The 115,343-nt window shown below is 38.5% G+C and carries 109 protein-coding genes, 1 tRNA gene, 1 other RNA gene, 6 pseudogenes and 1 other annotated feature (2 of these 118 only partly in view); of the genes and pseudogenes, 91 read left to right on the plus strand and 26 right to left on the minus strand.

Annotated features, from left to right (window positions below; all coding sequences use genetic code 11):
• The 18 genes from SCSC_RS03125 to SCSC_RS03210 form a co-directional block, all read left to right on the plus strand.
• Positions 1-414: the 3' end of a glucose-1-phosphate adenylyltransferase gene (locus SCSC_RS03125; protein WP_006269944.1), read on the plus strand. Its footprint begins 729 nt before the window's first position; 414 of the gene's 1,143 nt are visible here — the last part of the coding sequence; the start codon falls outside the window, past its left edge; its stop codon occupies positions 412-414.
• Positions 404-1,543, plus strand: a complete 1,140-nt coding sequence (gene glgD / locus SCSC_RS03130; protein WP_003069762.1) for a glucose-1-phosphate adenylyltransferase subunit GlgD — start codon at positions 404-406, stop codon at positions 1,541-1,543. Before SCSC_RS03125 ends, glgD begins: the two co-directional genes overlap by 11 nt.
• Positions 1,540-2,970, plus strand: coding sequence for a glycogen synthase GlgA (gene glgA / locus SCSC_RS03135; protein ID WP_006269947.1), 1,431 nt, complete (start codon positions 1,540-1,542; stop codon positions 2,968-2,970). The genes glgD and glgA overlap by 4 nt, the downstream gene beginning before the upstream one ends.
• A 24-nt stretch (positions 2,971-2,994) precedes the next feature.
• On the plus strand, positions 2,995-5,394 hold the full coding sequence (locus SCSC_RS03140) for a glycogen/starch/alpha-glucan phosphorylase (RefSeq protein WP_006269941.1): 2,400 nt from the start codon (positions 2,995-2,997) through the stop codon (positions 5,392-5,394).
• Between the two features lie 312 nt (positions 5,395-5,706).
• A complete protein-coding gene (locus SCSC_RS03145; RefSeq protein ID WP_003025282.1) occupies positions 5,707-5,907 on the plus strand; it encodes a F0F1 ATP synthase subunit C in 201 nt (66 codons plus the stop codon).
• A gap of 39 nt (positions 5,908-5,946) precedes the next feature.
• A complete protein-coding gene (gene atpB, locus SCSC_RS03150) occupies positions 5,947-6,660 on the plus strand; it encodes a F0F1 ATP synthase subunit A (RefSeq protein WP_003025280.1) in 714 nt (237 codons plus the stop codon).
• A gap of 14 nt (positions 6,661-6,674) precedes the next feature.
• Positions 6,675-7,169, plus strand: coding sequence for a F0F1 ATP synthase subunit B (gene atpF / locus SCSC_RS03155; RefSeq protein WP_006269919.1), 495 nt, complete (start codon positions 6,675-6,677; stop codon positions 7,167-7,169).
• Entirely contained in the window at positions 7,169-7,705 is a 537-nt protein-coding gene (locus SCSC_RS03160) for a F0F1 ATP synthase subunit delta (RefSeq protein ID WP_006269909.1), read from the plus strand. Before atpF ends, SCSC_RS03160 begins: the two co-directional genes overlap by 1 nt.
• 15 nt (positions 7,706-7,720) lie before the next feature.
• Positions 7,721-9,226 (plus strand): F0F1 ATP synthase subunit alpha, encoded by a 1,506-nt coding sequence (atpA, locus tag SCSC_RS03165; protein WP_006269924.1) that lies wholly within the window; start codon positions 7,721-7,723, stop codon positions 9,224-9,226.
• 15 nt (positions 9,227-9,241) lie between these two features.
• The gene (locus SCSC_RS03170) at positions 9,242-10,120 is read left to right on the plus strand and encodes a F0F1 ATP synthase subunit gamma (protein ID WP_003069751.1); all 879 of its coding nucleotides are present in this window, start codon (positions 9,242-9,244) and stop codon (positions 10,118-10,120) included.
• Positions 10,121-10,154: 34 nt separating this feature from the next.
• Entirely contained in the window at positions 10,155-11,561 is a 1,407-nt protein-coding gene (gene atpD / locus SCSC_RS03175; protein WP_003030503.1) for a F0F1 ATP synthase subunit beta, read from the plus strand.
• 10 nt (positions 11,562-11,571) lie between these two features.
• On the plus strand, positions 11,572-11,991 hold the full coding sequence (locus tag SCSC_RS03180) for a F0F1 ATP synthase subunit epsilon (protein WP_003069748.1): 420 nt from the start codon (positions 11,572-11,574) through the stop codon (positions 11,989-11,991).
• A 103-nt stretch (positions 11,992-12,094) separates the two neighbouring features.
• Positions 12,095-12,325 carry a DUF1146 family protein gene (locus tag SCSC_RS03185; RefSeq protein WP_080572555.1) on the plus strand — a complete coding sequence of 77 codons (231 nt, stop codon included), beginning with the start codon at positions 12,095-12,097 and terminating at the stop codon, positions 12,323-12,325.
• Between the two features lie 37 nt (positions 12,326-12,362).
• A complete protein-coding gene (gene murA / locus SCSC_RS03190; RefSeq protein WP_006269932.1) occupies positions 12,363-13,643 on the plus strand; it encodes a UDP-N-acetylglucosamine 1-carboxyvinyltransferase in 1,281 nt (426 codons plus the stop codon).
• A complete protein-coding gene (locus SCSC_RS03195; protein WP_003072163.1) occupies positions 13,636-13,812 on the plus strand; it encodes a DNA-directed RNA polymerase subunit beta in 177 nt (58 codons plus the stop codon). The genes murA and SCSC_RS03195 overlap by 8 nt, the downstream gene beginning before the upstream one ends.
• A 62-nt stretch (positions 13,813-13,874) precedes the next feature.
• A complete protein-coding gene (locus tag SCSC_RS03200; RefSeq protein ID WP_003072166.1) occupies positions 13,875-14,720 on the plus strand; it encodes a DNA/RNA non-specific endonuclease in 846 nt (281 codons plus the stop codon).
• A gap of 153 nt (positions 14,721-14,873) precedes the next feature.
• Entirely contained in the window at positions 14,874-16,610 is a 1,737-nt protein-coding gene (locus SCSC_RS03205; RefSeq protein ID WP_006269922.1) for an ABC transporter ATP-binding protein, read from the plus strand.
• 9 nt (positions 16,611-16,619) lie between these two features.
• Positions 16,620-18,389, plus strand: coding sequence for an ABC transporter ATP-binding protein (locus SCSC_RS03210; protein ID WP_006269913.1), 1,770 nt, complete (start codon positions 16,620-16,622; stop codon positions 18,387-18,389).
• 372 nt (positions 18,390-18,761) lie between these two features.
• Here the strand turns inward: SCSC_RS03210 and SCSC_RS03215 are convergent, their stop codons facing one another.
• Positions 18,762-19,763 carry a YdcF family protein gene (locus tag SCSC_RS03215; protein ID WP_006269915.1) on the minus strand — a complete coding sequence of 334 codons (1,002 nt, stop codon included), beginning with the start codon at positions 19,761-19,763 and terminating at the stop codon, positions 18,762-18,764.
• Between the two features lie 136 nt (positions 19,764-19,899).
• Between SCSC_RS03215 and ssrA the strand changes: the two genes are divergently transcribed.
• The 4 genes from ssrA (at position 19,900) to SCSC_RS03235 (ending at position 21,558) form a co-directional block, all read left to right on the plus strand.
• Positions 19,900-20,249, plus strand: a transfer-messenger RNA (tmRNA) gene (gene ssrA, locus SCSC_RS03220).
• Positions 20,250-20,257: 8 nt separating this feature from the next.
• Positions 20,258-20,345, plus strand: a tRNA-Ser gene (locus SCSC_RS03225).
• A gap of 144 nt (positions 20,346-20,489) precedes the next feature.
• Complete coding sequence (locus tag SCSC_RS03230; protein WP_003069732.1) at positions 20,490-20,870, plus strand: CidA/LrgA family protein; 381 nt, start codon at positions 20,490-20,492, stop codon at positions 20,868-20,870.
• Positions 20,863-21,558, plus strand: coding sequence for an LrgB family protein (locus tag SCSC_RS03235; RefSeq protein ID WP_003040138.1), 696 nt, complete (start codon positions 20,863-20,865; stop codon positions 21,556-21,558). Before SCSC_RS03230 ends, SCSC_RS03235 begins: the two co-directional genes overlap by 8 nt.
• 60 nt (positions 21,559-21,618) lie before the next feature.
• Here the strand turns inward: SCSC_RS03235 and SCSC_RS03240 are convergent, their stop codons facing one another.
• A complete protein-coding gene (locus tag SCSC_RS03240) occupies positions 21,619-22,551 on the minus strand; it encodes an IS30 family transposase (protein WP_006270177.1) in 933 nt (310 codons plus the stop codon).
• A 191-nt stretch (positions 22,552-22,742) separates the two neighbouring features.
• Between SCSC_RS03240 and SCSC_RS03245 the strand changes: the two genes are divergently transcribed.
• From SCSC_RS03245 to SCSC_RS03260, 5 genes and pseudogenes are all read left to right on the plus strand, one after another.
• Positions 22,743-23,255 carry an adenine phosphoribosyltransferase gene (locus SCSC_RS03245; protein WP_006267445.1) on the plus strand — a complete coding sequence of 171 codons (513 nt, stop codon included), beginning with the start codon at positions 22,743-22,745 and terminating at the stop codon, positions 23,253-23,255.
• A 35-nt stretch (positions 23,256-23,290) separates the two neighbouring features.
• A pseudogene (locus SCSC_RS09500) lies at positions 23,291-23,401 on the plus strand (homoserine O-succinyltransferase); the annotation flags it as partial.
• Positions 23,402-23,426: 25 nt separating this feature from the next.
• Positions 23,427-23,561: pseudogene (locus SCSC_RS03250) on the plus strand (homoserine O-succinyltransferase); the annotation flags it as partial.
• Positions 23,562-23,569: 8 nt separating this feature from the next.
• Positions 23,570-24,244 (plus strand): DnaD domain-containing protein, encoded by a 675-nt coding sequence (locus SCSC_RS03255; RefSeq protein ID WP_006270564.1) that lies wholly within the window; start codon positions 23,570-23,572, stop codon positions 24,242-24,244.
• Positions 24,245-24,645: 401 nt separating this feature from the next.
• Entirely contained in the window at positions 24,646-26,337 is a 1,692-nt protein-coding gene (locus SCSC_RS03260) for a phospho-sugar mutase (RefSeq protein WP_006270560.1), read from the plus strand.
• A 53-nt stretch (positions 26,338-26,390) separates the two neighbouring features.
• Here the strand turns inward: SCSC_RS03260 and SCSC_RS03265 are convergent, their stop codons facing one another.
• Positions 26,391-27,359 (minus strand): NAD(P)/FAD-dependent oxidoreductase, encoded by a 969-nt coding sequence (locus SCSC_RS03265; RefSeq protein ID WP_006270530.1) that lies wholly within the window; start codon positions 27,357-27,359, stop codon positions 26,391-26,393.
• A gap of 131 nt (positions 27,360-27,490) precedes the next feature.
• On the opposite strand from SCSC_RS03265, the gene SCSC_RS03270 reads away from it, so the two are divergent.
• The 12 genes from SCSC_RS03270 (at position 27,491) to SCSC_RS03325 (ending at position 43,867) form a co-directional block, all read left to right on the plus strand.
• The gene (locus tag SCSC_RS03270) at positions 27,491-30,034 is read left to right on the plus strand and encodes a M1 family metallopeptidase (protein ID WP_006270552.1); all 2,544 of its coding nucleotides are present in this window, start codon (positions 27,491-27,493) and stop codon (positions 30,032-30,034) included.
• 151 nt (positions 30,035-30,185) lie between these two features.
• Complete coding sequence (locus tag SCSC_RS03275) at positions 30,186-30,929, plus strand: DeoR/GlpR family DNA-binding transcription regulator (protein ID WP_037566155.1); 744 nt, start codon at positions 30,186-30,188, stop codon at positions 30,927-30,929.
• Positions 30,926-31,837 carry a 1-phosphofructokinase gene (pfkB, locus tag SCSC_RS03280; protein WP_006270576.1) on the plus strand — a complete coding sequence of 304 codons (912 nt, stop codon included), beginning with the start codon at positions 30,926-30,928 and terminating at the stop codon, positions 31,835-31,837. Before SCSC_RS03275 ends, pfkB begins: the two co-directional genes overlap by 4 nt.
• Entirely contained in the window at positions 31,834-33,783 is a 1,950-nt protein-coding gene (locus SCSC_RS03285; RefSeq protein ID WP_006270594.1) for a PTS fructose transporter subunit IIABC, read from the plus strand. The genes pfkB and SCSC_RS03285 overlap by 4 nt, the downstream gene beginning before the upstream one ends.
• Positions 33,784-33,944: 161 nt before the next feature.
• A complete protein-coding gene (locus SCSC_RS03290; RefSeq protein ID WP_003069715.1) occupies positions 33,945-34,319 on the plus strand; it encodes a DUF1149 family protein in 375 nt (124 codons plus the stop codon).
• A gap of 3 nt (positions 34,320-34,322) precedes the next feature.
• On the plus strand, positions 34,323-35,171 hold the full coding sequence (locus tag SCSC_RS03295) for a DegV family protein (protein WP_006270550.1): 849 nt from the start codon (positions 34,323-34,325) through the stop codon (positions 35,169-35,171).
• Between the two features lie 280 nt (positions 35,172-35,451).
• On the plus strand, positions 35,452-36,651 hold the full coding sequence (locus SCSC_RS03300) for a CCA tRNA nucleotidyltransferase (protein WP_006270585.1): 1,200 nt from the start codon (positions 35,452-35,454) through the stop codon (positions 36,649-36,651).
• Positions 36,648-38,513 carry an ABC-F family ATP-binding cassette domain-containing protein gene (locus tag SCSC_RS03305; protein ID WP_006270525.1) on the plus strand — a complete coding sequence of 622 codons (1,866 nt, stop codon included), beginning with the start codon at positions 36,648-36,650 and terminating at the stop codon, positions 38,511-38,513. Before SCSC_RS03300 ends, SCSC_RS03305 begins: the two co-directional genes overlap by 4 nt.
• Before the next feature lie 305 nt (positions 38,514-38,818).
• Positions 38,819-39,865 (plus strand): phenylalanine--tRNA ligase subunit alpha, encoded by a 1,047-nt coding sequence (gene pheS, locus SCSC_RS03310; protein ID WP_003069711.1) that lies wholly within the window; start codon positions 38,819-38,821, stop codon positions 39,863-39,865.
• Between the two features lie 4 nt (positions 39,866-39,869).
• Complete coding sequence (locus tag SCSC_RS03315; protein ID WP_006270566.1) at positions 39,870-40,397, plus strand: GNAT family N-acetyltransferase; 528 nt, start codon at positions 39,870-39,872, stop codon at positions 40,395-40,397.
• 136 nt (positions 40,398-40,533) lie between these two features.
• Positions 40,534-42,939 (plus strand): phenylalanine--tRNA ligase subunit beta, encoded by a 2,406-nt coding sequence (gene pheT / locus SCSC_RS03320; protein WP_006270592.1) that lies wholly within the window; start codon positions 40,534-40,536, stop codon positions 42,937-42,939.
• 145 nt (positions 42,940-43,084) lie between these two features.
• On the plus strand, positions 43,085-43,867 hold the full coding sequence (locus tag SCSC_RS03325) for a nucleotidyltransferase domain-containing protein (RefSeq protein ID WP_006270541.1): 783 nt from the start codon (positions 43,085-43,087) through the stop codon (positions 43,865-43,867).
• Positions 43,868-44,070: 203 nt separating this feature from the next.
• Here the strand turns inward: SCSC_RS03325 and SCSC_RS03330 are convergent, their stop codons facing one another.
• From SCSC_RS03330 to gorA, 4 genes are all read right to left on the minus strand, one after another.
• Positions 44,071-44,544 carry a GNAT family N-acetyltransferase gene (locus SCSC_RS03330; RefSeq protein ID WP_006270543.1) on the minus strand — a complete coding sequence of 158 codons (474 nt, stop codon included), beginning with the start codon at positions 44,542-44,544 and terminating at the stop codon, positions 44,071-44,073.
• A 148-nt stretch (positions 44,545-44,692) separates the two neighbouring features.
• The gene (locus SCSC_RS03335) at positions 44,693-45,235 is read right to left on the minus strand and encodes a biotin transporter BioY (protein WP_003069700.1); all 543 of its coding nucleotides are present in this window, start codon (positions 45,233-45,235) and stop codon (positions 44,693-44,695) included.
• Between the two features lie 119 nt (positions 45,236-45,354).
• Positions 45,355-45,654 (minus strand): hypothetical protein, encoded by a 300-nt coding sequence (locus SCSC_RS03340; protein WP_022524575.1) that lies wholly within the window; start codon positions 45,652-45,654, stop codon positions 45,355-45,357.
• 229 nt (positions 45,655-45,883) lie between these two features.
• Complete coding sequence (gene gorA, locus SCSC_RS03345) at positions 45,884-47,233, minus strand: glutathione-disulfide reductase (RefSeq protein ID WP_006270579.1); 1,350 nt, start codon at positions 47,231-47,233, stop codon at positions 45,884-45,886.
• A gap of 262 nt (positions 47,234-47,495) precedes the next feature.
• Here gorA and SCSC_RS03350 point away from each other — a divergent pair, with 262 nt between their 5' ends.
• Genes SCSC_RS03350 through SCSC_RS03360 form a run of 3 tightly spaced genes read left to right on the plus strand, consistent with a single transcriptional unit; the run spans position 47,496 to position 50,597 of the window.
• Positions 47,496-48,644: an efflux RND transporter periplasmic adaptor subunit gene (locus SCSC_RS03350; protein ID WP_006270574.1), complete on the plus strand. Its 1,149-nt coding sequence runs from the start codon at positions 47,496-47,498 to the stop codon at positions 48,642-48,644.
• Entirely contained in the window at positions 48,628-49,320 is a 693-nt protein-coding gene (locus tag SCSC_RS03355; protein ID WP_006270542.1) for an ABC transporter ATP-binding protein, read from the plus strand. The genes SCSC_RS03350 and SCSC_RS03355 overlap by 17 nt, the downstream gene beginning before the upstream one ends.
• Positions 49,320-50,597, plus strand: a complete 1,278-nt coding sequence (locus tag SCSC_RS03360; RefSeq protein WP_006270591.1) for an ABC transporter permease — start codon at positions 49,320-49,322, stop codon at positions 50,595-50,597. Before SCSC_RS03355 ends, SCSC_RS03360 begins: the two co-directional genes overlap by 1 nt.
• Before the next feature lie 107 nt (positions 50,598-50,704).
• On the opposite strand, the gene SCSC_RS03365 is transcribed toward SCSC_RS03360, so the two are convergent.
• Positions 50,705-50,875, minus strand: coding sequence for a DUF3042 family protein (locus tag SCSC_RS03365; RefSeq protein ID WP_003024081.1), 171 nt, complete (start codon positions 50,873-50,875; stop codon positions 50,705-50,707).
• A 77-nt stretch (positions 50,876-50,952) separates the two neighbouring features.
• Between SCSC_RS03365 and miaA the strand changes: the two genes are divergently transcribed.
• The 9 genes and pseudogenes from miaA to recJ all read left to right on the plus strand — a co-directional run bounded on the left by miaA (position 50,953) and on the right by recJ (position 59,501).
• Positions 50,953-51,837 carry a tRNA (adenosine(37)-N6)-dimethylallyltransferase MiaA gene (gene miaA / locus SCSC_RS03370; RefSeq protein ID WP_006270532.1) on the plus strand — a complete coding sequence of 295 codons (885 nt, stop codon included), beginning with the start codon at positions 50,953-50,955 and terminating at the stop codon, positions 51,835-51,837.
• The gene (gene hflX, locus SCSC_RS03375; protein ID WP_006270577.1) at positions 51,830-53,068 is read left to right on the plus strand and encodes a GTPase HflX; all 1,239 of its coding nucleotides are present in this window, start codon (positions 51,830-51,832) and stop codon (positions 53,066-53,068) included. Before miaA ends, hflX begins: the two co-directional genes overlap by 8 nt.
• Positions 53,061-53,690: a hypothetical protein gene (locus SCSC_RS03380; RefSeq protein WP_006270521.1), complete on the plus strand. Its 630-nt coding sequence runs from the start codon at positions 53,061-53,063 to the stop codon at positions 53,688-53,690. The genes hflX and SCSC_RS03380 overlap by 8 nt, the downstream gene beginning before the upstream one ends.
• Positions 53,691-53,700: 10 nt before the next feature.
• Entirely contained in the window at positions 53,701-54,630 is a 930-nt protein-coding gene (rnz, locus tag SCSC_RS03385) for a ribonuclease Z (RefSeq protein ID WP_006270578.1), read from the plus strand.
• A gap of 32 nt (positions 54,631-54,662) precedes the next feature.
• Positions 54,663-55,271, plus strand: a pseudogene (locus SCSC_RS03390) (histidine phosphatase family protein).
• Between the two features lie 9 nt (positions 55,272-55,280).
• Entirely contained in the window at positions 55,281-56,036 is a 756-nt protein-coding gene (locus SCSC_RS03395; protein WP_006270561.1) for an SDR family NAD(P)-dependent oxidoreductase, read from the plus strand.
• A 9-nt stretch (positions 56,037-56,045) separates the two neighbouring features.
• A complete protein-coding gene (locus SCSC_RS03400; protein WP_006270551.1) occupies positions 56,046-56,777 on the plus strand; it encodes a class I SAM-dependent methyltransferase in 732 nt (243 codons plus the stop codon).
• Positions 56,761-57,168, plus strand: a complete 408-nt coding sequence (locus SCSC_RS03405) for a GNAT family N-acetyltransferase (RefSeq protein WP_006270584.1) — start codon at positions 56,761-56,763, stop codon at positions 57,166-57,168. Before SCSC_RS03400 ends, SCSC_RS03405 begins: the two co-directional genes overlap by 17 nt.
• A 98-nt stretch (positions 57,169-57,266) precedes the next feature.
• Positions 57,267-59,501 (plus strand): single-stranded-DNA-specific exonuclease RecJ, encoded by a 2,235-nt coding sequence (recJ, locus tag SCSC_RS03410; protein WP_006270565.1) that lies wholly within the window; start codon positions 57,267-57,269, stop codon positions 59,499-59,501.
• A gap of 146 nt (positions 59,502-59,647) precedes the next feature.
• Here the strand turns inward: recJ and SCSC_RS03415 are convergent, their stop codons facing one another.
• Genes SCSC_RS03415 through SCSC_RS03425 form a run of 3 tightly spaced genes read right to left on the minus strand, consistent with a single transcriptional unit; the run spans position 59,648 to position 61,528 of the window.
• Positions 59,648-60,442 carry a hypothetical protein gene (locus tag SCSC_RS03415; protein ID WP_006270589.1) on the minus strand — a complete coding sequence of 265 codons (795 nt, stop codon included), beginning with the start codon at positions 60,440-60,442 and terminating at the stop codon, positions 59,648-59,650.
• Between the two features lie 21 nt (positions 60,443-60,463).
• Positions 60,464-61,159, minus strand: a complete 696-nt coding sequence (locus SCSC_RS03420; protein WP_006270572.1) for an ABC transporter ATP-binding protein — start codon at positions 61,157-61,159, stop codon at positions 60,464-60,466.
• A gap of 3 nt (positions 61,160-61,162) precedes the next feature.
• Positions 61,163-61,528, minus strand: coding sequence for a GntR family transcriptional regulator (locus SCSC_RS03425; protein WP_006270580.1), 366 nt, complete (start codon positions 61,526-61,528; stop codon positions 61,163-61,165).
• A gap of 151 nt (positions 61,529-61,679) precedes the next feature.
• Here SCSC_RS03425 and SCSC_RS03430 point away from each other — a divergent pair, with 151 nt between their 5' ends.
• The 4 genes from SCSC_RS03430 (at position 61,680) to lepB (ending at position 68,155) form a co-directional block, all read left to right on the plus strand.
• Entirely contained in the window at positions 61,680-64,781 is a 3,102-nt protein-coding gene (locus SCSC_RS03430) for a DNA polymerase III subunit alpha (RefSeq protein WP_006270568.1), read from the plus strand.
• A gap of 82 nt (positions 64,782-64,863) precedes the next feature.
• Positions 64,864-65,874 carry a 6-phosphofructokinase gene (pfkA, locus tag SCSC_RS03435; RefSeq protein ID WP_003069674.1) on the plus strand — a complete coding sequence of 337 codons (1,011 nt, stop codon included), beginning with the start codon at positions 64,864-64,866 and terminating at the stop codon, positions 65,872-65,874.
• A gap of 59 nt (positions 65,875-65,933) precedes the next feature.
• On the plus strand, positions 65,934-67,436 hold the full coding sequence (gene pyk / locus SCSC_RS03440) for a pyruvate kinase (protein WP_006270590.1): 1,503 nt from the start codon (positions 65,934-65,936) through the stop codon (positions 67,434-67,436).
• 161 nt (positions 67,437-67,597) lie between these two features.
• Positions 67,598-68,155, plus strand: coding sequence for a signal peptidase I (gene lepB, locus SCSC_RS03445; protein WP_003069538.1), 558 nt, complete (start codon positions 67,598-67,600; stop codon positions 68,153-68,155).
• Positions 68,156-68,186: 31 nt separating this feature from the next.
• Here the strand turns inward: lepB and SCSC_RS03450 are convergent, their stop codons facing one another.
• On the minus strand, positions 68,187-69,383 hold the full coding sequence (locus SCSC_RS03450) for a cation diffusion facilitator family transporter (protein WP_006270559.1): 1,197 nt from the start codon (positions 69,381-69,383) through the stop codon (positions 68,187-68,189).
• Between the two features lie 150 nt (positions 69,384-69,533).
• On the opposite strand from SCSC_RS03450, the gene pcrA reads away from it, so the two are divergent.
• Both pcrA and SCSC_RS03460 read left to right on the plus strand, forming a co-directional pair.
• On the plus strand, positions 69,534-71,822 hold the full coding sequence (pcrA, locus tag SCSC_RS03455; protein ID WP_006270571.1) for a DNA helicase PcrA: 2,289 nt from the start codon (positions 69,534-69,536) through the stop codon (positions 71,820-71,822).
• Between the two features lie 18 nt (positions 71,823-71,840).
• Positions 71,841-72,242: an NUDIX hydrolase gene (locus SCSC_RS03460; RefSeq protein WP_006270535.1), complete on the plus strand. Its 402-nt coding sequence runs from the start codon at positions 71,841-71,843 to the stop codon at positions 72,240-72,242.
• Positions 72,243-72,425: 183 nt separating this feature from the next.
• Here SCSC_RS03460 and SCSC_RS09505 read toward each other — a convergent pair.
• Together SCSC_RS09505 and SCSC_RS09510 are read right to left on the minus strand one after the other, a co-directional pair.
• A pseudogene (locus SCSC_RS09505) lies at positions 72,426-72,599 on the minus strand (ISL3 family transposase); the annotation flags it as partial.
• A 141-nt stretch (positions 72,600-72,740) separates the two neighbouring features.
• A pseudogene (locus tag SCSC_RS09510) lies at positions 72,741-72,886 on the minus strand (ISL3 family transposase); the annotation flags it as partial.
• A 182-nt stretch (positions 72,887-73,068) separates the two neighbouring features.
• Here SCSC_RS09510 and SCSC_RS03465 point away from each other — a divergent pair.
• The 21 genes from SCSC_RS03465 (at position 73,069) to radC (ending at position 92,174) form a co-directional block, all read left to right on the plus strand.
• Positions 73,069-73,680 (plus strand): TetR/AcrR family transcriptional regulator, encoded by a 612-nt coding sequence (locus tag SCSC_RS03465; RefSeq protein WP_006270567.1) that lies wholly within the window; start codon positions 73,069-73,071, stop codon positions 73,678-73,680.
• Positions 73,681-73,698: 18 nt separating this feature from the next.
• A complete protein-coding gene (locus SCSC_RS03470) occupies positions 73,699-75,465 on the plus strand; it encodes an ABC transporter ATP-binding protein (protein WP_006270562.1) in 1,767 nt (588 codons plus the stop codon).
• A complete protein-coding gene (locus SCSC_RS03475; RefSeq protein ID WP_006270554.1) occupies positions 75,458-77,203 on the plus strand; it encodes an ABC transporter ATP-binding protein in 1,746 nt (581 codons plus the stop codon). The genes SCSC_RS03470 and SCSC_RS03475 overlap by 8 nt, the downstream gene beginning before the upstream one ends.
• 109 nt (positions 77,204-77,312) lie before the next feature.
• Positions 77,313-77,801 (plus strand): GbsR/MarR family transcriptional regulator, encoded by a 489-nt coding sequence (locus SCSC_RS03480; protein WP_006270523.1) that lies wholly within the window; start codon positions 77,313-77,315, stop codon positions 77,799-77,801.
• Positions 77,802-77,806: 5 nt separating this feature from the next.
• A complete protein-coding gene (locus tag SCSC_RS03485; protein WP_006270528.1) occupies positions 77,807-78,820 on the plus strand; it encodes an alpha/beta fold hydrolase in 1,014 nt (337 codons plus the stop codon).
• A 191-nt stretch (positions 78,821-79,011) separates the two neighbouring features.
• Positions 79,012-80,283, plus strand: coding sequence for a DUF2130 domain-containing protein (locus SCSC_RS03490; protein ID WP_006270553.1), 1,272 nt, complete (start codon positions 79,012-79,014; stop codon positions 80,281-80,283).
• 9 nt (positions 80,284-80,292) lie between these two features.
• Positions 80,293-80,736 carry a GNAT family N-acetyltransferase gene (locus tag SCSC_RS03495; RefSeq protein WP_006270531.1) on the plus strand — a complete coding sequence of 148 codons (444 nt, stop codon included), beginning with the start codon at positions 80,293-80,295 and terminating at the stop codon, positions 80,734-80,736.
• A 30-nt stretch (positions 80,737-80,766) separates the two neighbouring features.
• Positions 80,767-81,570, plus strand: a complete 804-nt coding sequence (locus SCSC_RS03500) for an alpha/beta fold hydrolase (protein WP_006270573.1) — start codon at positions 80,767-80,769, stop codon at positions 81,568-81,570.
• A gap of 3 nt (positions 81,571-81,573) precedes the next feature.
• Positions 81,574-82,452 carry a tRNA pseudouridine(55) synthase TruB gene (gene truB, locus SCSC_RS03505; RefSeq protein WP_006270596.1) on the plus strand — a complete coding sequence of 293 codons (879 nt, stop codon included), beginning with the start codon at positions 81,574-81,576 and terminating at the stop codon, positions 82,450-82,452.
• A gap of 25 nt (positions 82,453-82,477) precedes the next feature.
• Complete coding sequence (locus SCSC_RS03510) at positions 82,478-83,410, plus strand: bifunctional riboflavin kinase/FAD synthetase (RefSeq protein WP_006270540.1); 933 nt, start codon at positions 82,478-82,480, stop codon at positions 83,408-83,410.
• 121 nt (positions 83,411-83,531) lie between these two features.
• The gene (locus SCSC_RS03515; protein WP_003024146.1) at positions 83,532-83,933 is read left to right on the plus strand and encodes a Spx/MgsR family RNA polymerase-binding regulatory protein; all 402 of its coding nucleotides are present in this window, start codon (positions 83,532-83,534) and stop codon (positions 83,931-83,933) included.
• A 1-nt stretch (position 83,934) separates the two neighbouring features.
• The gene (locus tag SCSC_RS03520; protein WP_003069518.1) at positions 83,935-84,219 is read left to right on the plus strand and encodes a UPF0223 family protein; all 285 of its coding nucleotides are present in this window, start codon (positions 83,935-83,937) and stop codon (positions 84,217-84,219) included.
• Entirely contained in the window at positions 84,203-84,976 is a 774-nt protein-coding gene (locus tag SCSC_RS03525) for an inositol monophosphatase family protein (protein WP_006270534.1), read from the plus strand. Before SCSC_RS03520 ends, SCSC_RS03525 begins: the two co-directional genes overlap by 17 nt.
• Entirely contained in the window at positions 84,977-86,281 is a 1,305-nt protein-coding gene (locus tag SCSC_RS03530; RefSeq protein WP_006270544.1) for an RsmF rRNA methyltransferase first C-terminal domain-containing protein, read from the plus strand.
• A 106-nt stretch (positions 86,282-86,387) separates the two neighbouring features.
• On the plus strand, positions 86,388-87,254 hold the full coding sequence (locus SCSC_RS03535; RefSeq protein ID WP_006270522.1) for a phosphate ABC transporter substrate-binding protein PstS family protein: 867 nt from the start codon (positions 86,388-86,390) through the stop codon (positions 87,252-87,254).
• Between the two features lie 20 nt (positions 87,255-87,274).
• A complete protein-coding gene (pstC, locus tag SCSC_RS03540) occupies positions 87,275-88,186 on the plus strand; it encodes a phosphate ABC transporter permease subunit PstC (protein WP_003069509.1) in 912 nt (303 codons plus the stop codon).
• Positions 88,176-89,060 (plus strand): phosphate ABC transporter permease PstA, encoded by an 885-nt coding sequence (pstA, locus tag SCSC_RS03545; protein WP_003069508.1) that lies wholly within the window; start codon positions 88,176-88,178, stop codon positions 89,058-89,060. The genes pstC and pstA overlap by 11 nt, the downstream gene beginning before the upstream one ends.
• An 11-nt stretch (positions 89,061-89,071) precedes the next feature.
• Entirely contained in the window at positions 89,072-89,875 is an 804-nt protein-coding gene (pstB, locus tag SCSC_RS03550) for a phosphate ABC transporter ATP-binding protein PstB (protein ID WP_003069507.1), read from the plus strand.
• 39 nt (positions 89,876-89,914) lie between these two features.
• Entirely contained in the window at positions 89,915-90,673 is a 759-nt protein-coding gene (gene pstB, locus SCSC_RS03555; RefSeq protein ID WP_003069506.1) for a phosphate ABC transporter ATP-binding protein PstB, read from the plus strand.
• 80 nt (positions 90,674-90,753) lie between these two features.
• A complete protein-coding gene (phoU, locus tag SCSC_RS03560; protein ID WP_003069505.1) occupies positions 90,754-91,407 on the plus strand; it encodes a phosphate signaling complex protein PhoU in 654 nt (217 codons plus the stop codon).
• Positions 91,408-91,493: 86 nt separating this feature from the next.
• On the plus strand, positions 91,494-92,174 hold the full coding sequence (radC, locus tag SCSC_RS03565; protein ID WP_006267165.1) for a RadC family protein: 681 nt from the start codon (positions 91,494-91,496) through the stop codon (positions 92,172-92,174).
• Here the strand turns inward: radC and SCSC_RS03570 are convergent.
• The 6 genes from SCSC_RS03570 to SCSC_RS03595 form a co-directional block, all read right to left on the minus strand.
• Positions 92,171-92,863, minus strand: a complete 693-nt coding sequence (locus SCSC_RS03570; RefSeq protein WP_006270524.1) for a gamma-glutamyl-gamma-aminobutyrate hydrolase family protein — start codon at positions 92,861-92,863, stop codon at positions 92,171-92,173. The genes radC and SCSC_RS03570 overlap by 4 nt on opposite strands.
• Positions 92,864-92,890: 27 nt before the next feature.
• Entirely contained in the window at positions 92,891-93,535 is a 645-nt protein-coding gene (locus SCSC_RS03575) for a redox-sensing transcriptional repressor Rex (RefSeq protein WP_003069501.1), read from the minus strand.
• Between the two features lie 171 nt (positions 93,536-93,706).
• Positions 93,707-94,054: a DUF1831 domain-containing protein gene (locus SCSC_RS03580; protein WP_003069499.1), complete on the minus strand. Its 348-nt coding sequence runs from the start codon at positions 94,052-94,054 to the stop codon at positions 93,707-93,709.
• A 4-nt stretch (positions 94,055-94,058) separates the two neighbouring features.
• Positions 94,059-95,174: a cysteine desulfurase family protein gene (locus SCSC_RS03585; RefSeq protein ID WP_006270537.1), complete on the minus strand. Its 1,116-nt coding sequence runs from the start codon at positions 95,172-95,174 to the stop codon at positions 94,059-94,061.
• A gap of 9 nt (positions 95,175-95,183) precedes the next feature.
• A complete protein-coding gene (locus SCSC_RS03590) occupies positions 95,184-96,143 on the minus strand; it encodes a ribose-phosphate diphosphokinase (protein WP_100207696.1) in 960 nt (319 codons plus the stop codon).
• Between the two features lie 84 nt (positions 96,144-96,227).
• Positions 96,228-96,788, minus strand: a complete 561-nt coding sequence (locus SCSC_RS03595; protein WP_006270557.1) for a CYTH domain-containing protein — start codon at positions 96,786-96,788, stop codon at positions 96,228-96,230.
• A 95-nt stretch (positions 96,789-96,883) separates the two neighbouring features.
• Here SCSC_RS03595 and yjbM point away from each other — a divergent pair, with 95 nt between their 5' ends.
• The 5 genes from yjbM to mutY all read left to right on the plus strand — a co-directional run bounded on the left by yjbM (position 96,884) and on the right by mutY (position 101,467).
• Positions 96,884-97,555: a GTP diphosphokinase gene (yjbM, locus tag SCSC_RS03600; RefSeq protein WP_006270587.1), complete on the plus strand. Its 672-nt coding sequence runs from the start codon at positions 96,884-96,886 to the stop codon at positions 97,553-97,555.
• Positions 97,539-98,357, plus strand: coding sequence for an NAD kinase (locus SCSC_RS03605; RefSeq protein WP_006270539.1), 819 nt, complete (start codon positions 97,539-97,541; stop codon positions 98,355-98,357). Before yjbM ends, SCSC_RS03605 begins: the two co-directional genes overlap by 17 nt.
• Positions 98,354-99,250, plus strand: coding sequence for an RluA family pseudouridine synthase (locus SCSC_RS03610; RefSeq protein ID WP_003069487.1), 897 nt, complete (start codon positions 98,354-98,356; stop codon positions 99,248-99,250). Before SCSC_RS03605 ends, SCSC_RS03610 begins: the two co-directional genes overlap by 4 nt.
• Before the next feature lie 3 nt (positions 99,251-99,253).
• Entirely contained in the window at positions 99,254-100,231 is a 978-nt protein-coding gene (pta, locus tag SCSC_RS03615; RefSeq protein WP_006270569.1) for a phosphate acetyltransferase, read from the plus strand.
• 66 nt (positions 100,232-100,297) lie between these two features.
• Positions 100,298-101,467: an A/G-specific adenine glycosylase gene (gene mutY, locus SCSC_RS03620; RefSeq protein WP_006270582.1), complete on the plus strand. Its 1,170-nt coding sequence runs from the start codon at positions 100,298-100,300 to the stop codon at positions 101,465-101,467.
• Between the two features lie 115 nt (positions 101,468-101,582).
• On the opposite strand, the gene SCSC_RS03625 is transcribed toward mutY, so the two are convergent.
• The 5 genes from SCSC_RS03625 to SCSC_RS03645 all read right to left on the minus strand — a co-directional run bounded on the left by SCSC_RS03625 (position 101,583) and on the right by SCSC_RS03645 (position 106,064).
• Positions 101,583-101,930, minus strand: a complete 348-nt coding sequence (locus SCSC_RS03625) for a DUF6568 family protein (RefSeq protein ID WP_006270586.1) — start codon at positions 101,928-101,930, stop codon at positions 101,583-101,585.
• A gap of 449 nt (positions 101,931-102,379) precedes the next feature.
• Positions 102,380-104,098, minus strand: a complete 1,719-nt coding sequence (locus SCSC_RS03630) for a phospho-sugar mutase (protein ID WP_006270595.1) — start codon at positions 104,096-104,098, stop codon at positions 102,380-102,382.
• Positions 104,099-104,276: 178 nt separating this feature from the next.
• Positions 104,277-104,840 (minus strand): ECF transporter S component, encoded by a 564-nt coding sequence (locus tag SCSC_RS03635; protein WP_006270556.1) that lies wholly within the window; start codon positions 104,838-104,840, stop codon positions 104,277-104,279.
• Positions 104,824-105,375 (minus strand): phosphopantothenoylcysteine decarboxylase, encoded by a 552-nt coding sequence (gene coaC, locus SCSC_RS03640; protein ID WP_003069474.1) that lies wholly within the window; start codon positions 105,373-105,375, stop codon positions 104,824-104,826. The genes SCSC_RS03635 and coaC overlap by 17 nt, the downstream gene beginning before the upstream one ends.
• Entirely contained in the window at positions 105,372-106,064 is a 693-nt protein-coding gene (locus tag SCSC_RS03645; RefSeq protein WP_006270536.1) for a phosphopantothenate--cysteine ligase, read from the minus strand. The genes coaC and SCSC_RS03645 overlap by 4 nt, the downstream gene beginning before the upstream one ends.
• 137 nt (positions 106,065-106,201) lie before the next feature.
• On the opposite strand from SCSC_RS03645, the gene SCSC_RS03650 reads away from it, so the two are divergent.
• From SCSC_RS03650 to SCSC_RS03660, 3 genes are all read left to right on the plus strand, one after another.
• Entirely contained in the window at positions 106,202-107,872 is a 1,671-nt protein-coding gene (locus SCSC_RS03650; protein ID WP_006270538.1) for a formate--tetrahydrofolate ligase, read from the plus strand.
• 101 nt (positions 107,873-107,973) lie between these two features.
• Positions 107,974-108,516, plus strand: coding sequence for a GNAT family N-acetyltransferase (locus tag SCSC_RS03655; RefSeq protein ID WP_006270520.1), 543 nt, complete (start codon positions 107,974-107,976; stop codon positions 108,514-108,516).
• Between the two features lies 1 nt (position 108,517).
• Entirely contained in the window at positions 108,518-109,171 is a 654-nt protein-coding gene (locus SCSC_RS03660) for a DNA alkylation repair protein (protein ID WP_006270593.1), read from the plus strand.
• An 83-nt stretch (positions 109,172-109,254) separates the two neighbouring features.
• Here the strand turns inward: SCSC_RS03660 and SCSC_RS03665 are convergent, their stop codons facing one another.
• A complete protein-coding gene (locus tag SCSC_RS03665; RefSeq protein ID WP_003069464.1) occupies positions 109,255-109,947 on the minus strand; it encodes a YoaK family protein in 693 nt (230 codons plus the stop codon).
• A gap of 339 nt (positions 109,948-110,286) precedes the next feature.
• Between SCSC_RS03665 and SCSC_RS03670 the strand changes: the two genes are divergently transcribed.
• From SCSC_RS03670 to rplJ, 5 genes and pseudogenes are all read left to right on the plus strand, one after another.
• Entirely contained in the window at positions 110,287-111,363 is a 1,077-nt protein-coding gene (locus tag SCSC_RS03670; RefSeq protein ID WP_003069462.1) for an aspartate-semialdehyde dehydrogenase, read from the plus strand.
• A 58-nt stretch (positions 111,364-111,421) separates the two neighbouring features.
• Positions 111,422-111,607 (plus strand): annotated as a pseudogene (locus SCSC_RS03675) (dihydrodipicolinate synthase family protein); the annotation flags it as partial.
• 1,060 nt (positions 111,608-112,667) lie between these two features.
• The gene (locus SCSC_RS03680) at positions 112,668-113,594 is read left to right on the plus strand and encodes a YobF C-terminal domain-containing protein (protein WP_006270519.1); all 927 of its coding nucleotides are present in this window, start codon (positions 112,668-112,670) and stop codon (positions 113,592-113,594) included.
• Positions 113,595-113,681: 87 nt separating this feature from the next.
• Entirely contained in the window at positions 113,682-114,524 is an 843-nt protein-coding gene (locus tag SCSC_RS03685; RefSeq protein ID WP_003029379.1) for an AraC family transcriptional regulator, read from the plus strand.
• A 156-nt stretch (positions 114,525-114,680) separates the two neighbouring features.
• Positions 114,681-114,815 (plus strand) — a sequence feature (ribosomal protein L10 leader region).
• Positions 114,816-114,851: 36 nt separating this feature from the next.
• On the plus strand, positions 114,852-115,343 hold the 5' portion of the coding sequence (rplJ, locus tag SCSC_RS03690; RefSeq protein WP_003029380.1) for a 50S ribosomal protein L10. It continues 9 nt past the right edge of the window; only the first 492 of its 501 coding nucleotides appear in the window; it begins with the start codon at positions 114,852-114,854; the stop codon falls past the right edge of the window.

The following is a 115,343-nucleotide window of genomic DNA, read 5'->3' on the forward strand; positions in this document are numbered from 1 at the left end:
GATGTTGGAACGATTGAGTCACTTTGGGAAGCCAATATGGAGTATATTGACCCAAACAATGCTTTAGACAGTCGGGATCGTCAATGGAAAATTTATTCACGTAACTTGATTTCTCCACCAAACTTCCTTGGAGAAAATGCTCATGTAGAAGATTCTTTGGTTGTGGACGGCTGTTTGGTAGATGGCACGGTTAAGCATTCCATTCTTTCTACGGAAGCTCAAGTGCGTAAAGATGCAGTTGTAGAAGATTCTGTGATTATGAGTGGTGCTATCATTGGTCAAGGTGCAAAAATCAAACGTGCTATTATTGGTGAAGGAGCTATCATTTCTGATGGTGTAGAAATTGATGGAACAGACGAAGTACAAGTTATCGGATACAATGAGAAAGTGGGGGTACCATCAGATGAAGATTGATAAATATTCAGCAATTTTAGGAAATACAGTTGGATTTCATGATATGTCTACTTTGACAAATCATCGTCCAGTTGCCAGTTTGCCGTTTGGTGGGAAATATCGTTTAATTGACTTTCCGTTGTCTAGCCTGGCCAATGCAGGGATTCGGAGCGTCTTTGGCATTTTCCAACAAGATAATATTAGTTCTGTCTTTGACCATATCCGTTCTGGACGTGAATGGGGGCTGTCTACTCTTTTGAGTCACTACTATCTTGGTATTTATAATACGCGCGTAGAAAGTTCTACTGTTGGTAAAGAATACTACGAGCAATTATTGACCTACTTAAAACGTTCGGGCAGCGATCAAACGGTAGCATTGAACTGTGATGTTTTGGTGAACATCGACTTGAACCAAGTCTTCCACTTACATGGTACAACTGATCAACCGATTACAGTTGTCTATAAAAAATTACCAAAAGAAGAAATTTCCGAAGTTAATGCTGTTTTGGAAATTGATGAAACAGATCATGTGAAAAATCACCATCTTTTTGATGATAAAAAAGATCAGGATTTGTACAACATGTCAACGGATATCTTTGTTGTGGATACACCTTGGCTGATTGAAAAATTAGAAATAGAAGCACAAAAAGAATTTCCTCAAAAATTACGTTATGTTTTACGTGATTTAGCTGCTCAGGAAAAAGCGTTTGCTTATGAATATACGGGTTATTTAGCAAATATTCATTCTGTCACTTCGTACTTCAATGCCAATATTGATATGCTTGATTCACAAAAATTCTATTCCCTTTTCTCTCCAAATCAAAAGATTTATACTAAAGTAAAAAACGAAGAGCCAACTTATTATGCAGTCGGTTCTAAGGTTTCAAATGCTCAATTTGCTTCCGGCAGTATTATTGAAGGAGAAGTGAGTGGTTCTGTCATTTCTCGTAATACTCGTATTAAAAAAGGAAGTCGTGTAAAAAACAGTATTCTTTTCCCACGTGTCCTTATTGGCGAAAATGCTGTTGTAGAATATGCAATCTTAGATAAGGGTGTTGAGGTTGCTGAGAATGTGACCGTTCGAGGAACAGTTGATAACCCAGTTGTTCTTAAAAAAGGCGAAAAAGTGACAGAGGATAGAATTCAATGAAAATTTTATTTGTAGCAGCAGAAGGTGCACCTTTTTCTAAAACAGGAGGATTGGGAGACGTCATTGGCGCTCTCCCTAAATCTCTTGTGAAAGCTGGTCATGAAGTGGGAGTGGTGTTGCCTTATTACGATATGGTAGAGACTAAATTCGGCGACCAAATGGAAGACTTGTTCCATTTTGAAGTAAAGGTCGGCTGGCGCGGTCAATATGTCGGTGTGAAACGTACAGTTTTAAATGGTGTAACCTTCTATTTTATAGACAATCAATACTATTTCTTTCGTGGTCATGTTTATGGTGATTTTGATGATGGTGAGCGTTTTGCTTATTTCCAAATGGCTGCTGTTGAGTTGATGGAAAGAGTAGATTTCATTCCAGATGTACTGCATGTGCATGATTATCATACCGCAATGATTCCATTTTTAGTGAAAGAAAAATACCATTGGATTCAAGCTTATCACGGAATTCGGACTATTTTAACCATTCATAATTTAGAATTTCAAGGGCAATTTTCGGATGGCATGCTCTGGGATTTATTCGGAGTGGGTTATGAGCGCTATGCAGATGGAACATTGCGTTGGAATGACTGCCTCAACTGGATGAAAGCAGGGATTTTATATGCAGATCGTGTAACAACTGTATCACCAAGTTATGCACATGAAATTATGACACCAGAGTTCGGTTGCGGTTTGGATCAAATTTTGCGGATGGAGTCGGGTAAAGTCTCAGGTATTGTCAATGGAATCGATACAGATATTTATAATCCAGAAACAGATGCGTTACTGGATCATCATTTTAATAAAGATGATTTATCTGGCAAACTTGCTAATAAGCGTGCGTTGCAGGAAAAAGTTGGTCTACCTGTTCGAGATGATGTACCTCTAGTAGGGATTGTATCACGTTTGACTCGGCAAAAAGGTTTTGATTTAGTTGTGGATCAATTACACAATTTACTACAAGATGATGTACAAATTATCCTTTTAGGAACAGGAGACCCATCTTTTGAGCAATCATTTGCTTGGTTTGGTCAAGCTTATCCAGAAAAATTATCCGCTAATATCACTTTTGATGTGAAATTAGCCCAAGAAATTTATGCAGCTTGTGATATGTTCTTGATGCCGAGTCGCTTTGAGCCGTGTGGATTGTCCCAAATGATGGCAATGCGTTATGGAACATTGCCACTTGTACATGAAGTTGGTGGTCTTCGTGACACCGTTCAACCCTACAATGCTTATGAAGGAACAGGAACTGGATTTAGCTTTAATAATTTCTCAGGTTACTGGCTGAAATGGACATTTGACATGGCTATCGACTTATATTACAATGATAAAGAAGCATGGTATAACCTTCAAATACAAGCTATGGAACGTGATTTTTCATGGGATACAGCTAGCCAAGCATACAGTCATTTGTACCAATCTCTTTATTGATAGAAAGGAGTTTGCCGTTAAGAAATGGAACTAACAAAAGAGCAGTTTCTTCATGATTTTAAGGACATTTTGCATGAAGAACAATTGATTAAAGTAGAAGATGCCACTTCGGCAGAACTGTTTCAAACCTTAGCACGTACAATTCGTAAATACATCACTCCTATGTGGTTGGAGCGACGAAACAAATTAGTAGAAGACAAGCAAAAAATTGCTTATTACTTTTCTATTGAATTTTTGCCTGGGCGAATGCTGGAAACCAATTTACTAAATCTTGGAATCCTCGATGTTGTCAAAGAAGGATTTGATGAATTAGGTATTGATTTTACAGCTGTCAAACAGGCTGAGTACGATATGGCGCTAGGGAATGGCGGTTTGGGTCGCTTAGCAGCAGCTTTTATGGATTCATTGGCAACCACAGGTTATCCTGGATTTGGTAATGGAATTCGCTATCGCTATGGATTATTCAAACAAAAAATTGTGGACGGTTACCAAGTCGAGTTGCCTGATGATTGGTTTGGTAGTCTCGGAAATGTTTGGGAAACACGTAAGGATCATGATGTTGTAGATGTTAAAATCTTTGGAAATGTCTATCTGCAAGCCAACAAAGAAGGGCGAATGCTTCCCATTTATGAAAATTCGCAAACTCTCCGTGCAGTACCTTACGATGTACCACAAATTGGTTTTGGAAATGACGTTGTCAACAATCTTCGTCTTTGGGATGTCGAAATTCCTGAAGAATATGAATTAGACTATCCAACGATTGAAGCGCGTCGCAAGGTACAGGATATTACAGCCATTCTTTACCCAGATGATTCAAGTTATGAAGGAAAAGAGCTACGCTTGATTCAAGAATATTTCATGACCAGTGCCGGTTTGCAGACCATTATCAAATCCTATCGGAAACAAGGTCTGCCTTTAGAGCAAATTCATGAAAAGGTATCGGTTCATATTAACGATACACACCCAGCAGTTGCACCAGCAGAATTTATGCGACTTCTGTTAGATGATTGTGGTCTTGAATGGGCAGACGCTTGGAATGCGACAGTTCAGACGATGAGCTATACCAATCATACCATCCTTTCAGAAGCCCTAGAAAGATGGGATGCGGAACTCTTTAAAAATGTTCTTCCTCGTGTTTATCAAATTATTCTTGAAATTGACAATCGTTATATTGCTGATATGGCTGCGCGTGGCATTGACCCACAAGTGATTGAACATACTCGGATTGTCAAAGATAATCAAATCCACATGGCACATTTGGCGATTATTGGCGGTCATTCGGTCAATGGAGTGGCCAAACTTCACACAGAACTTCTCAAAGAAGATACGTTGCGTGATTTTTATGCTATTTATCCTGAAAAATTCAATAATAAAACGAATGGCATCATTCAACGTCGCTGGTTGCAAATTGCAGATGAACCATTGTCAAATGAAATTGATCGTTTGATTGGTAAGGGCTGGCGGACGGATATTCATGAACTTCGTAGACTCTTAGACTACAAAGATGATTGGCAAGTTTTGAGTGAATTTTATAATGTTAAGCAGGAAGCTAAAGCACGTTTAGCAACTTTTATCAAAGAATCTACAGGAGTGGAAGTGTCAACGGAAGCTATCTTTGATGTGCAAGTGAAACGGCTTCACGCCTATAAGCGTCAATTGCTCAATTTGCTCCATATTCTTAAGCTATATTGGGATTTGAAAGATAATCCTGATAAAGATATGGTGCCGCGAGTTTTCATTTTTGGTGCTAAAGCAGCACCAGGTTATCATTTTGCAAAATCTGTTATTAAATTGATCAACGAAGTAGCAAATCTTGTGAATAATGATGAAAGTTTACAAGGCAAATTAAAAGTTGTTTTCCTTGAAAATTATCGTGTCAGTTTAGCTGAACTCATCATTCCAGCGGCAGATGTGTCAGAGCAAATTTCTCTTGCTTCCAAAGAGGCTTCAGGAACATCCAATATGAAATTCATGATGACAGGAGCCATTACACTGGCAACCCTTGACGGAGCTAATATTGAAATCAAAGATGAAGTTGGAGATGACAATATTGTGATTTTCGGTATGAACAAAAACGAAGTCTACGACCATTACGCACGTCATGATTATGATTCATGCGGTGTCTACGAAGACAATCCAGTCATTCGGCGTGTAGTTGATAGTTTCGTAAACGGAACCATTCCAAATGTCCGGAATGAAGGCGCTGAGATTTATGAAGCTTTGATTACACACAATGACGAATACTTCCTTCTAGAAGACTTTGCTTCGTACGTAGCCGCACAAGAAAAGATTGATCAACTCTATCGCGACAAAGAAAAATGGGCGCGTATGAGCCTTGTTAATATTGCAACGTCTGATAAATTCACATCAGATGATACGATTGAACAATACGCCAAAGAAATTTGGAACCTGAAAAAGGATTAAGCTAGGGGCTGGGACCTATCCAGCCTCTTTGTTGAAAAGTTAATTTATTTCATTTGATAGAGGAAGATTTTGTGAAGTATCAGATTTCAATAAATAAGAAAAGATTACTATTTTTTTATAAAGGTAGATTTATAGTGAAACAAACTTCGTATTTTCGCTATCTAGGTTTATCATTATTGCAGAAACACCTTGCTTTTTTGGAAAATGCAGTAAATCCTTATAAAACGTTTCCAAAAGACAAAAACATTTGACAAAAAGAATTTTTAGGACTAAACTAAGTAAGTAAATTTTAAACATAAAGGAGAATTCATCATGAATTTAACATTTTTTGGATTATGTCTTGCCTGTATGGGTGTTTCGCTCGCTGAAGGTTTTTTAATGGCAAATTTATTTAAATCAGCATCACGTCAACCAGAAATCATTGGTCAGTTGAGAACGCTCATGATCATGGGGATTGCCTTTATCGAAGGTACTTTCTTCGTAACACTTGCGATGTCATTCATCATTAAATAAGAAAAGAAAGTTATCCTTTAGAAAAGGGGGTGGAGTTCGTTGGAAGAAAGTATAAATCCAACTATCACTTTAGGTCCTGTGACTTTTGATTTGACTCTACTTGCTATGTCTCTTCTAACTGTATTTATCGTATTTGCCTTTGTTTATTGGGCTAGTCGGAAAATGACGCTGAAGCCTTCTGGCAAACAAAATGTCTTAGAATACCTCTATGATTTTGTTATTGGCTTTACAAAGGGAAATATTGGCGATAAATATATAAAGAATTATTCTCTATTTATCTTTTCCTTATTCCTTTTCGTTGCAGTAGCTAACAATCTTGGTTTGATGGCAAAAGTGCAGACAACCAATGGTTATAATTTGTGGACATCTCCAACGGCCAATCTTGCCTTTGACTTAGGATTTTCATTTTTGATTACCTTAATTTGTCATGTTGAAGGAATTCGCCGACGGGGAGTGAAAGCTTATCTCAAGGCATTTGCGACACCTGCTGGAATGACTCCAATGAATATTTTGGAAGAATTCACTAATTTTGCCTCTCTGGCTCTGCGTATCTATGGTAATATTTATGCGGGTGAAGTTCTGTCTGGTTTGTTGTTAACTTTATCACAACAAGCTGCTGGTTGGTATCCAATTGCTTTTGTCTTGAATCTTGTTTGGACTGCTTTTTCAGTCTTTATTTCATGTATTCAAGCATATGTATTTACCATGTTGACATCTATGTATCTAGGTAAGAAAATTAACAGTGAGGAATAGAAGGGAGATAAGAGATGAATATTACTTTAGGTAGTCTTATTGGGGATTTTATCCTTGTAGCAGGCTCATTTCTTCTGTTAATCATTTTAATCAAGAAATTTGCCTGGGAGAATATCACAAGTACTTTTGAGCAACGTGCTAAAAAGATTTCAGACGATATTGATGGTGCAGAATCAGCTCGTCAAAAAGCAGAAGATTTAGCGCAAAAAAGAGAAACAGAATTAGCAGGTAGTCGTCAGGAAGCGACAACCATTATTGAGAATGCTAAAGAAACTGCTGAGAAAAATAAGGCAGGAATCTTGGCAGATGCAGCTGATGAAGCTGGACGTTTAAAAGAGAAAGCAAATCAAGAAATTGCTCAAACCAAAGCAGAAGCCTTGAACAGTATTAAAGGTGATGTAGCTGATTTGACTGTAAATCTTGCTAGTAAAATTTTAGGCCAACAGTTGGATCAAGAAGCTCACAAAGAGTTGATTGACCTCTACATTGACAAGCTAGGAGATGCTTAATGGACAAAAAAAGATTTGCGGTAATTGAAAAATATACCACACCTTTTGTCCAGCTTGTGATTGAAAAAGGGCAACAAAAAGATGTCTTTGAACAGCTTCATCAAATGAAAGACATTTTGGATGATACAAACTTAGTTGCCTTTCTATCACACATTGGTGTTGATGATACAGAAAAAGAAAAAAGCCTTCGCTATTTTCAAGGATCTGATTCGCTTTTGATTGACAACTTCATTGAAGTTATTATTCACAATCATCGTGAAGATCTTTTTTATGATATTTTAGTAGAAAGTCTTCATCAGCTTGAAATGATTAGTAATGAATTTGAAGTGACGATTAAATCCATTCAGACTTTATCTGAGACTCAAAAATCCAAAATTATTCCAATTGTTGAGCGAAAATTTGGATTGCAAGTTCGTTCCTTAAAAGAAGAACTTGATGCGAGCCTTATTGGTGGCTTTATCATCACTGCTAATAATAAGACAATTGATGCAAGTATTAAACGTCAATTACAAACAGTAAAAGAAAAATTGAAATAGAAAGTGGTGTGAATTTTGGCGATTAACGCACAAGAAATCAGCGCTTTGATTAAGCAACAAATTGAAAATTTCCAGCCAAATTTTGACGTCACGGAAACAGGGGTCGTCACTTATATTGGTGATGGAATCGCACGTGCCCATGGTCTTGATAATGCCATGAGTGGTGAGTTGTTGATTTTTGAAAATGGCTCATATGGTATGGCACAAAACTTAGAATCAACAGATGTTGGGATTATCATTCTAGGTGATTTTACTGATATTCGCGAAGGTGATACAATCCGTCGTACTGGTAAAATCATGGAAGTACCTGTTGGAGATGCTTTGATTGGGCGGGTTGTTGATCCACTTGGTCGTCCGGTTGATGGACTTGGTGAAGTCAAGACAGACAAGACACGCCCAGTTGAAACGCCTGCTCCAGGAGTTATGCAACGGAAATCTGTATCAGAACCTCTTCAAACGGGGTTGAAAGCGATTGATGCTTTGGTACCAATTGGTCGTGGTCAACGGGAATTGATTATCGGAGATCGTCAAACTGGTAAAACAAGTATTGCAATTGATGCGATTTTGAACCAAAAGGGACAAGATATGATTTGTATCTACGTTGCTATTGGACAGAAAGAGTCAACGGTTCGTACGCAAGTAGAAACGCTTCGTCAGTATGGAGCGCTTGATTATACAATCGTTGTGACGGCGTCAGCCTCTCAACCGTCACCATTGCTGTTTTTGGCTCCTTATGCTGGTGTGGCAATGGCAGAAGAATTTATGTATAATGGTAAACACGTTTTGATTGTTTATGATGATTTATCCAAACAAGCGGTTGCCTATCGTGAACTGTCACTTTTACTTCGTCGTCCACCAGGTCGTGAAGCTTTCCCTGGAGATGTGTTCTATCTTCACAGCCGTCTTTTGGAACGGTCTGCAAAAGTTTCAGATGAACTAGGCGGTGGCTCTATCACAGCGTTGCCGTTTATTGAAACACAAGCAGGAGACATTTCAGCTTATATCGCAACTAATGTGATTTCCATTACAGACGGTCAAATCTTCTTGAGCGATAGTCTCTTTAATGGGGGGGTTCGACCAGCTATTGATGCCGGCTCATCTGTATCGCGTGTAGGTGGTTCTGCTCAGATAAAAGCTATGAAGAAGGTAGCTGGTACACTCCGTATTGACCTTGCTTCTTATCGTGAACTAGAAGCCTTTACCAAGTTTGGTAGTGATTTGGATGCTGCGACACAAGCAAAGTTAAACCGTGGTCGTCGGACAGTAGAAGTATTGAAACAGCCTGTTCATGAACCACTACCAGTTGAAAAACAAGTGGTTATCTTGTATGCATTGATACATGGCTTCTTGGATAGTGTACCTGTTGATGATATTCTTCGTTTTGAAGCAGAATTGTTTGATTACTTTGATGCTCATCATGAAGGCATCTATGAAACTATTCGTCGGACAAAAGATCTTCCAGAAGAAGCTGCTCTAGATGCTGCAATTACTGAATTTATCAATCAGTCGAGCTTCAAGTAAGAAGAGAGGTGTCAGATGGCAGTTTCATTAAATGATATAAAAAATAAAATTGCATCCACAAAAAACACCAGTCAAATCACGAATGCTATGCAGATGGTGTCTGCTGCAAAGTTGGGAAAATCTGAAGAAGCAGCCAAAAATTTTCAAATCTATGCTTCTAAGGTCAGAAAATTATTGACGGATTTACTTCATGGACATGAAGCTCAAAATTCCAAATACCATCCTATGCTTGTTAGTCGTCCGGTTAAGAAAACGGCTTATATCGTTATCACATCGGATCGTGGCTTGGTAGGTGGTTATAATGCGACCATTCTCAAATCCATGATGGAACTTTTTGCGGAATACCATGATAAAGATGATTTTGTCATTATTTCAATCGGAAGTATGGGTTCGGATTTCTTTCGTGCTCGTGGTCTTCAACCAATTTATGAACTGCGTGGTTTAGCAGATCAACCAAGCTTTGATGAAGTCCGTAAAATCATTAACAAAACGGTTGAAATGTATCAAAACGAATTATTTGATGAATTGTATGTTTGTTATAATCATCACGTCAATAGTTTAACAAGCCAAATGCGTGTTGAACAAATGCTTCCAATTGTGGATTTGGATCCAAATGAAGCAGATGAAGACTACGTTTTGAATTTGGAATTGGAATCAAGTCGTGATGTCATTTTGGATCAATTGTTGCCTCAATTTGCTGAGAGTATGATTTATGGTGCAATTATTGATGCGAAAACTGCTGAAAATGCAGCAGGAATGACCGCCATGCAGACAGCAACAGATAACGCAAAGAAAGTTATCAGTGATTTAACGATTCAGTATAACCGTGCTAGACAAGCTGCTATCACGCAAGAAATTACTGAAATTGTGGCGGGTGCAAGTGCACTAGAATAGTGTCACATAAAATAAATAGATAGAGGAGAAAAGAATGAGCTCAGGCAAAATTGCTCAGGTTATCGGACCAGTCGTTGATGTCGCGTTTGCAGCTGGTGATAAATTACCTGAGATAAATAATGCACTTGTAGTCTATAAAAATGACGAAAATAAATCAAAAATCGTCCTTGAAGTAGCTCTTGAGCTTGGTGATGGAGTGGTTCGAACTATTGCCATGGAATCCACTGATGGGTTGACTCGTGGCATGGAAGTTCTAGATACTGGTCGACCAATTTCTGTTCCAGTTGGGAAAGAAACACTTGGTCGTGTCTTTAACGTTTTAGGCGATACCATTGATTTGGAGGCTCCATTTGGTGAAGATGCAGAACGTCAACCAATCCATAAAAAAGCTCCAACTTTTGATGAGTTATCTACTTCATCAGAAATCTTAGAAACAGGAATAAAGGTTATTGACCTTTTAGCCCCCTACCTCAAAGGTGGGAAAGTCGGCCTCTTCGGTGGTGCTGGCGTTGGGAAAACTGTCTTGATTCAAGAGTTGATTCATAATATCGCCCAAGAACACGGCGGGATTTCAGTCTTTACTGGTGTTGGGGAACGAACTCGTGAAGGGAATGACCTGTACTGGGAAATGAAAGAATCTGGTGTTATCGAAAAGACAGCTATGGTCTTTGGGCAAATGAATGAACCGCCTGGAGCACGTATGCGTGTAGCTTTGACTGGGTTAACGATTGCAGAGTATTTCCGTGATGTGGAAGGTCAAGATGTTCTTTTATTCATTGACAATATCTTCCGTTTCACTCAGGCAGGTTCTGAAGTGTCAGCCCTTCTTGGTCGTATGCCATCAGCTGTGGGTTACCAACCAACCTTGGCTACTGAAATGGGGCAATTACAAGAACGTATTACATCAACGAAAAAAGGTTCTGTTACCTCAATTCAGGCTATCTATGTGCCAGCTGATGACTATACTGACCCTGCGCCAGCTACAGCTTTTGCTCATTTAGATTCAACAACTAACCTTGAACGAAAATTGGTACAATTAGGTATTTATCCAGCAGTAGATCCGCTTGCTTCTAGCTCACGTGCGCTTGCTCCTGAAATTGTCGGTGAAGAGCATTATGCTGTTGCAGCAGAAGTAAAACGCGTCCTTCAACGTTACCATGAATTGCAAGATATTATTGCTATTTTGGGTATGGATGAATTGTCAGACGAAGAAAAGACCTTGGTTGCTCGTGCACGTCGGATTCAGTTCTTCTTATCACAAAACTTTAATGTGGCGGAACAATTCACCGGTCAACCAGGCTCTTATGTGCCAGTTGCTGATACGGTTCGTGGCTTTAAAGAAATTCTTGAAGGTAAATATGATCATCTTCCTGAAGATGCCTTTCGCGGCGTTGGTTCTATTGAAGATGTGGTTGCTAAAGCTGAAAAAATGGGATTCTAAGAGGTGACTTATGGCTCAAATGACAGTACAAATCGTTACACCTGATGGTCTGGTTTTTGATCATCATGCAACGTTTGTTTCCGTTAAAACTCTTGATGGAGAAATGGGGATTTTGCCGCATCATGAAAACATGATTGCTGTTTTGGCTGTCGATGAGGTCAAAGTGAAGCGGATTGATGAAGAAGATCATGTCAATTGGATTGCGGTGAATGGTGGAATTGTCGAAGTTGCTGATAATTTGATTACCATCGTTGCAGACTCTGCTGAACGCGCTCGTGATATTGACATCAGTCGTGCTGAAAGAGCAAAATTGCGTGCCGAGCGTGCCATTGAAGAAGCACAGGAAAAGCATTTAATTGACCAAGAACGTCGTGCCAGAATTGCCCTTCAACGTGCCATTAATCGAATTAACGTTGGAACAAGATTATAATACGAAAAGGCCAATTGGCCTTTTTATAATGGCTTTTTTGCTATCAGTACCTGATTTGTGTCTGATAGTTTGCTCTCATCTATTTTTTTGGTATAATGGGGATATGATTCAGTTAATTTTTACGCTTAGTAGCCACATGATTTTTATTTTTCTTTCATTTCACTTGCTTTCTACTGTTGTGAATTGGGAAAGACTATTAAAGGTGAATGCTGACAATGCTCTTAAGATTCGATTTCTAATTTTATTGCTTAGTATTGCGTTAGGGTTTTTGCTCAGTTCTTTCTTCCTTAATCTCTATACATTGGGACGAGATATGTTTAATAGTAATTTATAGGATAAGAAAAGAAATATAATAGGTGTTTTGGAGAAATATGGATAAAATTATTATACAAGGCAGTTCGAATCCATTAGTCGGTTCGGTTAAAATTGAAGGTGCCAAAAATGCTGTTTTGCCTTTGCTTGCAGCAACTATTCTAGCGACGACAGGGAAAACAACTCTAACCAATGTTCCGGTTCTATCTGATGTATTTACGATGAACAATGTGGTTCGTGGATTGAATACAAAAGTGATTTTTGAACAAGAAGAGAACAGGATTACGGTGGATGCTACACAGCCGTTGAGCGAAGAAGCTCCTTATAAATATGTGAGTAAAATGCGTGCTTCTATCGTGGTATTAGGTTCGATTTTGGCAAGAAATGGTTATGCCAAAGTTTCTATGCCTGGTGGCTGTACGATTGGAAGTCGTCCTATTGACCTTCATTTGAAAGGATTGGAGGCAATGGGAGCTGAAATTAAGCAGACGGCTGGATTTATTGAGGCCAAAGCTAACCGATTGCATGGAGCTCATATTTACATGGATTTTCCAAGTGTGGGTGCAACGCAAAATATCATGATGGCAGCAACTTTAGCGGATGGTGTAACTGTGATTGAAAATGCAGCGCGCGAACCGGAGATTGTTGATTTAGCTGTTTTATTGAACAAAATGGGGGCGAAAGTTCGTGGTGCTGGTACAGAAACATTAACCATTACTGGAGTTGAGGAGCTGATGGGGACAAGCCACAGTGTAGTACAAGACCGCATTGAAGCCGGGACTTTTATGGTAGCCGCTGCTATGACTGGCGGTAATGTCCTTGTGCAAGATGCTATTTGGGAGCATAATCGTCCACTTATTGCGAAATTGCTAGAAATGGGTGTGTCTGTTACGGAGGAAGATGAGGGTATCCGTGTTCAATCTGACATTTTTAAATTAAGAGCAGTCAATGTCAAAACTCTTCCTCATCCTGGTTTCCCAACAGATATGCAGGCACAATTTACAGCTTTGATGACGGTTGCTAAGGGCGAATCCACTATGATTGAGACTGTTTTTGAGAATCGTTTCCAACATCTGGAAGAAATGCGTCGAATGGGTTTACACTCGGAAATTATGCGAGATACAGCTCGTATCGTTGGTGGTCAAGCTTTGCAAGGAGCTGAAGTGATGTCAACGGACTTGCGTGCGAGTGCCGCGCTAATTTTGACAGGTTTGGTTGCAGATGGGGAAACAAAAGTAGGTCAACTAACTCATTTGGATAGAGGTTATTATCAATTTCATAAAAAACTGGCTAATTTGGGTGCAAATATTAAGCGAGTGAAGGAAGAAGACGATGAATAATAATTTGAAATATGTTAAAAAACAAGTCGGAATTGTTTTGGCCGTCTTATTGTTTGGTTTGATTTTGTTTGCACTTGGCTTGGTTGTTGGCTATGGTGGAAAAAATCCATGGGATATTCTATCTCCAGACAAGTGGCAGGAGATTGTCAGCAAATTTACAGGACGATAGTATTTATTGAAAGAAGGTTGAGAGTTGCTCAGCCTCCTATTTTATTTTAAGAAAGGAGAAAAATGTCGCAGAGAAAATCCAATCAAAAAGTAATGCAGAGTGTTATTGGAGGGATTATTGCACTTAGTTTAGCTCTTGGTGCTTATTATTTTCGAGCAAATAATAATGGTACAGTTCATCAAGATAGTTCTGCCATTAACAAAAGTCTCGAGCAACATCATGCGGGTCCTAGTAAAGATCTGGCTCAAAGTGTATTGACAGGTAATGTGCGTTCACAATTTAAAGGGAAAATCGAGTGGAATGGCGCAGGGGCTTTTATTGTCAATGAGAATAAAAATGATTTAGATGCTAAAGTGGGAAGTATTCCTTATGCGGATAATAAGACAAAATTGGTCAGAGGTCGAACTGTTCCAACGGTAGCAAATGCTCTTTTGTCCAAAGCTACTCGTCAGTATAGGAATCGTGAAGAAACAGGTAATGGTTCAACAACTTGGACACCTGCTGGCTGGCATCAGGTGAAGCATTTATCGGGTGAATATCATCATGCAGTTGACCGTGGACATCTGCTAGGTTATGCCTTGATTGGTAACTTGAAAGGCTTTGATGCTTCGACTAGCAATCCTAAAAATATTGCGGTGCAAACGGCTTGGGCGAATCAAGCAAATGCTAGCCATTCTACAGGTCAAAATTTTTATGAAACGAAAGTACGTAAAGCTCTTGATAAAAATAAACGAGTTCGGTATCGAGTGACCTTGATTTACGCAAGTGAGCAGGATTTAGTACCGGTTGGTTCACATATTGAAGCCAAGTCTAGCGACGGTAGTTTGGAAATAAATGTCTTTGTGCCAAACGTACAGACAGGAATTCGATTAAATTATCAGACAGGAGAAGTGACGGTCACCAACTAAATTTGGAGTTAATAGCCCATATGCTTTTGCATTTTTATCATCTTTTTGTTATACTGTTTTTGCATAGGCGTGCTTTGGCACGCTCTATTTTGTCTAAAAAGTGTATAAGTGCTTTTTTATTGCGGATTATTTTATGATGTAGGGAGGAGAAACATGAAGTATATTTGGTCTTATTTGAAAAAATATCCCAAATGGTTGCTATTGGATTTCTTTGGTGCTGTCTTCTTTGTTGTGGTGAATCTCGGTTTACCGACTGTTTTAGCACGGATGATTGATGAAGGGATTAACCAAGAAGACAGCAACCGTTTGTATTATTGGGCGCTTGTGATGCTTATTGTGATCTTGTTGGGAATTTTGGGGCGGATCGTGCTTTCTTATGCAGCTGGTAAGTTGACAACGAGTATGGTGCGTGATATGCGTAATGACATCTACGACAAATTGCAAGAGTATTCCCATCATGAATACGAGCAGATTGGTGTTTCATCCTTAGTGACACGGATTACCAGTGATGCTTTTGTTTTGATGCAGTTCGCAGAACAATCCCTAAAAATGGGTGTCATCACACCAATGATGATGATGTCTAGTGTGATGATGATTTTTTTCACTAGTCCTTCCTTGGCTTGGATTGTTGCAATTTCTGTTCCTTTCCTCGGCATTGTCGTTTGGTATATAGCAGTCAAGACTCGTCCTTTATCAGAAAAACAACAAAAAACTTTAGATAAAATCAATCAATACGCACGTGAGAATTTAATGGGGCTGCGCGTTATTCGTGCTTTTGCTCGAGAAGAATTTCAAGAAGAGCGTTTTGCTTCACAAAATGACATTTATGCGAATAATTCGAATCGTCTGTTCAAGTTAACTGGTTTGACAGAACCTCTTTTTGTTCAAATTATCATCGCGATGATTGTTGCCATTGTCTGCTTTGCTTTAAAACCACTAGGTACAGGAGACTTGCAAATTGGAGATTTGGTTGCTTTTATCGAATACAGTTTTCATGCATTGCTGTCATTTCTGTTGCTGTCTAGCTTGTTTACTATGTATCCTAGAACTGCTGTTTCGAGTGAACGGTTAAAAGAAGTAATGGAAATGCCCATTTCGATCAATCCAAACGAAGATGGTGTGACTGAGACAGACAGTCATGGTTATTTAGAGTTTGACAATGTTACCTTTGCATATCCTGGTGAAACAGAGAGTCCAGTCTTGCATAATATTTCCTTCAAAGCAAAACCTGGTGAAACAATTGCCTTTATTGGTTCAACAGGTTCAGGGAAATCATCTCTGGTGCAGTTAATTCCACGCTTCTATGATGTAACTTTAGGAAAAATTTTAGTGGATGGGGTAGATGTGCGCTCCTATAATCTAAAAGTATTGCGGCAGAAGATAGGCTTCATTCCACAAAAGGCTTTGCTGTTTACGGGAACAATCGCAGAAAATCTGCGGTATGGGAAAGAACATGCCAGTTATGAAGAATTGACACAAGCGGCAGATGTAGCACAAGCTAGAGATTTTATCGAAAGTAAGGAAGAACGCTTTGAAACCCATTTAGCTGAAGGGGGAAGCAATCTCTCAGGTGGGCAAAAGCAACGCCTTTCTATCGCACGTGCTGTCGTGAAAGAACCAGATATTTATATCTTTGATGATTCATTTTCTGCGTTGGACTATAAGACCGATGCCATTCTTCGAAGTCGACTCAAAGAAGTTACGCAAAATGCTACTGTATTGATTGTAGCACAACGCGTGGGAACCATAATGGATGCAGATCAGATTATTGTTCTGGATAAGGGAGAAATCGTCGGGCGCGGAACACATGAAGAATTGTTGCGACAAAACGATATCTATCGCGAAATTGCTAATTCTCAGCTTAATAGTCAGTCACTAACAGAAGAATAGGAGGGAAAGATGAAACAACATAGTTTTATGCGTTTGTGGAGTTACTTAAAAGTTTATAAACTCTCAGTAATCCTTGCTATCTTTTTGAAGGTGGTGAGTATTGTGATGAGCGTGCTGGAACCTTTTGTACTTGGTCTTGCTATTACAGAATTGACACGAAATGTGCTGGACATAGCAAAAGGAGTCGAAGGCGCCAGTATAAACACAACATATGTCTTTGGGGTAATGGCACTTTACCTTTTGCGTGGTTTGTTCTATGAAATTGGGGCTTACTATTCTAATTATTTTATGACCAATGCAGTGCAAAATACAGTACGTGACATGCGCAATGAGTTGAGTTCTAAAATTAATCAAATTCCAGTTTCTTACTTTGATAAGCATCAATTTGGAGATTTGCTAGGACGCTTTACCAGTGATGTAGAGACTGTTTCAAATGCGCTTCAACAATCATTCTTACAAGTTGTAAATGCGGTTTTGACCATTACTTTAGTTATCGGAATGGTCTTGTATCTTAATTTTCAACTGGCTTTGATAGTGATTGCTAGCATTCCATTGACCTATTTTGGGGCGACCTTTATTTTGAAAAAATCACAACCATATTTTAAAAAGCAAGCAGATACGCTAGGTGTCATGAATGGATTTGTTCAAGAAAATCTAACTGGTTTTAATGTGCTGAAACTCTATGGTCGTGAAGAAACATCTTCAGACGATTTTCGAGAAATCACGCAAAACCTCCAAGAAGTCGGGTTCAAAGCTAGTTTTATTTCTGGCTTGATGATGCCAATTTTGAACGCAATTTCAGATTTGACTTATCTGCTTGTAGCAGTTGTTGGTGGTTTGCAAGTCATTTCTGGACAATTAACAATTGGGAACATGCAAGCTTTTGTACAATATGTATGGCAAGTAAACCAACCAATTCAAAATTTAACGCAGTTAGCTGGGCAATTACAAAGTGCTAAGTCTTCGCTGGATCGTATTTTCCAAGTCTTAGATGAACCAGACGAAGTAACGGATATAAAAGAGCAATTAGAACATGATTTGACAGGACAGGTTAGTTTTCAACATGTTGATTTTCAATATGTTGAAAGCAAACCGCTCATTCACGACTTCAATTTGGAGGTAAAGCCGGGTGAAATGGTAGCAATTGTCGGTCCGACCGGTGCTGGAAAGACCACCCTCATCAATCTACTCATGCGCTTTTACGATGTAACAGCAGGTTCAATTTCTGTTGATGGTCACGATATTCGTAACTTATCGCGCCAAGATTACCGCAAGCAATTTGGCATGGTCTTGCAAGACGCTTGGCTCTATGAAGGAACAGTAAAGGATAACTTGCGTTTTGGAAATCTGAGTGCAACAGATGAGGAAATTGTGGACGCTGCCAAAGCTGCTAATGTAGATCATTTCATTCGGACACTTCCGGGTGGCTATAATATGGAAATGAATCAAGAGTCTAGCAATATCTCACTGGGGCAAAAACAATTATTGACCATTGCGCGCGCACTATTGGCAAATCCCAAAATCTTAATTTTGGATGAAGCAACCTCGTCGGTTGATACGCGCCTAGAGCTCTTGATTCAAAAAGCGATGAAGAACCTCATGCAAGGACGGACAAGCTTTGTCATTGCTCACCGCTTATCGACAATTCAAGAAGCTGATAAAATTTTAGTCCTTAAAGACGGACAAATTATTGAACAAGGAACTCATGAATCACTTCTAGCTGATAGAGGCTTCTATTATGATTTATATACGAGCCAATTTGCTAAGAAAGAAGCTTAGTAAGTAAGAGAATAGACAAAGCCTCTCAAAGTAATGAAAACACGACCTCAGTCTAGACTAGCAGTTAGCTAATTTGGACGAGTTCGTGTTTTTTATTTTTGATCGTACTAAGATTGAAAGGTAATCATTCTGTATCGCGACTATTTTTCACAACATCTTTGAGGAGAAAGTCTATTTCTTCGATCAGTTTGGGAGATGTAGGGAATAGGTTTCGTTTTGCATGTCAGCTAGGCTGATAACAAGAACGGATTTTATACATAGTTGTCCTAGCTAATAGCAAGCATTCATTTTAGTTTGCCTGTTATCCTCGTTGATGGTTTTAATCGTGGCTTGTGAATGGCTCCATTAAGGCAAATAGCTGCAAAGATTACATTATCGAAAGAGATTAATCAACCAAATAATGAAATAAAATCCAAGAAAAATAGCGTGCCATTTCCAATAGAGTACAATCAGTCCGATTGTTTCGCGAATCCAAGCTGATGGGAGAAAATAAAGAGCAGTCCTAGATCCGATGCTTCGCCCTTTTAAGCCAAGTTTTCGCATGTAAATACCAGCTCGCAAAGAGTGGAAAGAATTGGTGATGACCAAGCAATAGTAATTTTCCTTACTTTTTTCGTCTAAAATAGTTTTGCTAAACTGCAAATTTTCTAAGGTATTGGTTGACTGCCGTTCAATTATAATATCCTCTTGTGGAATACCTACTTGCCTTAAATATTGCGCCATTGCTTCTGCTTCTGCTATTGGTTCATCGACACCTTGTCCTCCAGAAACGACAATTTTGGGATGGTTATGAAATTTTTCATACATCGTCTTCCCCTTTTCGAGTCGTTGAGCGAGAAGAGGTGGTATTCGGTCACCAATCAATCCTGAGCCTAAGATGATAAGATAGTCCGGACGTTTTATGACGGGGAATATATTATAAACAAAACCGTAAAGGATATAGGACGCATAAAGATAGCTACCATAAATTAGAAGTCCATTTGTAAGAGATAGAATCTTATGAAGAAAGATAAAATGAGGGAAGAAAAAAGTAAGCACTAGGGAAAGAGCAATGGTGATACCATAAAAGAGGGAGAGGAGATTAGCTATATGCCTACCTTCATAGATCATCATCTGCCGGCCATTAAAAATGAGATAACTAGATGAAGCTATGACACTCAATGGAATGAAAAAGGCTAGGATGAGTAAAATAAGCATTGTTAGATTTCTATTGGCAAGTTGCTCAATATGGACTACAAAACGACCAGAAATAATTAGGGCGAATAAAATAAGAATGATACTAAAGAAATATGCATGGAAGAGTCGCCTTGGCTCTATATAAAATAAAATGAAAAAAAGCAGAGCAGGAAGAAACCAAACAAGATGCAATACCATATCTAGATAACAAACCTTTCAAACAAATTCCATTTTAGTATAGCATAAAAGTTCTTATAAAAAGTAGATTTCAAAAACAATGGGCGCAAAAAATTGAAATTTTTAGTAAAAGTGTGGTATAATGTTTTCATGTCTTGGGGTCGTTACGGATTCGACAGGCATTATGAGGCACATTTTGCGACTCATCAAGCGGATGTAAAGCGCCAGTTAAATATAACTGCAAAAAATAATAATTCTTACGCTTTAGCTGCCTAAAAAACAGCCAGCGTGACCAGATTCGGATCGCTCGTGTTCGATGACAGGTCTTAATAATAGCGAGATACGATTAAGTCTTGTCTAGGGACTTGATAAGAGATTAATAGACTCGCTTGGCTTTGGCTTGAGTTATGTGTCAAAGCGAAGTTAAATCCAATACATAACCTATGGTTGTAGACAAATGTGTTGGCAGGTGTTTGGACGTGGGTTCGATTCCCACCGGCTCCATTTATAAACGTGGAAGATTACTCAAGAGGTTTAAGAGGCTGTGTTGGAAACGCAGTAGGCGTGTAAAAGCGTGCGTGGGTTCGAATCCCATGTCTTCCGTTTTGGTACAAAACGCTCATTGGTGGCGTTTTTTTACTAGAAGATAAAATGAGTGAGAAACGAATTCACTCATTTATTTTTTGAAAAATATTGAAATTTTTCTGAAAAGTAGTAGACTGTTACTAGAAAGTTTGGAGGTTTCTTGTGAAATTATATGTACAATTGATGATTATTTTTTCGATTTCTTTGATAGGAGAAGGGATTTCCTATCTTTTTCATTTGCCGATTCCAGGAAGTATTATCGGTTTAATTTTTCTTTTTTTGGCTTTGCAATTTAAGATTTTAAGATTGCGGCATGTGAGCATGGTGGGAAACTTTTTATTAGCCAATATGACGATTCTATTTTTGCCGCCGGCTGTAGGAATTATGGATAAATTTCATGTCATTGCTCCTTATTTATTGCCGATTGTTTTGATTATTGTCGGAGCGATTGTCATTAATGTGATTGTCATTGCTGTGGTTGTTCATTTGATTAAAAATCGCTTTGAAGGCGACTACGGAGAAGGAGAAACAAGAAATGTCTAATTTGTGGGGTAATCCCTTATTTGGTTTGGCTTTATCGATCTTTGCTTATTTAGTAGGAATGCTGATATTTCGCAGATTTCCTCATCCATTGACAACTCCTTTGTTGCTCGCCACCATATTTGTTATTGTATTTTTAAAATTGACAGGAATTTCCTACAAGAATTACTATGTTGGTGGGGCCTATTTAAATAATCTCATTGTGCCATCAACGGTTGCGTTAGGAATTCCTTTGTATAAAACATTTCATCTCATGAAACACCACGCCAGAAGCATTTTGCTTGGTACTTTTGTAGCAGTAGTGGTTAATACCAGTTTTACAGCTTTGGTCGCAAAGGCTTTTGGAATGGATTTTTTCTTAGCCATTTCACTCTTTCCAAAATCAGTCACAACAGCTATGGCGGTTGGAATTACGGATAAAATGCAAGGGCTAACGACAGTGACTTTGGTGGTCGTAGTAGCAACAGGAATCTTGACAAGTGTGATAGGTCCGACTGTTTTAAGAATTTTAAAAATCAAAGATCCAGTTGCAGTGGGTTTAGCTCTTGGAGGAACGGGTCACGCTGTTGGCACTGGAACAGCCTTTAAATACGGACAAGTTGCAGGAGCTATGGCTGGTTTGGCTATTGGAGTGACAGGGATTATGTATGTCATTGTCAGTCCGATTGTCGCAAGTATTATTTTGAAATAGAAAGAGTTAGAACGACTTGTCATTTTTAATAGATAAATTGCAAAAAAAAGTGCAACAAATCTAAAATTCATCCATAAGAGCCTCAAATGCTGTTTTGTAACCTAAGCATTTTCTTGGACGGTGATTTATAGCAAGTAAAGCATTTACTAACGATTCATCAGTAATGTCGGTTAGATTAGTCCTCTTAGGAAAATATTCTCTAAGCAATCCATTTGAATTTTCATTACTTCCTCTTTGCCAAGATGAATAAGCGTCCGCAAAGTAAAAGTCTATTCCTAAAGCTTCCACTTGAGGATAACAAGCAAATTCTTTTCCTCTGTCTGATGTAAATGTTTTTAAAAAGTTCTTAGGAAAAATCTTCTGAAGTGTTTCTATGACTGAAAACATTGACCTAGCTGATCGGTCAGGTATTTTAAATGCCAGATAAAAACGTGTTTTTCGCTCTACAAATGTAGCCAAGCATCCTTTGCTTTTCCCTCTGGAAGAAACCATGGTATCTAATTCCCAATGACCGAAACTTTGCCTCCTCTTCACTTCTTTAGGTCGTTTGGAAATAGGTTTACCAATAATGAATTTCCCTCTCGTCTCATGGGGTTCACGTATTTTACCTTTTCGTCTTAACGTCTCTACACTCACTTCGAGTTGGCCATTATATATCCAATTATAAATCGTTTTAAACGATACGATTGGCTTATTTTCGTACTGATAACGCCCATGAATCTGCTCGGGTGACCAGGATGCTTTTAAATGACGTTCTATATCTTTCTTCATCAGTGAAGTACATGCAGTTTTCCTTCCCTTAAGTCTAGATAATTCCTCATATTGCCTTTGTGCTTCTTCGGCAGAATATTTATTTGGACACCGTTTGATTTCTCGGCTAATTGATGAACGGTGAAAACCTAACTTAGTTGCAATATAGGACTGATTAAAACCTGCTTCAAGATATGCTTCTATCTTTAGCCGATCAATTATGGTAATATGTAAGTAGCTCATAGGATCTCCTCGTGTCTGTTTGTGTGCTTACTTACAGTTTACACGATTTGAGAACCTATGGGTTTTTTGTTGCACTATATTTTACAATTTATCAATAGAATAAAAAATCTTGTACTAAAAAACTTTTCTGCCCTATTTCCTAAAAAACATGGTATAATAGGGAGTAAAAACTTTTTGATAGAAAGACAGTTATGGATTTAAAAGATTATATTGCAACCATTGAAAATTATCCACAAGAAGGAATTTTATTTCGTGATATTAGCCCATTGATGGCAGATGGGAATGCATACAGCTATGCCATTCGAGAAATTGTTCAATATGCTACAGACAAGAAAATTGACATGATTGTTGGTCCAGAAGCGCGTGGTTTTATTGTTGGATGTCCAGTAGCTTATGAGCTTGGTGTTGGTTTTGCTCCAGTACGTAAGCCTGGGAAATTACCCCGTGAGGTTATCTCAGCTAGTTATGAAAAAGAGTACGGTATAGATACCTTAACAATGCATGCAGACTCCATCAAATCTGGACAACGTGTACTGATTGTTGACGACCTCCTTGCAACGGGCGGAACGGTTAAGGCAACGATTGAGATGGTTGAACGACTAGGTGGTATCGTTGCAGGCTGTGCTTTCCTTATTGAATTAGATGAGCTTAAAGGTCGCGAAGCAATTGGCGACTACGATTATAAGGTTCTCATGCACTATTAAGATATAAGTGAAAGCCAGATCCTCTTTAAGCGAAAATGTCATTTAAAATTAAGAAATTATTAACTGTTGACATTTTAAGATCTGAGAATATCTTGATTTTGAATTTAATGCCGCAAAAAATAGTGACGGAAACGCAGTTGTTGCGCTAGATCCCCATCCCAGAAAATTATTTCAACTCTATGTTTGCGATGGAATCTAGCTGAGGCACTGTTCTTCAACAATTGTATCAACTATGCTGTTTACCAAGAAACGCCATTTGACTGGAAAAATGCAGCTAATGTCGCTTTCTTGTTTGCTTATTTATAAGAGGTGTTATGACTTATTTATCAGCGTATAAGACGGGCAATTTAGTATTGCCAACAGAGCTTCTTTTTCATTTTCATGAGATATTTGATAATAGTGACGACTTTTTGGTTTGGCAGTTTTTCTATTTACAAAATACAACGTCATTAGAAGAGATTTCTCCTAATCGGATTGCGGAAAGTATTGGGAAGTCAGTCACAGAGGTCAATCGTTCTATGTCAAATTTGACAGAAAAAGGGTTGTTGCAGTACAAAACGATTGTACTTAATGGTGAGATTGAGGCTGTTTTTGATGCACTGCCAGCACTTGAACGATTGGATGAAATTGTAGAAAGTCACTCAACGGTCGTACAGCCTATTTCTCAAAATAATTTAAAAGACTTGGTTGAGACTTTCCAAAGAGAATTAGGTCGTCTCTTGACACCATTTGAAATAGAAGATTTAACAAAAACAATTCAAGATGATAAGACCAGCCCGGAACTTGTCACAGCTGCTCTTCGAGAAGCTGTTTTTAACGGCAAAGCAAATTGGAAGTATATCCAAGCCATCTTACGAAATTGGCGTCGTGAAGGTATTACAACAGTAAGCCAAGTCGAAGCGAAGCGAGAGGAACGTGAAACGACCAATCCGCAAAATATCACCGTTTCAGATGATTTTTTGAATGCTATGGATTTGTGGCGTGATTAAGATGTCGAAGTTTATTTTTCATGAAAAATTGAGCATGAAATAAGTAATAGTAAAAAAATGATAATGAAGGCTCTATAATTTCTGTAGTGATAAAATCCACTTCAGAGATGATAGGGCTCATTTTTGATGCTGATTTACCCAAAGTTGAGTCTCTAGCCAATGATTGAAATAGTAGGAGAATATAGAAAACTGAGTATAAAAATGCCAATGCCTAATCATTTGGATAAGAGAAATTTTTCAGAAAAATATTTAGTTATTCCTTCTAAAAGCATTTTAGATTTTTCCATTAAAACTAAAAAATGCAAGCGTTTTAAATAAAAATCAGAAAAAGGATTGCTAAAAATGAAAAGGTAGTATAGAATGGAATTATTGAGAAATAATATATTAAAAGGAGTCGTTATATGAACTACAAAGAAGTTTATGAACAATGGCTAAACAATGATTTCTTCGATGAAGAAACGAAAGCTGATTTGCTGTCTATTCAGGATGATGAAGCTGAGATCGAAGATCGATTCTACAAGGGTCTTGAGTTTGGGACCGCTGGTCTTCGTGGGAAATTGGGTGCTGGTACCAACCGTATGAATAAATACATGGTAGGAAAAGCAGCCCAGGCATTGGCTGAAACCTTGAAAGACCATGGTGAAGAAGCGATTAAAAGAGGTGTTGCAATCAGCTATGATGTCAGATATAAATCAAAAGAATTTGCTGAGTTGACCTGCTCTATCATGGCTGCTCACGGCATCAAAACCTATATTTACAATGGGATTCATCCTACGCCAATGTGCTCATATGCGATTAGAAAATTGCACTGTAAGGCTGGCGTGATGGTGACAGCTAGTCATAATCCACAAGAATACAATGGCTATAAAGCATATTGGGAAGAAGGGTCACAAATTTTGGATGACATTGCAGGCCAAATTGCAGGTCACATGGATGAAATTGTCAACTTTGAAGACATCAAATCTATTCCTTTTGAAGAAGCCTTGGAAAGTGGTCTTGCAAATTATATTGATGCATCTGTCGAAGAAGATTACTACAAAGAAGTTCTTAACTTGACCATCAATGAAGATGTTGATAAATCTATCAAAGTTGGCTATACGCCTTTGAATGGTACAGGAAACATTCCGGTTAGAGAAATTTTAAAAAGAAGAGGTTTTGAAAATATCTATGTCGTGAAGGAACAAGAATTTCCTGATCCAGATTTTACAACAGTTGGTTATCCCAATCCAGAATTTCCCAAAGCATTTGCCTATTCTGAAAAACTTGGAAAAGAAAATGATTGTGATATTTTGATTGCCAATGACCCAGACTGCGATCGTGTTGCGCTGGAAGTAAGAAATGCAAACGGTGATTATGTCTTTTTAAATGGAAATAAGATTGGTGCTTTGCTTTCTTATTATATTTTCTCACAACGTTCTGCTCTCAATAATTTACCTGAAAATCCTGTCATGGTGAAATCTATTGTTACAGGTGATTTATCTAGAGCGATTGCGAAGAAATATGGTATTGAAACAGTAGAAACCCTGACTGGATTTAAAAATATTTGTGGCAAAGCCAACGAGTATGATCGTACTAAAGAAAAAACGTATGTTTTCGGTTACGAAGAAAGTATTGGTTTCTGTTATGGAACATTTGTTAGAGATAAAGATGCTGTCAGTGCTTCTATGATGATCGTGGAGATGGCTGCTTACTTTAAGAAACAGGATAAGACTCTGTTAGATGTTTTAAATGATATCTATGCAGAATTTGGTTTCTATAATGAAAGACAAGTTTCTCTTGAGTTAGAAGGTGTAGAAGGTCAAGAGAGAATCGCTCGTATGATGGAAGAATTTAGAGAACATCCTTTGACAACAGTTGGAGCAATGGAACTTGAAAAAGTGATTGACTTTAAAGATAGCTATCTTGATTTTCCAAAACAAAACTGCTTGAAATATTACTTTAAAGATGGTTCATGGTATGCACTCAGACCGTCAGGGACCGAACCTAAAATTAAACTATACATCTATTCAATTGGTAAAGACGAAAAGGAAAGTGTTGAAAAACTCGATCTCATCGAAAAGGCTTGCCGAGAAAAAATGGATAGCGTGAAATAAGTGCATAAAAAAACTTGAAGTTCTCTTTTGAGAACCTCAAGTTTTTTTGCGTTTTAAAGACTAGTCGAATGTTTTGGTTGTACTTTTTGTTCTGGATAGATATAATTCATAGCATTGTTGATGGCTGTAGGAGCTTCCCCAAGACCAGTTGCAATCAAATCAATTTTACCATCATAGCTGCAACAATCTCCAGCAGCATAGATCCCTACAACAGAAGTTTCTTGTTTGCTGTTCACAATAATCTTATGACGATTAAGCTCCAATCCCCAGTTTTTTAAGTTCCCAACAGATGATTTAAAGCCATAATTGACGAAAAGTTGATCCAGCGGAAGAAGGTCCTTTTCATCACTCTTTACTTTAGTGATTTCAAGATGAGTAAGTTTGTTTCCTTCGCCGATAAGCTTATTTGGTACAAATGGTGTTTTGATTGTTACATTTGAAGTTTTTAATTCATTCACACTATGTTCTAAAGCTCGGAAGGTGTCTCGACGATGGATGATATGTGTCGGAGCGATTTTATCAAAAGCAAGTGCCCAATCCACTGCAGAATCACCACCTCCTAGAACCACAATGTTTTGTCCAGCGTATTGATTGATATTTGATACGTGATAGTGAATGTTTTCAAATTGGTCTACATTTTCTAGTTCAAGCGGACGTGGTTTAAAGGCACCACCTCCCATAGCAATCAAAATGGCTTTTGAGATATGTTTCCCTTTGCTAGTTGTTAAGGTAAATAATTCATCGTTTTTTTCAATATCTAATACAGTCTCATCAAGGTGAATGCTTGTTTCAAACGCTTTCAATTGCTCAATTAAACGTTCAGTCAGTTCTTCACCAGTTAAATCAGTAAAACCAGGAACATCCAGAATTTTCTTTTCAGGATAGAGAATGGCGGGCTGTCCACCGAGCTGAGGAAGTGAATCAATCACATTCACCTTTGCTTGACGCATGTGTGCATAAAAAGCAGCAAAAAGTCCCACGGGACCTCCACCAATGATCGTAATATCAAAAATTTCAGACATGATTTCTCCTTAAAATGATAACGTATTTCTATTTTATCACAAAATGTAGGAAAACTATAAAGAATACGTGTTAGCAGGCATGAATTATGATACAATAGTTACAGATTATATTATTAATTAAGGAGAAATACATGCAAGCAGTTGCACATTTTATTGAAACATTTGTTCCAAATCACTATACGATTTTTTTAGATTTGAATCGGGAGCAAAAAACATTTACAGGTAAGGTAACTATTAGCGGAGAAGCAAAAGGTGAAAAAATCTCACTTCATCAGAAAGATTTAGTGATTCAATCTGTCAAAGTAGCTGGTCAATCACGCCCATTCTCTGTAGATAATGAAAATGAAGCAGTTTATATTGAGCTTGGTCATTCAGGAACTGTTGAAGTAACTCTCTCTTATACAGGTAAAATTACAGATAATATGACAGGAATTTATCCTTCTTACTATACTGTTGATGGAGTTAAAAAAGAAGTGCTTTCTACTCAGTTTGAAAGTCATTTTGCGCGTGAAGCTTTTCCAAGCGTAGATGAGCCAGAAGCAAAAGCAACTTTTGATCTTTCTTTGAAATTCGACCAAGTAGCAGGAGAAATAGCGCTTTCAAATATGCTGGAAATTGATGTAGAAAATCGGAAAGCAACGGGTATCTGGACATTTGCAACAACGCCTCGTATGTCTTCTTACCTCTTAGCATTTGCAGCTGGCGATTTGCAAGGTGTTACAGCTAAAACAAAGAATGGCACTTTGGTGGGGGTATACTCTACTAAAGCCCACCCTGCTTCAAACTTAGAGTTTGCTCTAGATATTGCAGTTCGCTCTATTGACTTTTATGAAGAATATTATGGGGTGAAGTATCCAATTCCTCAATCCCTACATGTAGCTTTACCAGATTTCTCTGCAGGTGCTATGGAAAATTGGGGCTTGGTCACTTATCGTGAGGTTTATCTCTTAGTAGATGAAAATTCAACTGTTACTAGTCGTCAGCAAGTAGCTCTTGTGATTGCTCACGAATTGGCGCACCAATGGTTTGGTAACTTGGTCACAATGAAATGGTGGGATGATCTTTGGCTCAATGAAAGCTTTGCCAACATGATGGAATATGTCTGTGTGAATGCCATTGAACCAACTTGGAACATCTTTGAGGATTTCCAAACAGGTGGTGTCCCTCTGGCTCTAAAACGGGATGCGACTGACGGTGTTCAATCTGTCCATGTGGAAGTAAAACATCCAGACGAAATCAATACGTTATTTGATCCTGCGATTGTTTATGCTAAAGGAAGTCGTCTCATGCACATGCTTCGTCGTTGGCTAGGAGATGAAGCTTTTGCAAAAGGCTTGAATGCTTATTTTGCCAAACATCAATATGGTAATACGATTGGTCGTGATTTATGGAATGCTCTAGGTGCAGCTTCAGGACGTGACGTAGCAGCCTTTATGGATTCGTGGCTAGAACAACCAGGCTATCCTGTTTTGACAGCGATTGTGGAAAATGACACTCTCAAAATTTCTCAAAAACAATTCTTTATTGGTGAAAAAGAAGAAAAAGGTCGTCTATGGGTTGTACCGTTGAATAGTAATTGGACTGGTATCCCAGATACCCTAGAAACAGAAACGCTTGAAATTCCAAATTATACAGCTCTTGCAGCTCAAAATGAAGGAGCACTTCGTCTTAATACGGAAAATACAGCACATTACATTACTGATTATCAAGGCGAATTGCTAGACAATATTTTGGCAACTATTACAGACTTAGATAATACAAGTAAGTTGCAAGTGGTGCAAGAACGTCGTTTGTTGGCTGAAGCTGGTTTCGTTTCATTTGCAGATTTGATTCCAGTGGTTAAAAAATTGACCAATGAAAGATCTTATCTTGTAGTATCTGCTGTAAAAGCTGTGCTAAATAGTTTGAAGATTTTTGTGGATGAAGGGACAGAAACAGAGGTAGCCTTTAAGAAGTTACTTATCAAACTGAATCAAGCTAACTTTGACCGACTTGGTTTTGAAGCTAAAGCAGGTGAAACAGATGAAGATGAATTGGTTCGTCAAATCGTTGTAGCGAATATGATTGCGGCTGATGATGAAAAAGCGAGTCAAAAAGCTAGCCAAATTTTTGAAGCTTATCACGATACTTTGGAAAAACTTCCTGCAGCCACTCGCTTGCAAATTTTGATTAACCAAATCAAACGCCATGAGACAAAAGAATTGACCGATAAATATCTATCAACCTACATCACAACGGTTGACGGTAACTTCCAACGTCAATTGGCTTCGGCTCTTTCTTATACGAAGAACGAAACAACACTCACTCATCTTTTAGAAGAATGGAAAAATAAAGATATTGTAAAACCGCAGGATTTAGCAATGAGCTGGTATTTTACTTTCTTACAACATGATTTCACACAAGGAACTGTCTGGACTTGGGCGCGTGACAATTGGGATTGGATTAAGGCAGCTCTTGGTGGAGATATGAGTTTTGACAAATTTGTCATTTATCCAGCAAGTACCTTTAAGACGCATGAACGTTTAGCAGAATACAAAGCCTTCTTTGAACCACAATTATCTGATTTGGCAATTAGCCGTAATATTAGTATGGGAATCAAAGAAATTTCCGCTCGTATTGATTTGATTGACAAAGAAAAAGCAGCTGTTGAAGCAGCAATCAAAGCGACAGTATAATAGTATAAAAAAGGTTGAATGCGAATTTCAGCCTTTTCTTATTGTATTTCGATATTTTATTAAAAATGATAGTTTTTGAAAGAAAATGCTTGACTTTGAAATAAATTGGTGTATAATAAATCTGTAAACGATTGCAGGAAGGGGTGGAATTATCTTAAAATCAGAGCGAAAACAGGTAATTTTAGAGGAAATTAATCGTCATCAAGTTGTTTCACTAGATACTTTAGTTCGTCTATTAGATACGTCTGAATCGACAGTTCGTAGAGATTTAGATGAATTGGAGAGTGAAAGAAAACTGCGCCGAATTCACGGTGGTGCAGAAAATATTCATTTCCTTCAAGAGGAAGAAAGCAATCAAGAAAAATCTATCAAAAACGTTCAAGATAAATTACGAATTGCTCAAAAAGCAGCGGAATTGATTCAAGAACAAGATGTTATTTTTATTGATGCTGGAACGACAAATGAATTGTTAGTGAATGAACTTTCAAATAAACATATGACGGTTGTGACCAATTCTATTCACCATGCGACAAAATTAGTTGAGAAAAACATTCCAACAGTTATTATCGGAGGGGTGGTTAAAAGCTCAACAGACGCTAGTATCGGGGGGGTTGCTTTGAATCAAATTGGTCAGTTGAATTTCAACAAAGCCTTTATTGGTATGAATGGAATTGATGAAAATTTCTATACAACACCTGATATGGAAGAAGGAGCAGTCAAACGAGCGATTCTTGAAAACGCCAAGCAGACCTACATCTTAGCTGATGCTTCAAAAATCGGTCATTCCTCTTTCGTGAAAGTCGCCCCTATCAAACGTGCTAGCATTATTACGAGTGCATGTGCCAATGAGCAATTGGAAAAGATAAAAGAAAAAACGGAGGTTATTGAAGTATGATTTATACTGTTACGCTTAACCCTTCTATTGACTATATTGTCCGTTTGGATAAGGTCAATGTTGGAAGCGTGAATCGTATGGAAAGCGATGATAAATTTGCTGGTGGCAAAGGAATCAATGTCAGTCGTGTGCTCAAACGTTTGGGAATTGATAACACAGCGACTGGCTTTATAGGTGGTTTTACTGGAAAATTTATTACTGATACCTTGGAAAATGAAGCGATTGCGACTAATTTTGTTCAAGTGTTAGAGGATACGCGCATTAATGTGAAAATTAAAGCAGATGCTGAAACAGAAATCAATGGAACGGGTCCGACCGTCTTACCAGAGCAATTAGCAGAATTGAAAGAGATCCTTTCAGGACTGTCAGAACAAGATACAGTGGTGTTTGCAGGATCAAGTAACAAAAATCTGGGGAATGTCGTCTACAAAGAGTTAATTAGCTTAACGAGACAAACTGGCGCACAGGTCGTTTGCGATTTTGAAGGACAAACACTTATTGATTCACTGGAATTTCAGCCATTATTGGTCAAACCAAATAATCATGAACTGGGTGATATTTTCGGAGTGAAGCTGGAAAAGCTGGATGAGATTGAGAAATATGCTCGTGAAATTCTAGTCAAGGGAGCCCAACATGTCATTATTTCTATGGCAGGTGATGGAGCACTTTTGGTAACAAAGGACGGAGCATATTTTGCAAAGCCAATCAAAGGAATCGTAAAAAATTCTGTTGGGGCTGGTGACTCCATGGTTGCAGGCTTTACTGGTGAATTTGTTCGTTCAGGAAATCCTGTTGAAGCTTTTAAGTGGGGAGTAGCTTGCGGGACTGCAACAACCTTCTCTGATGATTTGGCGACAGCCGATTTCATTAACAAAACGTATGAAAAAGTAGAGGTAGAAAAAATATGAAGATTCAAGACTTACTGAGAAAAGATGTAATGTTGCTTGATTTACAAGCGACTGGAAAAACAGCTGCTATTGATGAAATGATTCATCGTTTAGTTGACAGTGGTTATGTGACAGATTTTGAAACATTCAAAGAAGGAATCTTGGCTCGTGAAGCTTTAACGTCAACAGGCTTAGGGGACGGAATTGCCATGCCACACAGCAAAAATGCCGCAGTAAAAGAAGCATCAGTTCTTTTTGCAAAATCAAACAAAGGTGTGGATTATGAAAGTTTAGACGGGCAACCGACAGATTTATTCTTCATGATCGCTGCACCAGAAGGAGCGAATGATACCCACTTGGCTGCACTTGCAGAATTGTCCCAATACCTGATGAAAGATGGATTTGCAGATAAACTTCGTCAAGTGACTTCACCAGACGAAGTGATTGCGTTATTTGACCAAGCGTCTGATAAAGCAGCAGAGTCTGCAACGGTAGAAACGGCAAGCAAAGATGGTGATTTTCTTGTTGCAGTTACAGCATGTACAACAGGTATTGCACATACTTATATGGCTCAAGAAGCGCTTCAAAAGGTAGCCGCCGAAATGGGAGTTGGTATCAAAGTCGAAACCAATGGTGCCAGTGGTATCGGAAACAAACTGACAGCAGAAGATATTCAAAAAGCAAAAGCAGTTATTATTGCAGCTGATAAAGCTGTAGAAATGGATCGATTTGATGGGAAACCACTGATTAATCGTCCGGTTGCTGATGGTATTCGTAAAACAGAAGAATTGATTAACTTGGCATTGTCAGGAAAAGCAGAAGTATATCATGCAGCCAATAAAGCAGCTGCGTCCTCTTCAGCGAATGCAGCAGGCGGTTTCTACAAACACTTAATGAGTGGTGTTAGCCAAATGCTTCCATTTGTTATTGGTGGTGGTATTATGATTGCTATTGCCTTCTTGATTGACCAAGCGATGGGAGTTCCAAAAGATCAATTGGCAAATCTTGGAACTTACCATGAGCTTGCAGCTATGTTTAAGAATATTGGTGGTTTGGCTTTTGGCTTTATGCTTCCTGTTCTTGCTGGTTATATCGCTTATTCTATTGCTGAAAAGCCAGGTTTGGCACCAGGGTTTGTAGCAGGTAGCATGGCTTCGGCAGGTCTTGCTTTTGGAAAAATTCCATTTGCAGCAGGCGGGAAAGCAACCCTTGCTCTTGCTGGCGTCCCTTCTGGTTTCCTTGGAGCCCTAGTGGGTGGTTTCCTTGCAGGTTACGTTGTAAACTTTCTTAAAAAAGCCTTGAGTGGTCTTCCAAAATCACTAGAGGGCATCAAGTCTATTCTACTTTACCCGCTGTTGGGAATCTTGCTAACTGGCTTCTTGATGTTATTGGTGAATATTCCAATGGCAGCTATCAATACTGGATTGAATAGTTTCCTAGAAGGTTTATCTGGTAGTTCAGCTGTCCTTCTTGGACTCGTTGTAGGTGGTATGATGGCTATTGATATGGGTGGTCCTTTCAATAAGGCGGCCTATATCTTTGGTACAGGAACTCTTGCAGCAACTGTTTCAACAGGTGGTTCAGTTGTGATGGCAGCAGTTATGGCTGGTGGTATGGTTCCTCCTCTAGCAGTCTTTGTTGCAACGCTTTTATTCAAAGACAAATTCACCGAAGAAGAACGTAATTCAGGTTTGACAAACATTGTTATGGGGCTATCATTCATCACTGAAGGTGCCATTCCATTTGGTGCTGCTGACCCTGCTCGCGCTATTCCAAGCTTTATGGTTGGCTCTGCCTTAGCAGGTGCCCTTGTCGGCATGGCTGGTATTAAACTAATCGCACCGCACGGAGGTATCTTTGTTATTGCACTTACTTCAAATGCTCTTCTCTATATCATCTTTATCTTGATTGGCGCAATTGTAAGTGGTGTGCTATTCGGAGCACTTCGTAAACCATTGAATAAATAATGATGAGTTTCATCATTCTAGGAGTTGGAGAAAAAATTCTCTGACTCCTTTTTAATCCTAAAAGAAACATTGGCAGAAGATGATTTTCATACTGATTAAAATAGTCAGGTGCTGGAAAATATGATATAATTTTACTAACGCATATTTTGAGGAGAAACGAAATGGAATTACAACGTGAAAAAGAATTTGTTAGTCAATATCATTATGATGCTCGTAATTTAGAATGGGAAAAAGAAAATGGAACTCCAGAAACAAAAGTGGACGTCAATTTTCAATTGTTAAATCAAGATCAGGAAGGGCAAGTGACCTCTATTGTTGTAATTGTGAGCTTTATGATTGTCTTTGATGCTTTTGTCATTAGTGGAACAATCTCGCAAGTCAATCATATTCTTGGGCGAATTGTGAACGAACCGAGTGAATTTGAGCAGGATGAGGTGGAGCAATTAGCTCAGCCAAGTTTGGCTGTATTAAATCGTTTGACCTATGAAGTAACAGAAATCGCCTTAGATTTACCAGGCATCAATTTGGAGTTTTAATGCATGAAATTAGCTGTAATTACTGATTCGTCTGCATATTTAAATAATAAAGTAGTCGAAAATGAGCATTTATTTGTCCTAGATATTCCTGTTAGTATAGACGGGGTTGAGTATATTGAAGGAAAAAATCTTTCTGCTAGTGAATTTTATCAAAAAATGGCAGCTTCTAGTGAATTGCCAAAGACGAGCCAACCGAGTATTGCTAGCTTAGTAAATATCCTTTCTTTAGTAGAAGGACAAGGTTATACTCATGTCATTGGTTTGTTTTTATCGAGTGGAATTTCTGGTTTTTATCAAAATATCCAGTATTTGAAAGATGAATTTCCAAGTTTAGAAATTGCTTTTCCGGATTCAAAAATCACAAGTGCGCCACTTGGAATGATGGTGGAGCATATTTTGAACTGGACTAAACAGGGATTATTGTTTGAACAAATTTTAAACAATCTTGAAGTTCAAATTAAGGGAATTGGTGCTTTCATCATGGTAGATGACTTAAATCACTTGGTGAAGGGTGGTCGTTTGTCTAACGGTGCTGCAATTCTTGGAAACTTGCTCAGTATCAAACCAATTCTTTACTTTAATGACGAGGGAGTCATTGAGGTTTATGAAAAAATTCGTACCGAGAAAAAAGCTACGAAACGTCTGGTTGAGATTGTCAAAGAACAGACTGCACAAGGAAATTACCAGGTGATGATTATTCATGGAAATGCACGGGAAAAAGCAGAACTTCTACATAAATTATTAGTAGAAGAACGAGTTACTGGAGAAATTCCCATTGCAACATTTGGCAGTGTGATTGGAACTCATTTGGGAGCAGGAAGTATTGCTCTTGCTTATATCCCGATTGTCTAAGGTGCAATTCGCCTATCCTAAAAGGCTTTATGGGAAATGCCTATAAGTTGGTGATAGAGTGTATTAAGAGCATGGCTTTGTTTCTGTGGTTAGAGCGATTGGGATGAAATTACAAAGTTCATCGAACCTTCACAGGCAAGATGGCTAGGAGATATGCTTGCTCCTAATTTTGCTAAGGGATAGATTTTCCTGATAGTGTGTTCAATTAAGTTTAAGTAGTAAATAATTTTCAAATGAGCCACATCATGATTAGAAAAATATGACGATTGGAATATTTATTATGAGATTAGAAAATCTGCCTTCTGAATTTCAGGAGGCTTTACCAGTATTAAAGAAGATCAAGAATGCCGGTTTTGAGGCGTATTTTGTCGGTGGGTCAGTCCGCGATGCCTTATTGAATCGACCGATTCATGATGTGGATATTGCGAGTTCCAGTTATCCAGAAGAAACCAAACGTATTTTTGAACGAACGATTGATGTTGGGATTGAGCACGGGACAGTTTTAGTATTAGAGGATAATCATGAATACGAAGTGACGACTTTTCGGACCGAGGATATTTATGTAGATTATCGTAGACCTAGTCATGTTACCTTTGTTCGTTCTCTAAAAGAAGATTTAAAGCGGCGCGATTTTACGATCAATGCTTTGGCTTTAGATGAAACAGGGAATGTGATTGATTTATTTGAAGGATTGAATGATCTAAAACATCAGATTTTACGTGCTGTAGGAACACCTTCGGAGCGTTTCACCGAAGATGCCTTGCGTATCATGCGAGGATTTCGTTTTCAGGCTACTCTGGGTTTTGCGTTAGACAAAGACACATTCAATGCCATGAAAATGTGTGCTCCGCTATTAGAAAAAATTTCTGTAGAGCGGACTTTTATTGAATTTGATAAATTACTGACAGCGTTTTATTGGCGTAAAGGTTTGAAAAGTCTGATTGCCAGTGGTGCAACGGATTATTTACCTGACATGCGCAGCAGCCAATCACAATTGGAAACGATGTTTGATGTTGAAGCAGATTTTAAATTTACGAGTTCAGAGCAAGCCTGGGCTGCTCTTCTAATGGTTCTTCAAGTAAAAAATGTTAAAAAATTCCTAAAGCATTGGAAAACTTCAAATGAATTTCAAAAACGCGTAGAGCAAATTGTTACGATTTATACCATTCGCCAAACGCATTTTCTGAATAAGGAAGAATGCTATCGTTTTGAACTGGACCTGATGATACAAGCAGAAGAAATTCGTCAAGCACAGGGATTAGCTGTTGATTTTGAAAAGATTTATCTTACTTATAATTCACTAACGATTCATGATAAACATGAGATTGTCGTCAATGGTGGCCTGTTAATCAAAAAGTTTGGTTTTAAGCCTGGACCTGCTTTAGGACAGCTCTTGACTGAGATTGAGATGGCTATTGTGAATGGCGTCTTGGACAACTGCCTTGAAGCTATTTTAGCTTTTGTAGAGGAGAAAAGATGAGTGACTTTATTGTTGAAAAGTTGACTAAAACGGTAGGAGATAAGACTGTTTTTAAAAATATTTCCTTTATTATTCATGGTTTGGATCGCATTGGCTTGATTGGGGTTAATGGAACTGGAAAAACAACTCTTTTGAACGTTCTGTCTGGAAAATCTGGATTTGACGGGGATGTCAATCCCTTTTCTGCTCATTCAGACTATAAAATCGGTTACTTAACTCAAGAACCGCACTTTGATGACAATAAAACGGTGCTAGATACAGTTTTGTCTAGTAATTTACGAGAAATGCAGCTCATTCGTGAGTATAAGCTATTGCTGTCTAACTATGACGAAAACAATCAATCTCATTTAGAGAAAGTGATGGCTGAAATGGAAGCTCTTCAGGCCTGGGAAATCGAAAGTCAAGTTAAGACAGTTTTGTCTAAGCTGGGGTTGAACGACTTATCTGCTAAGGTTGGCGATTTGTCAGGAGGTTTGCGACGTCGAGTTCAATTAGCACAAGTTCTGTTAGGAGATGATGACTTATTGCTCCTTGATGAACCAACCAACCATTTGGATATTGATAGCATTGAATGGCTGACGAATTTTTTGAAGAATTCCAAAAAGACAGTTCTTTTTATTACCCATGATCGTTATTTTTTAGATTCTGTTTCAACTCGAATTTTTGAGTTAGACAGTGGTAGTTTAGTTGAATATCAAGGAAATTATCAGGATTATGTCCGTTTGAAGGCAGAACAAGACGAGCGAGATGCTGCCCTTCTCCATAAAAAGCAGCAACTGTATAAGCAAGAATTGTCCTGGATGCGCCGCCAGCCACAGGCCAGAGCAACCAAGCAGCAAGCACGAATCAACCGTTTTCATGACCTTAAGAAAGATTTAGCGGGTCAGGCAACTGACAGTAGTTTGGAAATGAATTTCGAAACCAGTCGTATTGGTAAGAAAGTGATTGAATTTAAAGATGTTGACTTTGCTTATGGTGACAAGAAAATTCTTTCTCATTTTAACTTATTGATTCAAAATAAAGATCGGCTTGGAATTGTGGGTGATAACGGTGTTGGAAAATCGACCTTGCTCAATTTGATTGCTGGGAAATTAGCACCTCAATCTGGTCAACTTATGATTGGTGAGACAGTTCGTGTGGCTTATTTTTCACAGCAAATTGAAGGATTAGATGGGTCTAAACGTGTTATCAATTTCTTGCAAGAAGTGGCTGAGGAGGTTAAAATAGGCAATGGAATAACATCAATTGCGGAACTATTGGAGCAATTCCTCTTCCCGCGCTCTACTCATGGTACTTTGATTGAAAAGCTTTCTGGTGGAGAGAAAAAGCGTCTTTATCTACTGAAACTTCTCTTGGAAAAGCCGAATGTCTTGCTTCTTGATGAGCCAACCAATGATTTGGACATTGCAACTCTAACAGTACTGGAAAACTTTTTGCAGAGTTTTGCTGGACCAGTTATTACTGTTAGTCACGATCGGTATTTCCTTGATAAAGTAGCAGATAAGATTTTAGCTTTTGAAGAGGGAACTATCAGAGAGTACTTCGGGAATTATACGGATTATTTAGATGAAAAAGCTTTTCTGGCTGAGAGTTCTGCCATTTCCAAAAAGACTGGAAAGGAAAAGCCAGTGAAGGTGCGTGAGGAGAAGAAACGCATGAGCTATTTTGAAAAGCAGGAGTGGGAGTCTATTGAGGGTGATATAGAGAAACTTGAAGAGGAAATTGCAACTATTGAGCGGAAAATGCTGGAATATGCTTCGGACTTTGGTCGACTCGCTGAACTCCAAAAAGAACTGGATGTTAAAAATGATTTCCTTTTGGAGAAATATGAGCGCTACGAATACTTGAGTGAGTTAGTATAGAATTAACAGCTACATATATGTATCATGAGTATCATTACATCTTTAAATAAGCTCTATTTACAAATCCTATAAAATTTGGTATAATACCAATTAATTAAATAAGAATCCGCAAGACTAGTAGCTTAGGGGAAGTTTGACAGGGAGAAGAACCAGAGACTGAGAGTTTTTTAGATGAAAACTAGGTGAATTCACTTGCAAAGGGATTTAGAATTAAGGTCTGGAAAACCAGATGAAAACGGATGGTACCGCGTGTCAACGCTCCGATTATGGAGTCTGACAAGCGGTTTTTTATATTTGGAGGAATTATGTCAACCATTGAAGAACAATTAAATAAGCTTAGAGAAGAAACTCTGGCGTCGCTGAAAAAAATTTCAACTGAAAATGAAAAAGAAATGCAGAATCTGCGTGTTTCTGTCCTTGGAAAGAAAGGCTCTTTAACAGAAATTTTAAAAGGTATGAAAGATGTCTCTGCTGATATGCGTCCGATTATCGGGAAACATGTCAATGAAGCACGGGATGTATTGACCGCTGCTTTTGAAGAATCTGCAAAACTATTGGAAGAGCAAAAAGTTGCTAATCAGCTGGCTAGGGAGTCAGTAGATGTAACTCTTCCGGGTCGGAAAATTCTTGCTGGGAATCGTCATGTTCTTAGCCAGACAAGTGAAGAAATTGAAGATATTTTTATTGGAATGGGTTATCAAGTTGTAGATGGTTTTGAAGTCGAAACAGACTATTACAACTTTGAGCGGATGAATTTACCAAAAGACCACCCAGCGCGTGATATGCAGGATACTTTCTATATTACAGAAGAAATTTTACTGCGGACTCACACTAGTCCGGTTCAAGCTCGAGCGATGGATGCACATGATTTTTCTAAAGGACCTTTGAAGATGATTTCGCCAGGGCGTGTGTTCCGACGGGATACGGATGATGCAACGCATTCTCATCAATTTCATCAAATTGAAGGTTTAGTTGTCGGAAAAAATATTTCTATGGCAGATCTTCAAGGAACATTGGAGCTCATTGTGCAAAAAATGTTTGGTGAAGAGCGTCAGATCCGTCTGCGTCCATCTTACTTCCCATTCACAGAGCCTTCTGTTGAGGTGGATGTTTCCTGCTTCAAATGCGGTGGTCAAGGGTGCAATGTTTGCAAAAAGACTGGCTGGATTGAAATTATGGGAGCCGGAATGGTGCACCCTCGTGTTCTTGAAATGAGTGGCATTGATCCGGATGTTTATTCTGGTTTTGCCTTTGGCCTTGGGCAAGAACGTGTGGCTATGTTGCGCTACGGAATCAATGACATTCGCGGATTTTATCAAGGAGATGTTCGGTTCTCAGAACAATTTAAATAAATGTATGTTAATAAAAGTAAAAGAAGAACAGGCTGAAGTTCTAAGAGCACTAGAAGTGCAGACTTATCTAGAAACTTTTGGCCCTTACATCAAGGCAGAAGACATGCAAGATTATTTTGCGAATGAGCTCTCACTTGAGCGGATTCAGAAGGATTTGGCACTGGTAGAGTCAGAGACCTATTTTGCACTAGATGAAACAGAGAAGATTGTTGGTTTTCTCAAATTTAACTGGGGGCAGGAACAGACTGAGCCAGTAGAGGCAGACTATTCAATGAGGAATGCTTTTGAGGTGCATCGCATCTATGTTTTGAAACCGTATCAAGGACAAGGTTTTGGCAAGGAAATGTTTGAATTTGCCCTGCAGGAAGCCATGAAACGAAAATGTTCATGGGTGTGGCTAGGCGTTTGGGAAAAGAATTTTAAGGCCCAAAACTTTTACTTTAAATATGGTTTTGAGCGTTTTAGTGAGCATAAATATGTGACAGGTGAAACGGTTGACATTGATTGGCTCATACGGAAAAAATTAAAATAATTGAGAAAGCGTTGAGCACTGTTTTCGTGTTCTCAATAGCTCTGCGAATTAAAAGAAAGGAAATAAATATGAGGTGAAATTTTTGAGAAAAAGCAAAAAATTCTCAAAGATTTTGATGTACTCATATAGATGAATTATGCTAGTAAGTTATAAATGGTTAAAAGAACTAGTTGATGTAGATGTGCTAAGTGAAGAATTAGCTGAAAAAATGTCAACAACAGGAATAGAAGTAGAAGGGGTTAGTTCACCTGCTGAGGGATTGTCAAACATTGTCGTTGGTGAAGTGGTCAGCTGTGAAGAGGTGCCTGAGACGCACTTGCATGTATGTCAAGTGAACGTGGGAGAAGAAGCACTTCGACAAATCGTTTGTGGCGCTCCAAATGTACGAGCAGGAATCAAGGTTATGGTAGCTCTTCCCGGAGCTCGTATTGCGGATAATTACAAGATTAAAAAAGGAAAAATCCGCGGTTTAGAATCTCTTGGAATGATTTGTTCTCTTGGAGAATTAGGTATCTCTGACTCGATTGTCCCAAAAGAATTTTCTGAAGGGATTCAAATTTTGCCAGAAGAAGCTGTACCAGGAGATTCCGTTTTTCCTTATCTTGACTTGGATGATGAAATTATTGAGCTTTCTATTACGCCGAACCGTGCGGATGCTCTTTCAATGCGCGGGGTAGCATATGAGGTGGCAGCGATTTATGACAAATCAGTTCATTTTCAAGATTTTCCGTTGTTGGAAGCACAAGAGCAAGCTGGAGAACAACTATCTGTTGCCATTGAAACAGAAAAGGCGCCTTTTTATGCAGTGCGTATTTTAGAGAATGTTACCATTACTCCAAGTCCGCAGTGGCTTCAAAATCTGCTTATGAATGCAGGGATTCGTCCTATCAACAATGTAGTAGATGTGACAAATTATATGTTGCTATATTTTGGTCAACCAATGCATGCCTTTGATTTAGATACTTTCGAAGATAATCAAATTGTCGTACGTGAAGCACGTGCAGGTGAAAAGTTAGTAACTCTTGATGATGAAGAGCGTGATTTAGAAACGAGTGATCTTGTTATTACCGTAGCAGATAAGCCTGTAGCATTGGCTGGTATTATGGGTGGAAGTGAAACGGAAATCTCCCCTAAATCAAGGCGTGTAGTGCTTGAAGCAGCAGTTTTTGACGGAACTTCCATTCGTAAGACGAGCGGACGTCTCAATCTTCGTTCAGAATCATCCTCTCGCTTTGAAAAAGGAATTAACCTAGCGACAGTAACAGAAGCTTTAGATGCTGCGGCTAGCATGATTGCAGATCTTGCAGGTGCAACGGTAAAAGCCGATATCGTTTCAGCAGGTCAAGTGGACACATCAGATGTTGAAGTTGTTTCAACATTATTAGATGTCAATCGTGTACTTGGGACGGAATTAACTTATACAGATATTGAAGATGTTTTCCGCCGTCTTGGTTTTGGTCTTAATGGCAATGCAGAGAAATTCACAGTCAGCGTACCACGCCATCGTTGGGACATTCACATTGAAGCAGACCTTTATGAGGAAATTGCGCGTATCTATGGTTATGATAAATTACCAGCAACTCTTCCAAAAGGTGACGGAACAGCTGGTCAATTGACAGAAACCCAAAAACTTCGTCGCAAAGTTCGTACAGTTGCAGAAGGTGCTGGTCTGACAGAAGTTATCACCTATGCTTTGACTACTCCTGAAAAAGCTGTGCAATTTAGCACTAATCCAAGTAACTTGACAGAGCTGATGTGGCCGATGACAGTAGATCGCAGCGTTCTTCGTCAAAATATGGTAGCTGGCATTTTGGATACTGTTGCCTATAATGTAGCACGTAAAAATAAGGACTTGGCTCTGTATGAGATTGGAAAAGTCTTCGAGCAAACGGGTAATCCACAGGAAGAATTGCCAATTGAAATTAACAGTTTTGCCTTTGCTTTGACAGGTTTGGTTTCTGAAAAGGATTTTCAAACTTCTGCTGTACCAGTTGATTTCTTTTATGCAAAAGGAGTTCTGGAAGCACTGTTTGACCGCCTAGGACTGAAAGTAGAATACACAGTGACGCAAGCATTAGCCAGCATGCATCCGGGACGTACAGCAGCCATTTTGCTGGACGGACAAGTCATTGGCTTTGTTGGTCAAGTTCATCCAGTAACTGCTAAGGATTATAATATCCCAGAAACGTATGTAGCAGAAATCAACTTGACAGCGATTGAACAAGCAATTCAACTAGCAAAACCATTTGTAGAAATTACCAAATTCCCAGCTGTAACACGTGATATAGCACTGCTTCTGAAAGCAGAAATCAGTCACAAAGAAGTCGTTGAAGCTATTGAGGCTGCTGGTGTGAAACGCTTGACAGATATCAAATTATTTGACGTCTTCTCAGGTGAAAAACTGGGACTCGGCATGAAATCAATGGCTTACACCTTAACTTTCCAAAATCCAGAGGATACTCTGGAAGATGAGGAAGTAGCTCGTTATATGGAAAAAATCCAAAAGTCTCTTGAAGAAACGATTGGTGCAGAAGTGCGGTAATACTAGAACTAGGAGTGAGACAGAACTAAAAATTTTAGTTCTTAGTCTCACTTCTATTTTTATCTTGTAAATCTTTCTTCTTCAAAAAATATGGTGTATAATAAGGGCAAAGTTTTTTATAAATAACTTGACATAGGAGAAAATAATGACAGTTTTTGCGAAACTTTGGAAAGCATTTTCTGACTTGCCAGAAGTGACAACTATTGCTTTAGGAGGTTCTCGTAGTGGAGAAACTTATGATGAGACTTCGGACTATGATTTATATATTTATTGCACAAGCATTCCAGATGAAAATAGCCGAAAGTCGATTTTAACTAAATATTGTTCTTACATGGAAATGAGTAATCAGTTTTGGGAATTGGAAGATGATTGTACCTTAAATAATGGTGTTGATATTGATATTCTTTACAGGAATATCTGTCATTTTGCAACAGATCTTGAAAATGTTATAGAAAAATACCAAGCCGGGAATGGCTACACTACCTGCTTTTGGCACAATTTAAAAACCTGCAAGATTCTGTATGATGCGGATGGAGAATTAGGTAAATTGCAAGAACGGTTTAACGTTCCTTTTCCTCCGAAATTAAAAGATAATATCATTTCACGAAATTTTAGTTTGTTAACTGGACATTTGCCGTCCTACGATACGCAGATTTTAAAAGCAGCAAAACGAAAAGACTTTGTTAGCGTTAATCATCGTGTTACAGCTTTTTTAGAATCCTATTTTGACATTATTTTTGCAGTTAATGAATTGACCCACCCCGGCGAAAAGAGAATGATGTCGTATGCAAAAGCTCATGCAAGCCTTCTTCCCAATCAATTTGAGAAATCTTTAAATGCCTTATTAATGAGCATCACTGCTAGTCCTGAAATTCTTGAAAAACAATTAAGAGAAATAATTGTAAATTTAGAGGGAATTTTATCATAAAATCGGCTGGAATTGAGTATAAAAAAACGGTTTAAGCCGTTTTTTGTATTTAGTAGATTTTTCTTGAAATCATTATAAAAAGCTCCTTTAGTAGTTTCTTCTGCAGAGAGAGTCAAAAATATTTTGGGCAGTCTTATTGTTTGGTTGTGGCTAGTCATGTTTTTCGGATTGCAGTTTTTTTCTCTCTGACTCATGAATTTTTCCTATTTCTTTAAAATTTTTTCCATGATTGTTTGTTGGGGCTTTAGATCTAAACGTTCATAAAAGCGCAAGGCAGCGACATTATTATTCCATACATCAAGGGTTAAGTTGTAACAGCCAATTTCTTGGGCAAATTCTTCTGCAAAATGGCAGAGTTGCTCACCAATTTTTTGACCACGAGCATTTTCATCAACGCAAAGGTCTTCAATAAAAAGCGTTTTGATAGGTGTTTGTGCGAGACTTTGTGGTTCTTTAATGATACAAAAGAGATGACCTAAGATTTTTCCTTCTTCATTTTCAAAGACAAAGATTGGTGTATTTTCCTGAGACATCAGTGTTTTCAACTGTTCATCGTTGAATTTGCGACCACTCTCTTTGAAAATATCTGGTCGGACTTTATGATGAACAAGCAAGACTTGCTCTAAAAGATGATTGAGTACTGGAATATCGCTTGGGATTGCTTTTCTAATAGGCATAGTGAACTCCTTTTGTGACCGCCGGTCATTTTTATATAAAATATTATATGACTATCAGTCATTTTTGTTAAGAACAAAATTCAAAAAATTTTTGAGTCATATAAAAATAACCTGCTATGAGCGAGTTTTAAGATTGTTTGTACAATATTTATTTTATTAGCTTAAAGTAAGGATGGTTTTTTAAATTTTTAAAAATAGGAATAGTAACAAGACTAATTACGATAAGTTTTATGAGATCTGGTAGGATAAAAGGAATAATTCCAACAGTGATAGCTTTATCTAAGCTAAATCTTGCTAATAACATTAAACCAAGTACGCCGCCGACAAAAACCAGAGCATCTCCGAGTAGATTGGCTAAGAAAATCGTTAAAAAACTGCTATCTTTTGAAATCAGACCAGCTGTTACCAAAGCATAGAACAAGTAAAACCAGAGATAGCCTGCGTTTGGTCCAACAAGTGCCTGCAATCCGCCACTTCCGCCTGCAAAAACAGGGAGTCCAATAGCACCTAAAAGAAGATAAAGTGTAACTGCTAATAAAGCTTCTTTTCGATGAAAAATAGTGGCTATTAAGCCAACTGCCATATTTTGCAGAGCAAAAGGAACTGGACCGATAGGAATGGTAATCTGAGCAAGGACAGTTATCAAAGCTGCACCAATAGCTGGCAGGACAAGTGTAAATGATTTCTTCATTATTGTAACCCTTTGCTTTATAATATGGTAACTATTATAAAGTAAATACGAAAAATGTCAAGTAATAAATAAAAAGGTGAAAGCATAAACTGAATTCACCTTTTGTCGAAGTAGTTTAATTATTTTTTGCGGTATATTACTTTTCCTTTATTTTTGTTGCGAAAGTATAATATCAAAAATGCAATTAGTCCAAAGATATTTAAAAAGATAAGTAAGATAGTTACAAGAATTATTTTTACTTTTTTCATAGGAAAACCTCCTAAAATAGGTTTGATATGATCAGAACAAAGATTTACATCTTTATCGACTAAAAAATCAAAGAAAAAAGGGAGGCTGGGACAAAAGTTTTCAACTTCTGAAAGAGTTTCGTGATAAACAAATGACGCAGTAGCTGATTGGACTCTTTCTTCGCTGTTCAAGCTCGCAAGAGTTCCTAGTCATCTTTGCGGGGGTGGGACTACGAACTTAAAATTTTTAATTTTGAGTTCTGTCCCACTCCCAGCGGATAAAATAAAGGAATAAGTTATGGAATGAGAAGAAGTTATCGTGTAAACTAAAAGAGTCAGAAATGCAGCCAGCATTTCTGACTCTTGAGATAAGGTTGGAAAAATTCTAAGAGTAAGACATTTATGGGAATTGTTTCCACTCTCAGCGCATGGTAACAAATTCTTCTGATCCAGTAGGATGGATGGCAACGGTCGCATCAAAATCTGCTTTGGTCGCTCCCATTTTAATAGCAACTGCAAAGCCTTGAATCATTTCATCAACTCCGTAACCGATTCCGTGGAGACCAATGACTTTCTCATCTGTTCCTGTTGTAATCAGTTTGAACTTAGCTTGTTGTCTGTGTTGGGTGACAGCTGAATACATGGAAGTGAAACCAGAGGTATAAATGTGAAGGTTTTCTGCTCCATATTGTTGAATGGCTTGTTCTTCAGTCAAGCCAACGGTTCCAATTGCTGGGTGAGAGAAGACAACAGTTGGAATGTTAGAATAATCCATTTTAGCTTCAGTTTTTCCATTAAATAAGCGCTCTGCTAAGGTACGCCCTGCCTTGATAGCAACAGGGGTTAATTCTTTTTCTCCTGTAACATCTCCTAGAGCATAAATACCTTGTGTTGCTGTATTCTGAAACTCATCGACTGTGATAAAGCCACGAGTATCAAGGGTAACACCAGCAGCTTCTAAATTTAATCCTTCGGTGTTGGCAGTCCGCCCTGTTGCCCAGATGACGTGTTGGGCGACGTGGCTCGTTCCGTCCTCAAAAGTGATGCGAAGCAAATCGTTTTCAACTTTTTCAAGCTTTTTTGGTATTTTGTGGGTGTGTAGAGTAGGACCTGATTTCTTCATTTCTTCTACAAGACCTTCTATGATATAAGCATCAAAATTACGGAGAGGACGTTCTCGACGGACAAAGAGATCTGTTTTTACGCCTAAAGCATGCAGAAGTCCGACTAATTCGACTGCAATATAGCCTGCACCAAGAATGGCAACAGACTGCGGGAGTTCTTCCCATGCGAAAACATCGTCAGAAGTTTCACCTAATTCTGCTCCGGGGATTGCTGGAATATGAGGATGAGCACCAGTTGCGATAACAATATGTTTAGCTTGAATGATCTCGCCATTTACTTCAACTGTATGGCGGTCTATGAATTTGGCACGACCTTCAATCACCTCAACTCCATTCCGAGTGAAACTATTATGGTAAGAATGGCGTGCACGGTCAATATATGCTTCGCGATTCTTTCGAAGTGTCCTAAAATCAAATTGCTGATTATCTGAAGTAAATCCATAATCTGGTCCATAGTCTTGAATAGCTTCGGCAATTTGTGCACCATACCACATGATTTTTTTTGGAACGCAACCGACGTTGACACAGGTGCCTCCTAATTTCTTTTCTTCAATAACGACAGCTTTTGCACCATGTTCTCCAGCACGGTTCATGGTTGCTATTCCTCCGCTACCGCCACCAATGGCGATGATGTCAAATGTTCTCATACGAGTCTCCTTTTTATCTGTAGTATGAAATTATTGTAACGTTTTTAGAAAATGATTGCAAAAATCTGCTACAAAAATTGATAGAAGATTTGACTATTTAATTGTATTATTGTATTATATATTTAATACAAAAAGAATAAAGAATAGAAGATAGAAGAATGATAAAAGAGTAAAGAAATTGTTTGTAAATGTTTTCTTATTTCTAATTGTGTATGTTATAATATAAAAAATAATGGACGATTTTCATCAGGAGGAGAAAGAGATGAAAAAATTGAAAAAATGGCAGTTGTTTAGCCTAATTGGTGTAACTACGGTTGTTATTTTAGGAGCGATAGGTACGATTCTCTTGTTCAATGGTAATAATGTCGCTGATAAAGAGAAAACGATCCAAGTGCAAAAAGTGAGGGAAGGATCAGTTGCTTCGTCTGTCTTATTGTCAGGAAATATTGCAGCTACTAATGAGCAGTACGTCTATTATGATAGTACCAAAGGTGATTTGGATAGTGTTCTTGTAAATGTTGGAGATAAAGTAACAGCTGGTCAAGCTTTGGTACAATACAAGAGTGTGGAAGCACAAGCTGCTTACGATACTGCTGTTCGCGCGTTAAATAAAATCGATCGCCAAATTTATGATTTAAAAACGTATGGAACAACTATTGAAACGACAGGTGATGCAGCTACGGATGATAAAACAACTGCATCTGCACAACGGTCTGTTGATTCCCAACTAAAGGATTTGCAAGACAATCGTGCAGATGCAGAAGCTAATGTCAATAAAGCACAAGCCCAGCTAAATGCGACGACTGTAACGAGTGCAAATGATGGAACCGTAGTAGAAGTAAATCGCGATGTTTCTAAGTCTACAACAGGAGCAAATCAAACGCTTGTTCATATTGTTAATAACGGCAACCTTCAAGTAAAAGGGGAGCTATCAGAGTACAATTTAGCAAATCTTTCCGTTGGACAGGAAGTGACGATGACGTCCAAGGTTTATCCAGACAAGAAATGGACTGGAAAAATCAGCTATATCTCCAATTATCCGAAAGACAACCAAAATACAGCAGCAGCTGGTGCAGGGAATGCGAGCTCAGGAGCAAAATATCCATATACAGTTGATATTACAAGTGAAATTGGTGATTTGAAGCAAGGTTTCTCCATTAATATTGAAGTAAAAAATAAGACAAGAGGTATTCTTGTGCCAGTCAGCAGTATCGTTTCTGAAAGCAATAAGAGCTATATTTGGACAATAGAAAAAGGAACTGCGAAAAAAGTTCAAGTGACACTTGGAAATGCAGATGCTAAACATCAAGAAATCTCATCTGGTTTGACAAAAGATAGTAAAGTTATCACCAATCCGACAGATAGCTTGAAAGATGGTCAAGAGGTGAAATCATATGAAGAAACTCATTGATTTAAAAAATGTGAATAAAAGTTATCGCAATGGAGATCAAGAACTTCAGGTCTTGAAAGATATTCATTTGGCTGTTGAAGAAGGTGAGTTTGTTGCAATTATGGGGCCTTCTGGTTCAGGTAAGTCAACGCTAATGAATATCATTGGTATGCTCGATAGACCAACGAGTGGAGAGTATTATTTAGAAGGAGAAGAAGTCGCCAAACTAGGTGAAAAGAAGTTAGCAAAAGTCCGCAATCAGCAGATTGGCTTTGTGTTTCAACAATTATTCTTGTTGTCAAAATTAAATGCTCTTCAAAATGTAGAACTTCCTTTGATTTATGCCGGAGTTTCTCAATTCAAACGAAAAGCCTTAGCAGAGCAATACCTTAAAAAAGTTGAGCTAGAAGCGCGTATGCACCATTTACCGTCAGAACTTTCTGGCGGTCAAAAACAGAGGGTAGCCATTGCGCGTGCCTTAGTTAATCATCCTTCCATTATCTTAGCGGATGAACCAACTGGTGCTTTGGATACCAAGACAGGTGAGCAAATTATGGAATTGCTGACGGAGCTAAACCGTGAAGGGAAAACGATTATCATGGTCACTCATGAACCAGAAATTGCAGCCTTTGCAAAGCGCCAAATTGTCATTCGTGATGGTGTCATTTCGTCGGATACTAAGAAAGGAGAAGCATGATGCAGAATTGGAAATTTGCAATTAACTCCATTATGGGGCATAAAATGCGTTCTTTCTTAACGATGTTGGGCATTATTATTGGTGTTATGTCTGTCATGGTGATTGTGGCTCTAGGAAGTGGTATGTCAAAAGCTTTCACAGATGTCTTAGGTGGCGCTCAGCAAGATGTCTCCATATTTTATTCACATAAAAGAAGTAAAAATGGAGATGGGGTTAGAAGTTATCAAGAAATGCGTGAAGATGCTGACAGTGGAAATAGCGATGAGACGGTTTCGACTGAAGTAGAGCCTGAGATCAAAGAAGCCTGGGTCAAACAGGCAGTTAGAGAGATTAGCGGGATTGATAACTATTATGTCACAAATAACACAACTGCCACGGTAAATTATGGTAAGAAAAAAGCGGATAAGATTCCTATAATAGGTATTAATTCAACTTATTTTACAGTAAAGAAATATCAAATTGTTGCAGGTCGGATTCTGACAGCAAATGATTATCAAACATTTGCAAGAGTTGTTTTGATAGATACAAAATTGGCTGATATTCTTTTTGGAGGTGCAGACAAAGCACTCAATCAGATTGTTCAGCTAGGAAATAATAACTACCGTGTAATTGGTGTTTATAAAGATCCAAATGAAACACGAAATCGTTTAGCCAATATGAACAACGGAAATCTACTAATGGCTAATACCCAGTTGGCTGCGGAATACAATGCTGCCGAGATTATGAATGTCGTGGTGCACGTCAAAAAATTAGATAATGTATTGAAAGATGGAAGTGCAGCAGCGCGTTTGATGACAAAGTTGTCTGGCGTGAAAGAAGGCGAGTACCAAATGTTTGACCAAGCTGGTCAATTGGCTTCTATTCAAAGCCAGATTGCTATCGTACAAATAGTTTTTGGTGCAATTGCAGGAATCGCCCTCCTGGTTGGCGGTATCGGTGTGATGAATATCATGCTTGTATCGGTGACAGAACGCACCCGCGAAATCGGTCTTCGAAAAGCGCTTGGAGCAACTCGTGGAAATATCTTGATGCAATTTGTCATTGAGTCAATAGTGTTGACCGCAATCGGTGGTCTGATTGGGCTTGCTTTAGCAGCTCTTATCGTAGCCTCTATTGGTCATAACTTAGATTCATTTTTCGGAGCTCCTCCTACTATTACAACAGTATCTGCTGTTGGAAGTGTCTTTTTTTCAGCGACTATCGGGATTATTTTCGGGATTTTGCCAGCTAATAAGGCGTCTAAATTGGATCCGATTGAATCCTTACGTTATGAATAAACGGATAATCTTCACAGTGTAAGAAAGAATGTTTTATAAAAAAACTCCAACAACTACTCATCTTTTAGTGAGTTACTTGTTGGAGTTTTTATGGTATATAAGCTAGTTTAGTGTGATACACGTTTACGAGCTGCTTTTTTGCGATTTTCTTCGATGAAAGCTGCCTTCTTTTCTTCAGGTTCAATCACTTTTTTCTTAAATGTATAAACTGCACCTGCAACAGCAGCAACAGTACCAGCAACCCCAGTAACAACCCCTTTAACAAATCCTTTAGCCATTAGATTTCTCCTTTTTTGAACTTTATTTATGTTATAATATATAGTAACGAAAAATTAAATTTTTTTCAAGGGAAAAGATGAAAACAAAGGTAATTGTGATTATAGGCCCTACAGCAGTAGGAAAGACAGCTCTTAGTGTAGAAATTGCAAAACGTTTTAATGGTGAGATTATTAGCGGTGATAGCCAGCAAGTCTATAAAAAACTGGATATAGGAACGGCTAAAATCACTCCAGAAGAGCAAGAGGGGATTCCTCATTATTTGATAGATGTGCGAGAAGTGAGTGAAGCTTATTCAGCTTTTGATTTTGTAAAGGAGGCAGAAACTGCTATTAAAACGATTGTAGCAAAAGGAAAAATACCTATCATTGTGGGAGGAACAGGGCTTTATATTCAAAGTCTACTGGAAGGCTATCATTTGGGTGGTTCAGCTTCTCGTGAGGATATTTTAGCCTATCGATCAGAGTTAGATACTTTAACAGATGAGGAATTGTTTAGCAAAATAGCAAAGCTAGGATTGACTATTCCCCAGATGAACCGTAGGAGAGCTATGCGAACATTAGAAATTGCTCATTTGGGGAAGGAGCTTGAAAACAAACAGTCTGATTATGATGCCCTGCTAATTTGTCTAGATGATGCCCGAGAAGTTCTCTATGAGCGTATCAATCAGCGAGTGGATCTAATGTTGAAGGCTGGGCTTTTAGAAGAGGCAAAGTGGCTTTATGATTATTATCCGCATGTTCAAGCTAGTAAGGGAATTGGCTACAAGGAACTTTTTCCTTACTTTGCTGGGGAGCTGACCTTGGAGGAAGCTACGGATAAAATCAAGCAACATACTCGTCGCTTTGCCAAACGCCAGCTAACTTGGTTTCGCAACCGTATGAATGCAGCCTTTTATCAGGTTTCAAAACCGAAGGACAAAGAGCGGATGATGCAGGATATAAAGGAATTTATGAATGATTGAAACAGAAAAACAGCAGGAACGAGTCATCCTTATCGGAGTAGAATTGCAGGGAATAGATAATTTCTCCCTGTCTATGGAAGAATTAGCCAGTCTAGCCAGAACTGCTGGTGCTCAAGTGGTGTCCTCTTACATTCAGAAACGAGAAAAGTATGATAGCAAGACTTTTATTGGTGCTGGAAAATTAGAAGAAATAAAACACATGGTAGAGGCAGATGAGATCTCCACCGTAATTGTCAACAATCGTTTGACACCTCGTCAGAATATCAATTTGGAAGAGATTCTAGGGGTAAAGGTTATTGATCGTATGCAGTTAATTTTGGATATTTTTGCTATGCGGGCTAGGAGTCATGAAGGGAAGCTTCAAGTGCATTTGGCTCAGCTCAAGTACTTATTGCCGCGACTGGTTGGACAGGGTATTATGCTTAGCCGTCAGGCTGGGGGAATTGGTTCTCGTGGCCCCGGTGAAAGTCAGTTAGAACTCAATCGTCGTAGTGTTCGTAATCAGATTCATGATATTGAGCGACAACTCAAAATTGTAGAAAAAAATCGAGCAACTGTGCGGGAAAAACGTTTGGATTCTAGTGTTTTTAAAATCGGTCTGATTGGTTATACTAATGCTGGGAAGTCCACGATTATGAATGCCTTGACGAACAAGAATCAATATGAGGCAGACGAGCTTTTTGCCACTTTAGATGCGACAACTAAAGGTGCTAATCTGACGGGGAGGCTGAATGTAACATTGACGGATACGGTTGGTTTTATTCAGGATTTGCCGACTGAGTTAATATCTAGCTTCAAATCGACCTTAGAAGAGAGCAAAAATGTGGATCTTTTGGTTCATGTGATTGATGCCAGTGATCCGAATCACGAGGAACATGAAAAAACGGTCTTGGCAATTATGAAAGACTTGGATATGCTAGATATTCCTCGCTTGACCCTTTATAATAAAGCTGACAAAGCAGGAAATTTTCTTCCAACTTTAACTCCCTATGTCTTGATTTCGGCAAAGATGGAAAATAGCAGAGCAGTCTTACAAGAAGCTCTGTTGGATAAGATGCGAGAATTATTTGTTCCTTTTTGTATCAGGGTTGGCTCTGGCAAGGCCTATAAGTTGTATGAATTAGAAAGTCTAGCAATTATCGATAAGAGAGAGTATGTGGAAGAAAGTGAAATGATTTCTGGCTATATAGCAGAAAAAAATAAATGGAGACTAGAAGAATTTTATGACTGATTATATCAATTTAGCGCTTAAATACGGTGGCTTTACGAGTTTAGATCGTATTTATCTAGAAAAAGTTTTGGATAAGCTGTCCAATTCGCAAAAGTTGACTTTTATCACACCGCCACCTAGTGTAATCAATGCGTATTTTTCTGAACTCTACCAAAAAAAGAGTCCAGAGGCAGCAACGGATTATTTTTTAGAATTGAGTAAGGAATTATCACTTTTTAACAGTTCTCCTAATTTTGAGGAGGAAAAGCCTTTTATCCGACTGAATCTTTCAGGTAAATCTTATGGTTTTTGTTTTGAAAACGAAGATGGAATTGGATTAATTTTTCCAGAAATTCCAGAGGTGATTGAGCCGGATTTACTCTTTGAAATTGCTCAGCTTTTCCCTCATTATCTAGTTTATGAAGATGGAAAAGTTATTCGGATGATACAGGCTGCTCCTGAAGAAATTGTGCAAAAGCAGGCGCTTTCCGCTCTAACTGACTGCTATGAATTGGCGGATGGGCGGATAAAACTGGAAGGCTATAATCAGGAAGAGTTAAGTCAGCTGGCTCAAACCTATTCCGGTCAGCTTTATTATCGTTCTCAGAATCGCTCTGCGATGATTTATATTAATAAAAAATAGAAAGAAAAAGATGCAACTACAATTTTTAGGTACAGGAGCTGGTCAGCCTTCTAAGGCTCGTAATGTTTCTAGTCTGGTTTTGAAACTATTGGATGAAATCAATGAAATTTGGATGTTTGATTGTGGTGAAGGAACCCAGAATCGCATTTTAGAGACGACGATTCGTCCCAGAAAGATTAGAAAGATTTTTATCACTCATTTGCATGGGGATCATATTTTTGGTCTACCGGGTTTTTTATCCACTCGATCATTTCAAGCTAATGAAGAGCAAACAGATATTGAAATATATGGACCGGTCGGCATTAAAAGTTTTGTCATGACGAGTCTTCGTGTGTCGGGGTCGCGCCTGCCTTATCGGATTCATTTTCATGAATTTGACGAAAAACACTTAGGGAAAATTTTAGAAACTGATAAATTTACAGTTTATGCAGAGAAACTAGATCATAGCATTTTTTGTGTGGGTTACCGCATTATGCAGAAAGATTTGGAAGGTACATTGGATGCTGAGAAATTGAAAGTCGCAGGTGTTCCTTTTGGCCCTCTCTTTGGTAAGGTAAAAAATGGGGAAGACGTAGTGCTAGAAGACGGGACGAAAATTATAGCAGCGGATTACATTTCAGCTCCGCGACCTGGCAAGATCATTACTATTCTGGGAGATACACGTAAAACGTATGCCAGTGTGCGGCTTGCTGTTAATGCAGACGTCTTGGTACATGAGTCCACTTATGGCAAAGGAGATGAGAAAATCGCTCGCAATCACGGCCACTCTACCAATCTACAAGCAGCAGAAGTCGCTAAAGAGGCTGGTGTTAAGCGTCTCCTGCTCAATCATATCAGCGCGCGTTTTCTATCAAAGGATATTGGTCAAATGCGTAGAGATGCCAGTTCTATTTTTGAAAATGTCCACTTGGTCAAGGATTTAGAGGAAGTAGAGATATAAATCTAAATAGAAGAGCAAAATGAAAGGAACGCATGAAAATACTATTTGTAAGACATGGAAAAGATTCTGCTCAACATAGAGGTGGCTAGAGTCAGCTTGATCTTCTTTCTGAGGGAAAAAGGGAAGCAGAAACATTGGCAAATTACTTAGCTCAGCACAAAGAAAACTATCACTTTACGAAAGTGATTACGAGTGATTTGAAAAGAGCTGAGACGACTGCAATGATTTTAGCAGAGAAGCTTCAGCTGCCATTGGAGAAAGTAAGAGACTTACGCGAAACAAATAATGGCGATTTGGCAGGAATGTTAAATAGCGAGGCTGATCAAAAATTTCCTCATCTCTATTTTAGAAGTCTTGCAATGGACGAGCATTATCCAAATGGAGAAAGCCCGATAGAATTTTATCAACGGATAAAAACTTGGTTTGAACTTTTTTTGAAGGAAAATCATAACTCAGATGAGACACAAATTGTGGTTACACATGGTGGAGTGATAAACATTATCTATCATTTGGTGAACAAGAGAGAGTGGACAAATAAGAGTCGGCTTTTTCTTGTGAAACATTGCAGCATTAGTTTATTGAATACAGAAACGCTTGTTTTTGAGATTGAAAACCAAACGGATTTTTTGAAAGAAAAGTAAGGAGAACACATGCGAACAATCGTTATTACAGGAGCTAGTGGCGGTGTGGCTCAGGAAATGGTGAAGTTGTTGCCAAATGATCAGCTGATTTTAGTAGGACGCAGTCGGGAAAAATTAGTAAAGCTTTATTCAAATCATGCACATTGCGAATTCGTTGAGTTAGATATTACAGCTTACAAAGCTTTAGAAGCTTTTACTGAAGAAATTTACCAGAAGTATGCTCAGGTGGATGTTTTAGTCAACAATGCTGGTTACGGTATTTTTGAGGAATTTGACAAGATTAGCAATGAGGATATTCATGCCATGTTTGAAGTCAACACATTTGCTCTTATGAATCTGTCTCGTCTTTTCGGAGAGCAGATGAAGCAAGCGGGTCATGGGCATATTGTCAATCTTGTTAGCACAGCTGGGCTGATTGCTAGTGCTAAATCTAGTCTCTACTCAGCTACTAAGTTTGCGGCTATCGGTTTTTCCAATGCTTTGCGTTTAGAGTTGATGCCTTACAATGTTTATGTGACGACGGTTAATCCAGGACCGATTAAGACGGCTTTCTTTGACAAAGCTGACCCCGATGGTAGTTATATTAAGGCGGTTGATAAATACATTTTGGAAGCAGATACTGTTGCTAAGCAGATTGTGAACAATTTTGGGAAAAAGAAGCGAGAGTTGATCATGCCTTTCACACTGAAGGCGGCTCACAAGCTCTATACGCTTTTTCCTAACTTTGGTGACAGACTAGCTAGTAAAATGTTCAATTATAAGTAGGAGACGTTTATGGACGTGGCAGCTTACAAGGAATTTTTAAATCAACCATGGGGGAAGCTTTATTATGAGATTCTATTTGCTCAGTTAGCACATATAAAAAATAAAAAGGTATTAGATTTTGGGAGTGGTTTTGGTTTGGTGGCGGATTTTTTGGCACAAAACAATCAGGTAATAGCTATAGAACCAAATGACGAGATGATTGCAGAACGTCAGCAGAATTTCCATTATCAGCAACTACAAGGCAGTCTAGAAATGTTGAAAGATATTCCAAATGCTCATTTTGACCTCATTGTCTGCCATAATGTTCTGGAGTATGCGGATACTCCAGCTCTTTATCTAGCTGAATTTAGCAGATTGCTGAAAAAAGGTGGACAAATTTCGCTCGTTAAGCACAATGAAGTGGGGCGAATTATGCAGACAGTAGTGTTTGCAAATGATACGAATTTAGCGTTAGATTTATTATCAGGGCAGTCTTATCAATCGCATACAATGGGACAAGCAACCTATTATGATTTAGCAGACTTATTACAAAAGGTTACGTCTGAATTGACTGTTCAGAATTATCAAGGAATTCGAATTTTTTATGGCTTGCAAGACAATGCAGTTAAAACAGCAGTCGCTTGGCAGGAAAAGATGTTGAAGATAGAGCTTGCAGTTTGCCAACAGTCTCCTTATCGTGATATTGCTGCTTTTCAACATATTTGGCTGCAAAAAGGATTCAAGAATGATTCATTATGTTGAAAATAAACAAATAACTGTTGAGGAATTGCTTCTGCTTTATCAATCTGTTGGTTGGAGTAACTATACGGATTATCCAGAGCGACTAGAGCAGGCCTTTCAAAATTCTCTTTACACTGTAGCAGCGTATGACAATGACTGTCTTGTCGGTCTTCTTAGAGCAGTAGGAGATGGAGCTTCTGTTCTTTTTATCCAAGACTTACTGGTTCTACCAAATTATCAGAGACAAGGCATCGGACGTAAACTCTTACAGACTACTTTGGAAGAATGGTCAGATGTTTATCAGATTGAGTTAGTGACAGATCAATCTGATAAGACGCTATCTTTTTATCAAGGCCTCGGATTTCGAAAACTGTCTGATTCGAATTGTACAGGTTTGATTTATGTAGGATAACTTAAAATGCTATATGTATAAAATTAGAAGTTCAGACTAGTGAAAGCTAGTCTTTTCGTGTTATAATAAAAGTTATATTGTAAAAGAAAGATGATTTCATGATTACATCAAAATATGATTGGCAAATTGCTACAAATTTTTCAGATGAGGACTTTATTAAAAAAGCTAAAAAACTGGGCTTGGAGACTTCGGTAGCTAATTTAGTCTACCAGAGAGGTATCCAGACAGAAGAAGCACTGCGAGACTTTCTAGAAGCTAGTTTAGACAAGCTACACAATCCTTATGAACTTCATGATATGGAGAAGGCGGTAGTACGCATTCGTCAAGCGATTGAAAATTATGAGCAGATCTTGATTTATGGCGATTATGATGCGGATGGCATGACTTCGGCTTCTATTGTTAAAGAAGCGTTAGAACAATTGGGAGCGGAGTGTCAAGTCTATTTACCCAATCGATTTACAGATGGTTATGGACCTAATGCTAGTGTTTACAAGTATTTTATTGAAAATCAAGAAGTCTCACTCATTATTACAGTGGACAATGGTGTTGCAGGACATGAAGCAATTGAGTTAGCCCAGTCCATGGGAGTGGATGTCATCGTAACAGATCACCACTCTATGCCTGAGGAGCTGCCAAATGCCTATGCTATCGTCCATCCGGAACATAGCGGAGCAGATTACCCTTTCAAGCATCTGGCTGGCTGTGGGGTGGCTTTTAAGTTAGCGACTGCCCTTTTAGAGGAAGTGCAGATTGAGTTGTTGGATCTAGTCGCTATCGGCACTATTGCGGATATGGTCAGCTTGACAGGTGAGAATCGGATTTTGGTCAAATATGGCTTGTCTGTTTTGAAAAACACTCAGCGCATCGGCTTGCAAGAACTTTTCAAAATAGCAGGTATACAGTCTGACGAGCTGAACGAAGAAACAGTTGGTTTTCAAATAGCCCCTAGACTCAATGCTCTAGGTCGATTGGATGATCCCAATCCTGCTATTGAACTTCTGACCGGCTTTTATGAAGAAGAAGCGCGTGACATTGCCCTGATGATTAATCAGAAAAATGACGAGCGCAAGGAGATGGTGCAGCATATTTATGATGAAGCTAAGGTTATGATTGATCCTGAGAAGCCTGTTCAGGTTCTAGCTGGCAAGGGTTGGAATCCAGGTGTTTTGGGAATTGTAGCAGGGCGACTTTTAGAAGAGTTGCATCAGCCGATCATTGTGCTGAATATTGAAAATGGTTTAGCCAAAGGTAGTGCTCGCAGCATTGAAGCAGTTGATATTTTTGAAGCTCTAGATCCTCACCGAGAGTTATTTGTAGCTTTTGGTGGGCATGCAGGGGCAGCCGGCATGACTCTTGACGTCAGTCGATTAGAAGAACTCAGTCAGGTTTTGGAGGCTTATATTGAAGATAATCAAGTTGATTTGTCAACTAAGAATGAACTCTTTTTGGATGAAGAATTAGCTTTGCCAGATCTGACGCTGGAAACTCTTAAAAACTTTGAAAAACTTGCTCCTTTTGGTATGGATAATAAAAAACCTGTTTTCTATTTAAAAGATTTTAAAGTTGAAAATGCTCGTACCATGGGGGCAGGAAATGCGCACCTTAAGCTGAAAATTTCTCAGGCTAGCGCAGTTCTTGAAGTAGTGGCTTTTGGTCTAGGTGAGCTTGCGACAGAATTTTCTCAAACTAAAAATTTAGAGTTAGCAGTGACTCTGTCGGTCAACAAGTGGAATGGTCAGACTAGCCTCCAGCTTATGCTGATGGATGCGAGGGTCGATGGAATTCAGCTTTTTAATATCCGAGGTAAAAATGCTCGCTTACCTGAAAATGTTCCTATTTTACGTTTTTCAGGAGAAATTCCTGATTTGAAAAAGAGCAGAGCAGTTGTAGTGTATGACTTACCTGAGCACCTAAATCAGCTCAAAGCAATTATTCAACAGGGCAATTTTGAAGCAATTTACTTTAAAAATGAGATTGTTCAGCCCTATTATTTGACAGGTTTCGGAACAAAAGAGCAGTTTGCTAAACTCTATAAAACGATTTATCAGTTTCCAGAGTTTGATATACGCTACAAATTGAAAGAACTAGCCGCTTATCTCAAAATTGATCCCATCCTACTCATTAAGATGATTCAAATTTTTGAAGAGTTAGGCTTTGTGACGATTCAAGATGGAGTTATGCAGGTAAATAAAAACGCAGAAAAAAAAGCTATTGAAAGTAGCCATATTTATCAGGAGCTTAAAATAACTGTCAAGGAGCAGGAACTTATGGCTCTAGGAACGGTACAGGAAATTTATGATTATCTGATAGAAAAAGATGAATGTTCAAACTAGAAGTTAGATGAACCATTTATTTTGGGGAGTTAGCCTTTGTAGTCAAGCTATGAAATGGGCTATGAAGTTTTGAGTAATGAAAAAGTCATGAGTAAGATGAACTCATGACTTTATTTTTTGTGAGTATTGCTATTAGATGGTATTATCTACTGTAAATTTACTTTATGTTTGAGGATATAATAAGTTCCAGCATAGTAGATCAGACCTAAAAGAAGAGATACGACTATCTCACCAAAACTACCTAAAGTATTAAGTGATGGGAAAGCCGAAACGCTCAAATTAGCAACGATAAGCAGAGAAAAATGAATTCCAAAATAAGTTAGAAAGGCTATTGCAGCGCGGTGATCTTGGAAGAGTTGACCGATAGAGATAGAAAGATAAATCAATAGGATATTTGGGATAAGGACTACAAGATAGTATCCAAATGATTTCAGGGCTTCACCAATCATTTCCCAAAAGTGTTTACCAAGTAATCGAACAACTGTTTCAATTTCAGATTGTGTATGAAAAGCAGTTCCCACAATAAGGGTAATGATGAAAAAACTAAGAAATAATGCAATGGTACTAAGAATCGTCCATATAATAGCGCCGAGTAATTTTGAAAGGATAATTTGGTGTTCATTAACTGGTAAGGTGAGCGTTAGGTATCCTTCTCTTTCATAAACACTATTTTTAAAACGACGAATAATCAGAAAGAGTGTTGAAATTGCAAGTGCCACAAGGAGACCTGAGAAAATCAGCATTGTAAAACCGAAGAAAGTACTTGTCATACTCCCTGCTTCATTAGTAGAAGACTGCAAACGGTCGAAAAAGTTCCTTCCGTTTGCAAAATGTCTTAGCCAAAGTCCAATACTAATAGATAGAAAGAGTACGATTCCATATAATCCTAAATACCACTTATTTACATTTTTAAATTCATATTTTAATAAATTCCAAAACATAGTTAATCTCCTTCATTTATCTTAAGCTTTAAATTCTTGTCGGAAGAGTTGGTCAATGGATCCACCAGACTCATAACGAATATCATCTACATTGCCTTGCCGAACGACCTTGCCATTATCAATAAAGATAATTTCATCTAAGATTGGTTCAATATCTGAAATCAAATGTGTTGAAATGAGAACAGAAGCACTAGGTGAATAATTGTTGATAATCGTTTGTAAAATGTAGTCTCGTGCTGCTGGATCAACTCCTCCAATTGGTTCATCAAGAACATAAAGTTTGGCTTGGCGGCTCATGACCAAAATCAACTGAACTTTTTCTTTGTTTCCTTTAGATAATTTTTTGAATGCTAGATTTTCGTCAATGTGAAGATCTTGTAACAAGGCTTGAGCACGCTCCATCTCAAAATCTGCATAGAAAGATTGAAAGTACTGCAAAGCATCTTTGACTTTCATTTTTTCATTCAGGTAGGTCGTATCTGGTAAATAAGATACGATTTTTTTGGTTTCTGGTGACGGTTGAAGCCCATTGATGAGAACTTTCCCATCATTTGGCTGGAGCAAACCATTGATAAGTTTAATTATAGTTGTCTTTCCAGAGCCATTTGGACCGAGCAAGCCGATAATTTTTCCAGCTTCGATTTCAAAATTGATGTGTTCTAAAGCAAGTGTGCTGCCGTAGGATTTTGAGACATTTTCAAATGCAAGTAAGATCATTTCCTAAACTCCTTTTATATAATCTTCAACAATTGTTGGTAATTCTTCTTTCTGATAACCAAAATGAATCATACCATTTACAAATTTTTCCACTTCCTCCTTAGAAAGTTTTTGTCTGGTTTTTAAAATCAAGTCATGATTATCAGTGACAAAACGTCCTGCTGTGCGTTGAGAATAGACAAAACCATCTTTTTCCAAGTCAGATAAAGCTCGTTGGATAGTATTTGGATTCACACCGGCTTCTGCAGCTAATTCTCTAACGGTAGGTAATTTCTCACCAGCTTGTAGCTGGTTGGAGATGATTTGCAATTTAATCTTATCCATAATCTGTAAATAAATGGGAAGATTGTTATCAAAAGTCCAACTCATGATTTCTCCTTTTTGTATCTTTGTACTAATTAAACAATACAGTATTTTTGAAAAAATAGCAAGTTTTTAGAAAAAAATTCTGTATTTTTTCTTCAGCAAGCAAAATAGAAATTTAGTATAATAGAAAAGAGAAGAAACAAAGGAGAATGCCGTGGTTGCTCAATTAGATACGAAAACTGTTTATACATTTATGGATAGTTTGATTTCTATAAAGAAATATGTGAAAACAGCTAAAGCATTAGGATATCAAACTCTAGGGATGATGGATATTGACAATCTCTATGGAGCTTATCATTTCATGGAAATTGCGACTGCGCAAAAAATTCAGCCGATTTTGGGTATAGAAATGACCTTGGATTATGCAGGGGTTCCTCTTAATCTCCGTTTTCTAGCTCTTGATAGTCAAGGGTATCGCAATTTAATGAAACTTTCTACATTAAAAATGATAGGAAAGAGCAAGTGGGAAGAGTTGCAGCATTTATTGGAAGGGATAGCGATTATTGTTCCTGTATTTGATGGAATTCGAGACTTGGATTTGGGAAAAGATTTTTATATAGGCGTATTTCCAGATACTCCTCAACAAGATTTCATGCATAAAACTGTACCCTTGCATACGGTTCGTTACTTTGATACTGGAGATTTAGAAACATTGCAGATGCTACGGGCCATTCGGGAAAACAGTAGTTTGCGAGAAGTTGGACATTTGCCAAGCAATGAGTATTTATTATCGTCTAAGCAGTTTACACAGGCTTTTCAGAAAAATTTTCCAGAGAGTCTGGATAACCTGGAGCAGTTAGTCGCAGGTGTACATTATGAAATTAATACAGAGTTAAAATTACCGCGTTTTAATCCAGAACGACCGGCAGTAGAAGAGCTACGAGAACGAGCTGAGGCTGGATTAAAAGCAAAAAAATTATGGACAGAAGCGTATCAAGAACGCTTGAATCAAGAATTGGCTATCATTCATCAAATGGGTTTCGATGATTATTTTTTGATTGTCTGGGATTTGCTGCGCTTTGGTCGCAGTCAGGGTTATTATATGGGCATGGGTCGTGGATCTGCAGTTGGAAGCCTAGTTGCCTATGCTCTTGAAATTACAGGGATTGATCCTGTTGAGAAAAATCTAATTTTTGAGCGATTTTTAAATCTGGAACGTTATACTATGCCTGATATTGATATTGATATTCCCGATGTCTATCGTCCAGAATTTATCCGCTATGTCCGCGATCGTTACGGGACGATGCATACAGCGCAAATCGTGACCTATTCTACTTTTGGGGCTAAGCAAGCAATTCGTGACGTTTTTAAACGCTACGGGGTGCCAGAATATGAATTGACCAACATTACTCGTAAAATCAGTTTTCGTGACACATTGACTTTAGCTTATGAAAAAAATATGTCTTTTCGTCAGATTATTAACAGTAAACTGGAGTATCAAAAAGCTTTTGAAATTGCGAAAAAAATTGAAGGGAATCCACGTCAGACCTCGATTCATGCAGCAGGTGTGGTGATGAGTGATAATGATCTGACAGAACACATTCCACTTAAATATGGGGAAGATATGTACATCACGCAATATGATGCACATGGGGTTGAAAGCAATGGCCTGCTCAAAATGGATTTTCTTGGCTTGCGCAACCTGACCTTTGTTCAACGAATGAAAGAAGCAGCTTTGGAGAAGTACGGTGTTGCTATTAACATTGCAAAGATTGATCTGGAGGATACTATAACCTTGCAGCTTTTTGCAGCGGGCAGAACTAAAGGTATTTTTCAATTTGAGCAAGCGGGCGCTATTAACCTTTTGAAGCGTGTTCAGCCTGTGCAATTCGAAGAGATCGTCGCCACTACATCACTCAACCGTCCGGGAGCTAGTGATTATATTGATAATTTTGTAAAAAGAAAGCACGGACAAGAAAAGATAGAGATGCTGGACTCAAGTTTGGAAGATATTTTAGCTCCAACTTACGGTATTATGCTGTATCAAGAACAGGTAATGCAGGTTGCTCAGCGTTTTGCTGGTTTTAGCTTAGGCAAAGCCGATATTTTGCGGAGAGCTATGGGAAAAAAAGATGCTACTGAAATGCATCGAATGGAAGCAGAATTTGTTACAGGAGCACTTGATCTTGGACATTCTGAAATCAAAGCAAAAGAAGTGTTTGCGGTTATGGAAAAGTTTGCAGGTTACGGATTTAATCGTAGCCACGCTTATGCATACTCCGCCCTTGCTTTTCAGTTGGCATATTTCAAAGCGCACTATCCTGATATTTTCTTTGATATTATGCTGAATTATTCAAGCAGTGATTACATCACAGATGCGTTAGAGTTCGACTTTCAAGTCGCTTCTTTAAATATCAATAACATTCCTTATCGAGATAAATTCCAAGACAAGCAGATATATTTAGGCTTGAAAAACATTAAAGGATTGCCACGCGATGTTGCTTATTGGATTATTGAAAATCGTCCGTTTTCAAATGTAGAAGACTTCGTTTTGAAATTACCAACACAATATCATAAGGTTCAGTTACTAACTCCCTTAGTACAAATCGGCTTATTTGATGTATTTGAAAAAAATCGTCAAAAAATCCTGCAAAATCTTCCCAATTTGTTTGTCTTTGCAGATGAATTAGGCAGCCTTTTTGCAGATACAAATTATAGTTGGACAGAAGCGGAGAATTATACAGAAGCAGAGAAATTTGAGCTAGAAAAGGAAATTATCGGTGTTGGTTTGAGCGAGCATCCTTTGGTAAAGCTTGCAAAAGCTGCTACTCAATCCTTTACTCCTATTCAAGAGTTAGTTGGAAACACTCATGCGACGATTTTAGTAGAAATTTTGTCTATTCGTGTCATTCGTACCAAAACGGGTGAAAATATGGCGTTCTTACAAGTAAGTGATACTAAAAGAAAAATGGAAGTGACAGTGTTTCCAGATGCCTTTAAACAGTTCGGCAAAGGTTTGCATGAAAAAGGTTTCTATTATCTGACTGGTCGGATTCAGAAACGAGAGAATCGTTTGCAGATGATTTTAAACCATTTGCAGGAAGCTAACACAGAACGTTTTTGGATACAAGTAGAAAATCATGAAAGTGATGCAGAAATATCCGCTATTTTACAGCAATTTCGAGGAGACATTCCAGTCGTTATCCGTTATGAAAATGAAAGAAAGACAGTGGCAATTCCTCAATATCGTGTTCAAAAATCAGATAAATTACAAGAAGAATTGAAAAAAATAACCATGAAAACGATTTATCAATAAAAAATTAGGAAAAAAGAAGAATTTTGATTTTGATTGTGGTATAATCAAGGGTGAATGTAAAAAGAAAAAGGAGCACAAACGAATGAAACGTATTGCTGTTTTAACTAGTGGTGGAGACGCCCCTGGTATGAATGCTGCTATCCGTGCAGTTGTTCGTAAAGCAATTTCAGAAGGAATGGAAGTTTACGGTATCTATGACGGTTATGCCGGCATGGTTGCTGGTGAAATTTATCCGCTTGATGCCGCATCAGTTGGAGATATTATTTCACGTGGTGGTACTTTCCTTCACTCAGCTCGTTATCCAGAATTTGCCCAATTAGAAGGACAATTAAAAGGAATTGAGCAACTTAAAAAACATGGTATTGAAGGAGTTGTGGTTATCGGTGGAGACGGTTCTTATCATGGCGCTATGCGATTGACAGAACATGGCTTTCCAGCTGTCGGACTTCCTGGCACGATTGACAATGATATCGTTGGTACAGATTTTACAATCGGTTTTGACACAGCTGTTACAACTGCGATGGATGCCATTGATAAGATTCGCGATACCTCATCTAGTCACCGTCGTACTTTTGTTGTTGAAGTAATGGGACGTAACGCTGGAGACATCGCTCTCTGGGCTGGTATTGCTACAGGTGCCGATGAAATCATCGTTCCTGAAGAAGACTTCAAAATCGAAGATATCGTTGCAAGTATTAAACGTGGCTATGAAGAAGGTAAGAAACATAATATTATTGTTCTTGCAGAGGGTGTTATGTCGGCCGATGAATTTGGTAAGAAGTTGAAAGAAGCTGGTGATGTGAGCGATCTTCGTGTGACGGAACTTGGACATATTCAACGTGGTGGTTCCCCAACTGCTCGTGACCGTGTTCTTGCTTCTCGTATGGGTGCTCATGCCGTTACCCTTCTTAAGAAGGGTATTGGTGGTGTTGCGGTTGGTATTCGTAATGAACAAATGGTTGAAAATCCAATCCTTGGTACAGCAGAAGAGGGTGCTTTATTTAGTTTAACAGAAGACGGTAAGATTATTGTTAATAATCCACATAAAGCTGATCTTGATCTTGCTAAATTAAACCGTAGCATTTCAATGTAATTTTAATTTGTTATTCTGGTCATAAAGACCATTTAAATAAAAAGGAGTGTTCATATATCATGAATAAACGTGTAAAAATCGTTGCAACTTTAGGTCCTGCGGTAGAAATCCGTGGTGGTAAAAGATTTGGTGAAGATGGCTATTGGAGCGAAAAATTAGATGTTGAAGCATCGGCTCAAAATATTGCAAAATTAATCCAAGCTGGTGCAAATACATTCCGTTTCAACTTCTCGCATGGTGATCATGCAGAACAAGGTGATCGTATGGCTACTGTGCACCGTGCAGAAGAAATTGCTGGTCAAAAAGTTGGTTATCTTCTTGATACAAAAGGACCTGAAATTCGTACAGAATTATTTGAAGGTGACGCTAAAGAATACTCTTACAAAACGGGTGAACAAATCCGTGTTGCAACGAAACAAGGTATCAAATCAACTCGCGAAGTTATTGCTTTGAATGTAGCAGGTGCACTTGACATCTTTGATGACGTTGAAGTTGGAAAACAAGTTCTTGTTGATGATGGTAAACTTGGTCTGCGCGTTATTGCAAAAGATCCTGTTACACGTGAATTTGAAGTAGAGGTTGAAAATGATGGAATTATCGCAAAACAAAAAGGTGTGAATATTCCAAATACAAAAATTCCTTTCCCAGCGCTTGCTGAACGCGACAATGATGATATTCGTTTCGGTTTGGAACAAGGAATCAACTTTATCGCTATTTCATTCGTACGTACTGCAAAAGATGTTAATGAAGTTCGTGCAATCTGTGAAGAAACTGGTAATGGACATGTGAAATTGTTCGCTAAAATCGAAAACCAACAAGGTATTGAAAACTTGGATGAAATCCTTGAAGTAGCTGATGGTATCATGATTGCTCGTGGTGACATGGGTATTGAAGTTCCATTTGAAATGGTTCCAGTTTACCAAAAAATGATTATCACAAAAGTCAATGCAGCTGGTAAAATTGCGATTACCGCAACAAACATGCTTGAAACAATGACTGAAAAACCGCGTGCTACTCGTTCAGAAGTATCAGACGTGTTTAACGCTGTTATTGACGGAACAGATGCAACAATGCTTTCAGGTGAATCTGCAAATGGTAAATACCCACTTGAATCTGTAACAACTATGGCTACAATTGATAAAAACGCTCAAACTCTATTGAATGAATATGGACGTTTGTCATCAGTTGACTATGCTCGTAGTTCTAAAACAGAAGTTGTTGCTTCAGCAGTGAAAGATGCTACAAACTCAATGGATATTAAATTGGTCGTTACAATCACTGAAACAGGTAACACTGCACGATTGATTTCTAAATATCGTCCTGACGCTGATATCTTAGCAGTAACATTTGATGAATTGACACAACGCTCATTGATGTTAAACTGGGGTGTTATTCCAGTTGTAACTGAAAAACCTGCTTCTACTGACGACATGTTTGAAGTTGCAGAAAAAGTTGCTCTTTCAACAGGATTAGTAGAATCAGGTGACAACATTGTGATTGTAGCCGGTGTCCCAGTTGGAACTGGTGGAACAAACACTATGCGTATCCGCACAGTTCGTTAATTTGTATTACTAAAAGAAAAGAAGCTTATCAATCAACGTTTTTCTAGCTTGATTGGTAGGTTTTTTTAGTTGCAGATAAAAATAGGAATAGCAATTTACTTTTTCCGCCTTTGTTTATTTTCTGAAAACATGATATAATAAATAAAAGAAGAGGAGAGAGAATGGTAAAAAGAGATTTAATTAGGAACATTATTATTTTATCCGTCATTGTAATAATTATCGCTTGTTTGCGAATTTTTATTTTTACACCATATGGCATTACCGCAAAAGATGCGAATCATTTTTTGAAAGACAGAGATATTGTTATTGCCAATAAGAACAAAAAAATCAAAAGAGATGATTTTGTATTGTATGAGGTGGATGGAAAAGAATATGTCGGACGTGTCGTTGGTTTAGGAAATGACTCTGTCGTTTATATGGATGATGTACTGTACTTAAATAATAAAATTAAGTCAGAAGATTATTTAACGAAAGATAAGGAAAAATATTTAGCGAAGGCTACTAATACAGGCTATTTCACTCATGACTTTACTATTCAGACATTAACAAAATCAAATACAAATATAATTCCAGCAAAATCTTATTTGATCTTAAATGATAATCGACAAAATATGGAAGATAGTCGGAAATTTGGTTTGATTGCAGAGAAACAAATTAAGGGAGTTATCTCTTTTAGAGTGCTCCCCTTGGATCAATTTGGTTTTATTAAAATGAAGTAGCATTAAGTGTTAAAAAAGCGAAACTGAAAATTTATATTTCAGTTTCGCTTTTTCGTGTTTCCTGATGAAAAACATTTTGCCATGTTTCGTGACGACGCCAAAGGCTGGTATGGATAATTCCATCTTCTTCATAACAAATGAGTTTGGTTTTTTGGCTAATAGAAGTTAAATGGAAATTTTTAATAGGAGATTGCTTTCCTTTTTCGGTTTGAAATTCTTTTTTGTTCATTTGGTAGCCATCTTGGGAAATGTAAACAAATTCAGGAGCTAGTAAGTCCTCTAATTGGCTTCCCTGCTCGACTAATTGTTCTCTCATAAATAATTTTCGATAAACATTGTCCAAAATTTCATCCTCTGGGATAGGTGCGGGCTCAATGTGAATGTCAATATCAAAAACTCCAAATTGATCTTTGAGCATAAATTCAACTTGATCGGCAATTTCATGGCTTTCATAGACAGATAAGTCGGGATTCATTTCTAAAATGAGGTCAAGATAGATGTTACTACCATAAGTACGACCTCTTTGAGATTTAACACGGGAAATTTTAGGAATTTCTAAAATGGCTTCTTTGTATTCTTTTAAAAGATTTTCATCAAAACCGTCTGATAGACTAAAAGAGGATTCCATAAAAATTTCGTAAGCCGTTTTAAGAATGAAAAAGGTGATAATGATAGCAACAAGTTTATCCACAATCGGGAAATTTAAGGCACTTGCGATGATTGCAATCGTTGTACCAAGAGAAGTGATAGCATCAGATAAATTGTCTTTGGCAGCAGCATCAAGCGCTTTAGAATGTGCTTTTTTTGCTAAGGATTTATTATAAAAGTAAACACCAGTCATAATCAAAGCGGAGACCATTCCAACTAAAGCACCCAAAGGATCAATGATTGTTTCTTGGCGAGAGATAATTTTTTGAACGGTATCAATCAGAACATCAAAGCCAACAAAAAACATGATAAGAGAAGTGACAAGACTAGCCAAGTCTTCAATTTTCCAGTGACCAAATTTGTGATCCGTGTCAGCCGGTTTGCGTGCCATACGAAGCCCTATCAAAACGGCAATATTAGCCACAATATCTGAAACATTGTTAAAACCATCGGCTGTCAAACTGGAGGATTGTAAGGTAGAGCCAGCAATAATTTTAGCAATTGATAAGATGATGTAGGTTACAATAGCTAAAATAGCACCGCGCTCTGCGAGTTTAAGATTTTTTGCTGGATTATTCATGAGTTTTCCTTTCAGAAAGTTTATTATAACGCTTTTTACGTGATTTTTCAAACTTTTATAGGACGAAATGTGTGAAGACTTCTCTTTCTAGTTTAGCTTATGAGTTATTTTTGTTATAATAGAACCATTGACTTTGAAAGAGGAAAAAAGATGAATCCCTTATTAACAGGTATGAATGACCGTCAAATGGAGGCAGTTCAAACAACGGAAGGTCCTTTGCTGATTATGGCAGGAGCTGGGTCTGGAAAAACACGTGTTTTAACCCACCGTATTGCCTATTTGATTGATGAAAAGTTAGTCAATCCTTGGAATATCTTGGCGATCACCTTTACGAATAAGGCTGCTCGAGAAATGAAGGAGCGGGCATTTTCCTTAAATCCCGCAACAGAAGATTGTTTAATTGCGACTTTTCACTCGATGTGCGTGCGGATTTTGCGTAGGGAAGCTGACCATATCGGCTATAACCGCAATTTTACGATTGTCGATCCTAGTGAGCAGCGAACACTGATGAAACGGATTCTCAAAAACCTCAATCTAGATCCTAAAAAGTGGAATGAGCGCGCCATTCTGGGCACCATTTCCAATGCCAAGAACGACCTGATTGATGAGGTAGCCTATGAGAATATGGCTGGTGATATGTATACAGAAATTGTGGCTAAGTGCTATACAGCCTATCAAAAGGAACTGCGCCAGTCAGAGGCTATGGACTTTGATGATTTGATCATGCTGACCCTGCGGCTTTTTGACCAAAATCCTGATGTCCTGACCTACTACCAGCAACGTTATCAGTATGTTCATGTCGATGAGTATCAGGATACTAACCACGCCCAGTACCAGCTGTTCAAGCTCTTGGCTTCTCGCTTTAAGAATATCTGTGTGGTTGGAGATGCCGACCAGTCTATCTATGGCTGGCGGGGAGCCGACATGCAGAATATCTTAGATTTTGAAAAAGATTATCCTGAAGCTAAGGTAGTCTTGCTTGAGGAAAATTATCGCTCTACCAAGACCATTCTTCAGGCAGCTAATGAAGTTATTCGAAATAACCGCAATCGCCATCCTAAAAATCTCTGGACTCAGAATGAAGATGGCGAAGAAATTGTCTACTATCGAGCTAATGACGAGCAGGATGAAGCTCTCTTTGTCGCTCGAACCATTGTTCAGCTGACCCGAGAAGGCTACAATCATAAGGATTTTGCAGTCCTTTACCGGACCAATGCTCAGTCCCGGACAGTGGAAGAAGCCCTGCTCAAGTCTAATATTCCCTACACCATGGTGGGGGGAACCAAGTTCTACAGCCGTAAGGAAATTCGAGATGTCATCAGCTATCTTAATCTCATTGCTAATACTAGCGACAACATCAGTTTTGAACGTGTTGTCAATGAGCCCAAGCGGGGTGTTGGACCGGGTACAGTGGAGAAAATTCGTAATTTTGCAGCTGGTCAAGAGATGTCTCTTTTAGATGCTTCCTCGCAGATTATGCTCTCACCTGTCAAGGGGAAGGCTGCTCAGGCTGTTTTTGACTTTGCCAATCTCATTTTGAATCTGCGCGAACGATTGGACGAGTTGACCGTGACAGAATTGGTGGCAATAGTTCTCGAAAAGACGGGTTATACTGAACAATTAGTAGCTCAAGAGACGCTGGAAAGTCAGGCTCGAATTGAAAATATTGAAGAATTCTTATCGGTTACCAAAAATTTTGATGAACATTCTGAAAATGCTACAGAAGAAACTGGGCTTGATAAGTTGAGCCGTTTCCTTAATGATCTGGCTTTGGTTGCGGACACAGATGACGCTGGCACTCAGGAAAGCTCAGAAGTGACACTTATGACGCTACATGCTGCCAAGGGGTTAGAATTTCCAGTGGTTTTCATTATCGGTATGGAAGAAAATGTCTTCCCACTTAGTCGGGCAACTGAAGAGGAAGACGAATTAGAGGAAGAGCGCCGATTGGCCTATGTTGGAATTACTCGTGCTGAAAAAGTCTTGTTTCTGACCAATGCTAACTCGCGTTTGCTGTATGGGAAAACTAATTACAATCGACCAACTCGTTTTCTCAATGAAATTAGTTCGGATTTATTGAACTACCAAGGATTAGCTCGACCGGCCAATACATCTTTTAAAGCTTCCTGTGTAAATGGAAAAACCATCCAGTTTGGTCAAGGGACGAGTCTCGCTCAAGCATTACAAGAACGCAAACGGCAAGTTGGGCCAAGTAGTATTTCCTCAAGTCAGTTGCCATTTGGCAAGAATATAGAAGCTACTCAACCAGATTTGAATTGGGCTATCGGTGATATTGCGCACCATAAAAAATGGGGAGATGGAACTGTATTAGAGGTGTCAGGTAGCGGTAGTAGCCTAGAATTGAAAATCAATTTTCCAGAGGTTGGATTAAAAAAACTGTTGGCAAGTGTTGCACCAATTGAGAAAAATAACATCTAAATGTAAGAAGGAGTTGTTATGATAAAATATTCCATCGAAGTTTGGATTTATAATCTGATTATTAGGGAAATGTTACTCTTAAAAGTTAAAACGGATCAATTTTCTTTTTGGCAACCGATTACTGGTGGTATTGAGAATAGTGAAACTCCTGAAGTTGCCTGTATTCGGGAGATTTTTGAAGAAACTGGACTGAAAACTACTCTAACAAAACTTTTGAAAATCGGACATCATACAGTTGTTATGAATGAAGACTTATCCATTTTTAAAACACTTTTTCTGATGGAAACGAAGCGGAAGGATATTCGTATTTCTGATGAACATGTTGATTTTATGTGGACAAAAGTTAAAACTGTTCCTGATATATTGTATTGGCAGAGTAATCAAGAGACGTTTCAAATGGTAGTAGAAAAATTAAGCTAGGAGAGCAATGAAAGAAAGTAGTCGTGGGCAGAGAACGTTACTGTCTCTTTCTTTGTTGATGTTGAAAGTAATACAGATCCCCTTTTTAAAGCTTGAGAAGTTCCGATATCCAAAACCCTGATGTTTGATGTCTTTGCTAAGCATTCTTTGTAGCTTCAAGTTTGATGGGAGTTAGTAATATGGTTTGACACTATTTCTAGCTTCTTTGAAATACTTGAAGAAGTTTCGTATGGTTGTTTGTCTTTTACTATAAAGGATTGTAATGGGTTTCTGGGTTTCATAATCCTGAGAAATAAAAGTTAACTTGGCTTTCTGATAATAGAATTCATTCCAGAAGAGAACCTCAGGTAAAATAGGTTGCTTCTCTTTAAACTGAATGTGGTTGAGTTTATGATAACAGCAGACGTTGAAAGGGGCGATGCCTTTAGTAAGAACTGATAAATCGCCAATTTCGATTAAAGGAATCTTAGAAGGCTTTTGGTAATCGTATTTTATCTATTTATCCTTGTAGTGTTTATGTTTAGAGGGGTATAGTCTAGGTAGGTGATTACCTCAATATGAGTTTTATACTTAAAAGCTTTATTTCAAGTGATATTCCTGTCTCTAATTCTAATCAATTCTGTCATATTATGGAGTTGTTCCATGTGATGCTTTTCGTTATAAGCCATATGGAACTTTTTCATGCATTCAAAAGGCTTTGTAATTTCCAAAATGGATTTCTCCACTACAGATGTTATAGAATCTTTTTTATTACCTCTTGACATTAGAATTGTCAGAATTTATAATAAAGGTAGAAAGGCGATAACGGTGTTATCAAATTAAAATCATGAAAAAAGAAACTGATGAGTTAAACGAAAAAATCTTGGAAAGCGCAAGGAGTGAGTTCTTGGCTTATGGCTATCAGGATGCTTCACTGCGGAGAATTTGTCGCGCTGCTGGCTTAACGACTGGTGCGCTTTATAAGCGCTATGAAAGTAAGGACATTCTCTTTACAGCCCTGCTTGAGCCTACTCTGGATGCGCTAGACTGGTATGGACAGGAGCAGAAGCGACGTGACTATGCTTTGCTAGAAGAAGGACATCTGTCTGATATGTGGGCCCATCGTTTAGAGGATCTCCAGTCTCTGATGTGTATTCTCTATGAGCATAAGGATATTATGCAGCTCTTGCTCTTTAAATCTCAGGGTTCTTCGCAAGCGGACTTCAGGATGCGTCTGCCTCATTTGGCTACAGACGAGACTTATCGCTATTTGGAGCTTGCTTACAAAGAGGGGAAAATCAATCATCTGGTCAAACACGAGTTTCTGCGATCGTGCATGACAGCTTATTACACAGCTGTATTTGAGCCCTTGGCTCAAGACTGGCCCCAAGAGCAGGCGCTGGAATTTTGCCATTCCATCATGAATTTGTTTGATTGGGGAAGTTTGCTAGGTTTTTGATAGAAAGAAGGAAATTCTATGAAGAAAAAATCTATCGTTTCTTGGATCTGGGAATTTGTTTCCCTTCATAAGATATATTTTGTGCTCAGTCTAATCTTTGCCTTTGCCTCTGTGATTTCAGGATTTCTGCCTTATTTCTTTATTGGTGGAATGATTAATCAGCTCTTGGATGGCAATAAAAACTGGGATTTCTACTTGCAGCAGTCAGCTTGGGCAGGTCTGGCCTGGATTGGCTACTGGGGATTTCACGGTATTTCCACCATGCTGTCACATACGGCTACTTTTAAGATTCTAGCGGAAATGCGACACCGCCTGACAGATAAGCTAGCTAGCCTGCCTTTAGGTACAGTGCTTAGTCAGTCATCAGGCAGCTATAAAAACATTATCGTTGAGCGGGTGGATGCGACCGAAACGACCTTGGCTCACCTTATTCCAGAGTTTACCGCTGGGATTTTTGGTCCGATTATTGTTCTCATTGCCATGCTGGTTATCGATTGGCGGCTGACCTTACTGTCCCTCCTGACTATTCCCATTGTGGCATTGGCCTATGTGCGGATGGCTGTCAATAGCGAAGCGGACTATCAAAATACTCTGGTCAAGACCAAAAAGCTCAATGATACAGCAGTGGAATACATCAACGGGATCGAAGTCATCAAGGTGTTTGGCAAGGAAAAGTTCTCTTACGATAAGTTTGTGACGGCTGCTAGAGAGGGAGCAGACTGCTTTATTGAGTGGATGCGCAAGTTCAATCTGGAGATGGGCATTGTGATGGCTTTTCTGCCATCAGGCTTGCTCTTTCTGCTGCCGGCTGGCTGTTATTTCTATCTGCAAGGTAGCTTGACTGCCAGTAATTTCATTCTGATGATTATTCTGTCGCTCAGTCTTCTGACTCCTCTGATTTTAGTGGCTAGTTACATGGACGATTTACGGAAAATCGGGACTATTTTTGGCCAAGTGATTGATATTTTAGAAAAGCCTGATTTGAAAAGGCCTCAGGAACTGAGAGAACTTCCAAAAGGAAGGGATCTGGTCATGACGGATGTCAGATTTGGCTATACAGATGAAGAGGAAGTACTGCACGACATTTCGCTAGATATTAAGGCTGGCAGCATCAATGCTTTGGTCGGACCGTCCGGCTCAGGTAAGTCTACAATTGCCAAGCTTCTAGCTTCTTTCTGGGATGTCACTTCTGGCCAGATTACTTACGGTGGCTTGGACATTCGCCAGCTTCCGCTAGACTATTACAGTCGGCAGATTGCTTACGTGACCCAGGATAACTATCTCTTTGATGAGACTATTATGGAAAATATCCGAATGGGAAATCCAGCAGCATCTGATGAAGAGGTCATCGAAATTGCCCGTCGCTGCGGCTGTTATGACTTTATCGTGAACTTGGAAGATGGTTTTGAAACTCAAGTAGGCTCTGCCGGCGGTCATCTATCTGGTGGGGAGCGTCAGCGGATTGCCATCGCCCGTGCCATGCTTAAGGATGCGCCGATTCTTATCTTGGATGAAGCGACTGCTTATACAGATCCGGAAAATGAAGCACGGATTCAGTCCGGTCTAGCTCGTCTGATTGAGGGACGAACCTTGATTGTCATTGCCCACAGACTGTCTACGATTATGAGTGCAGACCAGATAGTGCTGATCAATGATGGTCGGATTGAAGCTAGAGGTCGGCATGAAGAGTTGCTGGCAGCCAGTCCGCTTTATGCTTCCATGTGGCAGGCCCATATAGTTACTAGGGATAGTGGTGAGATGGAAGGAGGGCTGACTCATGCTTAACATACTGAAGAAATTCTTTGATTTCTGTACAGCAGAAGACCGTAGGAAATTTTATCAATCCATTTATCTGGGTATCATCAAGTCCTTTATCATCGCTCTGCGTATCCCAGCAATCGGCCTAGTCGTTATGGGACTGATTGAGAAGAATCTCTCTATACAGACCTTCTGGCTGGCTCTGGGTATCATGTTGGCATCCACTGTGCTAAATGTCTGGATTACCCTGAAAATTACCATGCTACAGACGGAAGCGGGCTATCATACCTGTGCTCAGAAGCGGATTGAAATTGCCGAGCACATGCGCTATCTGCCCATGGGTTACTTTAATCAAAATAGTTTGGGCAAGATTACCAGTGTTACGACCAATACGCTGGAAGGACTGTCTGATGTAGCTACCAGAGTGGTTATGATGACTGTGCAGGGCTTTCTGACGACTGGCCTCATCACTATTTTGGTTTTTCTCTATGACTGGCGGGTTGGTCTCGTCCTCTTGGTGGGTCTCGTCCTCTTTCTCCTGCCAAATACCCTCATGCGTTGGCAAGTTGCCAAAGTTTCTGATGACAAGTATCAGGCAGATATGGATCTGGTAGCCGTTGTTTTGGAGTATAGTCAAGGGATTGCAGAAGTTAAGAACTACAATCTGGTCAACCGTTCTGCCAAGAAGCTGTCCAAGGCTATTGAAGGCAAGAGCCAGCTAGATACCAAAATGACACTTGTTACCTCACCTTACATTGCCCTCCAGGGCATGGTGACCAAGCTGACCGGTCTCTTTATGGGGCTTTTCTCTATCTACTTTTATCTCAATGGCAGTATGGAGCTGCTGGTAACTATTATGATGATTGTCAGTGGTTTTATGATTTATGAAAATCTAGATGGCGTTGGCTCTTTCTCCTCTCTCCTGCGCATTGTTGATTTGTCGGTTGATATGGTCAATCAAGTCTTAGCTATCCAGCCGATGGACATCAGTGGTCAGTGTATTGAGCCTAAGAGTAGCCGGATTGAGCTGAGAGATGTTAGTTTCTCTTATGGAAATAAGAAAATTATTGACCGAGTTTCCCTCACCATTCCAGAAAAAACGACAACTGCCTTGGTCGGACCTTCTGGGTCAGGCAAAACAACACTTTGCAACCTCATTGCTCGCTTCTGGGATGTGGACCAGGGAAGTATCAGTTTGGACGGGCATGATGTCAGGGATTACAGCTATGATAGCCTGATTCGTAATTTCAGCTTTGTCTTCCAAAGCGTCTATCTCTTTGAGGATACCATTGCTAATAACATCCGCTTTGGCAAGCCAGAGGCCAGTCTGGAAGAAGTGATGGAGGCCGCCAAGAAAGCCGCCTGTCATGACTTTATCCTCTCACTGCCTGATGGCTATGACACCAAGATTGGTGAAGGAGGTGCCAGTCTTTCTGGAGGTGAGCGTCAGCGCATTTCCATCGCTCGGGCTATTATCAAGGATGCGCCTATTATCATTCTGGATGAAGCAACAGCCAATGTTGACCCAGAGAACGAAGAAGCCCTCATGCAGGCTATTCAGGCTCTGACTCGCGATAAGACTATTATCATGATTGCCCACCGACTCAAGACAGTTGAGCATGCAGACCAGATTTTGGTGCTGAATCAAGGCCGCATCGTTGAGCAAGGTAAACACCAAGACTTACTGGCCAAACAAGGTATCTACAGTAAATTTATCCAAGAAAGAAAAACAGCTGCCAGCTGGCGGATTGAGATGGGGGAGTGATAGTATGTAAACCGTTGTAAATCAGCGGTTTTTTTACGTTTGATTTCATTTGTTTCAGTCTTGACTGAAATGAGTGAAAGAGATATACTATAGGTAAGAGGTAACAGATATGAATCAGAAAAAGAAGATTAGTTTAAAGCCAGAGTTACAAAAGTTTATTGAGAATATTGCTGCCATTTATGAAGGTTATGGCATTCCGCGAATTGGGGGTCGGATTTTTGGTTTGAGCCTTGTTTTTGGAGAACCTTTGTCAGCAGAAGATATGTCGGCCCTCCTTCAAGCAAGCAGGAGCAGTATTTCTACCAATATTCGAGCATTGATGCTCAATGGCTGGATAGAAAAGGTTACCTTTCCTGGAGATAGGATTGACTATTTTAGATTTTCTCCCCAGGCTTGGGAACGAGTTCTCGAACATCGAAAAGAAGCTTTATTTCCAATCAAGCAGATTGTTGAAAGGGGACAGCAGGAACTGGCTGCAGATTCGCTTGAGCACCAGCAGTTAGAAGACATGAAAGCATGGCTGGATATCCAGGCTCATTATCAGGAGGAAATGTTGAAGGCTTGGCGGAAACATATCAGAGACAATCAAAGAGGGTGACGAAGATGTATGAAAATCCTTATCAATATTTATCAGGAAATATTGGAGACAAAAAACTCATTCGAGCGGGTTTTGAAGAAAAACTCTATGATACAGGACAGATTAAACTGAATTATGTTGTGGGACCAGACAATGGACCCAATCTTCTGCTTATTCCAGCTCAAATGGGAACTTGGGAATCTTATGGCAAAGTCCTGATTCCTCTTTCTCAGCAGTTCAAGGTATATGCTATTGATATTCGGGGGCATGGCAAGTCCAGCTGGACACCAGGAGATTATTCTTGGTCTATAATCGGTCAGGATATGCGTTCCTTTATTGATAATGTCGTCCAAGGGAAAGTCATCATTTCGGGAAATTCTTCAGGAGGGATTATCGCTCTTTGGTGTGCAGCCAATTTGGGTTCGGAAGTAGCAGGAATTGTCATTGAGGATGCTCCTGTCTTTTCTGCAGAGATGCCTCGTTTTAAGGAGAGGGACCGTTTTGTTTATAATGGTCTCAAGCATATAGTAGAAAAAATAGGGGATTTGGACAATCGTGATTTGGCGGATTATTTTTCAGGTCAGGAGATGCCTGTCTCGGAGAATCGGGTTAAAAAAATGCCTGACTGGATGATTCGTTTATTATCAAAGCGAATCAAAAAATTTCAAACAAATCATCCCAATCAGCCACTTGAAGTTGGTTTTCCATCTGCCTTGAAGCAGCTTCTGAAATCACTGTCCATGTTTGATCCAGATTTTGCTCGCGCTTTTGTGGATGGCCGATTTTATCAAGGTATTCATCATGCTGAAGCCCTGAAAGCAAGCACTTGTCCAATACTATGTCTACATGCTAACTGGAAAAGATATGAGAAGTACGGTCTAGTTGGGGCTCTAGATGACCAGGATGTTCAGCATATTCTGGAGCTGGCGCCACAGACTATTTACAAAAAAATTCCAGCCAACCATGTCATCCATGCATTTAAACCCCGTTCCTATATCCAAGCTTTGCTGGAGTTTAAAGACATAATTCAGAACCACTAAAGCAAGCCATTGGCTTGCTGTTTTTCATTTATTGGCAGGAATGGTATAATAGTTGATAGTCATGAGAAGTAGATTAGTGAATTTGGGAGAATGATGAAAAAGAGAGTTACAATAATAATGATAGCGATATAATCTATCAGCTTGAAAAAAACAAGGAATAAAATTTTTAATTTTAGATGAAGAGGTACCCCATGAATGAAATCAAATGCCCTAACTGCGGGGAGGTTTTCACAGTCAATGAGAGCCAGTACAGTGAGCTTTTGTCGCAGGTTCGGACAGCAGAGTTTGACAAGGAGATTCATGCTCGGATTGAGCAGGAACTGGCTTTAGCAGAGCAAAGATCCCAGAATGCCCAACAAGCTCTCCTGTCGCAGAAAGAGCAGGAAATTACCAATCTTCAAAATCAAATTACTCAGTTTGAGACCCAGCAGGAATTGGCAAAGAAAGAGGCAGAGCAGGCAGCTAGTCTTCAATTGCAGGAGAAGGAAAAGGAAGTTCAGCAATTGGAAAGTCAGCTGACAACTCTGCGCTTGGAGCATGAAAATCAACTTCAAAAGACCCTCTCTGCACTGGAAAAAGAGCGAGACGAGGTTAAGAATCAGCTAGTCTTGCAGGAAAAGGAAGCAGCGCTGGCTCAGACCTCTCTCAAAGAACGCTATGAGGTAGAGCTTCGGCAGAAAGATGAGACCATAGAGTTCTACAAGGATTTTAAAGCCAAGCAGTCTACTAAGATGATTGGTGAGAGTTTGGAACAGCACTGCGAGTACGAGTTTAACAAGAATCGAATGGCCATGTTTCCACGAGCCGAATTTGGCAAGGACAATGATGCCAGAACAGGCAGCAAGGGTGACTACATTTACCGTGAGGTGGATGAAAATGGTGTAGAAATCCTCTCCATCATGTTTGAGATGAAAAATGAAGGCGATGAGACAGCGACCAAGAAGAAAAACGAGCATTTTTTCAAAGAGCTGGATAAGGACCGGCGGGAGAAGGGGTGCGAGTATGCTATTCTGGTGACACTTCTTGAGGCTGACAGCGAGCTCTACAATTCGGGTATTGTCGATGTGTCCTATGCCTATGAGAAGATGTATGTTATCCGACCACAGTTCTTCTTGCCCATGATTACCCTCTTGCGCAATGCTGCGCTTAACTCGCTCCAGTACAAGCAGGAACTGGCCTTGGTGCGGGAGCAGAATATTGATATTACGCATTTTGAGGAAGATTTGGATGCCTTTAAAGTAGCTTTTACCAAGAACTATCAGTCTGCATCAACCAACTTTGGCAAGGCCATCGAGGAGATTGACAAGGCAATCCGCCGGATGGAAGAAATCAAGAAATTCCTGACAACCTCTGAAAACCAGCTGCGCTTAGCAAACAACAAACTGGACGACGTCTCTGTCAAAAAACTGACGCGCAAAAATCCTACCATGAAAGCTAAGTTTGAAGCATTGAAGGGAGACTAGGAGGCTCCTATGCAGATACGAAAAGCAACCATGAAAGATGCTGAAGCCTTATTGTCTCTATACGAAGACTTGGGCTATCCAACGACCGCTTCTAAGCTGGCTCGACGTTTAGAAATGATTCTCTCTCAGCCGCATTATGGCTGTCTTTTAGCTGAAAGAAACGGAGAAATTTTAGGTTTCTTAGGTTATGCAAAGCTCTTCTTTTTTGAAGCAGATGGATCTTACTATCGTATTTTGGCTTTGTCAGTTGCAAAAGAAGCAAGACGACAAGGAATTGCTAGTAGGCTAATCGATGAATTGAAAAAACAAGCGGTAAAAGAAGGAGTTAAGGCGCTGGCTCTAAATAGTGGATTAACTGCTGAACGAAATGCTGCACATCAGTTTTATCAGGCGGTTGGATTTGAAAAAGTGACTGCCGGCTTTGCTCTGCATTTAAAAAGTCAACATGAATAAACATGATAAAATAATAAGGGAAACGAAGTAATGTCTTCAACAAAAGGGAAAACCTTATATTTTAACGATAAGAGCATGGACTATGTGACCTTTGAAAAAGGTAAGAAACCTCTGCTCATCATTCCAGGTCTAGGGGATGGTTTGGCGACTGTTAAGGGAATGGGGCAAATGCTTGCTCTAGTTTATAGAGGATTCGCAGCAGCTTACCAGGTCTATGTTTTTAGCCGAATCAATGAATTGCCAGAAAATTATACAACACGAGATATGGCGACTGATATAGCTGAAGCTATGGATGTTTTAGGTCTGAAAACGGTAGCTGTCATAGGAATTTCCCAAGGCGGTATGATTGCCCAATGGTTGGCAGCAGACTTCCCGGAAAGAGTTGAAAAATTGATTTTGACAGTTACAACTGCGAAACTGAATAATCTTGGTAGGGAGAGGATTACTCGCTGGCTTGAATTGAGTCAGACTGGAGCCTATAAAGAACTGATATTTGATATTGCAAGTCACTCTTATACGGCTAAATCTTTTGGAAAATTCAATTACCTTTATCGGATAATGGGAATCTTTGGTCGCATTAAAGATAAACAGCGGATTGCTATTCAGGCCATCTCATGCTTAAGACATGATAGTCTGGCTGTTTTGGGAAAGAGCAAGTGTCCTACGCTAATCATCGGAGCAGAAGAAGATGATGTTCTAGGTGTGGGAGCTTCGCTCGAATTGCATCAACATATCAAAGATAGTCAGATCACTATTTTACCAGACTGTGGCCACGCACTCTATGAACAGCATAAGGATTTCCAAAAGAGAGTTTTAGTATTTTTAGAAAGTTAACCAATGAACGGAATTATCAACTTAAGAAAAGAAGCGGGCATGACCTCGCATGATGCGGTATTTAAGCTGCGCAAGATTTTAAAAACTAAGAAAGTCGGTCATGGAGGTACCTTGGATCCAGATGTGGTCGGGGTGCTTCCGATTGCTGTGGGCAAGGCGACGCGCTTGGTCGAGTTCATGCAGGAGGAAGGCAAGGTCTACGAGGGGGAGATTACCCTGGGCTGCTCAACGACAACAGAGGATGCCAGTGGAGACATCCTTGAGCGGACTCCGGTGACGGAGCTTTTAGAAGAAGTTCTCATTGATGAAGCGATAGAGTCCATGACTGGTGAGATTCGCCAGATTCCGCCTATGTACTCAGCAGTCAAGATCAATGGCCGCAAGCTTTATGAGTATGCAAGAGCGGGTCAAGAAGTGGAGCGGCCAGAGCGGCAGGTGACCATCTATAGTTTTGAGCGCACCAGTCCGATTTCCTATGAAGATGAAAAAGCCCGCTTTCGTTTTCGAGTGAAGTGCAGCAAGGGGACCTATGTCCGGACCCTGTCTGTTGATTTAGGAGTCAAGCTTGGCTTGGCTAGTCACATGTCTCAGCTGACACGGATTTCCTCGGCAGGTATGAGTTTAGAAGATGCCTTGACCTTGGATGAAATAGCAGAGCGAGTAGCAGAGGAGGATTTTTCCTTCCTCCAACCACTCGAATTGGGTATAGGGGATTTGGTTAAGATAGACCTTACAAAAGAACAGGCAGAGGATGTGCGATTTGGTCGATTTATTGATGTGAATTCTAATGAAACTCAAGTAGCTGGATTTTTCCAGGGGAAATTGCTTGCTATTCTAGAAAAGCGTGACGAAGAATATAAACCTAGAAAAGTGTTTCTTTAACATTTTGTGATAAAATAGATAAGTGATGAAAACGATTAGAATTAAAAACGAACAAGACATTCAACAAATTGAACACACAGTTTTAGTGTTAGGGTATTTTGACGGACTGCATAAGGGGCATCAAGCATTGTTTGCTGAGGCAAGAAAGATTGCAGCAGCAAAGGATTTGAAAATTGCAGTGCTGACTTTCCCAGAATCTCCCAAATTAGCCTTTGTACGGTACCAGCCTTCGCTAATGCTTCATTTGACCAGCCCAGAAGAGCGCTTACAACAATTAGAAAATCTTGGCGTAGATTATCTTTATTTGGTTGATTTCACTAGTCAATTTGCTCGCAATACGGCTGAACAATTTTTTACAAAATACATCTCGCGTTTGAAAGCAAAAGCGGTCATTGCAGGTTTTGATTATCATTTTGGTTCTGATCGACGCAGTGCAGAAGATTTGGAGAAACTGTTTGAAGGACAAGTTATCATAGTTCCTTCTGTAAATTTCAATGGAGTAAAAATTAGCTCAACTCGCATTCGAGAGACGGTACTGGCAGGAAATGTCGCAGAGAGCAATCAATTGCTGGGCTATTCGCTATCCACTAGTGGAATTGTTGTTCATGGCAATGCAAGAGGGCGAACGATTGGCTATCCAACAGCAAATCTTGCTCCGCTGGATCGGGTTATTTTACCAGCAGATGGTGTCTATGTGGTCGATGTAGAGCATGACGGACAGATGTATCGCGGAATGGCTAGCGTCGGGAAAAATGTCACTTTTGAAGGTGATGAACTTCGTTTTGAAGCCAATATTTTTGATTTTTCACAAGATATTTATGGTGATACTATTCGTATTTTTTGGTTGGATAAAATTCGAGATATGGTAAAATTCGATAATGTGGACGAGCTAGTCAAGCAATTGCAAGTTGATAAGGAAATCGCAAGATATTGGTCTCCTAAAAATGAAAACCACTAAATCATGTATTAAGCTTCTTATTTTTCCTAAAAAAATAGGAGAAAATTTGTAAAAATGCCTAGTAATCTTACATAAAATTTAGTATAATGATAACAGTTACAAATAATAAGAAGAGAAATGCATGGTTACACTATTTTTATCACCGAGTTGTACAAGTTGTCGCAAGGCGCGTGCATGGCTATCCAATCATGAAGTTCCTTTTGAGGAGCACAATATCATGACGAGTCCTTTGTCTGCTCCAGAATTACAACATATCCTTTCTCTGACGGAGAATGGAACAGATGACATCATTTCAACTCGCTCCAAAATATTTCAAAAATTAAATTTAGATGTTGAAAGTTTATCAATTTCTGAGTTACTTCGTTTAATCGAAGAAAATCCAAGTCTTTTGCGTCGCCCGATTATTTTAGAAGGTAAACGAATGCAAATTGGATTTAACGAAGATGAAATCCGTGCGTTTTTACCTCGCGGATATAGAAAACAGGAATTGCGCGATGCAACTCTAAGAGCTGAGATTGAATAATATGAATAAAAACTATCGTTACCCACTAGACATGTCGTGGAGCACTGAAGAGCTTGCTTCAGTGCTTTCTTTTTTGAATGATGTAGAGCGGGCTTATGAAGAAAAAATAACAGCAGAAGAAATACTATCATCTTACAAACTCTTCAAAAAAATTGTTCCAAGCAAAGCTGAAGAAAAGCGGATTGGACGTGAATTTGAAATAGCAAGTGGCTATTCCTTATATCGAGCTGTTCAAGCTGCAAAACAAAAGGAGAAAGGAATGTTTTCTCTTGGAAAAGAAATTTAATTTTGCCAAACAAATTGTTCTGAATGTAGCTTCTTACATCAAAGAGCATTTGGATGATCAATTAGAAATCGAAACCAAATCCAGTCCGTCTGATTTGGTAACTCAAATGGACAAGGAAGTTCAGGATAATTTAGTAACCTGGATTTTAGAAGCTTATCCTACGGATCACATTTTAGCTGAGGAAAATGGACTGCGTCATTCTATTTCGGATGGCAATGTTTGGGTCATTGATCCTATTGATGGTACAAATAATTTTGTCGCACAAAAAGCTGATTTTGCTATTGTATTGGCTTATTTTGAAAATGGGATTGGTCAATTTGGTGTCATTTATGATGTGATAGGAGACAAGTTGTACCATGGTGGTGGTCAATTTGATGTCTATTGCAATGAGCAGAAATTGCCTTCTTACCAAGATCGTCCCTTGAATCAATTTTTAATGGCATCAAACGCTGGTATTTTTGAGCGCAATGATTGGGGAATTGCTGATTTGGCGAAAGAAACCTTAGGAGTTCGAGTGTATGGAAGTGCTGCAATCAGCTTTAGTAAGGTTTTGTCAGGTCAACTTTTGACTTATATTTCCTATATTTGCCCTTGGGATTATGCTGCAGCTTCCATTATGGGAGATAAATTAGGATATACGACAGTGACGTTTGATGGTAAGCAGCCTGATTTTGAAAGTCATCAGGGGATTATGATGATTCCAATGATGAAATTGGACGAAATTAAAAAATACATATATCGAAAGCGAGAGGATTAGATGCATTTTCCAAAAGGATTTAAAGAAAAATACTACAATCTTTTGGGAGAGGAGGCTCCCTCTTTTTTTCTAACTTTTGATGAGGAGCCGGTTTCCGCTTTTCGAGTAAATCCACTAAAAGAACATCAAAAACATTTTCTAAATCCTATCTCCAACACGAACTGGGGTTATTATGGCAAGATTTCTGGAAAATCAATAGAGCATGTTACAGGCTTGGTGTATTCTCAAGAACCTGCTGCGCAAATGGTTGCTCAAATTGCAGCACCGCGTCAAGATATGAAAGTGCTTGATTTGGCTGCAGCGCCGGGTGGGAAATCCACTCATTTGTTGTCATACTTGAATAATACAGGTGTGCTTGTTTCCAATGAAATCAATTCAAAGCGTTCGAAGGTTTTAGTAGAAAATATTGAGCGTTTTGGAGCGAGAAATGTAGTGGTGACGAATGAATCTGCTGATAGGTTAAGCCAAGTTTTTCAGGGTTATTTTGATTTGATTGTCTTAGATGCACCTTGCTCTGGTGAAGGAATGTTTAGAAAGCAGCCAGAAGCAGCGGAGTATTGGAGTGAGACTTATCCTGCTCAATGTGCACAGCTTCAACGTGAGATACTAGCGGATGCTTTGAAAATGTTGACAACTGGTGGTGAACTGATTTACTCTACTTGCACTTGGGCACCAGAGGAAAACGAACAAATAGTGGATTGGTTGTTAGAAAATTATCCGCTTGAATTAGTCGAAATTCCTAAAATCAATGGGATGATTGCAGGTATTAACTTTCCAGAAACTGCACGTATGTATCCTCACCATTTCAAAGGTGAAGGTCAATTTGTTGCAAAATTTCGCCTTTGTAGTAAGCAGTCAGCAAAAAAATTAAAAGTAAAAAAGAGCCATCTGACATCTGAGCAGAAGATGTTGTGGCAAGAGTTTCAAAGAGAACATCTAACTATAGATCTGACTGGAGAATTACAGACTTTCGGTGATCATTTGTATCTGTTACCACTAGGGCTGCCAGATATGTCGAAATTAAAAATTGCTAGAAATGGCTTATATCTGGGAGTCTTTAAGAAAAAACGTTTTGAACCAAGTTTTGCTTTGGGCCTTGCTTTAAAATCAAACGAGGTGAAGCGAGTAATTGAAATTGATGAGGAGCAATTTAAAAAATATGTTGCTGGTGAAATAGTAAATCTCGATCAAAAATATGGAAATGGTTGGTACCAGATAATCGTTCAAGGCAATGGTCTAGGATTTGCAAAAGTAACTGGAAATATTCTGAAAAATTATTTTCCAAAAGGCCTCAGATTTCAATAAAAAATCTTTCCAAAATCATCTATATATGTTATAGTGAGATGAGATGCAAAGAAGTTAGAAAAACCATAGATCAACAAGCGTTTTCATATCTTAAAAGGAGATTATTTTGGTAAAGCATAAAAAAATACTTTTGTTTATTACTCTTATGGTTTGTAGTATCAGTTTGTCAGCTTGTGCTTCCTGGATTAACCGTGGTGAATCAATAACAGCTGTAGGCTCAACTGCTTTGCAGCCTTTGATTGAAGCAGTTGTAGACAAATATACTGAAGAAAACCCGAAAAAAATTGTCAATGTGCAAGGTGGTGGATCAGGTACAGGATTATCACAAGTTCAATCAGGTGCAGTAGATATTGGAAATAGTGATTTGTTTGCAGAAGAAAAAGACGGAATCAGGGCTAAAACTTTGGTGGATCACCAAGTTGCTGTAGCGGGTACTGCGATTATTGCAAATAAAGGAATTAAGGTAAATAATTTATCAACAGATCAACTACGCAAAATTTTTACTGGTGAATATACGAACTGGAAACAAGTTGGCGGGCAGGATTTGGAAATTACAATTATCAATCGTGCGGTCGGTTCTGGTAGCCGTGCTGTTTTTGATAGTATTATTATGAAGGGCAAGGAAGCCAAGCAGGCGCAGGAGCAAGATTCTAACGGGATGGTCAAAACGATTGTGTCGCAGACTCCAGGTGCTATTTCTTACTTAGCTTTTTCTTATGTTGATACGAGTGTAAAAAGTTTAAATTTGAATGGCTATAAGCCCACAAAGAAAAATGTAACACTTAATAATTGGCCACTTTGGTCTTACGAACATATGTACACTAAGGGAGAACCCAATAAACTTGCTAAGAAATTTCTGGATTATATAATGACAGCAGAAGTACAAAATAATATTGTGGGAAAAATGGGCTATATTCCTATCAATGATATGAAAGTGACTCGTAGTCTTGATGGAACAATTAGCTCAAAATAACAGAAAGAGTATAGAATAACATGAACGAAGTAGCAAAAAAGATGCTGACAAAGTCAAAGAATTCTCGTTTGGAATCTTTTGGAAAAACCATTACCTTTCTTTGTATGAGTTTAATTGTCTTTGTCGTTGCAATGATTTTATTGTTTGTAGCAGAGAAAGGTCTTTCGACCTTCTTTGTTAATAAAGTAAATATCTTCAGTTTTCTTTTCGGAGCAACATGGAATCCATCTGGTAAGGAGTTTGGCGCTCTACCGATGATTCTTGGCTCTTTCCTCGTAACTCTTCTATCAGCGTTATTGGCGACACCATTTGCAATTGGAGCGGCTGTTTTTATGACGGAGGTTTCTCCTAAAGGTTCAAAAATTCTCCAACCGGCTATTGAACTTTTAGTCGGAATCCCATCGGTTGTATACGGTTTTATTGGCTTACAGGTTGTCGTTCCCTTTGTTCGTAGTATGTTTGGCGGGACAGGTTTTGGAATTTTATCGGGGATTTTTGTTCTCTTTGTCATGATTTTACCGACGGTGACTTTTATGACAACAGATAGTTTACGGGCTGTACCGCGCCATTATCGAGAAGCCAGTATGGCGATGGGAGCTACTCGCTGGCAAACTATTTGGCGCGTGACGTTAAAAGCAGCTCGATCCGGTATTTTTACAGCTATTGTCTTTGGAATGGCTCGTGCTTTTGGTGAGGCGTTGGCGATTCAAATGGTTGTAGGAAATTCAGCCGTTATTCCAACCTCTTTGACGACACCTGCTGCAACTTTGACTTCTATCTTAACAATGGGAATTGGCAATACTGTTATGGGAACCGTTAATAACAATGTCCTTTGGTCACTCGCTCTGGTTTTACTTTTGATGAGCTTAGCTTTCAATACTGTGATTAAGTTGATTACAAAGGAAAGAGGTAAGAAGAACTATGCACGCTAAAAAAATAGATAAATTGGCTACAGGTGTCCTCTATACCATTGCAGGAATCATTGTGAGCATTCTTGCCTCTTTAATTCTTTACATTCTAGTAAGAGGATTACCTCATGTCTCTTGGAAATTCTTGACTGGACAATCGTCTTCCTATCAAGCGGGTGGAGGAATTGGAATTCAGCTTTATAATTCGTTATTTCTGTTAGTTATTACTTTAATTATTTCCATTCCGTTATCAATGGGAGCAGGAATTTACTTATCTGAATATGCGAAGAAAGGGTTGGTAACAGATTTTGTCAGAACTTGTATTGAAATTTTATCATCTTTGCCTTCCGTTGTTGTCGGTCTCTTTGGATATTTGATTTTTGTTATTCAATTCCAATATGGTTTTTCAATCATTTCTGGTGCTCTGGCTTTAACTGTATTTAATTTACCACAAATGACTCGTAGTGTAGAAGATAGCTTACAGCATGTGCATCATACACAGCGTGAAGCGGGACTTGCTCTTGGCATTTCTCGTTGGGAAACGATTATTCATGTTGTAGTTCCAGAAGCATTACCAAGTATTGTGACAGGAGTTGTATTAGCTTCTGGACGAATTTTTGGTGAAGCAGCTGCACTTATCTATACAGCAGGTCAATCCGCCCCAGCCCTTGACTGGTCAAATTGGAACATTTTTAGTGTAACCAGCCCAATCTCTATTTTTCGTCAGGCTGAAACATTGGCTGTTCATATTTGGAAAGTCAATAGTGAAGGAACGATTCCTGATGCTGTGGAAGTGTCAGCTGGATCAGCAGCGGTACTTCTCATCTTTATTTTAATTTTCAACCTCGGTGCTCGTAAACTTGGAAGTTATCTGCATAAAAAATTAACATCTGCCTAAAAGGAGAAGAAATGACAGAATATAACTGGAATGAAAAACATATTGTTACTTTTCCTGAAGAAGAAGTTGTGTTATCAACAAAAAATTTGCATGTTTACTATGGTAAAAATGAATCCATTAAAGGGGTTGATATGCAGTTTCAGAAAAATAAAATTACAGCTCTTATAGGACCTTCGGGTTCTGGGAAATCAACCTATCTTCGTAGCTTGAATCGAATGAATGATACGATTGACATCGCCAAAGTTACTGGTGAAATCTGGTATGAAGGGATTGATATCAATCGCTCAGACATCAATGTTTATGAAATGCGTAAGCATATCGGAATGGTTTTTCAAAGACCAAATCCATTTGCTAAGTCCATTTATCGTAATATTACTTTTGCACATGAACGTGCTGGTGTCAAAGATAGGAAGATTTTAGATGAAATTGTTGAAACATCTCTAAAGCAGGCAGCTCTTTGGGAACAGGTAAAGGATGATCTTCATAAATCTGCTTTGATGTTATCAGGCGGTCAGCAGCAACGTCTCTGTATTGCTCGCGCTATTTCCGTGAAGCCAGAAATACTTTTAATGGATGAACCTGCTTCTGCGCTCGATCCAATTGCAACAGCGCAGTTAGAAGAAACAATGTTAGAGTTGAAGAAGAACTATACGATTATCATAGTAACTCACAGTATGCAACAGGCGGCACGTGCTAGTGACTATACTGGTTTCTTCTATCTTGGTGATTTAATCGAATATGATGAAACTGCCAAGATTTTCCAAAATGCTAAGTTGCAGTCTACCAATGATTATGTTTCTGGCCATTTTGGATAAGAAACTGTGTGAATTTAGAATTTATTAAAGGATTATCAGATGATAGAACCTATTTTACAAATTAAGGACTTGTCGGTTTATTATAACAAAAAGAAAGCCCTCAATAGTGTATCATTAGATGTATTGCCTCATGAGATTACAGCTTTGATTGGTCCTTCTGGATCGGGAAAGTCAACCCTTTTAAAAGCAATCAATCGGATGGGAGATTTGAATCCAGAGGTTACAACGACAGGTACTGTAATTTACAATGGACATAATATTTATAGTCCGAGGACAGATACGGTAGAGCTTCGAAAAGAAATTGGAATGGTTTTTCAACAGCCCAATCCATTTCCAATGACGATTTATGAAAATGTTGTCTATGGTCTGCGAATCAATGGTGTTAGAGACAAAGAGGTGTTAGACGAAGTTGTTGAATCTTCACTCAAGAGTGCATCTATTTGGGATGAGGTGAAAGATCGTTTATATGATTCAGCCATTGGCTTGTCAGGTGGTCAGCAGCAACGTGTCTGTGTGGCGCGTGTCTTGGCAACGAGTCCAAAAATTATTCTTTTAGATGAGCCGACATCAGCACTTGATCCCGTTTCTGCCGGAAAAATTGAAGAAACACTGCATGGACTGAAAGATAAATATACGATGTTACTGGTGACGCGTTCGATGCAGCAAGCTAGCCGTATTTCAGACAAGACAGCGTTCTTCTTGGGTGGAGATTTAATTGAATTTAATACTACAAAAGAAATGTTTCTCAGTCCAATTCATAAAGAAACAGAAGATTACATTACAGGAAAATTTGGCTAGAAAGATGGATGCTACTTTTTGTTAGTTCAGCCAATCACGAGGATTATTGATCCTCTTTATATCTGATGAAAGGAAATTTTATGCTTAGAGTACAATTTGAAGAAGATTTAGCAAAACTTCATAACCAATTTTACGCGATGGGAAATGAAGTGTTATCACAGATTAACCGCACAGTTCGTGCATTTGTGACCCACGATCGTGAATTGGCAAAAGAGGTTATTGAAGAAGACGCAGAGGTCAATGAATATGAAGTAAAGTTGGAGAAAAAGTCTTTAGAAATCATTGCTTTGCAGCAGCCTGTTTCACAAGATTTACGAACCGTTATTACAGTTTTGAAGGCAAGTAGTGATGTGGAAAGAATGGGGGATCATGCCGTTTCCATTGCACAAGCGACGATCCGTATGAAAGGAGAAGTTCGCATCCAATCTGTTGAAGAAGAAATCAGCAAGATGGGGCGTGATGTTAAGAACTTTGTGGAAGCAGCACTTGAACTTTATCTTAATGGTGATGTGGATAAGGCTTATGAAGTTGCAGCTATGGATGAGAAAATTAATCAGTATTTTGATGATATTCGAGATTTGGCAACGCAAGAAATTAAGGCAAATCCAGATTTGATTGTTACAGGTCGTGATTATTTCCAAGTTATTTCATATCTGGAACGTATTGGTGATTATGCTAAAAATATCTGCGAATGGGTTGTTTACTTTGAAACAGGTAAAATCGTTGAAATGTAAATACTAACTTAAAAAATTTGAGAATAATTTCTCAGATTTTTTATTTTCTTCTTCCTTTTCCGAATAAGGATATGAGGAGGTTTTTTATGTATAGTATTTCATTTCAGGAAGATTCTTTATTGCCAAGAGAACGTTTGGTAGCAGAAGGTGCAGAACAATTGAGCAATCAAGAATTGTTATCCATTCTTATCCGCACTGGCAATAAAAAAGAAACTGTTTTTCAAGTTTCCCAACGAATTTTATCAACAATTTCTAGTTTAAATGATTTGCGTAATATGACACTACAAGAATTACAATCAATTTCTGGAATTGGACGTATCAAAGCTATTGAATTGCAAGCCATGATTGAGTTGGGACAGCGAATTAGTAAAGCAGAATTGATTATGCAAGAGCAAATTTTAAGTAGTCAAAAGTTAGCGAAAAAAATGCAACAGGAATTGGGGCATAAAAAACAGGAACATCTTGTTGCTTTATATCTAGACACTCAAAATAAAATCATTCATCAACAGACTATTTTTATCGGCAGTGTGTCACGTAGCATTGCGGAGCCGCGAGAAATTCTGCATTATGCCGTGAGGCATATGGCGACATCCGTTATTTTGGTGCACAATCATCCGTCAGGAGCTGTATTACCAAGCAGAAACGACGATGAAGTGACCAAACATGTAAAAGAAGCGTGTGAGCTAATGGGCTTCATCTTACTGGATCATCTCATCGTCGCTGAGAAAGATTATTATAGCTATCGAGAAGAAACGGAATTGATTTAGAGTTTATTGACAACATAGTCAAAGAGTAACCGATCTTTAGGACGTGTTTCAAATAAGAATTCTGGATGCCATTGAACTCCCAGATAAGCGATTTCATCAGTTGTAGTAATGGCTTCAATGGTATTATCTTTTGGATCATGGGCGATGACTTCGACATTTTCTGCTAAATCTTTAATACTTTGATGATGGAAAGAATTTATATGAGATACTTCACCATAAATCTTTTCCAAAACAGAACCAGGTTTGGTAACTAATTTTTGAGTAGTATACTCTGCAGAACTGTCTTGCCAATGATGTTCAATATCTTGATAAAGAGTTCCGCCCATTGCGACATTAAACAATTGTGTACCGCGGCAAACAGTAAAAATTGGTTTTTGCCGTTGGATCGCTTCATGGATTAAGGATAATTCAAACACATCACGATCCAAATGATAATCATCACTATCAATCATTTTTTCTTCACCATAGAATTGTGGTGATACATTTTGTCCACCTGTTAGGATAAGTTTATCAATCATCTTGATGTAATGCTGAGCTATGTCTGCATCTCCAATTGGCAATATGACAGGAATTCCACCAACTTCTTTTACGCCTTCCACAAATCCTTTAGCAGCATAGCTCATGATGGCAAATTCGTCTTCAGGGTTGGGTCTTTCATTTCCAGTAATTCCGATAATGGGTTTCTTCATAAATAAATATCTGCTCTTTCTAATTATTTAATACCCTTTTTTCATAAAGTAGAGGAGTGTTTGCAGCTCACTTGTCAAGTCAACATATTGAACAACAACATCTTTTGGAACGGTTAAGTGAACGGGTGAGAAACTGAGAATACCTTTTACGCCAGCTTCTACAAGGATAGTTGCCACTTCTTGAGCTCTTGTACTTGGAACCGTCAAAATAGCGGTCTTTACATCTACATTTTTTAGTTTATCATTTACTTGTGAAATGCCATAAATAGGAATCCCGTCATTTGTAATCGTTCCAACTTCAGGATGATCATCGGTGTCAAATGCCATAACAATCTTCATTTTATTACGTTCATGGAAGCGGTAGTGGAGTAATGCGTGTCCCATATTACCGATACCGACTAACATCACATTGGTAATAGAATGATCATGAAGTAAATCAGCAAAAAAATTCATGAGTTTTTTTACATCATAACCATACCCACGACGACCTAATTCACCAAAGTAAGAAAAATCACGACGAACAGTTGCAGAATCAATCCCGATAGCATCTGCGATTTGTTTTGAATTGGCTTTTTCAATTTTTTCAGAATTAAATCGTTTAAAAATCCGATAATAAAGCGAGAGCCTTTTAGCAGTTGCGCGTGGAATGGTTGTATTTCTTTCAGATTTCACAAAATCACATCCTTTCAAAGACTATTTTATAGAAAGTTTGTGAAAAAATCAACTTATTTGATGGAAATAGAAAAGGAGTAGGAGAAAAACCAAAACTTTCGATTTGTCACCCTACTCTATTTTTTATCTTTTTACAGTTCTAAAATGAACTGTAAAAAGATAGCTATTTACTTAATGTTCTTGTTTGGTGAAAATACCACGTTCAACCAAACTATCCATTAGAAAATAAAATTTTTCTTGAATGATCTGATTGGTTTCTGATTTGAAAATGTTAACCAAGCGAAGACCAGATTTGTCTGTAATATTGATTTTCACACCTGAAAGCTCTTTGTTGATAATGATTTTTAACAAAAAACCATCACCACTATTTGGAACACTTTCTAATAAACGTGTTAATTCATAATTTCCAACTTTTGTTTCAGAAAAAGTGTTATCACGCAAAGTAAATTTTTTAACGTTTTCTCCAAGAGAGTAGCTGTATGGGCAATCTTTTAAGTGAATAGTGGTCTGAAAAGCCATCTATTTATCCTCCTAAAATTTCTTTTAATATTGTGGTAAATTGGTGAACTTCTTCTGAAGTATTTTGTTCTGAAAAGCTAATGCGGATAGATTCCTTTAATCGCTCTGAATCACTACCATAAAAAGCTTCAAGAACGTGACTTGGTTCAACTGTACCTGCTGTACAAGCAGATCCGGTTGAAATAGAAATTCCTGCCAAGTCTAAACGCATTAGTAATAAGTCATTAGCCTGTTTAGGAAAGCCAAGATTTATTACATAGGGAAGTGTATGAGAATCATGATTGACATAGTAGTCTATTCCGTCCAGTTCAGCGAGAAGCTGTTTTTTTAAGCTTTCCACATGACTTATATTTTTTGGATAGCCCTTAAGATTTTCTTTTAAAGCTGCAATCATTCCAGCGATAGCTGCTAAATTTTCAGTACCTGCACGTCTTTTATCTTCTTGATCTCCGCCATGTAAAAATTTATCAAATTTCATCTGATTGGCATACAAGAAACCAATGCCTTTAGGACCATGAAATTTATGAGCTGATGCACTCATAAAATCAATTCCTAGTTCTTCGGGATACACAGGTAATTTGCCCATAATTTGTACTGCATCCACATGATAAGCAGCGGGATGATGTTTCAAAACTTCAGCAATTTCTTTGATTGGAAGCAGGTAGCCAGTTTCATTGTTGGCATACATAGTGGAGACAAGTATAGTATCCTCTCTAAGAGCTTCTTTTATCTGCTGAGCTGTGATTTCTCCATTTTGGGGTTGGATATAAGTCGCTTCAAAGCCAAACTTATCTACCAGATATTCAATAGTTGCAAGCACAGAATGATGTTCGATAGCAGTGGTGATAATGTGCTTTCCCTGGTCTTGATGGGCTAAGGCATACCCTTTTATGGCTGTATTGTTACTTTCTGTCCCACCTGATGTAAAGATGATATGTTGACTTTTAGTATGAAGTAGGTCAGCAAGTTCTTGTCGGGCTTTGCGAAGAATTTTACTAGCAGCTCTGCCGTGGCTATGAATGCTAGATGGATTGCCAAAGGTATTTTCCATAACCTGTGTCATAGCAGTCATAGCAGTCTTTGACATAGGAGTTGTTGCTGCATTATCGAAATAAATCAAGATTTCTCCTTATTTCTTTTTATTGTAAGCAAACAGTGGACTGACTGGTTTTCTTTTATGGATACGAACGATTGCATCTCCGATTAGCCCACTTGCAGTGATGTATTGAACATTTTTCGGAGTTTTTTCTTTCGTTGCAACTGAGTCAGTAACCAGGATTTCTTTGATAGGAGAGTTATCTAACTTTTCAGCAGCTCCTTCGACAAATAAACCATGACTAGAAACTGCATAAATTTCTGTTGCACCTTCGCGTTCAACAATTTTTGAGGCTTCAGCAAATGTACGACCAGTATTTAAAATATCATCAATAAGGATAGCTTTTTTCCCAGCTACATCTCCGATAATATAGCCTTCGTTACGGTGGGTATCGTCTTGAGCGTAGTCGATAATTGCAATCGGAGCATCTAAATGCTCTGCTAAGCTTCTAGCACGTTTAACACCAGAATTTTTTGGACTAACCACAACAACATCTTCACCAGACAAGCCTTTTTCACAGTAATGTTTGGCAAAGAGAGGGACAGTGTAAAGGTTATCAACAGGGATATCAAAGAAACCTTGAACTTGAACGGCATGCAAATCAAGGGTCAGAACACGATCAACTCCTGCCTTTACCAACATATTTGCTACCAGTTTTGCCGTAATTGGTTCACGAGGAGCAGCAGTGCGATCCTGGCGCGCATAGCCAAAATATGGCATCACGACATTAACAGAGTTAGCGCTAGCGCGATTGCAGGCATCCACCATGATAAGAAGTTCCATCAAATGATTATTGACAGGGAAACTCGTTGACTGAATGATAAATACATCAAAACCACGTACACTTTCTTCGATGTTAACTTGAATTTCACCATCTGAAAATTGACGTGAGGATAGTTTTCCAAGAGATACGCCAGCAGCTTGAGCAATTTTTTCGGCGATATCGTGATTGGAATTTAGTGCAAACAACTTCATCTGTGCTTTATCCGTCAGTATATCCATCATAACTTATATAAGACTCCTTTTGATTTCTACTCTCCATTTTATCAAAAAATAAGCAAAATTTCAGCTTTTTATTCATAAGTTTTGAGCAAATCTTGCAACTTTAGGTTTTGCATATTTATAGTGGACATGATGAGCTTGTAAAAAGTGATTGAATTGTTCTTTTCCAATTTTAGCATCTGTTACTTCCAGCTCTAATTCGTAGTCTGTTTTGTCAAAATAATAATTTTCATCAAGTGCCATCAAGCCAATAGTAGTTTCTTTTTCATAGCGAATAGTTGTCAAGCTCCCTAGAACCTTTAATTTCTCGAGGTTGATAGCAGCTTGAGTCAGCAGGGTGCGTATTTTTCCTTCAGGTAGCACACATGTATTGATGAAAGTGTGAGACTCTTCTAAAGTGAGAAATTGATTGTATTCCATATTACCGACCTGCTGCGGAATTTTCAATGTTAACTCAGTACGAGTTTCAAAAGTACGAATCCGAAGTGCCATTTTTGCATCTCGAATTGAAAAGTCGGCTGTGTCAATATAGTAGTTTATCTGCTTGGTAGCTTTTATCTTTGAAAACAGTGGTAACAGCTGTTGGTACTCATTTTTTGTCAGAAGCGTTTTGTATTCAATTTCCAAATGATTCATTTTCCAATCCTTTTCTTTTGTTTGAAAGCGATTTATGTTATAATAAGTATTGTGTTTATTTTATAAAAAATTAAGTAAAATGACAAGGTGAGTGTATGCAATTAGAGTGGGAAGAGTTTCTGGATCCTTATATTCAAGCGGTTGGTGAATTAAAGATCAAACTGCGTGGGATTCGTAAACAGTATCGAAAACAAAAAAAGCATTCTCCGATTGAGTTTGTGACAGGTCGTGTAAAACCGATAGAAAGTATCAAAGAAAAAATGGCTTTGCGTGGAATCAGAGAGGAAAATCTAGCGCAAGATATGCAAGATATAGCAGGTTTGCGGGTCATGGTTCAATTTGTGGATGATGTTGAAGAAGTTTTGGATATTTTGCGAAAGCGGCATGATATGCGGATTGTTCAAGAGCGAGACTATATTAAAAACCGTAAGGCTAGTGGATATCGAAGTTATCATGTCATTATTGAATACCCAGTTGATACCATTGATGGCAACAAAACAGTTTTGGCAGAGATTCAAATCCGCACTTTGTCCATGAACTTTTGGGCAACAATTGAACATTCGCTGAATTATAAATATAAGGGTGAATTTCCAGATGAAATTAAGAAACGTCTGGAGATTACCGCAAAAATCGCCTATCAATTGGACGAAGAAATGGGGAAAATTCGTGATGATATTCAAGAAGCGCAAGCTTTATTTGACCCAATCAGTCGCAAATTGAATGACGGCGTAGGAAATAGTGACGATACAGATGAAGAATACAGGTAAAAGAATAGGAATTATCAGTAATCGCAGACGGCAAAGCCAAGAAATTTGTCGCCAATTAAAACAAAAATTAAAGCAAAATCATTTTATTTTGAATGATAATAATCCTGACATTGTCATTTCAATCGGTGGCGACGGGATGCTTTTATCAGCTTTTCATAAGTATGAAGAGCAGTTGGATAAAGTTCGTTTTGTCGGTGTCCATACGGGACATTTAGGTTTTTATACGGATTATCGAGATTTTGAATTGGACAAATTAATTAATAACTTAAAATTAGATACTGGTGCGAAAGTGTCCTATCCGATTTTAAATGTTAAAATTTTCCATGGAAATAATGAAATTTGTATAAAGCGTGCATTAAACGAAGCGACAATCAAGCGTTCTGGACGAACAATGGTCGCCGATGTTATTATCAATCAAGTCCATTTTGAGCGCTTTCGTGGTGATGGTATTTCCGTATCAACTCCGACAGGAAGTACAGCTTACAATAAATCGTTAGGCGGAGCTGTTCTGCATCCAACCATTGAAGCTCTTCAGATTGCAGAAGTTGCAAGCTTAAATAATCGTGTGTTTCGAACCCTGGGCTCCTCAATTATCGTTCCTAAGAAAGATAAAATTGAAATCGTGCCGACTTGGAATGACCGACATGCGATTTCGATTGACAATCAGAATTTTATGATAAACAATATTTCTAAAATTGAATTTCAAATTGATCAACATAAGATTAACTTTCTTGCTACACCGAGTCATACGAGTTTCTGGAATCGTGTAAAAGATGCTTTTATTGGCGAGGTGGAGGAATGAGGTTTGAATTTACTGCAGATGAACATGTTAAAGTTAAGACCTTTTTAAAAAAGCACGAAATTTCCAAAAGTTTGCTCGCAAAAATTAAGTTTTCTGGTGGAGATATTCACGTAAATGGTAAGAAGCAAAATGCCATTTATTTGTTAGATATTGGCGACAAAGTTGCCATTGATATTCCAGCTGAAGAAAGTTTTAGCAGTCTACGAGCAGTAGAAAGAGAATTAGAAATTGTTTATGAAGATGAACATTTTCTAATTTTGAATAAGCCATCTGGTATAGCAAGCATTCCTAGTGTGAATCATTCTAATACAATGGCAAATTTTGTAAAAGCTTATTACATTTCTAATCATTATGAAAATCAACAGATTCATATTGTGACACGTTTGGATAAAGATACAAGTGGTCTGATGCTGTTTGCAAAACATGGTTATGCTCATGCAAGACTGGACAAGCAGTTGCAAAAGAAAATCATTGAGAAACATTATTATGCTTTGGTCAAGGGTTCTGAACCGTTAAAGCCAGAAGGAGACATTGTTGCTCCCATCGCGCGAGAAGATAGCAGTATTATTACACGCTGTGTAGCGAAAAATGGGAAATATGCTCATACGAGCTATAAGGTTCTAGCGCAATATGGTGATGTTTATCTTGTCGATATTCATCTTCACACAGGACGGACACACCAGATTAGGGTACATTTTTCTTATATTGGCTTTCCGTTATTAGGAGATGATTTGTATGGTGGCAGCTTGACAGATGGCATGACACGACAAGCTCTTCATTGCCATTCATTGCGTTTTTACAATCCATTTCATGAGGAAGTTGTGAATAAATCGAGTCCTCTTCCGGAAGATTTCCAAGCAGTGATTCAAAAATTAAGCAATAAAAAGGAGTAAAACATGAAAATTTTTGAAACGATTCGTGAAGCACTTCAAGACAAAGAAGTAAAAATTGTCCTACCAGAAGGTGAAGAACCACGTATTCTTCAAGCGACAAAACGTTTGGTAAATGAAACAAGTATTACACCTGTTTTGTTAGGAAATCCTGAAAAAATTCGGATTTATCTTGAGATTGAAAGTGTGACAGATGGTTATGAGGTTATTGATCCTCAAAATTGTTCTTGCTTTGAAGAAATGGTAGCAGCTTTCGTTGAACGCCGTAAAGGAAAAATCACAGAAGACGAAGCTCGGAAACTCTTGAAAGAGGATGTCAATTATTTTGGTGTCATGCTCGTTTATCTTGGAAAAGTACAAGGGATGGTTTCTGGTGCAGTTCATTCTACTGCAAGCACAGTTCGCCCAGCCCTTCAAATTATTAAAACCCTTCCTTGGGTTTCTCGTACATCTGGTGCTTTTCTCATGGTTCGTGACGATGAACGTTATGTTTTCAGTGATTGCGCCATCAATATTGATCCAGACGCTAAAACATTAGCAGAAATTGCCATTAACTCAGCATTAACTGCACAAATCTTTGGTATTGATCCGAAAGTAGCGATGCTTAGTTATTCAACTAAAGGATCTGGATTTGGTGAAAAGGTTGATAAAGTTGTTGAAGCCACAAAACTAGCGCAGGAAATGCGACCTGACCTTGCCATTGATGGAGAATTACAATTTGACGCAGCTTTTGTACCTAAAACAGCAGAATTAAAGGCTCCTGGCAGCAATGTAGCTGGGCAAGCGACTGTTTTCGTCTTTCCTAGTATCGAAGCTGGAAATATCAGCTATAAAATGGCAGAGCGTCTCGGTGGTTTTTCAGCAGTTGGTCCTATTTTGCAAGGGTTGAATCATCCAGTAAATGATCTTTCACGAGGATGTAATGCTGACGATGTTTATAAATTAACATTGATTACTGCCAGCCAAGCAGTTGGTCATTATTAGAAAGCCAAGACAGAATCCAGAATTCAAGTTCTGGGTTCTCTTTTTATTTTATGTTATACTAAATTCATGTTAGATTTGAAGAAATACGGAATTGAAATGTGGGAGGATGAAAAAATTACATCCTTTCGCCAAAAGTTACTAACGTGGTATGATGAAAATAAACGTGATTTGCCTTGGCGGAGAAGTAATAATCCTTATCATATCTGGATTTCAGAAATTATGCTTCAGCAAACACGGGTAGACACGGTCATTCCTTACTATGAGCGCTTTTTGGATTGGTTTCCGACAGTCCAAGATTTGGCAATCGCACCAGAAGAACGCTTATTAAAAGCATGGGAGGGACTAGGATATTATTCGCGAGTGCGCAATATGCAAGAGGCGGCTCAGCAGATTGTGGCAGAGTTTGAGGGTGAGTTTCCTCACACTTACGAAGGAATTTTCAGCCTTAAAGGGATTGGTCCTTATACAGCAGGCGCTATCGCTAGTATTGCTTTTGGATTGCCAGAGCCAGCTGTTGATGGGAATGTGATGCGAGTTTTGAGTCGTTTGTTTGAGGTGAATTTAGACATCGGTATTCCAGCCAATCGGAAAGTTTTTCAAACTATGATGGAAATGTTGATTGATTCCGAAAGGCCAGGAGATTTTAACCAAGCTCTGATGGATTTGGGTTCAGATATTGAAGCGCCGGTGAATCCTCGACCAGAAGATAGCCCTGTAAAGGAATTTAGTGCTGCTTTCTTACATGGAACCATGGAGAAGTACCCTATCAAAGCTCCTAAGAAAAAACCAGTTCCAGTTTATCTGTATGGTTTGATTATCCAAGATGCTCAGGGACAGTTTCTTTTGGAAAAAAATGAGACTAGCGGCCTTTTAGCCGGATTTTGGCATTTTCCTTTAATTGAAGTAGGTGAATTTCCTGATGATGAACAGTTATCGCTTTTTGAAATAGCTGAAAATCAAGTTTCATTTGACTTATCTCCCAAAGAAAGCTTTGAACAGGATTATGATGTAGTAGTGGATTGGCAGTCAGTACACTTCCCACAAATTCAGCATGTATTTAGTCATCGCAAGTGGCAGATCCGTTTACTTTATGGTCAGGTAGTAAATGCTACGGAAATGCCTAAACAGGAACAAGTTTTATGGTTGCATCCTGATGAATTTGACAACTATCCATTTGCTAAACCTCAGCAGAAGATGTGGCAAGCCTTTCAAAAAGGAAAATTAAAAGGAAATTAAATATTAAGAGACAGGGACGATATGATCTCTTCCTCGTTTGGTGATAGTAAAAAGTTACTGCTTAGTTAGTTTATAATATACTTTGAAGTTGGAAATTTTAATTCCAGCTTCATTTTTATAAGTTAGCGAATGTCTTGATTTCGTCAGCTGTCATAGAAGAGTCACAACGGACAGTCACCTGACCATTCTCTGTGTGTAAAAATCCTGGTACAGTTGGGATTCCATATTCGGAACGAAAAGCTTGGAGTTCTTCCAGTTCACTAGGTTCCTCACTGTTGATAAAGAAAATGTGTGCTTGGGTTTCAGCGACAACACTAGCTAGCGTAGTGGCGAATTTACGACAGTAAGGACATGTTTTTCGACCAATGAAAAATGTAGCTGTTTCCTTGTTTGCAATAGCTTTTCGAGCACGATTAACAGTAGTCATTTCTAAAACTTTGATATCTTGTGCAAATTTTTTCATAAAATAACCTCATTTCTTTTGCTCATTCCAGTATGCCATAAATATAAAAATAATGCAGAGATTTGAAATGAAAAGTAAAATATTGAAAGATGAATGAGACAAAGCAACAGCCTACTAGACTGTTGGAAGTTGTAAATAGAGAAAAGATTATTTTTTTGGAATTATATACCTGTTTACACAATCACAAAGTTTAGTTGTAAAATTTACAAAAATCTTATTTTAAAATACTCCATATTGTGATTGGTGTAAACTACTATATAGTTCCCTTATTTTTTATTAGTCATTCTTTTTAAGTTTGAAAAGCAAATGGCATTTGTGGCTTGCAAAGCAGATTCAAAGCACTGTTCTTTATTATAAAAGCAGTCGAGTCTGAGACATGATCGTCCCAGACTCGAAATTTGAAGATTATAGAAGTGAGATTCCGAAACCAAAGGCTTCAGTTTTTCTGCTTATTGTACAAAGTCGTTGATTTCTGCTTCAATTGTATCAATTTTTGCTTGAGCGTCTTGGCTGGAATTCCCAACAACGGCAATATAGAATTTGATTTTTGGTTCTGTTCCTGAAGGACGTACAGCAATCCATGAACCATCAGTAAGCGTATATTTTAATACATCACTAGGGGGTGTTGTAAGGGCAGTGACTGTTCCATCAGTAGTAGTGGCAGTCTGAGCTTTGAAATCTTCTGTGACTGCAATAGCAGTAGCATTGAATTCTTTTGGTGCATTATCACGAAACTTGCTCATTATTGCCTTGATTTGTTCAGCGCCATCAACGCCAGACAAGGTGACTGAAATTGTCTTTTCAGCATAATAACCATATTCTTTGTAGATTTCTTCGATTCCGTCTGCAAGAGTCAAGCCGCGAGAACGATAATAGGCAGCCAATTCTGCAACAACTAATACCGCTTGGATCGCATCTTTGTCACGTACAAATGGTTTAATCAAGTAGCCAAAGCTTTCTTCAAAGCCCATCATATAAGTGTGATTGTGTTTTTCTTCAAATTCTTGGATCTTTTCAGCGATAAATTTGAAACCAGTTAAGACGTTGAACATGGTTGCGCCGTAGCTTTCAGCAATCTTGGCTACAAGATCGGTAGATACAATAGATTTGCAAAGTGCTGCATTTGCAGGAAGTGTTCCAGCTGTCTTGTGTGCTTCAAGGATGTACTTAGCCATAATTGCACCAATTTGATTTCCTGAAAGATTGCGATAGCTACCATCTTTTTGGAGAACTTCAACACCTACACGGTCAGCATCTGGGTCTGTTGCGACAAGGACGTCCGCACCAACTTTGCGTCCCAATTCTTCAGCGAGAGAGAAAGCCGCCTGGTTTTCTGGGTTTGGTGATTTGACAGTAGAAAAGTCTGGGTCTGGCACACATTGAGCTTCAACAACCTGAACAGAATCAAAACCAGCTTGGGCAAATGCTCGACGTGCTAACATTTCACCTGTACCATGAAGCGGAGTGTAGACGATTTTCATGTCTTTGCCGTATTCTTTAATCAATTGTTGGTTGATGTTGACGTCTTTAACTTCCTTGAGATATTCGGCATCAATAGTTTCACCAATAACTTCAATCAAACCAGAAGCTTTTTCGGCTTCAACATCAGCTACTTCAATAGTAAATGGATTTTCAATGGCACGAATATAAGCTGTTAGAGCATCAGCATCATGAGGCGGCATTTGACCACCATCTTCGCCATAAACTTTATAGCCATTAAATGGAGCAGGGTTGTGGCTGGCTGTAATCATAATCCCGGCAAAAGCTTTTAAGTGACGAACTGCAAATGATAATTCTGGTGTCGGACGGAGACTTTCAAATACGTAAGATTTAATGCCATGTTTTGCTAAAACCGCAGCAGATTCAAAGGCAAACTCTGGTGAGAAATGGCGAGAGTCATAAGCAATAGCGACACCGCGTTTTTTGAAATCCTCACCTTTTTCATCAATCAAACGTGCTAAACCTTCAGTTGCCTGACGAACGACATAAATATTGATACGATTTGTACCTGCACCAATCAAGCCACGCATACCAGCGGTACCAAATTCAAGATTTGTATAAAAAGCATCTTCTTTTGTCTTTTCGTCCATCGAATCCAATTCTTTACGAAGGTAGTCTGGAAGTGCTGTAAAATTAAACCATTTTTTGAAATTATCTTGATAAGTCATTGTGAAGTCTCCTTTTATCAAATTTGGAAAGTTTATGAAAACATCTGAAAAATAGCAGCTAATTTTCTTTCCTTAGCGGAATGATGAACATTTTATTTTTCTTAGAATTCTAAACTTTTTATTATTTAACCGTTTTCATTATAGCATTTTTTCATAAAAAAATCACGTTTTCACGTGACTATTTTCTAACTTTTTCAAGTGCTGGGATAATGGTAACCGTCAAAACCGCAGAAATAATCATTTCAGCAATAGAATTGGTTGAAATGACAGAGGCAAGCAGCAACTGAATGTTTCCGTTATACACTTTGGAGAATAGTAGAAAAATCCCTCCTAAAACAAATATGGTATTTGTCAATGAACCAACTGTTCCTGCTAATATAAGTCCAGTTTTATTTTTAAGATATTTATAAACAAAATAAGGTGTGACTCCGATTAAAATTCGCGGAACGAGAGCAATGATAAGCGAATAAATATTCCCATTAGGAACAAATGGACTAAATAGATGACTTGTTGGCAAGAGGACAATTGTATTTGTAACTAGACTAATAATTCCCATTAAAGCACCTAAAAGTGCACCAACTTTTGGTCCATAAAGGATACTAGCAATAATAACAGGAATATGAACAATCGTTGGTTTAATCGGGACGGGAAATAGGTTGAATATCACCGAACTCAATAGATGAATGACGAGCATAATAGCAAAAAAGATAGCAATTTGAGCAATATTAGATTGTTTTTTCATAAATCATTTCCTTTACTTTTTTTATAATCGTTTCTACAGAAGCAAGTGCGCCGATTCCGTGGTCACCACAAGCTAGGACAGTTTCTTTAGGCTGAATAATTTGCCAGCCGTATTTTTCTAGTTTAGATAGATTTTCTTGTGTGATTGGATTTTCATACATTTTTGTATTCATAGCAGGAGATAGCACTTTTTTGACTGTTATAGGCAAAGCGAGAGCAGTGCTTGTTATCATATTGTCTGCAAAGCCACTGGCTAATTTAGCGATGGTATTGGCAGAAGCGGGTGCCACTAAGAAGAGATCTGTTTGCTTAGCGATTTCAATGTGATTGACCTTGTTTGGCGCAGGCTCTTTCATGACATCTGAGTGAACTAGATTTTTTGACAAAACTTGCAAAGTCAAAGGTGTAATAAATTCAGTTGCAGCTTGTGTCATCAGTACCGTAACCGCAAAGTCTTCTTTAGTCAATTGACTAGTCAAGTCAGCAGCTTTATAGGCGGCAATACTTCCCGTGACAGCTAATGTGATATGTTTCATAGATTGTCCTTTGCATGAATATGTGTAAGCAATAGTTGAGCAATTTCTTCTTTAGTGATTGCTTCTATTACAGAATCTTGTTTAACTAAGTAAGCATGATGTTGATGATTGGAAATATGATCCAAGTCATTTGCCACAATTATTTCAGCTTGATTTTTTACAAGGCTGGCACGAGCAACTGCCAATAATTTTTCCTTAGAAACTTCAACCAAGAGTTTAAAACCGATTAGACGGATATTGGGATTCCATTTTTTTACTTGGCTGATAATTTTCGGCGTTTGTTTGAGGAAGAGAACTTGATAATCATCTTGTGATGAAATCTTCCCTTGGACGTTTGTTTTGTTCAAAAACTCTGTTAAATCCTGCGAAGCAGTGATTTGGTCAAATCCTGCCATATAAATAGGAGTATAGTCAGAAACGGCCATTGAATGAATTAAAACATCATGAGTTTTGACCAAAGGCTGCATTGTTTCCAGCAAATCTTGTACATTTTTAATAATTTGAATGGTTAAGTTCGGATGAGAAGCGGGTTTGACAGCACTCTGTGTAGTGACTAAGGTGACCTTATCGCCTCGTGCCAAAAAACTTTCCGCAATAAGTGCACCGAGTTTTCCTGTCGAGTGATTTGTAATAGAACGAACTTGATCAATTTTCTCGCTCGTTCCGCCAGAAGTAATCAATAGTTTCATAATTAAATTTTACACAAAAAAAGTTAATTCGTAAATAAAAAAGACTTTTCCGAACGTTTTTGAGAAGTTTAGCTTTAAAAGAATTTGTTTTCTTTATTTTTTGGTATAATAATCTTATCAAAACTGGAGGATTCCCAATGAAAACGGATATAGAAATTGCTCAGAGTGTTGACTTGCAGCCCATTGCTGATGTGGTGGAAAAAGTTGGAATTGATTATGATGATTTAGAACTTTATGGCAAATACAAAGCTAAATTGTCTTTTGATAAGATTCAGAAATTGCAAAAGAGTCCAGTTGGTAAGTTGATTTTGGTAACAGCGATTAATCCGACATCTGCCGGAGAAGGGAAATCGACAATTACCATTGGTTTAGCAGATGCTCTTAACAAAATCGGAAAGAAAACCATGATTGCGATTCGAGAACCGTCTCTTGGGCCAGTTATGGGAATTAAAGGCGGAGCTGCTGGAGGGGGTTATGCACAGGTTCTACCAATGGAGGACATCAACCTGCATTTTACAGGAGATATGCATGCGATTACTACCGCTAACAATGCTCTTTCTGCTCTGATTGACAATCATCTTCATCAAGGAAATGATTTAGGAATTGACCAACGGCGTATCATTTGGAAGCGCGTGGTAGATTTGAACGACCGTGCTTTGCGGCACGTTACTGTCGGTCTGGGGAGCCCAGTTAATGGAATTCCACGGGAAGATGGTTTTGATATTACGGTTGCATCTGAAATAATGGCTATTCTCTGCTTATCGACAAGTATTGAAGACTTGAAAGAACGTTTAGCTAGTATCGTTATTGGTTATCGTCATGATCGGACGCCGGTTTATGTTCGAGATTTGGAAGTAGAGGGAGCTCTTGCTCTTATTTTGAAAGATGCTATAAAGCCGAATCTAGTACAGACTATTTATGGAACTCCTGCATTTGTTCACGGCGGACCGTTTGCCAATATCGCCCATGGCTGTAATTCTGTTCTGGCGACAACAACAGCTCTGCATTTGGCGGACTACACAGTGACTGAAGCTGGTTTTGGCGCGGATCTAGGGGCTGAGAAATTCCTAGATATCAAAACGCCCAATCTGCCGACTGCTCCAGATGTAGTGGTTATTGTTGCGACTCTTAGAGCACTGAAAATGAACGGTGGTGTTGCTAAAGAAGAGCTGACAACTGATAATGTTGAAGCGGTTAAAGCAGGTTTTGCCAACCTCAAGCGCCACGTGGAAAATATCCGTAAATTTGGTGTTCCGGTCGTGGTGGCTATCAATGAATTTGTGACGGACACCCAAGCTGAAATTGCCGTTCTCAAGGAACTTTGCGCAGAGATTGATGTTCCTGTGGAATTGGCTAGTGTTTGGGCAGACGGAGCTGACGGTGGTCTAGCTCTTGCCGAAACTGTGGTTAAAACGATTGAAACTAGACCTGCTAACTACACTCGACTTTACGATAATAATCTGACAGTTGAAGAAAAAATTGAGAAAATTGTCAAGGAAATCTATCGTGGAACAAAAATTAATTTTGAAAAGAAAGCAAAAATTCAAATTTCTCAAATTGTCAAGAACGGCTGGGATAAGCTGCCAATTTGTATGGCCAAGACCCAGTACAGTTTTTCAGATAATCCAAATCTTCTGGGAGCGCCAGAAAACTTTGAAATCACTATCCGCGAAGTAGTTCCAAAATTGGGTGCAGGTTTTATTGTCGCCCTAACTGGTGATGTTATGACGATGCCCGGCTTGCCAAAACGACCTGCAGCACTCAACATGGACGTAGCAGCAGATGGTACAGCGATTGGACTGTTTTAAATAACAAGGTTCGCAAGAGCCTTTTATTTTTGAATTTGGTAAAATATACATGGTGATATACTTCATTTTTATGAAAGTAATAAGCAGAAAGGAACATTCGGATGAACATCAGATTAGCAAATAAAAACGACGCCGCTGCTCTTGTAGCTATTTACGTGCCTTATGTGGAGAAAACAGCCATTACTTTTGAGTATGATGTTCCGTCGGTGGAGGAATTTTCTGGTCGGATTGAGAAGACTTTGGAAAGGTATCCTTATCTGGTGGCAGAGGAAGCCGGAGTCATTCTGGGCTATGCTTACGGTTCAACTTATTATGGTCGAGAGGCATACAACTGGGCTGTTGAGCTGTCGGTCTATGTAGCTGATGAGAATCGCGGCAGAGGGATTGGGAAGCAGCTTTATGACAAATTGGAAGAAATTCTTGAACAGCAAGGTTTTGTTCATTTTCTGGCTTGCATTTCCCTGCCAAATGATGCTAGTATTTCTTTCCATAAAAACTGTGGTTATCAGCAAGTAGCGCATTTCCCAAAAATCGGCTATAAATTTGAGTGCTGGCATGACACAGTTTGGTTGCAGAAGAGTTTAGATAAACCAACAAGACCAATTAAATTATTCAAAGATATGAATGTTGAAAGTGAATGGTAATATGAAAGTAGAAGATATTTTCCAAGGATTAAAAGAAGTAGCAAACCCTGAAGATGCTATTCACATGAAAGCATATATGAAAGACCAGTTCGAGTTTTTAGGAGTCAAAACACCTATTAGACGAAAGCTTTCCAAGGTATTTTTTAAGAAAAATCACAAGTCTACGATAGATTGGAAATTTATCAATCAGGCTTGGGAAAATCCCTATCGTGAAATGCAATATGTGGTGCTGGATTATTTACAACTAAAACAAACATCTTTAGCCTCAAACGATTTAACAAAGGTAAAGAAATTGGCACAAATAAAGCCTTGGTGGGACACGATTGACTTTTTGAGCCGTTCGGTAGGTTATATTTGTTTACATTATCCTGAGACAAAGAAAATAGTATTGGATTGGAGTACGGATGAGGACATTTGGTTGCGCCGATTGGCTATCGAACATCAATTACTTCAAAAAGAGCAAACGGATGTTCTGCTGCTGGAGCAAATCCTGATTAATAATCTTAATCAGACCGAGTTTTTCATCAATAAGGCCATTGGCTGGGCGCTACGTGATTATTCAAAGACTAACCCTGATTGGGTGCGGGATTTTATCCAAACGCATAAAGAAGGTCTGACATCTCTCAGTATCAGGGAAGGAAGTAAGTACTTGTAAAGGTATATAAAGTTTCGATTTATTGATGAATGCTTTTGATAATAGTAAAACGCCCTAAATTATGTTTAGAGCGTTGCGTAATATTAAATATTCTTTTGTTCTAAATGATGGATACGATTATATCTAGTATAATGGACGATAATAATGGTTAAAATAGCAGTGACTGTCCAGATAGCATATTGATGAATGAAGCGTGTGAGAACTCCAGTGAAAATAGCTCCTCCGATAAAACTGGCAACAATCATAGAGTAATTAACAGCCTGTCTTTGAATAATATGTCTACGCTCTTTAAAACGAATATACTCGTACCAAGCAGTGACCATTTTCCGATAATTTCCTGAGGTCATCATAATCATGTAGGGGTGAGACTCGACTTTTGAGCCTGTATAAGTTAACATGACCATTCCTGTAGAGGTTGCAAATAATATCACCCAGATAAAATAATGAGAGTGAAAGAACGGAAAGAGGAAAGTGATGAGAGTTAACGGTAAGATTCCCCAAGTACGCCAATGTGAACTTTGAGCCTGTTCTTTAAGTAGAATACCAAGGATAAAACCAAAAGTAAAGAAGACAAGTGAAAGAATGCGATAAGCCGTCTTTACGGTTGGACCATCCCAGTCGGCTACAATTAAAAGAATATTCCCTGTTTGGGTTGCGATTAGCGTACTAAATTGCATATGCGAGAAAACATCAAGGCAGCCACCTACAGCACCAAGTAAGAGAGCCATTATTCTCGTGTCCTGAGGCATAAGGACAGGCTGTTTTGTTGTATCCATAACTTTTTATCCTCCTAAAATTATTTTACTCTTTTAAAATGTTAATTTCAAACGTGGAAGGAGTTGAGAATGTAATAGTTTTTCTTGACATAATTTGATAAGTATAGTAAGATTGGTTCATGCGATGAGTCAATAGGTGGCGCAAGCCACATATTGAGCATGGGAGGTCATATACGCAGGAGCGGACCTTGATGAGTTGTGTGAACCTGCTCATCACACATAAGTGCCCTTAATTCCTACTTTTTTAGTAGGGATTTTTTGTAAGTCTTTTCAATTCTTTAGAAAAGTAGTATAATACAAGCAATACACAAATTTTTTGAAAATTCAGAGAGGTATGTGATGGGATACACAGTTGCTGTGGTGGGAGCTACAGGTGCCGTTGGAGCTCAAATGATTAAAATGTTGGAAGAATCAAGTCTTCCAATTGAAAAAGTACGCTATTTGGCTTCAGTACGTTCAGCGGGGAAGAAACTATCCTTTAAAGATCAAGAAGTGGTGATTGAAGAAACAACCGAGGAAGCTTTTTCTGGTGTTGATATTGCTCTCTTTTCAGCAGGTGGTTCAATCTCTGCTAAATACGCTCCTTATGCAGTAAGAGCAGGTGCAGTTGTAGTAGATAACACCTCTTATTTTCGGCAAAATCCTGATGTTCCATTAGTAGTTCCAGAAGTGAATGCGCATGCACTTAATAATCATAAGGGAATTATTGCTTGTCCAAATTGTTCAACAATCCAAATGATGATTGCGCTTGAGCCAGTTCGCCAGAAATGGGGGGTGGAGCGCATTATCGTATCTACCTATCAGGCTGTGTCTGGAGCTGGTATGGGAGCTATTCTAGAAACGCAACGGGAACTACGTGAAGTTTTAAACGATGGTATAATGCCAAAAGATTTGAAAGCAGAAATTCTTCCGGCAGGTGCTGACAAAAAGCACTATCCGATTGCCTTTAACGCTCTTCCTCAAATTGATGTCTTTACGGACAATGACTACACCTACGAAGAGATGAAGATGACCAATGAAACCAAAAAAATCATGGAAGATCCAACAATTGCAGTTTCTGCAACTTGTGTACGTATTCCAGTTCTTTCAGCGCACTCAGAGTCTGTCTATATCGAGACAAAAGAAGTAGCGCCTATCGCAGAAGTCAAGGCAGCTATCGCAGACTTCCCAGGAGCAGTATTAGAGGACGATGTTAGCCGTCAAATTTACCCTCAGGCTGTCAATGCTGTCGGAAAACGCGAGACATTCGTTGGACGGATTCGCAAAGATCTGGATACTGAAAAAGGTATCCATATGTGGGTGGTTTCAGACAACCTGCTTAAAGGTGCTGCTTGGAACTCTGTTCAAATTGCTGAAACCCTGCATGAGCGTGGCTTAGTGCGTCCGACAGCAGAAGTTGTTTTTAAGATGAAATGAAGTATGAGATAGCATTTATATCATTGTATTTTGCAAGCTAGTTGGATGAGGACAAACTAAAAAGGCTGCTCAGATTCAACGTCAGTTATTACCCAAAATAGAAGCTCTCTTTTCCGTAACAAACCTAGCGTCACTTAAAACTGTGCTAAATTATCAGGGCTTTGCAGTCGGCTCACTCCGCCTCCCACTGGTTGCTTGTACAGAGCAAGAAAAAGCCGTTATTCTTTCATTTTTTGAAGATTGAAGGAAGCATTTTAGGCTTGTAAAATGTTGGGAACATTTACGATGAACTAGTGAATTTTTTATTACGGAGGACTTTAGCATTTAAATCTGCAAGAAGAAATGTTTGAAAAGACAAAGCTAGGCTGAATGGAAACACTGATATTACAAGATTGTCATATTTTTTGTTATGACAAGATAAGGGTGGGATATTTAGTACAATAAAAATGGATAAATTGAAAGTTGATGAGAAGTTGGAACATATGAAGAAAAGAAAATTAAGAATCAGTTCCATTGAAATTATAGCGATTTTAGGATTGTTAATTTGGCTACTCACAATATTTTTAAGAAAATATTATTCAATTAATTCAGTTGTTCCTATATGTTATGTGAAGGAGCATGGATTGCAACAGCTATGCTAAAACAACCTTTTAGTCCAACATTCAGTGCAAATAAAGTCTCAACTATTGAATTTTCTAAAAAGACACTTATGTATATATGTATAGTGGTTGTACTGAGGTCTTTTATTAATGAGTTATTACCATTGATTAATACTAGTGTAGTATTTGACGTATACGATATGCTTGCTACTGTACTAGCGGAAATCATAGCTTTTAGCATACTTGTCATTCTAAAAGAAAAGACTTTAATAGATTACCGTTGATTTTGGGAAGATTAAAAAACCAGTGTCGAACTGAACAAGGAATAAAAACACATTAGACGGTAGAATGAAACATTCTATCGTCTTTTCGTATTAGTTCTTACCATTTTCTCTTTTTCCGACAATTTAATAAATCTACGAATCAAAAAGGATAGCTTTTCACTCCAATTATAAAAAATGATCAAAAAGTCTTGTAATTTTTTCTTATGTTACCATTGTTAATAGTTAGAAAAAATTGTCAATTAGTGCAGTAAAAGCTTAGCCTTTGATGTTTTTAGACAATAGTTTCATTTTTTAATAGCTTTTTTGATTTACAATAAAACATGTGAAATTTCTTTCTTCCACGCAAACCTATAAATTCCGTACAAATTTGATGGGGGATAAATTTTCCTATCGTTTATACTATAGGCAAGGAGGTAGGAAGATGAATTTATACTTTGGTGATATTCCGATTTGTTATTCTCATTCGACGGCTATGGCCTTACAGGCTGCGGGCTATGATTTTCGCTCGGACTACCTAGAAGCGATCATGGTCATGGGTAATGGATCTACCCTTGTGAAAAAAGATGACAGACATCCTTTGGTTTTCTTTGATAATGGCATGCCAGATGAGTCCATTAGTCATTGTTTACAAATTCTTGGATTTGACTATGAGGAGTTTTTCTGTGATTCTTCAGAGCCAGTCAATGTGATAGAACTAAAAGAAAAACTCAAGACATATCTAGACCATGGCTCTGTTATTGTAGGTCCTTTGGATATGGGATATCTGACTTATAATCTCAATTATAACCATCTACAAGGTGTGGATCATTTTGTTTCAGTTTATGACATGGATGAGGATTGGATTTATTTCCATGATCCGGCAGGCTATCCTTGTGTGAAAATGGATTTTCGTGATTTTTGTAAAGCGTGGAAAGCAGAAGCGATTGACTATAAAAGAGGAGCTTATTCCATGTGGGGAAATTTGCAAAGAAATAAGCTTCCAACAAGTCAGGAGATTTATCACAGTGTCTCTGTTATCATGAAACAACGATATGAAAATGGTGAGGTTGGTATAATTGAGGACTATGCTAAAACTATTCGAGCAAACGGCTTAAATGCGGAACAAAAACAACTTCATCAATTTTTTTCATTTCGTTTGGCAGCAGTTAGAAGTCTTTACTTGAGTCAATTTTTGAAAGATTATGATCCTGTCAGAGCAGACTTGAAGGAAAAAATTGCTGTGCTTTTTAGCCAAGCCTATCTGGACAGCAGGCAGGAAGCCTATAATTCTTTAGCAGATACCCTGATGGAGATTGCCCAATTGGATGGACAGTTTAGGGATTTGTGCCTTCAATGTATCAAGGGATAAAACTCTGAAAGATTATTGTACTAAAGGTAAAGAAGTTAGAGATTTTGGTATCTTTACATAGGATAAAAAAATGAATAGAGGTAAAATATGCAGATAATTCAATTTTTTAATGAAACAATTAACTACATTGAAAGTGTGCTGGATAGCGAAATAGATGAAGATAAAATTACCCATTTATCCACTTATTCTTATCCTATGTTTAGCAGACTCTTTTCCATATTAACAGATACAACATTGTCAGAGTATATTAGAAGTCGAAGGTTGACAGAAGCGGCTGTTTTACTGAGAGATACCAATATTAAAGTTATTGATATAGCGATGAAGTATGGATATGAATCATCTGATTCATTTGGGACTGCATTCAAAAAATTTCATGGATTTACACCTTCAGAGGTAAGAAATGGAAAACCATTCAAAATAGTTTCACGAGTGCAGCTAGCACTAAGTGTAAGAGGAGGAAGAAGTATGAACATCACAATTCAAAAGAAAAATTCATTTACAGTTGCAGGTAGGAATGAACAAAATATCAATTCATCATTATGTCCGAGTGTTTGGAATAAACTATATGGAGAATATCGTCATGATGAATTAGCAAGATTGGGAGAAGGTCAAAGTGTCGGTGTTTGTTACAATGTAGAACAACCAAGTACTATTAATTACATAGCAGGGTACATCGTTACAGATGTAGATAAAGCAAAAAGTATGGGTTTAGATGTTTTGAAAGTTGAAGAAGCAGAATATGCCATTGTAGAGTTAACAGGAAGTGTTCCGGAATGTATTCATAATGGTTGGAAATATGCAATGGAAGTATTTTTCCCAGAACATGGTTATGTCCATTCAGGAAAACCTGACTTTGAATATTATTATGAAGGGGATATGGATAGTAAAGACTACAAAATGGAACTTTGGATTCCAATTGTAAAAGCATAATAAACATAAGATAGTTAGAGCAGATCTTTATGGTCTGCTTTTTTTATTTTTCCAATAATTTAATAAATCTGCTAACTAAAAAGAATAGATTTTCGTTCTAGTTATAAAAATTATTAAAAACTCTTGCAATCTTTTTTTTCTTATGTTACAATCATTAATGGTTTGAAAAAACTGCCTAAGACAGTAGGGGAGCTTGACTCATAAAAATCCTACCGAGGACAAAACGGATCATGTAAAAGAAACGTATTGTACTTTCGTGTCTAGGTTTGGGCGCGTTTTTCTTTTGGAAAATCCCCAAGCAAAATAATTACGGAGGTGAAACACTAAATGAGTGAAGCAAGTATTGCAAAAAAAGCGGAACTAGTTGATGTAGTTGCTGAAAAAATGAAAGCAGCTGCAAGTATCGTTGTTGTTGATGCTCGTGGTCTTACAGTTGAACAAGACACAGTTCTTCGTCGTAATCTTCGTGGAAGCGAAGTTGAGTATAAAGTTATCAAAAACTCAATTTTACGTCGTGCAGCTGAAAAAGCTGGACTTGAAGGCCTTGCTGATGCTTTTGTTGGACCATCTGCTGTTGCATTTTCAAATGAAGATGTTGTAGCACCAGCAAAAATCATCAATGATTTTACTAAAGAAGCTGATGCACTTGAAATTAAAGGTGGAGCTATTGAAGGTGCTGTTGCATCTAAAGAAGAAATTGTTGCTCTTGCAACTCTTCCAAACCGCGAAGGACTTCTATCTATGCTACTATCTGTACTTCAAGCGCCAGTTCGCAACGTTGCTCTCGCAGTCAAAGCTGTTGCAGACAACAAAGAAGAA

The sequence above is a fragment of the Streptococcus constellatus subsp. constellatus genome (genome assembly GCF_023167545.1).
GTDB lineage: Bacteria > Bacillota > Bacilli > Lactobacillales > Streptococcaceae > Streptococcus > Streptococcus constellatus.

What these genes read in the sequence shown, in the direction of transcription:
- glgD (WP_003069762.1), top strand. Translation starts at nt 404, where the DNA reads ATGAAGATTGATAAATATTCAGCAATTTTAGGAAATACAGTTGGATTT.
- glgA (WP_006269947.1), top strand. Translation starts at nt 1,540, where the DNA reads ATGAAAATTTTATTTGTAGCAGCAGAAGGTGCACCTTTTTCTAAAACA.
- SCSC_RS03140 (WP_006269941.1), top strand. Translation starts at nt 2,995, where the DNA reads ATGGAACTAACAAAAGAGCAGTTTCTTCATGATTTTAAGGACATTTTG.
- SCSC_RS03145 (WP_003025282.1), top strand. Translation starts at nt 5,707, where the DNA reads ATGAATTTAACATTTTTTGGATTATGTCTTGCCTGTATGGGTGTTTCG.
- atpF (WP_006269919.1), top strand. Translation starts at nt 6,675, where the DNA reads ATGAATATTACTTTAGGTAGTCTTATTGGGGATTTTATCCTTGTAGCA.
- SCSC_RS03160 (WP_006269909.1), top strand. Translation starts at nt 7,169, where the DNA reads ATGGACAAAAAAAGATTTGCGGTAATTGAAAAATATACCACACCTTTT.
- SCSC_RS03170 (WP_003069751.1), top strand. Translation starts at nt 9,242, where the DNA reads ATGGCAGTTTCATTAAATGATATAAAAAATAAAATTGCATCCACAAAA.
- atpD (WP_003030503.1), top strand. Translation starts at nt 10,155, where the DNA reads ATGAGCTCAGGCAAAATTGCTCAGGTTATCGGACCAGTCGTTGATGTC.
- SCSC_RS03180 (WP_003069748.1), top strand. Translation starts at nt 11,572, where the DNA reads ATGGCTCAAATGACAGTACAAATCGTTACACCTGATGGTCTGGTTTTT.
- SCSC_RS03185 (WP_080572555.1), top strand. Translation starts at nt 12,095, where the DNA reads ATGATTCAGTTAATTTTTACGCTTAGTAGCCACATGATTTTTATTTTT.
- murA (WP_006269932.1), top strand. Translation starts at nt 12,363, where the DNA reads ATGGATAAAATTATTATACAAGGCAGTTCGAATCCATTAGTCGGTTCG.
- SCSC_RS03195 (WP_003072163.1), top strand. Translation starts at nt 13,636, where the DNA reads ATGAATAATAATTTGAAATATGTTAAAAAACAAGTCGGAATTGTTTTG.
- SCSC_RS03200 (WP_003072166.1), top strand. Translation starts at nt 13,875, where the DNA reads ATGTCGCAGAGAAAATCCAATCAAAAAGTAATGCAGAGTGTTATTGGA.
- SCSC_RS03205 (WP_006269922.1), top strand. Translation starts at nt 14,874, where the DNA reads ATGAAGTATATTTGGTCTTATTTGAAAAAATATCCCAAATGGTTGCTA.
- SCSC_RS03210 (WP_006269913.1), top strand. Translation starts at nt 16,620, where the DNA reads ATGAAACAACATAGTTTTATGCGTTTGTGGAGTTACTTAAAAGTTTAT.
- SCSC_RS03215 (WP_006269915.1), bottom strand. Translation starts at nt 19,763, where the DNA reads ATGGTATTGCATCTTGTTTGGTTTCTTCCTGCTCTGCTTTTTTTCATT.
- SCSC_RS03235 (WP_003040138.1), top strand. Translation starts at nt 20,863, where the DNA reads ATGTCTAATTTGTGGGGTAATCCCTTATTTGGTTTGGCTTTATCGATC.
- SCSC_RS03240 (WP_006270177.1), bottom strand. Translation starts at nt 22,551, where the DNA reads ATGAGCTACTTACATATTACCATAATTGATCGGCTAAAGATAGAAGCA.
- SCSC_RS03245 (WP_006267445.1), top strand. Translation starts at nt 22,743, where the DNA reads ATGGATTTAAAAGATTATATTGCAACCATTGAAAATTATCCACAAGAA.
- SCSC_RS03255 (WP_006270564.1), top strand. Translation starts at nt 23,570, where the DNA reads ATGACTTATTTATCAGCGTATAAGACGGGCAATTTAGTATTGCCAACA.
- SCSC_RS03260 (WP_006270560.1), top strand. Translation starts at nt 24,646, where the DNA reads ATGAACTACAAAGAAGTTTATGAACAATGGCTAAACAATGATTTCTTC.
- SCSC_RS03265 (WP_006270530.1), bottom strand. Translation starts at nt 27,359, where the DNA reads ATGTCTGAAATTTTTGATATTACGATCATTGGTGGAGGTCCCGTGGGA.
- SCSC_RS03270 (WP_006270552.1), top strand. Translation starts at nt 27,491, where the DNA reads ATGCAAGCAGTTGCACATTTTATTGAAACATTTGTTCCAAATCACTAT.
- pfkB (WP_006270576.1), top strand. Translation starts at nt 30,926, where the DNA reads ATGATTTATACTGTTACGCTTAACCCTTCTATTGACTATATTGTCCGT.
- SCSC_RS03285 (WP_006270594.1), top strand. Translation starts at nt 31,834, where the DNA reads ATGAAGATTCAAGACTTACTGAGAAAAGATGTAATGTTGCTTGATTTA.
- SCSC_RS03290 (WP_003069715.1), top strand. Translation starts at nt 33,945, where the DNA reads ATGGAATTACAACGTGAAAAAGAATTTGTTAGTCAATATCATTATGAT.
- SCSC_RS03295 (WP_006270550.1), top strand. Translation starts at nt 34,323, where the DNA reads ATGAAATTAGCTGTAATTACTGATTCGTCTGCATATTTAAATAATAAA.
- SCSC_RS03300 (WP_006270585.1), top strand. Translation starts at nt 35,452, where the DNA reads ATGAGATTAGAAAATCTGCCTTCTGAATTTCAGGAGGCTTTACCAGTA.
- SCSC_RS03305 (WP_006270525.1), top strand. Translation starts at nt 36,648, where the DNA reads ATGAGTGACTTTATTGTTGAAAAGTTGACTAAAACGGTAGGAGATAAG.
- pheS (WP_003069711.1), top strand. Translation starts at nt 38,819, where the DNA reads ATGTCAACCATTGAAGAACAATTAAATAAGCTTAGAGAAGAAACTCTG.
- SCSC_RS03315 (WP_006270566.1), top strand. Translation starts at nt 39,870, where the DNA reads ATGTTAATAAAAGTAAAAGAAGAACAGGCTGAAGTTCTAAGAGCACTA.
- pheT (WP_006270592.1), top strand. Translation starts at nt 40,534, where the DNA reads ATGCTAGTAAGTTATAAATGGTTAAAAGAACTAGTTGATGTAGATGTG.
- SCSC_RS03325 (WP_006270541.1), top strand. Translation starts at nt 43,085, where the DNA reads ATGACAGTTTTTGCGAAACTTTGGAAAGCATTTTCTGACTTGCCAGAA.
- SCSC_RS03330 (WP_006270543.1), bottom strand. Translation starts at nt 44,544, where the DNA reads ATGCCTATTAGAAAAGCAATCCCAAGCGATATTCCAGTACTCAATCAT.
- SCSC_RS03335 (WP_003069700.1), bottom strand. Translation starts at nt 45,235, where the DNA reads ATGAAGAAATCATTTACACTTGTCCTGCCAGCTATTGGTGCAGCTTTG.
- gorA (WP_006270579.1), bottom strand. Translation starts at nt 47,233, where the DNA reads ATGAGAACATTTGACATCATCGCCATTGGTGGCGGTAGCGGAGGAATA.
- SCSC_RS03350 (WP_006270574.1), top strand. Translation starts at nt 47,496, where the DNA reads ATGAAAAAATTGAAAAAATGGCAGTTGTTTAGCCTAATTGGTGTAACT.
- SCSC_RS03355 (WP_006270542.1), top strand. Translation starts at nt 48,628, where the DNA reads ATGAAGAAACTCATTGATTTAAAAAATGTGAATAAAAGTTATCGCAAT.
- SCSC_RS03360 (WP_006270591.1), top strand. Translation starts at nt 49,320, where the DNA reads ATGCAGAATTGGAAATTTGCAATTAACTCCATTATGGGGCATAAAATG.
- SCSC_RS03365 (WP_003024081.1), bottom strand. Translation starts at nt 50,875, where the DNA reads ATGGCTAAAGGATTTGTTAAAGGGGTTGTTACTGGGGTTGCTGGTACT.
- miaA (WP_006270532.1), top strand. Translation starts at nt 50,953, where the DNA reads ATGAAAACAAAGGTAATTGTGATTATAGGCCCTACAGCAGTAGGAAAG.
- hflX (WP_006270577.1), top strand. Translation starts at nt 51,830, where the DNA reads ATGATTGAAACAGAAAAACAGCAGGAACGAGTCATCCTTATCGGAGTA.
- SCSC_RS03380 (WP_006270521.1), top strand. Translation starts at nt 53,061, where the DNA reads ATGACTGATTATATCAATTTAGCGCTTAAATACGGTGGCTTTACGAGT.
- rnz (WP_006270578.1), top strand. Translation starts at nt 53,701, where the DNA reads ATGCAACTACAATTTTTAGGTACAGGAGCTGGTCAGCCTTCTAAGGCT.
- SCSC_RS03395 (WP_006270561.1), top strand. Translation starts at nt 55,281, where the DNA reads ATGCGAACAATCGTTATTACAGGAGCTAGTGGCGGTGTGGCTCAGGAA.
- SCSC_RS03400 (WP_006270551.1), top strand. Translation starts at nt 56,046, where the DNA reads ATGGACGTGGCAGCTTACAAGGAATTTTTAAATCAACCATGGGGGAAG.
- SCSC_RS03405 (WP_006270584.1), top strand. Translation starts at nt 56,761, where the DNA reads ATGATTCATTATGTTGAAAATAAACAAATAACTGTTGAGGAATTGCTT.
- recJ (WP_006270565.1), top strand. Translation starts at nt 57,267, where the DNA reads ATGATTACATCAAAATATGATTGGCAAATTGCTACAAATTTTTCAGAT.
- SCSC_RS03415 (WP_006270589.1), bottom strand. Translation starts at nt 60,442, where the DNA reads ATGTTTTGGAATTTATTAAAATATGAATTTAAAAATGTAAATAAGTGG.
- SCSC_RS03420 (WP_006270572.1), bottom strand. Translation starts at nt 61,159, where the DNA reads ATGATCTTACTTGCATTTGAAAATGTCTCAAAATCCTACGGCAGCACA.
- SCSC_RS03425 (WP_006270580.1), bottom strand. Translation starts at nt 61,528, where the DNA reads ATGAGTTGGACTTTTGATAACAATCTTCCCATTTATTTACAGATTATG.
- pfkA (WP_003069674.1), top strand. Translation starts at nt 64,864, where the DNA reads ATGAAACGTATTGCTGTTTTAACTAGTGGTGGAGACGCCCCTGGTATG.
- pyk (WP_006270590.1), top strand. Translation starts at nt 65,934, where the DNA reads ATGAATAAACGTGTAAAAATCGTTGCAACTTTAGGTCCTGCGGTAGAA.
- lepB (WP_003069538.1), top strand. Translation starts at nt 67,598, where the DNA reads ATGGTAAAAAGAGATTTAATTAGGAACATTATTATTTTATCCGTCATT.
- SCSC_RS03450 (WP_006270559.1), bottom strand. Translation starts at nt 69,383, where the DNA reads ATGAATAATCCAGCAAAAAATCTTAAACTCGCAGAGCGCGGTGCTATT.
- pcrA (WP_006270571.1), top strand. Translation starts at nt 69,534, where the DNA reads ATGAATCCCTTATTAACAGGTATGAATGACCGTCAAATGGAGGCAGTT.
- SCSC_RS03460 (WP_006270535.1), top strand. Translation starts at nt 71,841, where the DNA reads ATGATAAAATATTCCATCGAAGTTTGGATTTATAATCTGATTATTAGG.
- SCSC_RS03465 (WP_006270567.1), top strand. Translation starts at nt 73,069, where the DNA reads ATGAAAAAAGAAACTGATGAGTTAAACGAAAAAATCTTGGAAAGCGCA.
- SCSC_RS03470 (WP_006270562.1), top strand. Translation starts at nt 73,699, where the DNA reads ATGAAGAAAAAATCTATCGTTTCTTGGATCTGGGAATTTGTTTCCCTT.
- SCSC_RS03475 (WP_006270554.1), top strand. Translation starts at nt 75,458, where the DNA reads ATGCTTAACATACTGAAGAAATTCTTTGATTTCTGTACAGCAGAAGAC.
- SCSC_RS03480 (WP_006270523.1), top strand. Translation starts at nt 77,313, where the DNA reads ATGAATCAGAAAAAGAAGATTAGTTTAAAGCCAGAGTTACAAAAGTTT.
- SCSC_RS03485 (WP_006270528.1), top strand. Translation starts at nt 77,807, where the DNA reads ATGTATGAAAATCCTTATCAATATTTATCAGGAAATATTGGAGACAAA.
- SCSC_RS03490 (WP_006270553.1), top strand. Translation starts at nt 79,012, where the DNA reads ATGAATGAAATCAAATGCCCTAACTGCGGGGAGGTTTTCACAGTCAAT.
- SCSC_RS03495 (WP_006270531.1), top strand. Translation starts at nt 80,293, where the DNA reads ATGCAGATACGAAAAGCAACCATGAAAGATGCTGAAGCCTTATTGTCT.
- SCSC_RS03500 (WP_006270573.1), top strand. Translation starts at nt 80,767, where the DNA reads ATGTCTTCAACAAAAGGGAAAACCTTATATTTTAACGATAAGAGCATG.
- truB (WP_006270596.1), top strand. Translation starts at nt 81,574, where the DNA reads ATGAACGGAATTATCAACTTAAGAAAAGAAGCGGGCATGACCTCGCAT.
- SCSC_RS03510 (WP_006270540.1), top strand. Translation starts at nt 82,478, where the DNA reads ATGAAAACGATTAGAATTAAAAACGAACAAGACATTCAACAAATTGAA.
- SCSC_RS03515 (WP_003024146.1), top strand. Translation starts at nt 83,532, where the DNA reads ATGGTTACACTATTTTTATCACCGAGTTGTACAAGTTGTCGCAAGGCG.
- SCSC_RS03520 (WP_003069518.1), top strand. Translation starts at nt 83,935, where the DNA reads ATGAATAAAAACTATCGTTACCCACTAGACATGTCGTGGAGCACTGAA.
- SCSC_RS03530 (WP_006270544.1), top strand. Translation starts at nt 84,977, where the DNA reads ATGCATTTTCCAAAAGGATTTAAAGAAAAATACTACAATCTTTTGGGA.
- pstC (WP_003069509.1), top strand. Translation starts at nt 87,275, where the DNA reads ATGAACGAAGTAGCAAAAAAGATGCTGACAAAGTCAAAGAATTCTCGT.
- pstA (WP_003069508.1), top strand. Translation starts at nt 88,176, where the DNA reads ATGCACGCTAAAAAAATAGATAAATTGGCTACAGGTGTCCTCTATACC.
- pstB (WP_003069507.1), top strand. Translation starts at nt 89,072, where the DNA reads ATGACAGAATATAACTGGAATGAAAAACATATTGTTACTTTTCCTGAA.
- pstB (WP_003069506.1), top strand. Translation starts at nt 89,915, where the DNA reads ATGATAGAACCTATTTTACAAATTAAGGACTTGTCGGTTTATTATAAC.
- phoU (WP_003069505.1), top strand. Translation starts at nt 90,754, where the DNA reads ATGCTTAGAGTACAATTTGAAGAAGATTTAGCAAAACTTCATAACCAA.
- radC (WP_006267165.1), top strand. Translation starts at nt 91,494, where the DNA reads ATGTATAGTATTTCATTTCAGGAAGATTCTTTATTGCCAAGAGAACGT.
- SCSC_RS03570 (WP_006270524.1), bottom strand. Translation starts at nt 92,863, where the DNA reads ATGAAGAAACCCATTATCGGAATTACTGGAAATGAAAGACCCAACCCT.
- SCSC_RS03580 (WP_003069499.1), bottom strand. Translation starts at nt 94,054, where the DNA reads ATGGCTTTTCAGACCACTATTCACTTAAAAGATTGCCCATACAGCTAC.
- SCSC_RS03595 (WP_006270557.1), bottom strand. Translation starts at nt 96,788, where the DNA reads ATGAATCATTTGGAAATTGAATACAAAACGCTTCTGACAAAAAATGAG.
- yjbM (WP_006270587.1), top strand. Translation starts at nt 96,884, where the DNA reads ATGCAATTAGAGTGGGAAGAGTTTCTGGATCCTTATATTCAAGCGGTT.
- SCSC_RS03605 (WP_006270539.1), top strand. Translation starts at nt 97,539, where the DNA reads ATGAAGAATACAGGTAAAAGAATAGGAATTATCAGTAATCGCAGACGG.
- SCSC_RS03610 (WP_003069487.1), top strand. Translation starts at nt 98,354, where the DNA reads ATGAGGTTTGAATTTACTGCAGATGAACATGTTAAAGTTAAGACCTTT.
- pta (WP_006270569.1), top strand. Translation starts at nt 99,254, where the DNA reads ATGAAAATTTTTGAAACGATTCGTGAAGCACTTCAAGACAAAGAAGTA.
- mutY (WP_006270582.1), top strand. Translation starts at nt 100,298, where the DNA reads ATGTTAGATTTGAAGAAATACGGAATTGAAATGTGGGAGGATGAAAAA.
- SCSC_RS03625 (WP_006270586.1), bottom strand. Translation starts at nt 101,930, where the DNA reads ATGAAAAAATTTGCACAAGATATCAAAGTTTTAGAAATGACTACTGTT.
- SCSC_RS03630 (WP_006270595.1), bottom strand. Translation starts at nt 104,098, where the DNA reads ATGACTTATCAAGATAATTTCAAAAAATGGTTTAATTTTACAGCACTT.
- SCSC_RS03635 (WP_006270556.1), bottom strand. Translation starts at nt 104,840, where the DNA reads ATGAAAAAACAATCTAATATTGCTCAAATTGCTATCTTTTTTGCTATT.
- coaC (WP_003069474.1), bottom strand. Translation starts at nt 105,375, where the DNA reads ATGAAACATATCACATTAGCTGTCACGGGAAGTATTGCCGCCTATAAA.
- SCSC_RS03645 (WP_006270536.1), bottom strand. Translation starts at nt 106,064, where the DNA reads ATGAAACTATTGATTACTTCTGGCGGAACGAGCGAGAAAATTGATCAA.
- SCSC_RS03650 (WP_006270538.1), top strand. Translation starts at nt 106,202, where the DNA reads ATGAAAACGGATATAGAAATTGCTCAGAGTGTTGACTTGCAGCCCATT.
- SCSC_RS03655 (WP_006270520.1), top strand. Translation starts at nt 107,974, where the DNA reads ATGAACATCAGATTAGCAAATAAAAACGACGCCGCTGCTCTTGTAGCT.
- SCSC_RS03660 (WP_006270593.1), top strand. Translation starts at nt 108,518, where the DNA reads ATGAAAGTAGAAGATATTTTCCAAGGATTAAAAGAAGTAGCAAACCCT.
- SCSC_RS03665 (WP_003069464.1), bottom strand. Translation starts at nt 109,947, where the DNA reads ATGGATACAACAAAACAGCCTGTCCTTATGCCTCAGGACACGAGAATA.
- SCSC_RS03670 (WP_003069462.1), top strand. Translation starts at nt 110,287, where the DNA reads ATGGGATACACAGTTGCTGTGGTGGGAGCTACAGGTGCCGTTGGAGCT.
- SCSC_RS03680 (WP_006270519.1), top strand. Translation starts at nt 112,668, where the DNA reads ATGAATTTATACTTTGGTGATATTCCGATTTGTTATTCTCATTCGACG.
- SCSC_RS03685 (WP_003029379.1), top strand. Translation starts at nt 113,682, where the DNA reads ATGCAGATAATTCAATTTTTTAATGAAACAATTAACTACATTGAAAGT.